The 111,449-nt window shown below is 67.1% G+C and carries 102 protein-coding genes and 1 riboswitch (2 of these 103 only partly in view); of the genes, 51 read left to right on the top strand and 51 right to left on the bottom strand.

From position 1 onward, the window contains the following. The 5 genes from hflK to ACW5IY_RS16390 form a co-directional block, all read left to right on the top strand. On the top strand, nt 1-956 hold the 3' portion of the coding sequence (hflK, locus tag ACW5IY_RS16410; RefSeq protein ID WP_049435269.1) for an FtsH protease activity modulator HflK. It extends 178 nt beyond the left edge of the window; 956 of the gene's 1,134 nt are visible here — the last part of the coding sequence; its start codon lies beyond the left edge, outside the window; its stop codon occupies nt 954-956. Then, a complete protein-coding gene (gene hflC, locus ACW5IY_RS16405) occupies nt 953-1,816 on the top strand; it encodes a protease modulator HflC (protein WP_010482785.1) in 864 nt (287 codons plus the stop codon). The genes hflK and hflC overlap by 4 nt, the downstream gene beginning before the upstream one ends. A gap of 68 nt (nt 1,817-1,884) precedes the next feature. Then, on the top strand, nt 1,885-2,070 hold the full coding sequence (locus ACW5IY_RS16400) for a DUF2065 domain-containing protein (RefSeq protein WP_005414170.1): 186 nt from the start codon (nt 1,885-1,887) through the stop codon (nt 2,068-2,070). A gap of 273 nt (nt 2,071-2,343) precedes the next feature. Continuing rightward, complete coding sequence (locus tag ACW5IY_RS16395) at nt 2,344-3,636, top strand: adenylosuccinate synthase (protein ID WP_005410639.1); 1,293 nt, start codon at nt 2,344-2,346, stop codon at nt 3,634-3,636. 127 nt (nt 3,637-3,763) lie between these two features. Beyond that, on the top strand, nt 3,764-4,426 hold the full coding sequence (locus ACW5IY_RS16390; protein WP_049435270.1) for a hypothetical protein: 663 nt from the start codon (nt 3,764-3,766) through the stop codon (nt 4,424-4,426). On the opposite strand, the gene ACW5IY_RS16385 is transcribed toward ACW5IY_RS16390, so the two are convergent. Both ACW5IY_RS16385 and ACW5IY_RS16380 read right to left on the bottom strand, forming a co-directional pair. Further along, a complete protein-coding gene (locus ACW5IY_RS16385) occupies nt 4,362-5,012 on the bottom strand; it encodes a M23 family metallopeptidase (protein ID WP_049435271.1) in 651 nt (216 codons plus the stop codon). The two genes, ACW5IY_RS16390 and ACW5IY_RS16385, sit on opposite strands and share 65 nt — an antisense overlap. 4 nt (nt 5,013-5,016) lie before the next feature. Further along, on the bottom strand, nt 5,017-5,976 hold the full coding sequence (locus ACW5IY_RS16380) for a L,D-transpeptidase family protein (RefSeq protein WP_049435272.1): 960 nt from the start codon (nt 5,974-5,976) through the stop codon (nt 5,017-5,019). 235 nt (nt 5,977-6,211) lie between these two features. On the opposite strand from ACW5IY_RS16380, the gene ACW5IY_RS16375 reads away from it, so the two are divergent. Further along, the gene (locus ACW5IY_RS16375) at nt 6,212-8,335 is read left to right on the top strand and encodes a methyl-accepting chemotaxis protein (protein ID WP_049435274.1); all 2,124 of its coding nucleotides are present in this window, start codon (nt 6,212-6,214) and stop codon (nt 8,333-8,335) included. Nucleotides 8,336-8,473: 138 nt separating this feature from the next. Here ACW5IY_RS16375 and ACW5IY_RS16370 read toward each other — a convergent pair whose 3' ends face one another. Together ACW5IY_RS16370 and ACW5IY_RS16365 are read right to left on the bottom strand one after the other, a co-directional pair. After that, on the bottom strand, nt 8,474-8,974 hold the full coding sequence (locus tag ACW5IY_RS16370) for a hypothetical protein (RefSeq protein ID WP_049435275.1): 501 nt from the start codon (nt 8,972-8,974) through the stop codon (nt 8,474-8,476). A 22-nt stretch (nt 8,975-8,996) separates the two neighbouring features. Next, nucleotides 8,997-11,087, bottom strand: coding sequence for a catalase (locus ACW5IY_RS16365; RefSeq protein WP_457326797.1), 2,091 nt, complete (start codon nt 11,085-11,087; stop codon nt 8,997-8,999). Nucleotides 11,088-11,201: 114 nt separating this feature from the next. Here ACW5IY_RS16365 and ACW5IY_RS16360 point away from each other — a divergent pair, with 114 nt between their 5' ends. The 3 genes from ACW5IY_RS16360 to ACW5IY_RS16350 all read left to right on the top strand — a co-directional run bounded on the left by ACW5IY_RS16360 (nt 11,202) and on the right by ACW5IY_RS16350 (nt 13,930). Then, nucleotides 11,202-11,924 carry an AraC family transcriptional regulator gene (locus tag ACW5IY_RS16360; RefSeq protein WP_049435278.1) on the top strand — a complete coding sequence of 241 codons (723 nt, stop codon included), beginning with the start codon at nt 11,202-11,204 and terminating at the stop codon, nt 11,922-11,924. 82 nt (nt 11,925-12,006) lie between these two features. Then, nucleotides 12,007-13,374 (top strand): amino acid permease, encoded by a 1,368-nt coding sequence (locus tag ACW5IY_RS16355; RefSeq protein WP_005410628.1) that lies wholly within the window; start codon nt 12,007-12,009, stop codon nt 13,372-13,374. A gap of 145 nt (nt 13,375-13,519) precedes the next feature. Then, on the top strand, nt 13,520-13,930 hold the full coding sequence (locus ACW5IY_RS16350) for a VOC family protein (protein WP_049435279.1): 411 nt from the start codon (nt 13,520-13,522) through the stop codon (nt 13,928-13,930). Between the two features lie 89 nt (nt 13,931-14,019). Here ACW5IY_RS16350 and ACW5IY_RS16345 read toward each other — a convergent pair whose 3' ends face one another. The 3 genes from ACW5IY_RS16345 to gcvP all read right to left on the bottom strand — a co-directional run bounded on the left by ACW5IY_RS16345 (nt 14,020) and on the right by gcvP (nt 18,629). After that, the gene (locus ACW5IY_RS16345; RefSeq protein ID WP_152906276.1) at nt 14,020-14,709 is read right to left on the bottom strand and encodes a hypothetical protein; all 690 of its coding nucleotides are present in this window, start codon (nt 14,707-14,709) and stop codon (nt 14,020-14,022) included. Next, complete coding sequence (locus ACW5IY_RS16340) at nt 14,696-15,607, bottom strand: PDDEXK-like family protein (protein ID WP_049435282.1); 912 nt, start codon at nt 15,605-15,607, stop codon at nt 14,696-14,698. The genes ACW5IY_RS16345 and ACW5IY_RS16340 overlap by 14 nt, the downstream gene beginning before the upstream one ends. A 154-nt stretch (nt 15,608-15,761) precedes the next feature. Continuing rightward, nucleotides 15,762-18,629, bottom strand: coding sequence for an aminomethyl-transferring glycine dehydrogenase (gene gcvP, locus ACW5IY_RS16335; RefSeq protein ID WP_054172311.1), 2,868 nt, complete (start codon nt 18,627-18,629; stop codon nt 15,762-15,764). A 62-nt stretch (nt 18,630-18,691) separates the two neighbouring features. After that, nucleotides 18,692-18,794, bottom strand: a riboswitch (glycine riboswitch). 299 nt (nt 18,795-19,093) lie between these two features. On the opposite strand from gcvP, the gene ACW5IY_RS16330 reads away from it, so the two are divergent. The 3 genes from ACW5IY_RS16330 to ACW5IY_RS16320 all read left to right on the top strand — a co-directional run bounded on the left by ACW5IY_RS16330 (nt 19,094) and on the right by ACW5IY_RS16320 (nt 21,834). Then, a complete protein-coding gene (locus ACW5IY_RS16330; protein WP_049435302.1) occupies nt 19,094-20,320 on the top strand; it encodes a Bcr/CflA family efflux MFS transporter in 1,227 nt (408 codons plus the stop codon). Nucleotides 20,321-20,461: 141 nt separating this feature from the next. Further along, nucleotides 20,462-21,358, top strand: coding sequence for a siderophore-interacting protein (locus tag ACW5IY_RS16325; RefSeq protein ID WP_049435284.1), 897 nt, complete (start codon nt 20,462-20,464; stop codon nt 21,356-21,358). Nucleotides 21,359-21,441: 83 nt separating this feature from the next. Beyond that, entirely contained in the window at nt 21,442-21,834 is a 393-nt protein-coding gene (locus ACW5IY_RS16320) for a hypothetical protein (RefSeq protein WP_014038106.1), read from the top strand. Nucleotides 21,835-21,916: 82 nt separating this feature from the next. Here ACW5IY_RS16320 and ACW5IY_RS16315 read toward each other — a convergent pair whose 3' ends face one another. From ACW5IY_RS16315 to ACW5IY_RS16300, 4 genes are all read right to left on the bottom strand, one after another. Further along, a complete protein-coding gene (locus tag ACW5IY_RS16315; RefSeq protein WP_049435285.1) occupies nt 21,917-23,881 on the bottom strand; it encodes a M2 family metallopeptidase in 1,965 nt (654 codons plus the stop codon). Between the two features lie 579 nt (nt 23,882-24,460). After that, nucleotides 24,461-26,110, bottom strand: a complete 1,650-nt coding sequence (locus ACW5IY_RS16310) for a phosphoethanolamine--lipid A transferase (RefSeq protein WP_049435287.1) — start codon at nt 26,108-26,110, stop codon at nt 24,461-24,463. Continuing rightward, nucleotides 26,107-26,859 carry a phosphatase PAP2 family protein gene (locus ACW5IY_RS16305; RefSeq protein ID WP_043399050.1) on the bottom strand — a complete coding sequence of 251 codons (753 nt, stop codon included), beginning with the start codon at nt 26,857-26,859 and terminating at the stop codon, nt 26,107-26,109. The genes ACW5IY_RS16310 and ACW5IY_RS16305 overlap by 4 nt, the downstream gene beginning before the upstream one ends. A gap of 111 nt (nt 26,860-26,970) precedes the next feature. Further along, a complete protein-coding gene (locus ACW5IY_RS16300; RefSeq protein ID WP_219625789.1) occupies nt 26,971-28,701 on the bottom strand; it encodes an ArnT family glycosyltransferase in 1,731 nt (576 codons plus the stop codon). 103 nt (nt 28,702-28,804) lie between these two features. Between ACW5IY_RS16300 and ACW5IY_RS16295 the strand changes: the two genes are divergently transcribed. Beyond that, on the top strand, nt 28,805-29,518 hold the full coding sequence (locus ACW5IY_RS16295) for a response regulator transcription factor (RefSeq protein WP_049435290.1): 714 nt from the start codon (nt 28,805-28,807) through the stop codon (nt 29,516-29,518). Then, entirely contained in the window at nt 29,505-30,791 is a 1,287-nt protein-coding gene (locus ACW5IY_RS16290; protein WP_049435291.1) for a sensor histidine kinase, read from the top strand. Before ACW5IY_RS16295 ends, ACW5IY_RS16290 begins: the two co-directional genes overlap by 14 nt. Nucleotides 30,792-30,877: 86 nt before the next feature. Here ACW5IY_RS16290 and ACW5IY_RS16285 read toward each other — a convergent pair whose 3' ends face one another. Next, nucleotides 30,878-31,267, bottom strand: a complete 390-nt coding sequence (locus ACW5IY_RS16285) for a VOC family protein (RefSeq protein ID WP_010482807.1) — start codon at nt 31,265-31,267, stop codon at nt 30,878-30,880. Between the two features lie 135 nt (nt 31,268-31,402). Between ACW5IY_RS16285 and ACW5IY_RS16280 the strand changes: the two genes are divergently transcribed. Continuing rightward, nucleotides 31,403-32,653 (top strand): DUF819 family protein, encoded by a 1,251-nt coding sequence (locus tag ACW5IY_RS16280; RefSeq protein ID WP_049435292.1) that lies wholly within the window; start codon nt 31,403-31,405, stop codon nt 32,651-32,653. A gap of 268 nt (nt 32,654-32,921) precedes the next feature. On the opposite strand, the gene ACW5IY_RS16275 is transcribed toward ACW5IY_RS16280, so the two are convergent. Continuing rightward, nucleotides 32,922-33,146 carry a YbdD/YjiX family protein gene (locus tag ACW5IY_RS16275; protein WP_005410613.1) on the bottom strand — a complete coding sequence of 75 codons (225 nt, stop codon included), beginning with the start codon at nt 33,144-33,146 and terminating at the stop codon, nt 32,922-32,924. Further along, a complete protein-coding gene (locus tag ACW5IY_RS16270; RefSeq protein WP_049435295.1) occupies nt 33,146-35,227 on the bottom strand; it encodes a carbon starvation CstA family protein in 2,082 nt (693 codons plus the stop codon). Before ACW5IY_RS16270 ends, ACW5IY_RS16275 begins: the two co-directional genes overlap by 1 nt. A gap of 215 nt (nt 35,228-35,442) precedes the next feature. Here ACW5IY_RS16270 and ACW5IY_RS16265 point away from each other — a divergent pair, with 215 nt between their 5' ends. Beyond that, nucleotides 35,443-36,294: a pirin family protein gene (locus ACW5IY_RS16265; RefSeq protein ID WP_049435296.1), complete on the top strand. Its 852-nt coding sequence runs from the start codon at nt 35,443-35,445 to the stop codon at nt 36,292-36,294. Between the two features lie 128 nt (nt 36,295-36,422). On the opposite strand, the gene ACW5IY_RS16260 is transcribed toward ACW5IY_RS16265, so the two are convergent. The 4 genes from ACW5IY_RS16260 to ACW5IY_RS16245 form a co-directional block, all read right to left on the bottom strand. Then, a complete protein-coding gene (locus ACW5IY_RS16260; RefSeq protein WP_010482811.1) occupies nt 36,423-36,881 on the bottom strand; it encodes a hypothetical protein in 459 nt (152 codons plus the stop codon). A 197-nt stretch (nt 36,882-37,078) separates the two neighbouring features. Next, nucleotides 37,079-37,798, bottom strand: coding sequence for an aquaporin Z (gene aqpZ, locus ACW5IY_RS16255; RefSeq protein ID WP_019338641.1), 720 nt, complete (start codon nt 37,796-37,798; stop codon nt 37,079-37,081). Nucleotides 37,799-37,919: 121 nt separating this feature from the next. Next, on the bottom strand, nt 37,920-38,783 hold the full coding sequence (locus ACW5IY_RS16250) for a pirin family protein (RefSeq protein WP_049435303.1): 864 nt from the start codon (nt 38,781-38,783) through the stop codon (nt 37,920-37,922). A gap of 492 nt (nt 38,784-39,275) precedes the next feature. After that, entirely contained in the window at nt 39,276-41,339 is a 2,064-nt protein-coding gene (locus ACW5IY_RS16245) for a 3-hydroxyacyl-CoA dehydrogenase NAD-binding domain-containing protein (RefSeq protein WP_049435297.1), read from the bottom strand. Between the two features lie 235 nt (nt 41,340-41,574). Between ACW5IY_RS16245 and rpoE the strand changes: the two genes are divergently transcribed. The 9 genes from rpoE (at nt 41,575) to recO (ending at nt 50,243) form a co-directional block, all read left to right on the top strand. After that, entirely contained in the window at nt 41,575-42,195 is a 621-nt protein-coding gene (rpoE, locus tag ACW5IY_RS16240) for an RNA polymerase sigma factor RpoE (protein ID WP_010482816.1), read from the top strand. Beyond that, nucleotides 42,192-43,073, top strand: a complete 882-nt coding sequence (locus tag ACW5IY_RS16235; protein WP_049435298.1) for a sigma-E factor negative regulatory protein — start codon at nt 42,192-42,194, stop codon at nt 43,071-43,073. Before rpoE ends, ACW5IY_RS16235 begins: the two co-directional genes overlap by 4 nt. 74 nt (nt 43,074-43,147) lie before the next feature. Then, on the top strand, nt 43,148-44,683 hold the full coding sequence (locus ACW5IY_RS16230; protein ID WP_457326796.1) for a DegQ family serine endoprotease: 1,536 nt from the start codon (nt 43,148-43,150) through the stop codon (nt 44,681-44,683). A gap of 180 nt (nt 44,684-44,863) precedes the next feature. Further along, a complete protein-coding gene (gene lepA, locus ACW5IY_RS16225) occupies nt 44,864-46,657 on the top strand; it encodes a translation elongation factor 4 (protein ID WP_049435304.1) in 1,794 nt (597 codons plus the stop codon). A gap of 54 nt (nt 46,658-46,711) precedes the next feature. After that, a complete protein-coding gene (lepB, locus tag ACW5IY_RS16220; RefSeq protein ID WP_032129848.1) occupies nt 46,712-47,506 on the top strand; it encodes a signal peptidase I in 795 nt (264 codons plus the stop codon). A gap of 52 nt (nt 47,507-47,558) precedes the next feature. Then, nucleotides 47,559-47,942, top strand: a complete 384-nt coding sequence (locus ACW5IY_RS16215) for a DUF4845 domain-containing protein (RefSeq protein ID WP_010482821.1) — start codon at nt 47,559-47,561, stop codon at nt 47,940-47,942. Next, complete coding sequence (gene rnc / locus ACW5IY_RS16210; protein ID WP_049435299.1) at nt 47,932-48,612, top strand: ribonuclease III; 681 nt, start codon at nt 47,932-47,934, stop codon at nt 48,610-48,612. The genes ACW5IY_RS16215 and rnc overlap by 11 nt, the downstream gene beginning before the upstream one ends. Beyond that, the gene (gene era / locus ACW5IY_RS16205) at nt 48,609-49,505 is read left to right on the top strand and encodes a GTPase Era (RefSeq protein WP_010482823.1); all 897 of its coding nucleotides are present in this window, start codon (nt 48,609-48,611) and stop codon (nt 49,503-49,505) included. Before rnc ends, era begins: the two co-directional genes overlap by 4 nt. An 18-nt stretch (nt 49,506-49,523) precedes the next feature. Beyond that, a complete protein-coding gene (gene recO / locus ACW5IY_RS16200) occupies nt 49,524-50,243 on the top strand; it encodes a DNA repair protein RecO (RefSeq protein WP_049435300.1) in 720 nt (239 codons plus the stop codon). Between the two features lie 520 nt (nt 50,244-50,763). Here recO and ACW5IY_RS16195 read toward each other — a convergent pair. Beyond that, entirely contained in the window at nt 50,764-51,492 is a 729-nt protein-coding gene (locus ACW5IY_RS16195; protein WP_010482825.1) for a response regulator, read from the bottom strand. A 127-nt stretch (nt 51,493-51,619) separates the two neighbouring features. Here ACW5IY_RS16195 and rlmD point away from each other — a divergent pair, with 127 nt between their 5' ends. From rlmD to ACW5IY_RS16150, 9 genes are all read left to right on the top strand, one after another. Beyond that, nucleotides 51,620-52,954, top strand: a complete 1,335-nt coding sequence (gene rlmD / locus ACW5IY_RS16190) for a 23S rRNA (uracil(1939)-C(5))-methyltransferase RlmD (protein WP_049436451.1) — start codon at nt 51,620-51,622, stop codon at nt 52,952-52,954. A gap of 33 nt (nt 52,955-52,987) precedes the next feature. Then, on the top strand, nt 52,988-53,473 hold the full coding sequence (locus ACW5IY_RS16185; protein ID WP_049436452.1) for a CYTH domain-containing protein: 486 nt from the start codon (nt 52,988-52,990) through the stop codon (nt 53,471-53,473). Between the two features lie 112 nt (nt 53,474-53,585). After that, complete coding sequence (locus ACW5IY_RS16180) at nt 53,586-54,281, top strand: DsbA family oxidoreductase (RefSeq protein ID WP_049436450.1); 696 nt, start codon at nt 53,586-53,588, stop codon at nt 54,279-54,281. A 165-nt stretch (nt 54,282-54,446) separates the two neighbouring features. Next, nucleotides 54,447-55,454, top strand: a complete 1,008-nt coding sequence (nagZ, locus tag ACW5IY_RS16175) for a beta-N-acetylhexosaminidase (RefSeq protein ID WP_049436449.1) — start codon at nt 54,447-54,449, stop codon at nt 55,452-55,454. Beyond that, a complete protein-coding gene (locus ACW5IY_RS16170) occupies nt 55,454-56,008 on the top strand; it encodes a hypoxanthine-guanine phosphoribosyltransferase (RefSeq protein ID WP_005410592.1) in 555 nt (184 codons plus the stop codon). Before nagZ ends, ACW5IY_RS16170 begins: the two co-directional genes overlap by 1 nt. A gap of 82 nt (nt 56,009-56,090) precedes the next feature. Beyond that, on the top strand, nt 56,091-56,837 hold the full coding sequence (locus ACW5IY_RS16165) for an S-methyl-5'-thioinosine phosphorylase (protein ID WP_005410591.1): 747 nt from the start codon (nt 56,091-56,093) through the stop codon (nt 56,835-56,837). Nucleotides 56,838-56,925: 88 nt separating this feature from the next. Beyond that, nucleotides 56,926-57,132 carry a cold-shock protein gene (locus ACW5IY_RS16160; RefSeq protein WP_005410590.1) on the top strand — a complete coding sequence of 69 codons (207 nt, stop codon included), beginning with the start codon at nt 56,926-56,928 and terminating at the stop codon, nt 57,130-57,132. Between the two features lie 102 nt (nt 57,133-57,234). Next, the gene (locus ACW5IY_RS16155; RefSeq protein WP_049436448.1) at nt 57,235-58,503 is read left to right on the top strand and encodes an FAD-dependent oxidoreductase; all 1,269 of its coding nucleotides are present in this window, start codon (nt 57,235-57,237) and stop codon (nt 58,501-58,503) included. Nucleotides 58,504-58,683: 180 nt separating this feature from the next. Then, nucleotides 58,684-58,953, top strand: coding sequence for a hypothetical protein (locus ACW5IY_RS16150; protein WP_049436447.1), 270 nt, complete (start codon nt 58,684-58,686; stop codon nt 58,951-58,953). A 1-nt stretch (nt 58,954) separates the two neighbouring features. Here the strand turns inward: ACW5IY_RS16150 and pdeM are convergent, their stop codons facing one another. From pdeM to ACW5IY_RS16130, 4 genes are read right to left on the bottom strand one after another with little or no spacing between them, the layout of a single operon-like run. Next, a complete protein-coding gene (gene pdeM, locus ACW5IY_RS16145; protein ID WP_049436446.1) occupies nt 58,955-59,596 on the bottom strand; it encodes a ligase-associated DNA damage response endonuclease PdeM in 642 nt (213 codons plus the stop codon). Beyond that, complete coding sequence (locus tag ACW5IY_RS16140; protein WP_049436445.1) at nt 59,586-62,045, bottom strand: ligase-associated DNA damage response DEXH box helicase; 2,460 nt, start codon at nt 62,043-62,045, stop codon at nt 59,586-59,588. Before ACW5IY_RS16140 ends, pdeM begins: the two co-directional genes overlap by 11 nt. Continuing rightward, complete coding sequence (locus tag ACW5IY_RS16135; protein ID WP_049436444.1) at nt 62,042-63,649, bottom strand: ATP-dependent DNA ligase; 1,608 nt, start codon at nt 63,647-63,649, stop codon at nt 62,042-62,044. The genes ACW5IY_RS16140 and ACW5IY_RS16135 overlap by 4 nt, the downstream gene beginning before the upstream one ends. Next, complete coding sequence (locus tag ACW5IY_RS16130; protein WP_049436443.1) at nt 63,646-64,644, bottom strand: ligase-associated DNA damage response exonuclease; 999 nt, start codon at nt 64,642-64,644, stop codon at nt 63,646-63,648. The genes ACW5IY_RS16135 and ACW5IY_RS16130 overlap by 4 nt, the downstream gene beginning before the upstream one ends. A 113-nt stretch (nt 64,645-64,757) precedes the next feature. Here ACW5IY_RS16130 and ACW5IY_RS16125 point away from each other — a divergent pair, with 113 nt between their 5' ends. Continuing rightward, entirely contained in the window at nt 64,758-66,395 is a 1,638-nt protein-coding gene (locus ACW5IY_RS16125; protein ID WP_049436442.1) for an acyl-CoA dehydrogenase family protein, read from the top strand. A gap of 281 nt (nt 66,396-66,676) precedes the next feature. Here the strand turns inward: ACW5IY_RS16125 and ACW5IY_RS16120 are convergent, their stop codons facing one another. From ACW5IY_RS16120 to ACW5IY_RS16110, 3 genes are all read right to left on the bottom strand, one after another. After that, the gene (locus ACW5IY_RS16120) at nt 66,677-67,087 is read right to left on the bottom strand and encodes a hypothetical protein (protein ID WP_010482846.1); all 411 of its coding nucleotides are present in this window, start codon (nt 67,085-67,087) and stop codon (nt 66,677-66,679) included. Between the two features lie 158 nt (nt 67,088-67,245). After that, nucleotides 67,246-67,587, bottom strand: a complete 342-nt coding sequence (locus ACW5IY_RS16115) for a hypothetical protein (protein ID WP_004153024.1) — start codon at nt 67,585-67,587, stop codon at nt 67,246-67,248. Between the two features lie 124 nt (nt 67,588-67,711). Then, complete coding sequence (locus ACW5IY_RS16110) at nt 67,712-68,887, bottom strand: thiolase family protein (protein WP_049436441.1); 1,176 nt, start codon at nt 68,885-68,887, stop codon at nt 67,712-67,714. 183 nt (nt 68,888-69,070) lie between these two features. Between ACW5IY_RS16110 and ACW5IY_RS16105 the strand changes: the two genes are divergently transcribed. Then, on the top strand, nt 69,071-71,911 hold the full coding sequence (locus tag ACW5IY_RS16105) for an autotransporter serine protease (protein WP_049436440.1): 2,841 nt from the start codon (nt 69,071-69,073) through the stop codon (nt 71,909-71,911). Nucleotides 71,912-71,955: 44 nt separating this feature from the next. Here ACW5IY_RS16105 and ACW5IY_RS16100 read toward each other — a convergent pair whose 3' ends face one another. Next, nucleotides 71,956-73,053, bottom strand: coding sequence for a Glu/Leu/Phe/Val dehydrogenase dimerization domain-containing protein (locus ACW5IY_RS16100; protein WP_010482852.1), 1,098 nt, complete (start codon nt 73,051-73,053; stop codon nt 71,956-71,958). Nucleotides 73,054-73,331: 278 nt separating this feature from the next. Here ACW5IY_RS16100 and ACW5IY_RS16095 point away from each other — a divergent pair, with 278 nt between their 5' ends. Further along, complete coding sequence (locus tag ACW5IY_RS16095) at nt 73,332-74,408, top strand: HDOD domain-containing protein (protein WP_049436439.1); 1,077 nt, start codon at nt 73,332-73,334, stop codon at nt 74,406-74,408. A gap of 3 nt (nt 74,409-74,411) precedes the next feature. Here the strand turns inward: ACW5IY_RS16095 and ACW5IY_RS16090 are convergent, their stop codons facing one another. From ACW5IY_RS16090 to ACW5IY_RS16080, 3 genes are all read right to left on the bottom strand, one after another. Further along, nucleotides 74,412-76,001, bottom strand: coding sequence for a phospholipase D family protein (locus ACW5IY_RS16090; protein WP_049436438.1), 1,590 nt, complete (start codon nt 75,999-76,001; stop codon nt 74,412-74,414). A 103-nt stretch (nt 76,002-76,104) separates the two neighbouring features. Beyond that, entirely contained in the window at nt 76,105-76,803 is a 699-nt protein-coding gene (locus tag ACW5IY_RS16085) for an RNA pseudouridine synthase (protein WP_010482859.1), read from the bottom strand. 47 nt (nt 76,804-76,850) lie between these two features. Beyond that, the gene (locus tag ACW5IY_RS16080) at nt 76,851-77,351 is read right to left on the bottom strand and encodes a M48 metallopeptidase family protein (protein ID WP_010482861.1); all 501 of its coding nucleotides are present in this window, start codon (nt 77,349-77,351) and stop codon (nt 76,851-76,853) included. 62 nt (nt 77,352-77,413) lie between these two features. Here ACW5IY_RS16080 and ACW5IY_RS16075 point away from each other — a divergent pair, with 62 nt between their 5' ends. Then, complete coding sequence (locus tag ACW5IY_RS16075) at nt 77,414-77,971, top strand: DUF2058 domain-containing protein (protein WP_019338831.1); 558 nt, start codon at nt 77,414-77,416, stop codon at nt 77,969-77,971. A gap of 159 nt (nt 77,972-78,130) precedes the next feature. Next, nucleotides 78,131-78,397 carry a DksA/TraR family C4-type zinc finger protein gene (locus ACW5IY_RS16070; RefSeq protein WP_010482865.1) on the top strand — a complete coding sequence of 89 codons (267 nt, stop codon included), beginning with the start codon at nt 78,131-78,133 and terminating at the stop codon, nt 78,395-78,397. Between the two features lie 513 nt (nt 78,398-78,910). Here ACW5IY_RS16070 and ACW5IY_RS16065 read toward each other — a convergent pair. Together ACW5IY_RS16065 and ACW5IY_RS16060 are read right to left on the bottom strand one after the other, a co-directional pair. Further along, nucleotides 78,911-79,504 (bottom strand): mechanosensitive ion channel family protein, encoded by a 594-nt coding sequence (locus ACW5IY_RS16065; protein WP_010482867.1) that lies wholly within the window; start codon nt 79,502-79,504, stop codon nt 78,911-78,913. A gap of 34 nt (nt 79,505-79,538) precedes the next feature. Further along, nucleotides 79,539-79,718: a hypothetical protein gene (locus ACW5IY_RS16060; protein ID WP_010482869.1), complete on the bottom strand. Its 180-nt coding sequence runs from the start codon at nt 79,716-79,718 to the stop codon at nt 79,539-79,541. A gap of 126 nt (nt 79,719-79,844) precedes the next feature. Here ACW5IY_RS16060 and ACW5IY_RS16055 point away from each other — a divergent pair, with 126 nt between their 5' ends. Genes ACW5IY_RS16055 through ACW5IY_RS16045 form a run of 3 tightly spaced genes read left to right on the top strand, consistent with a single transcriptional unit; the run spans nt 79,845 to nt 81,845 of the window. Then, nucleotides 79,845-80,423, top strand: a complete 579-nt coding sequence (locus ACW5IY_RS16055; RefSeq protein ID WP_010482872.1) for an RNA polymerase sigma factor — start codon at nt 79,845-79,847, stop codon at nt 80,421-80,423. Next, the gene (locus ACW5IY_RS16050; protein ID WP_049434164.1) at nt 80,420-80,953 is read left to right on the top strand and encodes a hypothetical protein; all 534 of its coding nucleotides are present in this window, start codon (nt 80,420-80,422) and stop codon (nt 80,951-80,953) included. The genes ACW5IY_RS16055 and ACW5IY_RS16050 overlap by 4 nt, the downstream gene beginning before the upstream one ends. Before the next feature lie 10 nt (nt 80,954-80,963). Further along, on the top strand, nt 80,964-81,845 hold the full coding sequence (locus tag ACW5IY_RS16045) for a DUF4097 family beta strand repeat-containing protein (protein WP_049434163.1): 882 nt from the start codon (nt 80,964-80,966) through the stop codon (nt 81,843-81,845). A gap of 49 nt (nt 81,846-81,894) precedes the next feature. Here ACW5IY_RS16045 and ACW5IY_RS16040 read toward each other — a convergent pair whose 3' ends face one another. From ACW5IY_RS16040 to ACW5IY_RS16030, 3 genes are all read right to left on the bottom strand, one after another. Further along, entirely contained in the window at nt 81,895-82,077 is a 183-nt protein-coding gene (locus ACW5IY_RS16040; protein WP_005410566.1) for a hypothetical protein, read from the bottom strand. Nucleotides 82,078-82,088: 11 nt separating this feature from the next. Further along, nucleotides 82,089-82,340, bottom strand: a complete 252-nt coding sequence (locus tag ACW5IY_RS16035; RefSeq protein WP_457326794.1) for a YkgJ family cysteine cluster protein — start codon at nt 82,338-82,340, stop codon at nt 82,089-82,091. Nucleotides 82,341-82,611: 271 nt separating this feature from the next. Next, complete coding sequence (locus ACW5IY_RS16030) at nt 82,612-83,973, bottom strand: Hsp70 family protein (RefSeq protein WP_049434161.1); 1,362 nt, start codon at nt 83,971-83,973, stop codon at nt 82,612-82,614. A gap of 181 nt (nt 83,974-84,154) precedes the next feature. On the opposite strand from ACW5IY_RS16030, the gene ACW5IY_RS16025 reads away from it, so the two are divergent. Beyond that, nucleotides 84,155-84,490, top strand: a complete 336-nt coding sequence (locus ACW5IY_RS16025) for a zinc ribbon domain-containing protein YjdM (protein WP_019337002.1) — start codon at nt 84,155-84,157, stop codon at nt 84,488-84,490. A gap of 6 nt (nt 84,491-84,496) precedes the next feature. On the opposite strand, the gene ACW5IY_RS16020 is transcribed toward ACW5IY_RS16025, so the two are convergent. Further along, nucleotides 84,497-85,651, bottom strand: coding sequence for a tetratricopeptide repeat protein (locus ACW5IY_RS16020; RefSeq protein WP_049434158.1), 1,155 nt, complete (start codon nt 85,649-85,651; stop codon nt 84,497-84,499). Between the two features lie 228 nt (nt 85,652-85,879). Between ACW5IY_RS16020 and ACW5IY_RS16015 the strand changes: the two genes are divergently transcribed. From ACW5IY_RS16015 to ACW5IY_RS16000, 4 genes are all read left to right on the top strand, one after another. Then, nucleotides 85,880-86,482, top strand: a complete 603-nt coding sequence (locus ACW5IY_RS16015; protein ID WP_049434156.1) for an HD domain-containing protein — start codon at nt 85,880-85,882, stop codon at nt 86,480-86,482. Nucleotides 86,483-86,532: 50 nt separating this feature from the next. After that, nucleotides 86,533-86,706: an oxidoreductase-like domain-containing protein gene (locus ACW5IY_RS16010; RefSeq protein WP_049434165.1), complete on the top strand. Its 174-nt coding sequence runs from the start codon at nt 86,533-86,535 to the stop codon at nt 86,704-86,706. Then, nucleotides 86,703-87,320 carry a DUF998 domain-containing protein gene (locus tag ACW5IY_RS16005; RefSeq protein ID WP_049434154.1) on the top strand — a complete coding sequence of 206 codons (618 nt, stop codon included), beginning with the start codon at nt 86,703-86,705 and terminating at the stop codon, nt 87,318-87,320. The genes ACW5IY_RS16010 and ACW5IY_RS16005 overlap by 4 nt, the downstream gene beginning before the upstream one ends. Before the next feature lie 78 nt (nt 87,321-87,398). Beyond that, nucleotides 87,399-88,745 carry a virulence factor family protein gene (locus tag ACW5IY_RS16000; protein ID WP_053091868.1) on the top strand — a complete coding sequence of 449 codons (1,347 nt, stop codon included), beginning with the start codon at nt 87,399-87,401 and terminating at the stop codon, nt 88,743-88,745. Between the two features lie 81 nt (nt 88,746-88,826). On the opposite strand, the gene mprF is transcribed toward ACW5IY_RS16000, so the two are convergent. After that, entirely contained in the window at nt 88,827-91,391 is a 2,565-nt protein-coding gene (gene mprF, locus ACW5IY_RS15995; protein ID WP_049434149.1) for a bifunctional lysylphosphatidylglycerol flippase/synthetase MprF, read from the bottom strand. A 192-nt stretch (nt 91,392-91,583) separates the two neighbouring features. Here mprF and ACW5IY_RS15990 point away from each other — a divergent pair, with 192 nt between their 5' ends. After that, nucleotides 91,584-91,931: a RidA family protein gene (locus ACW5IY_RS15990; RefSeq protein WP_005410556.1), complete on the top strand. Its 348-nt coding sequence runs from the start codon at nt 91,584-91,586 to the stop codon at nt 91,929-91,931. 51 nt (nt 91,932-91,982) lie between these two features. Here ACW5IY_RS15990 and rnfB read toward each other — a convergent pair whose 3' ends face one another. The 9 genes from rnfB to ACW5IY_RS15945 all read right to left on the bottom strand — a co-directional run bounded on the left by rnfB (nt 91,983) and on the right by ACW5IY_RS15945 (nt 101,080). Then, nucleotides 91,983-92,396 (bottom strand): Rnf electron transport complex subunit RnfB, encoded by a 414-nt coding sequence (rnfB, locus tag ACW5IY_RS15985; RefSeq protein ID WP_053091869.1) that lies wholly within the window; start codon nt 92,394-92,396, stop codon nt 91,983-91,985. 25 nt (nt 92,397-92,421) lie between these two features. Next, nucleotides 92,422-93,012 (bottom strand): HAD family hydrolase, encoded by a 591-nt coding sequence (locus ACW5IY_RS15980; RefSeq protein ID WP_010482899.1) that lies wholly within the window; start codon nt 93,010-93,012, stop codon nt 92,422-92,424. A gap of 76 nt (nt 93,013-93,088) precedes the next feature. Then, entirely contained in the window at nt 93,089-95,170 is a 2,082-nt protein-coding gene (metG, locus tag ACW5IY_RS15975) for a methionine--tRNA ligase (protein ID WP_049434147.1), read from the bottom strand. Between the two features lie 101 nt (nt 95,171-95,271). Further along, a complete protein-coding gene (locus ACW5IY_RS15970; RefSeq protein WP_049426799.1) occupies nt 95,272-95,715 on the bottom strand; it encodes a DUF2147 domain-containing protein in 444 nt (147 codons plus the stop codon). 363 nt (nt 95,716-96,078) lie between these two features. Next, entirely contained in the window at nt 96,079-96,483 is a 405-nt protein-coding gene (gene gloA2, locus ACW5IY_RS15965; RefSeq protein ID WP_010482918.1) for an SMU1112c/YaeR family gloxylase I-like metalloprotein, read from the bottom strand. Further along, entirely contained in the window at nt 96,480-97,550 is a 1,071-nt protein-coding gene (locus ACW5IY_RS15960; RefSeq protein WP_049486912.1) for a serine hydrolase domain-containing protein, read from the bottom strand. Before ACW5IY_RS15960 ends, gloA2 begins: the two co-directional genes overlap by 4 nt. 16 nt (nt 97,551-97,566) lie before the next feature. Further along, a complete protein-coding gene (locus ACW5IY_RS15955; RefSeq protein WP_049486913.1) occupies nt 97,567-99,507 on the bottom strand; it encodes a DUF885 domain-containing protein in 1,941 nt (646 codons plus the stop codon). A gap of 95 nt (nt 99,508-99,602) precedes the next feature. Continuing rightward, on the bottom strand, nt 99,603-100,388 hold the full coding sequence (locus tag ACW5IY_RS15950; protein ID WP_049437362.1) for a queuosine precursor transporter: 786 nt from the start codon (nt 100,386-100,388) through the stop codon (nt 99,603-99,605). After that, nucleotides 100,385-101,080, bottom strand: a complete 696-nt coding sequence (locus ACW5IY_RS15945) for a DUF502 domain-containing protein (RefSeq protein WP_005414135.1) — start codon at nt 101,078-101,080, stop codon at nt 100,385-100,387. The genes ACW5IY_RS15950 and ACW5IY_RS15945 overlap by 4 nt, the downstream gene beginning before the upstream one ends. Before the next feature lie 76 nt (nt 101,081-101,156). On the opposite strand from ACW5IY_RS15945, the gene ACW5IY_RS15940 reads away from it, so the two are divergent. Then, on the top strand, nt 101,157-102,473 hold the full coding sequence (locus ACW5IY_RS15940) for a hypothetical protein (protein ID WP_049437360.1): 1,317 nt from the start codon (nt 101,157-101,159) through the stop codon (nt 102,471-102,473). A gap of 8 nt (nt 102,474-102,481) precedes the next feature. Here ACW5IY_RS15940 and ACW5IY_RS15935 read toward each other — a convergent pair whose 3' ends face one another. From ACW5IY_RS15935 to trxA, 5 genes are all read right to left on the bottom strand, one after another. Next, nucleotides 102,482-103,198, bottom strand: coding sequence for a hypothetical protein (locus ACW5IY_RS15935; protein ID WP_049437358.1), 717 nt, complete (start codon nt 103,196-103,198; stop codon nt 102,482-102,484). Between the two features lie 45 nt (nt 103,199-103,243). Further along, nucleotides 103,244-103,696: a DUF4442 domain-containing protein gene (locus tag ACW5IY_RS15930; RefSeq protein WP_010482929.1), complete on the bottom strand. Its 453-nt coding sequence runs from the start codon at nt 103,694-103,696 to the stop codon at nt 103,244-103,246. Between the two features lie 75 nt (nt 103,697-103,771). Beyond that, nucleotides 103,772-105,397, bottom strand: coding sequence for a CHASE2 domain-containing protein (locus ACW5IY_RS15925; RefSeq protein ID WP_049437357.1), 1,626 nt, complete (start codon nt 105,395-105,397; stop codon nt 103,772-103,774). Continuing rightward, nucleotides 105,394-107,094 (bottom strand): FecR domain-containing protein, encoded by a 1,701-nt coding sequence (locus ACW5IY_RS15920; RefSeq protein ID WP_049437356.1) that lies wholly within the window; start codon nt 107,092-107,094, stop codon nt 105,394-105,396. The genes ACW5IY_RS15925 and ACW5IY_RS15920 overlap by 4 nt, the downstream gene beginning before the upstream one ends. 107 nt (nt 107,095-107,201) lie before the next feature. Beyond that, nucleotides 107,202-108,059 carry a thioredoxin gene (gene trxA / locus ACW5IY_RS15915; RefSeq protein ID WP_049437354.1) on the bottom strand — a complete coding sequence of 286 codons (858 nt, stop codon included), beginning with the start codon at nt 108,057-108,059 and terminating at the stop codon, nt 107,202-107,204. Nucleotides 108,060-108,184: 125 nt separating this feature from the next. Here trxA and ACW5IY_RS15910 point away from each other — a divergent pair, with 125 nt between their 5' ends. After that, the gene (locus ACW5IY_RS15910) at nt 108,185-108,787 is read left to right on the top strand and encodes a DUF998 domain-containing protein (protein ID WP_049437352.1); all 603 of its coding nucleotides are present in this window, start codon (nt 108,185-108,187) and stop codon (nt 108,785-108,787) included. Between the two features lie 105 nt (nt 108,788-108,892). Further along, nucleotides 108,893-111,449, top strand: the 5' portion of a protein-coding gene (leuS, locus tag ACW5IY_RS15905) for a leucine--tRNA ligase (protein WP_049437364.1). Its footprint extends 86 nt past the window's final position; only the first 2,557 of its 2,643 coding nucleotides appear in the window; its start codon is at nt 108,893-108,895; its stop codon lies beyond the right edge, outside the window.

The raw sequence follows: 111,449 nt of genomic DNA, 5'->3' as shown, positions 1-111,449 counted from the left end.
TGGTGCTCTTCTCCAGCTTCCAGCTGATCGGCGAACAGCAGCGTGGCGTGGTGCTGCGCTTCGGCCAGTTCTCGCGCATCCTGCAGCCCGGCCCGAACTTCAAGCTGCCGTGGCCGATCGAATCGGTCACCAAGGTCAATGCCACCGAGATCAAGACCTTCTCGATCCAGGTGCCGGTGCTGACCCGCGACGAGAACATCGTCAACGTCTCGCTGAACGTCCAGTACCGCATCGACGACCCGCAGCAGTACCTGTTCGGCACCGTGGATGCCAACCAGGTGCTGGAGCAGTCGGCGCAGAGCGCGGTGCGCGAGGAAGTCGGTCGCGCCGATCTCAACGCCGTGCTGAACAACCGTGGCCCGCTGGCCGTGGCCGCCGAAGAGCGCCTGCAGGCGCTGCTGAAGGCGTTCAAGACCGGCCTGACCGTGACCGGCCTGACCCTGCAGGACGCCCGTCCGCCGGAAGAGGTCAAGCCGGCCTTCGACGAGGTCAATGGCGCCCAGCAGGTCAAGGAACGCCTGATCAACGAAGCCCAGGCCTACGCCGCCAAGGTCGTGCCGGAAGCCCGAGGCCAGGCCTCGCGTGCCCGTACCACCGCCGAAGGCTACAAGCAGGCCGTGGTGTCCAAGGCCGAGGGTGACGCGCAGCGCTTCAGCCTGTTGCAGGCCCAGTACAAGGACGCCCCGGAAGTGACCCGCAAGCGCCTGTGGCTGGAGACCGTGCAGCAGGTGCTGAGCGAGAACCGCAAGGTGATCGGTGGTGATGGCCGCCAGCTGATCTACGTGCCGATGAACGGCGATACCCGTCCCACCACCTCGGCTCCGCCGGGAGTGACGAACCCGGAGGTGGTGATGCCGTCGCTGCCGGGTGCAGCGGCGGAAGCTTCCCGTGATCCGGGCCGGCCGGTGGGCCGCCCGACCGGGCGACCGAGCGGCCGTGAGGAGGGCAGCCGATGAAGAGTCCTATCTGGATCGCCGTGATCGTGGCGGTGGTGCTGGGCCTGCTCGGCTCGGTGTACGTGGTCCGTGAGGACCAGACCGCTATGGTCCTGAACCTGGGCAAGGTGGTGCGTTCGGACATCAAGCCGGGCCTGCACTTCAAGGTGCCGGTGGTGGAAACGGTGAAGGTCTTCGACCGTCGCTTCCAGGTGCTCGACACCGCCCCGGCGCGCTACTTCACCGCCGAGCAGAAGGATGTCAGCGTCGACTTCTTCGCCATCGGTTACATCTCCAACGTGGGTGACTACTTCCGTGCCACCGGCGGCGATCCGCGCATCGCCAATGCCCGCCTGGCACCGATCATCACCGACTCGCTGCGCAACCAGATCAACTCGCGCACCCTGCAGCAGCTGGTGTCCGGCGACCGCAGCGAGCTGATCGCCGAGCAGCTGAAGGGGATCAACGAGGCGGTGGCCGGCCTGGGCATGCAGATGATCGACCTGCGCATCAAGCAGGTGGACCTGCCGACCGACAGCCAGGTGATCAATGACGTGTACGAGCGCATGCGCGCCCAGCGCAAGCAGGAAGCCGCCAAGCTGCGCGCCGAGGGCGAGGAGCAGTCGCTGACCATCCGTGCCCAGGCCGACCGTGACAGCACCGTGCTGATCGCCGAGGCTGAGCGTGATGCCCAGCGCCTGCGTGGTGAAGGCGATGCCGATGCCGCCCGTATCTACGGCAAGGCCGGCTCGGCCGATCCCTCGTTCTACGCGTTCTACCGCAGCCTGGAGGCCTACCGTGGCTCCATGACCGACGGCAACGGCGTGATCGTGCTGGACAAGAACGACCCGTTCCTGCAGTACCTGAAGAACGACCGCTGAGGTCGCAGGGCACTACCCCACGGGGCCCGGCCAGACGCCGGGCCCCGTGCTTTTTCCGGAGTCCCCCCATGAAAGATCTGTTCGCCGCCGTCTGCCTGGTCGCGGTGCTGGAAGGCCTGTTCCTGTTCGTCGCCCCGTTCGCCTGGAAGCGCATGGCCGAGCGCCTGCTGGACCTGCCCAGCCCGGCCCTGCGCAGCTTCGGCGGGCTGGTGCTACTGGCCGGCCTGAGCCTGCTGTGGTGGGTGCGGCATTAGCAGGGGTCAGATCCCTTTCCGGAGGAAAGGGATCTGACCCCGTTTCGGGCCCCTGACCGGTGGGTAAAGCCGCCCGTCGGAAAGGTGGCACCCGACCCCGGAAACCCGGATAATGCACAAAAGCCGGACGGGCCTCCCCGTTCGGCTTTTTCCGTGTCTGGGCCTTCCATCGCCGGCTGCTCCCCGTTTGGAGCCGCCCTCCAGGTGCTGGCCAGCCCCGCCACGGTTTACCCGTCCGCGGCCCCGATGGCCGCAACATATGAGGAGCCCGTCATGGGTCAGTCTGTCGTAGTGCTTGGTGCCCAGTGGGGCGATGAAGGCAAGGGCAAGATCGTCGATCTGCTCACTGAGGAAATCGGCGCCGTCGTGCGCTTCCAGGGCGGCCACAACGCCGGCCACACTCTGGTCATCAACGGTAAGAAGACCGTCCTGCACCTGATCCCGTCGGGCATCCTGCGTGACGACGCGCTGTGCCTGATCGGCAACGGCGTGGTGATCTCGCCGGCCGCGCTGCAGAAGGAAATCGCCGAGCTGGAAGCCTCCGGCGTGGAAGTGCGTTCGCGCCTGAAGATCTCCCCGGCCGCGCCGCTGATCATGCCGTACCACATCGCCCTGGACCAGGCGCGCGAGCGCGCCGCCGGCGGCAAGGCGATCGGCACCACCGGCCGTGGCATCGGCCCGGCCTACGAAGACAAGGTGGCGCGCCGCGGCATCCGCATCGCCGACCTGCATTACCCGAAGCAGCTGGAAGAACTCCTGCGCACTGCGCTGGATTACCACAACTTCGTGCTGACCAAGTATCTGAACACCGATGCGGTCGATTTCCAGAAGACCTTCGACGAAGCGCTGGCCTTCGGCGAATACGTGCAGCCGATGAAGTCCGACGTGGCCGGCATCCTGCACGACCTGCGCAAGCAGGGTAAGCGCGTGCTGTTCGAAGGTGCGCAGGGTGCGCTGCTGGATATCGACCACGGCACCTACCCGTACGTCACCAGCTCCAACACCACCGTCGGCGGTGCACTGGCCGGTTCCGGCGTCGGCGCCGATTCGATCGACTACGTGCTGGGCATCGCCAAGGCCTACGCGACCCGTGTCGGTGGTGGCCCGTTCCCGACCGAGCTGGACGACGAAGTCGGCCAGGGCATCCGTGACCGCGGCGCCGAGTACGGTGCCTCGACCGGCCGTCCGCGTCGTTGCGGCTGGATGGACATCGTCGCGCTGAAGCGCGCCGTGGCCATCAACGGCATCAGCGGCCTGTGCATCACCAAGCTGGACGTGCTGGACGGCATGGAAAAGCTGAAGGTCTGCATCGCCTACGAATACAACGGCAAGCGCACCGAGTACGCGCCGCTGGATGCGCAGGGCTGGGAAGAGTGCACCCCGGTGTACCTGGAGTTCCCGGGTTGGAGCGAGAACACCCACGGCATCACCAACTGGGACGACCTGCCGCCGGCCGCCCGTGCCTACCTGCGTTCGCTGGAAGAGCTGGCCGGCTGCCCGATCAGCATCGTCTCCACCGGCCCGGACCGCGACCACACCATGGTCCTGCAGGATCCGTTCGCCTGAGTGAGTGACCGGTAGCGCTGGGCCATGCCTGGCGTCGCTGCAAGAAGAAGCCCCGCGAACGCGGGGCTTTTTCGTTACTGTGTCGCCAGTGCCGGCGAGGAAGCGAAGCGATGACCAGGATGTCAGCGTGAAAGGCGAGACCGTGGTGCGGATCACCCTATGGGTGTTGTGGAGCCTGTGGGGCATCGCCTGCGCGGTTCTGGCGCTCGGCGCCATCGCCAACCATCTGGCCTCGCGCACCCAGACCCTGCCGCTGCTGCTGAGCCCCGGCGCGACGGCTGAGGTGACGGTCTACCGCTTCATCGATGACCAACTGCGGCTGCGCCTGCGGTATGCCGCAGACGGTATTGAGGCTGACCCTGAAGTGCTGCTGCGCATCGATACTCCCACCGATCATGGAGACTTCCGCGCAGCAGAGCGTTCGGGAGTGGCCGGGCAGGGTGTCAACCGCAGGCTGGCATCGGTTGAGTCCAGCGGGCTCATGGCGTCCTACTTTGGATATGGCCGCGGCGATGCATTGCCACGCGGACGCTCATGGCTGCGGGTAACCGTACTGGAGGTGGACCCGGCGCTGGCGGGCAGGGCGGCCGTGGTCGAGCTGCAGCCCCCACTGGACCTGCTGAAGCTGACCAACCTGGACTACGTCTGGCTGTGGCCGTTCTTCTTCTGGAAGGTGGCGGCGCTGTTCCTGCTGATTCCGGGGGCTGCCTTGGCGGTGTTCACGTTCACCTTGCGGCGCTGGCAGCGCCGGGCGTCGAAGCAGCCGATTTCAGCAGCGGATACGGGTTGATCGATTCCCCCTTCCACCACTGCTTCTCCGGCCCCAGTACGTGTACTTCGAAATGCAGGTGCGGGGCCTGCGCGCTGGCATTACCGGTGCTGCCCACATAACCAATCACATCCCCGCGTTTGATCACCTGCTTTTCGCTCAGGCCATCGGCATAGCGCTGCAGGTGCGCGTAGTAGTAGCACCAGCGTCCGCTGGGCTCGAACTGGTAGATGGTCAGCCCACCGCGCTTGCTGTCGAACAGTTTCTCCACCGTGCCGTCGGCCACCGCGAGTACCGGCGTCCCGGCATCGGCCATGATGTCGATTGCATCGTGCACGCGGCCCTCGCTGCGTGCATCGGTGAAGGTGTCGCGCAACTGCGAGGGAAGTACGCCTCGCACCGGCAGCAGCAGACCGTCCGGTGCTGCGTCGACGCTGGCCGGCAGCGACGCGCGTGGTGTAGCCGCTTCCGCCGTCGGCGTTGCCATCACGGTGAGCGGCGTTGCAGGCGTGGACACCGCCGTAGTTTCAGCGGCATCGCGGCGCAGCCACCAGCCCAGCCCCAGTCCCAGCACTACACCGATCACGATCAGCTGCGAAAGACGCATCGGCTCACTCCTGCATCACCACGGGGACGGAGGTATCCACCGCATCGGCCACGCGCAGCGCATCCCAGTTGGTCATGCGCACGCAGCCATGCGATTCGGTCTTGCCGACATGGCCGGGCACCGGCGTTCCGTGCAGGCCATAGTGGGGTTTGGACAGATCGATCCAGACCCGGCCGACCGGGTTGTTCGGACCGGGCGGCAGCGTGACCTTCTTCTCGCCCTTGCGTGCATCCCAGAACAGTTTCGGGTTGTAGTGGAACGGCGGGTCACGATACACGCCGAGAATCTTCCATTCGCCGATCGGCAACGGATCATGCTGGCTGCCGGACGACACCGGCACCTGCGCGATCACCTTGCCCTGCACATCCAGCAGTTGCAGGGTGGAATCGGACTTGTCGACCACGATCTTCGCCGCCTTCGGCAACGCCCCCGGTGCGACGTTGGGCACCTGGATGCGATTGCCGGCCTTGGCCAGATCGACGCCGGGGTTGAGCGCCTTCAGCAATGCCGGCGAGGCATGGAAGCGCTCGCCGAGCAATTCCTCCACGCTGCCGTAGCCCAGCGCCTTCAGCTTGGCCTGTGCGGCCGGCCCTTTCGGAACCGGCTGGAACGGGCCGGCCACGTCCTCGGCGGTCAACGTGTAAGTGGCAAGCGGTGTGGTCGCATCGGCCTGCAGTGCTTTCCAGGTGGCATCGTCCAGCTCTCCGCTCACTGTCAGGCCGTGGGCCGCCTGGAAGCCTGCCACGGCCCGGCGCTGATTGCTGCCGACTTCACCGTCGATCTCGCCCGGGGAGAAATTGGCGCGATCCAGAAGCACCTGGGCGTGCAGTGGCGAGCGCGCCGCGGTATCGGGTCCGGCCTTCTCGGCAATGGGCTCCGGCAGCTGGACCGGCGGCGGCACCTGCGCGAAGGCGGGGGACATCAGCAAGGACAGGGCGAGCAGGGCGGGGCGGTGTACGGGCATGGAGGTCTCCGGCAGATGGCAGCTCCACCCTGCCCGCAGCGCCTGCGCAGCCCCCGTGAAAGCAACCTGATGCCGGCATGAGCAGGGCAGCCCAGGCGTGGCCCAGGCCCTTGTCGCAGAAGCGCCGTGCGTGGCATCACCAAGGTGAACGGCTGCCGACGCCCGTGCACGTTGCCGATCAAGAATGCCGGCGGCGCGGCCGATAGGGGCGCATCCCCCCGTTTTGGATGTACCGATGAACTACTTGAGGAATGTCAGGGTTGCCTGGCGTCTTGGGCTGGGCTTTGGCCTGCTGTTGTTGCTGGTTGCCGCCGTGGTGGCCACCGGCGCCACCGCCAGTGTCGTGCAGAAGCGCGCGATGCAGCAGGTGGTCGACGTCAGCGTGGCCAAGGTGCGCCTGTTGTCGCAGATGCTCGATGCCAACAACCAGATGATGGTGGTGCGCCGCGAGATGCTGATCCGTCAGGGCGAAGACCGCGGCAGCGACGAGCAGCGCATCGCCGATCTGGTCAAGCGCTATGAGGCCAGCTGGACCAGCTACCAGGCACTGCCCAGCGACGCCGACGGCAAGGCCATTGCCGAAACCATCGCGGCCAAGCGTGCCATTGCGCGCCCGCTCAACAAGCAGACCAGCGAACTGATGGAGCAGGGCGATTATCCCGGCGCGGTGGCGCTGACCCTGGGCCCGGTGCAGGAAGCGGCCAATGGCTGGAACAAGGCGTTGTCCGACGGCGTGGACTTCGAAGAGAAGGAAAGCCGCGATGCGGCCGCCGAGGCGATCCGCCTGGGCGAGCGCAGCCTGCTGCAGCTGCTGGTGCTGGGCGGCGTCGCGCTGCTGGTGGGCATCGGTGCCTCGGTGATGATCGGCCGCAGCCTGACCGGCCCGCTGGCCCGCGCGGTGAACCTGGCCGAACGCCTGTCCAAGGGACAGTTGGACCAGGAGTTTCGTCTTGGTGGCCGCGATGAACTGACCCAGCTGGGCGAAGCGATGGCCAGTGTGCGCCAGAGTGTGCAGGCGGCGATCGGCGCACAGCTGCAGATGGCAGAGCAGCATGAGGCTGGCGCGATCCGCTATCGCATGGACGTCACGGCGTTCCCCGGTGACTTCGGGCGCATGGTGCAGGCCACCAACAGCCTGGTCGAATCGCACGTGCAGGTGGAGCTGCTGATGGCCGAGGTGATGCAGCGCTACGCCATCGGCGACCTCAGCCGTGATCTGCCGGATTACCCGGGCGAGAAGGGCGCGCTGACCCGCACCCTGGCGGCAGTGAAGCAGAGCCTGATGGCAATCAACGCGCAGATCGATGAACTGGCCCGCGCCGCGCGCGCCGGTGATTTCAGCATGCGTGGCGATGCCGCTGCGTTCCAGTTCCAGTTCAAGGCGATGGTCGAGCACCTCAACGGCATGATGGCCAGTTCGCAGGCCAGCATCGCCGATGTCTCCGACGTGCTGCGCGCGATCTCGCACGGCGACCTGACCGCACGCATGGATGGCGAGTACGACGGCGTATTCGCCCGCATGCGCGACGACGCCAACACCACCACCGCGCAGCTGACCGGCATCGTGCGCGGTATCCAGGTGGCCGCTGACAGCATCAACAACGCCGCGCAGGAACTGGCCGCCGGCAACAACGACCTGTCGCGCCGTACCGAGCAGCAGGCCGCCAACCTGGAAGAAGCGGCCGCGTCGATGGAGGAACTGACCTCGACCGTGCGCCAGAATGCCGAGCTGGCGCGTCAGGCCGACAGCGAAGCGCATGCCGCTGGTGCCGCGGTGCGCGAGACCGAGCAGGCGATGGCGCAGATGGCGTCGGTGATGGGTGAGATCGATCAGTCCTCGGCACGCATCTCGGAAATCTCCACGGTGATTGACGGCATCGCGTTCCAGACCAACATCCTGGCGTTGAATGCTGCAGTGGAAGCCGCGCGTGCAGGTGAACAAGGCCGTGGTTTTGCCGTGGTCGCCAGCGAAGTGCGCACGCTCGCGCAACGCGCCGGTGTCGCCGCCAAGGAGATCAAGGAGCTGATCGAAGACGCTGCCGCCAAGGTGAAGAGTGGCCTGGCGGTGACCGTTGAATCGGAGGCCGCGATCGCGCGCGTGGCCCAGGCCAGCTCGCGCACCACCCAGCTGATGAGCGACATCGCAGCGGCCAGCAAGGAACAGGCCGCCGGCATCGAGCAGGTCAACCAGGTGGTGGTGCAGATGGATCAGGTGACCCAGCAGAACGCGGCCCTGGTGGAAGAAGCCACTGCGGCGAGCCGCGCGCTGGAAGAACAGGCGCATGCGCTGACCACGTCGGTGGCGGTATTCAAGGTGGAAGGCGCGGCGGTCTCTGCTGTGCCCCGTCGCGCAGCCTGAGCGGGCAGTGCAGCGACAGGAATACGGCCGCCTTGAGCGGCCGTATTTCGCTGGAAGGAGCCCGTCTACTGCTGAAGGCCGTGCTGACGCAGCCGAAGTTGCCGCATGGATGAGGACGCTCCCCCCCTGACCGACGCTTCAGGCGCGCGCACGCGTACGCGTACGCGTACGCGCAGCTTTCTTCGCCGCCGCCTTGCGCACGGTCTTCTTCGCGGCCCGCGTCTTGGCTGCCTTCTTTGCGGCGGCGCTCCGCGAGGCGGCCGTACCCGTCTTCCTGGCCGCAGCCTTCTTCGCCGTCTTCTTTGTGGCCTTCTTTGTCGCGGTCTTGCGAGCCGGTGCCTTCTTCGCCACCGCCTTCTTCGCAGGTGCCTTCTTCGCTGCCGTCGCCTTGGTCGTGGCCTTCTTTGTGGCCGACTTCCTGGCAGGCGCCTTCTTGGCAGCCTTCTTGCTGGTCGCCTTCTTCGCGCCCTTGCGGGCACTGCCGCTACGCTTGCCGCCGCCGTCCTGCTTGTTCACGGTGGCCCAGGCAATGCGCTCGGCGGTGCCTTCACTCGCGCCGCGATCACGTTCGCTTTCCTCGATGTGCTCGGCCTGGCGCTTCTGTTTCTCGGTATATGCGGATTTGTCACCACGGGGCATGACGGATCTCCTGTCGTAGTAGTCAGGCCAGCAGGCGCAGCTTGGGTTCACGCGCCCACTGGCGGGTGGCGGCCGCCGCCAGGAAGGCCTTGGCGTCTTCCGCTTCGACGATGCCGGCATCGTTGCCGACGCGCGCCGCCTTCAGCAGCGCCTGGCCGCCTGCGTCGCTGGCGATGGCCTTCAGGTGCGCCCACGCCTGGCTGACGAACTCGATGGCTGCACTCTCTTTCGACAAGGCCTTCGCGGCTTCCGGACTGAGCACCACGGCTACCGCATCGAACACAGCCGATGGTGTGCCCGCCAGTTGCCCATCTGCCGCCTGCATCGCCCCATCGCTCAGCGTGGCGCCGCCTACTTTGGGCGCGACCAGCTTCACGTCTGCACCTGCCTTCCGGGCCGCTTTGCTCAGGCTGGCCATCACGCGCGCGTCGGAGCCCTCATCAAACAGGATGCCGATGCTGCGCCCTTGCAGGGTGGGCTTGTTGCGCCCGATCACGCGCACCTCGGGAGCGGCAGGCATGTCCTGCACCGGCGTGGCGGTCGGCGCGGGGTCGGGCAGTGCAGGCAACGCGAGCCCATCAGCTACGCGCTGCGCCAGTGATTCGTCGATGTTGCGCAGGTGGCTGACGGTACGCTCCCGCACCTTCAGCGTTTCCACCTTGGACAACTCGAACACCAGCGCCGATGCCAGGTGCGCCTGCTCCGGCTTTTCCAGGCTCCGGAAGAACATGCGAGCCTGGCTGTAGTGGTCGGCGAAACTCTCCGCGCGGGTGCGACCCTTGCGACCATCGTCGGCGCTGGCATGGCTGCGGAATCCGGCAGGCGTCTCGCGCGGGGTGTCCTCCTGCAGCGAACTGGGATCGTAGGCCACCCGGCCCTTGGGCACCTGCATCTGCATGTGGCCGTCGCGCTGGTGATTGGCGAACGGGCACTTCGGGGCATTCACCGGGATCTGGTGGAAGTTCGGGCCGCCAAGCCGCAGCAGCTGGGTGTCCAGGTAGGAGAACAGGCGGCCCTGCAGCAGTGGATCGTTGCTGAAGTCGATGCCCGGCGGCACGTTGGCCGGGCAGAACGCCACCTGTTCGGTCTCGGCGAAGAAGTTGTCCGGCCAGCGGTCCAGCACCATGCGCCCGATGACCTGCAACGGCACCAGCGATTCGGGAATGATCTTGGTCGGGTCCAGATGATCGAACGGGAATGCGTCGGCCTCTTCTTCAGTAAACAGCTGCACTCCCAGTTCCCATTCGGGAAAGTCGCCGCGCTGGATGGCCTCGAACAGGTCGCGGCGATGGAAGTCATTGTCGGCCGACTGCAGTTTCAACGCTTCGTCCCAGACCGTGGACTGGATACCCAGCTTGGGCCGCCAGTGGAACTTGACGAAGGTCGACTCTCCCGCCTCGTTCAGCAGGCGGAAGCTGTGCACACCGAAGCCTTCGATCATCCGCAGCGAACGCGGTATGGCGCGGTCGCTCATCGCCCACATGATCATGTGCATCGACTCGGGCATGAGCGAGATGAAATCCCAGAAGGTGTCGTGGGCCGTGGCGGCCTGCGGAAACGCACGGTCCGGTTCCATCTTCACTGCGTGCACCAGGTCCGGGAATTTCATGGCGTCCTGGATGAAGAACACCGGAATGTTGTTGCCAACCAGATCCCAGTTGCCCTCCTTGGTATAGAACTTGACCGCGAAGCCGCGCACGTCACGGGGGGTATCCACCGAGCCCGCGCCGCCGGCTACCGTCGAGAAACGGGTGAACACGGGCGTCTTGACGCCTACCTCGGTCAGGATGCGCGCGCGGGTATGGGCGGCCAGTGACCGGGTCAGCTCGAAGTAGCCGTGTGCTGCGCTGCCACGTGCGTGCACGATGCGCGCGGGAATGCGTTCGTGATCGAAGTGGGTGATCTTCTCGCGCAGGATGAAGTCCTCCAGCAGCGTGGGCCCTCGGGGCCCTTGCCGCAGGGAGTTCTGGTTGTCCGCCACCGGGATGCCCTGATCGGTGGTCATCACCGGATGGGTGCCCCCGGCCTGCTGGTGCAGTTCATCGCCATCGCCCCGGCGGTGGTTTTCGGCAGGGGCGGTTGCGCGCTTGCCGGTCGGCTTGCTGGCGGCCATTGACGTTGGCTCCGGATCATCAAAAGGAACCACGACACTGGAACCAGCCCCGTTAAACCGAGGTCCGGCAGAGGTGAACGTACAGGCAAAAGCAGGCTCGGGTATGCTTGCTCCATGCGAGTCGAGCCCGCCGACATCGAAGCCCTGTTCGACGCCATCCCGGATGTGCTGTTCTTCATCAAGGACCTTCAGGGGCGTTACACCCACGTCAACCAGACCATGCTGCGGCGGCTGGGCCTGCGCGCGCGCAAGGACGTGATCGGGCGCACGGCGGCTGAGATCTACCCGACCGGGCTCAGTGCGGACTACGGCGATCAGGACGCCCGCGTGCTGTCCGGCGAGGTGATCGAGAACCTGATGGAGCTGCACCTGTTCGCCAACCGCGAACCGGGCTGGTGCCTGACCTGCAAGCGCCCACTGGTGGTCGATGGGGCCATCGAGGGCCTGATCGGCATTTCCCGCGACCTCGGCCAGAAGGACAGCCTGGGTACCCAGTACGAGCAGCTGCGGTTGGCCCTGGCCCACCTCAATGCGCACTACGCCGAGAACGTGCGCATGCAGACCCTGCTGGACATCACCGGCTTTTCGCTGTCCAAGCTGGAGCGTAGCTTCCGCAAGGTGTTCCAGATGACCCCGCAGCAGGTGCTGACCCGGCTGCGGATCCAGATGGCCATGCACCTGCTGCACGGCGACGACAGCATCGCCTGCATCGGCCAGGCCTGCGGTTTCAGCGACCAGAGCGCCTTTACCCGCAAGTTCAAGGCTGAAACCGGTTTCTCGCCGCGCGCCTACCGCGCCCGCATCGGCGGCAGTGTCGGCGAGCCCGCGCTGGCCTGAGCCGCCTGCTGCGCTGTGCCTATCCCCGCAGGCATGGGACAGGGTAAGGTGTCGCCCCTGTAGCCCGCCGCCAGCCCTGCCGATGCCCAACTCGATTCCGACTGCTTCGCCGTCCCGCCTCGGACATTCGCTCAAGCCCCGCCAGTTGATCATGATGGGCCTGGGCAGCGCCATCGGCGCTGGCCTGTTCCTCGGCTCGGGCGTGGGTGTGCAGGCGGCCGGCCCGGCGGTTCTGGTGTCGTATCTGGTGGCCGGCGCGCTGGTGATCATCGTGATGAACGCACTGGGCGAGATGGCGGCGGCCAAACCGACCAGCGGCGCGTTCTCGGTGTATGCAGCCGACGCCATGGGCGCCACCGCCGGCGCCACCGTCGGCTGGTTGTGGTGGGTGCAGCTGGTGATCGTAATCGCCGCCGAGGCGGTGGGCGCGGCCGGGTTGCTGGCCACGGTCTGGCCTGCGGTGCCGGTACCGATGGCAGCGTTGGCCTTCATGCTGTTCTTCACCGCAATCAACCTGCTCGGGGTGAAGAACTTCGGCGAGTTCGAATTCTGGTTCGCCATCCTCAAGGTCGCGGCGATCCTGGCCTTCATCGCCATCGGCGTGGCGCTGCTGATGGGCTGGCTGCCGCAGGTGACCTCGCCGGGCCTGAGCAACTTCACCGAACACGGCGGCTTCGCACCGAAGGGCCTGGCGGGTATTGGCGCTGCACTGCTGGTGGTGGTGTTCGCCTTCGGTGGTACCGAGATCGTGGCCGTTGCGGCGGCGGAGACCGAAGACCCGGAACGCAGCATTGCCCGTGCCATCCGCACTGTGGCCTGGCGCATCCTGGTGTTCTACATCGGCTCGCTGAGCGTGATCATCGCCGTGGTGCCGTGGACCAGCGAGGCGCTGAAGTCGCCGTTCGCCGCCGTGCTGGATATCGCCCGTATTCCGGGTGCTGGCACTGCCATCACCCTGATCGCGGTGATCGCGCTGCTGTCGGCGCTCAATGCCAACCTCTACGGCGCCTCGCGCATGATGTACTCGCTGGCGCAGCGCCGTGAAGCGCCGGCCGTACTGGGCTGGACCGATCCGCGCCAGGTGCCGGTGATCGCCGTGCTGGCCAGCGTGCTGTTCGGCTTCGCCGCCACGGTGATGGAGTTGCTGTTCCCGGACCGGGTGCTGCCGGTGCTGCTGAACATCGTCGGTTCCACCTGCCTGCTGGTGTGGACGCTGTCGCTGGTCTCGCAGCTGGTGCTGCGCCGCCGGGCGGATCGCCTGGGTACCCGCCTGCCATTCCGCATGGCCGGCTTCCCGTGGCTGACCTGCTGCGCGCTGGCGATCCTGGCACTGATCTTCGGCCTGCTGCTGAGCGAGTCGCACACCCGCCTGCAGTTCCTGTCGATGGTGGCGCTGACCGCCACGATCGCCGCTGGCAGCGCCATCGCGCGGCGCATGCGCGAGGCCTGATCGTCGGGCGCTGACGCGCGCCTGCGGTCGGCTGCTGTTCGCGCGGCCGCCAGCCGAGCATGGGCTCGGCTCTACAGCAGGCATACATCCGCCGTGCCATCCTGATCCCGTGGGCCGTCAGCGGCCCGTCGACCAGGAGTACCGCATGCTGCGCAGCCGTCCCTTCCTGATGTTCACCGGCCAGGCTGAGGCCGCGCTGGCCATGTACGCCGAGGCCTTCGCCGATTTCCGCCTGCTGGCAATGCAGCGCCATCCGGATGGCGCCGGTGCCGGCGTGCCTGGGCAGGTCCGCCAGGCCATCTTCCTGCTGGGCGGCACCCACTACCTGTGCTTCGACAGCCTGGACGTGCACGACTTCACCTTCAGCCCGTCGATCTCGCTGTTCGTCGAGTGCTCCGGTGCCGAGCAGTTCGAGCGCGCGGCGCGCGTGCTGGGCGAGGGTGGGCACTGGTTGATGCCGGTGGGCGACTATGACTTCAGCAACCGCTACGGCTGGGTGCAGGACCGCTTCGGCGTGTCGTGGCAGTTGAGCCTGGGGCAGATGCCGGACCCGTGATCGGATGTTTGTGGGTGTGGACCTTGGTCCGCCACCCCAATGAAAACGGCCCGCTTGCGCGGGCCTCTGGGCTTGCGGTCCAGGCAGCTTCAGGCAACGACTGTTCGATGGCGCTGAAGAAGTTTCTGGGCCTTGCTGAAATTCGAGGATCGCTGCCGCTGCAGCTTCTGGGAGATGTCCTGAAGCATGTCGGCGATGCTCAAAGACCCGTCGTCTGCGATGAACTGATTCAGTGCGCCATCGTGCAGTACTACAACGTTTTTACTAACGCGTTCTTCGATGAATGCAGATGCCGAACGTGCGTCGTTGAAAAGCTTTGCGAGTTCCTCCCCGGGTGTCAGCTTGCAGTTGCGGATGCTCTGCAGGCTCAGCCTGTACTGGAAATCCCGGGAGGTGCCGACATCGCCAAGCAGGAACGATACGCGAAGGATCGGTTCGTCTTGCCGAGTACTTGCCGCCAGCAGTACGTTGTACTTCCAGTGCGTGTGGGATGTCCTGCTTCGGTGTATCACGAAGTCCTTGGCGGACTTTTGTAGCCACTGATGGAGGATTGTCTTGACCTGTTCGACAATGAAATTGGCATCTTCGGCCGCTGCATCAAGGATGGCGACCAATGTATCCCCATGGGCGGCCACCAGTTCCTGGAGCTCCGGGGTCAGTCCATCCGTGTCGAAGCCAGGCATCTCTGCTTCAGGATCGTACGCATGCCAGAGCTCGTCCACGACTTCGGCTCGGCGGACCCACAGGCCCAAGGCAGGTGATGAGTCAGGTGCGTTCATGCAGGTGTCGCTCCATTTCCAGAAATGCGAGAAGTCGCTGTTTGCTGTTGCTTTCGATCAGCGAGCTGCCGTCCCCGGTACTGATTCGCCAGTGATCCTGGATCAGGCCGGTAGTCAATGTCGATAGGAATGCGCTGCCTGGCAGTTGCGGCGCCCTAGATAGTTCGGCCGAGAAGGCCGCAGTGACTTTCTTCAACGAAAGTGCGTGCCAATCCCTACTCGATTTGCCACGACCGGCCGATGTTCCGGTGTAACCATTGGGCGTGGCGAAGATGCGTAGCTGGGCATGCTTGCGGAAGTTCTCTTTCAGACCCTGTGCGTAGCGGAGAAGTTGCCTGTCGCCCTCACCCGAATCGACTTTGATCTCGATTGCAATCATCCACGGTTTCGGATTGCAGTCTCCCACCACCACAATGTCGATACGTCCCTGGCCCTGCAGCAGGTGTTCTGTGTGAACGTGAATCGCATCGGGCGGAGTTTCATCCACGAGTGATGCCAGAGTGCTTGCGTCATCGCCGTCGATGCAGGCTAGAACGCTCTTCAGCAGGGTTGTACCGAACCCGTGGCGCTGCCGGGGATCCAGGCACCAGGCGATCGCTTCAGAGTGCGCGCGCTCGTAACGAACGAAGCCGAGTGCTGCAAACGGGGAGATGGAGTTCAGCAAGGGGGAGGGTTGTCCCGCATGCCGTAGGCGGTGGTCTTCCAGTTGCTCGTGCAGCGCAGCTGAAGCGCCGTTCTCAATGGCCTGGATGGCCGCGTCGACATGGCTCACCCGCGCGCTGATCTGCGCCATGGACTGCAGTTGCGGTGCGTCCAGGACTTCAAGCGCGGAGACTTCCGCGCCACGAGCTCGGATCGTGGCCCAGGTTGCCAATACATCGTCAACGAGAGGAATCATTCTTTGCGGGTCCTTATCCGCCGAAACACAACGTCCAGTATCGGAATCCACAGATCGGCAGAATCGAACGGTTCTTGAGTGATCCGCCCGAAAGGCAAACGGCCCGCTTGCGCGGGCCGTTTGCGGTGTAGCAGTCAAGCAAGCTCGACTCTACTTACGCCTCGACTTCATCATCCTTGTAGGCATCGACCGGGATGCAGGCGCACATCACGTTCTTGTCGCCGTACACGTTGTCCACGCGTGCCACCGGCGGCCAGTACTTCTGCAGCTTCAGGCTGGGCAGCGGGAACGCAGCCAGTTCACGCGGGTAGGCGTGGGTCCATTCGCTGGCGGTCACCGCGGTGGCGGTGTGCGGTGCGTTCTTCAGCGGGTTGTCTTCGCGGTCCAGGCGTCCGTCTTCGATCGCGGTGATCTCCTCGCGGATCTGGATCATCGCGTCGATGAAGCGATCCAGCTCGTGCAGCGATTCGCTTTCGGTCGGTTCGACCATCAGCGTGCCGGCCACCGGGAAGCTCAGGGTCGGGGCGTGGAAGCCGAAGTCGATCAGGCGCTTGGCCACGTCCTCGGCGCCGATGCCGCTGGTCTTCTCCAGCGGGCGCACGTCCAGGATGCACTCGTGTGCCACCAGGCCGTTGCGGCCGGTGTACAGGGTCTTGAAGTGCGGGGCCAGGCGCTTGGCGATGTAGTTGGCGTTGAGCTGCGCGACCTGGGTGGCCTTGCGCAGGCCGTCGCGGCCCATCATCGCGATGTACATCCAGCTGATCGGCAGGATCGAGGCGCTGCCGAAGCTGGCCGCGCTGACCATGCCGACCGGGCCGTTGTCACCCAGCTTGCCCGGCAGGAACGGCGCCAGGTGCTCCTTGACCGCGCACGGGCCAACGCCCGGGCCGCCACCGCCGTGCGGGATGCAGAAGGTCTTGTGCAGGTTCAGGTGCGAAACGTCCGAACCCCACTTGCCCGGCTTGGCCACGCCCACCAGGGCGTTCATGTTGGCGCCGTCGGTATACACCTGGCCACCGTGCTGATGGATGATCTCGCAGATCTCGACAACTTCTTCCTCGAACACGCCGTGCGTGGACGGGTAGGTCATCATGATCGCGGCCAGGCGGTCGCTGTACTTCTCGGCGTTGAGGCGGATGTCCTCGACGTCGACGTTGCCATTGGCATCGGTCTTGGTGACCACGACCTTCATGCCACACATCTGTGCCGAAGCAGGGTTGGTGCCGTGCGCCGAATCCGGGATCAGGCAGATGTCGCGGTGGCCTTCACCGCGCGAACGGTGGTAGGCGCGGATCGCCAGCAGGCCGGCGTACTCGCCCTGCGCGCCGGAGTTCGGCTGCAGGCTGACTGCGTCGTAGCCGGTGCATTCCACCAGCATCGCTTCCAGCGTGTCGATCAGTTCCTTGTAGCCCAGCGCCTGGTCGGCCGGCACCAGCGGGTGGATCTGCGAGAACTCCGGCCAGGTCACCGGGATCATCTCGGCGGTGGCGTTGAGCTTCATGGTGCACGAGCCCAGCGGGATCATCGTGCGGTCCATCGCCAGGTCCTTGTCGGCCAGCGAACGCAGGTAGCGCAGCAGTTCGTGCTCGCTGTGGTGGGTGTTGAACACCGGATGGGTCAGGAACGCGGACTGGCGCAGCAGGCCGGTCGGCAGCGCGTCGGCGGTGCTGGCATCCAGCGCGTCGACATCCAGCGAAGCACCGAACACCGCAGCCACGGCGACGATGTCGGCGCGGGTGGTGGTCTCGTCCAGGCTGATGCCGACCGAGTCGCTGTCGATCGCGCGCAGGTTGTAACCGGCGGCGCGTGCCTTGGCATGGATTTCATCGGCATGCACGCCGGTGACGTGCAGGGTGTCGAAGAAGTCGCCACCGACCTGCACGCCGGCATTGCGCAGCGCTGCGGCCAGGATCGAGGCCAGGCGATGGGTGCGGCGGGCAATGCGGGTCAGGCCGTCCGGGCCGTGGTACACGGCGTACATCGAGGCCATCACGGCCAGCAGTACCTGCGCGGTACAGATGTTGGAGGTGGCTTTCTCGCGGCGGATGTGCTGCTCGCGGGTCTGCAGAGTGAGGCGGTAGGCCGGGTTGCCCTGGGCATCGATCGAGACGCCGATCAGGCGGCCCGGCATCGAGCGCTTGTAGGCGTCACGGCAGGCCATGAAAGCGGCGTGCGGGCCACCGAAGCCGAACGGCACGCCGAAACGCTGGCTGTTGCCGACCACGATGTCCGCGCCCCATTCGCCCGGGGCGGCCAGCAGGGTCAGGGCCAGCAGGTCGGTGGCCACGGCCACCAGGCCGCCGCGCGCGTGCACGGCATCGACCAGCGCCTTGTAGTCGCCGACCTGGCCGAAGGTATCCGGGTACTGCAGCAGCAGGCCGAAGGCTTCCGCTTCCAGTGCTTCGGCCGGGGTGCCGACGCGCAGCACGATGCCCATCGGCTCGGCGCGGGTGCGCAGCAGTTCCAGGGTCTGCGGGTGCACGGCGTCGTGCACGAAGAAGATGTCCGACTTCGACTTGGCCGAACGCTTGGCCAGGGTCATCGCTTCAGCGGCGGCGGTGGCTTCGTCCAGCAGCGAGGCGTTGGCGATTTCCATGCCGGTCAGGTCGGCGCACAGGGTCTGGAAGTTGATCAGCGCTTCCATGCGGCCCTGCGAGATTTCCGCCTGGTACGGAGTGTAGGCGGTGTACCAGGCCGGGTTTTCCAGGATGTTGCGCAGGATCACGTTCGGCGTGTGGGTGCCGTAGTAGCCCTGGCCGATGAAGCTGCGCAGCACGGTGTTCTTGTCGGCGATCGCACGGATCTTCGCCAGTGCCTGTACTTCGGTCATCGACTCCGGCAGCGCCAGCGGCGCCGGCGACTTGATCTTGGCCGGCACGATGGCATCGGTCATGCCATCCAGCGACGCGTGGCCGACGACATCGAGCATCTGCGCGATCTCGGCATCGTTGGGGCCGATGTGGCGCTCGACGAACGCGTTGTGGTGCTCGAGCTCACGCAGGGAAGGGGTGTTCTGGGACATGGCGAAGGATCCGTCAGGAAAGGGCACACGCACGGGCACAAGCCGCCGGTCGGCGGTCTGCGGGGCGCCCCTCTGTCCTTTTGCCTGAGAGTTTAAAAGCGCGGAAAACCGCAGCTTCGTGCCCCTTCGGCGCCGGATCGAACCGGTCTCTCCAGAGTTGTGTTACGGGTGGTATCGGGCCTGAGCGATTACGGGCGTTGCGCCTTCGGCAGCGGTGTTCCGCTTCTCCCACCGTGTTGCCCGCTGATTATAGCCCGTTGCGGGCCCGCCGGCCGCCTCCAGGTATGCCCGCCACGCCTGAATGGCCGATGGCCCGGCCGTGCGTTTTGTGCACCGCTGCATGGCATCTAGCGCAATCCGCACCTATGATAGCCGGATACCCGAATTCATCTGGCGCCGTCTCTGCAGAAGGGGACCGGCGCCCGCCGTGCGTGCCACGCATGGCCCTGCCGGACGCTTCCTCCATGACCGCCGCTGTTGCCCCTTCCACCCGCCGCATGGCCCTGCTGCTTGCCGGCCTGGCCATGTTCGGCCCGTTCTCGATCGACACCATCTTCCCGGCGTTCCCGCAGCTGGCCCAGCGCCTGGCGGTGGACGAGGTCGCGGTGCAGCAGACCATCAGCGTGTACCTGCTGTTCTATGGCCTGATGAGTCTGGCGCACGGCCCGCTGTCCGATGCCTGGGGCCGCAAGCGGGTGATCCTCGGCGGTCTGGTGGTGTTCGTCGGCGCCTCGGTCGGCTGCGCGCTGTCCACCGACCTGTCCACGCTGCTGGCGTTCCGCGCGCTGCAGGGCCTGTCGGCGGGTGTCGGCATGATCGTCGGCCGCGCGGTGATCCGCGACCTGTACCACGGCCACGATGCCCAGCGGCTGATGAGCCAGGTGTCGATGCTGTTCGGCATCGCTCCGGCCATCGCACCGATCATCGGTGGCTGGATCCTGCTCAGTGGCGCCGGCTGGCCGCTGATCTTCTGGTTCCTGGTGGTGTTCGGGCTGGTGCTGTTGGCGGCCACCGCGCGCTTCCTGCCGGAAACCCATGCGGTCGAGGCACGGGTGCCGCTGTCGCCGCGCGTGCTGCTGCGTGACTACGTGCGCATCGGCTTCAACCCGCGCTTCCTGCGCCTGGCGCTGGCCGGCAGCATCGGTTTCGGCGGCATCTTCCTGTACATCTCCTCGGCACCGGTGTTCGTGATGCAGCACCTGCACCTGGGCGAGGGCGGTTTCGCCTGGTTGTTCATCCCCACCATCGGCGGCATGACCACCGGCTCGTTCCTGTCCGGGCGCATGGCCGGGCACAGCACACCGACGCGGCAGGTGGCCCTCGGCTTTACCTTGTGTGCGGTCTCTGCCGTGTTGAACATCGGCTACGTCAGCCTGGCGCCGCAGTTCGCGCTGCCGTGGGCGGTGATGCCGATCTTCCTGGGCGGCATGGGCATGGCGCTGATCTTCCCGATCCTGGCGCTGGCGGTGCTGGACATGTATCCGCACCAGCGCGGACTGGCCTCGTCGCTGCAGGCCTTCGTGCAGCTGATGATCAGCACGGTGGTGGCCGGTGTGGTGTCGCCGCTGCTCAGTGCCAGCCCGCTGCACTTGGCACTGGGCCAGGCCGCGTTCTTCGGCGCCGGCTTCGTGTTCTGGTACTGGGAACACCAGCGTGAACGCGCGGCGCAGGCGGCCTGCACGGGCCATTGAGCAGCGCGCAGGGGTAGGGCGGGCCGCGACGCCCGCAACGCTTGCGACGAGGAACGACCGGACTAGGCTGGGGACTCCAGCCAGCCGGTGCGTGGATGCACGACAGCCAGCCGATCCGATGTCGTTGCATGAGGTTCCCCCATGGCTGCGCAGCAGACCTACCGCCTGTTCGAGGTGGCGCTGAAGGAGCGCCGCGTTCTTTCCCCTTCCCTGGACCGCATGGTGTTCACCGGTGCCGACGTGGCGCGGATGAAAACCGAAGGCCCGGACCAGCGCATCAAGGTGTTCTTCCCCTTGCCCGGCCAGGATGTGCCGCAGGTCCTCAGCGGTGACGACTGGTACCCGCGCTACCGGGCCCTGCCGGACGATCAGCGCCCGCCGATGCGTACCTACACCATCCGCCAGTTGCGGGCCGAGCAAGGCGAGGTCGATGTCGATTTCGTCATCCATGGCGAAACCGGCCCCGCTTCGCGCTGGGCCATGCACGCCCGCCCCGGCGACCGCGTGGTGCTGCTGGCCCCGGACGCCGACTGTGCCGAGAGCAGCCAGGGCTGGGAGTGGAAGCCACCGGCCGGTGTCGGCCAGGTGCTGCTGGTGGCCGATGAAACCGCGTTGCCTGCGGTGGCCGGCATCCTTGAGGAACTGTCGGCCATGGTCGACCCACCGCGCACGCTGGCGCTGCTGGAGGTAGCGCAGGCCGGTGATGCAGTGCACCTGAAGGCGCCCTCCAGCGCCGAGCTGGTCTGGCTGCCGCGCGGGCAGGCCGCCTACGGACAGCCGTTGCTGCAGGCGGTGCAGGCGCGGCTGGCAGCGGCCTCGAGCGTGGCCGCTGGCGACGAACTGGAAGAAATCGACGTTGACGCGCAGATCCTCTGGGAACAGGCCGATGCCAGTGTGGCCGGGCCGCTGTATGCCTGGGTGGCGGGCGAGGCGGGGGCGGTGATGGCGATCCGCCGCCACCTGGTGCGCGATTGCGGGCTGGACCGCCGCGCGATCACCTTCATGGGCTACTGGCGGCATGGCAAGGTGCTGGACTGACCGGACGGGATCGAGCACGCGTGAAGCAGCGCTGCGGGCGGGGTGCGCTATCCTTGCGCCCCCCTTCGCAGCGGTACCGCACCATGTCCACCAGCTCCAAGACCCGCCGCGACCAGCGCCGTCGCCAGGAAAAGCAGGCCGCCAACAAGGCCGCCGCGCAGGCGTCGCCGGTGGAACCGCATGCCGAACTGCGCGACGCGCAGCGCACCCTGCTGGCCGGTGTCGTGCGCCGCGACGGTGAATGGGTGCTGGGCATGGACGGCCGCATCGCGGGCCACAGCGAGAGCGCTGCGCAGGTGCTGGCGCTGATCATGCAGGCCGGTGAGCTGCACGAGCGCAAGGGCACGCCGGTGCGCCTGATGTACTCCGATGCGCTGCGTGATGCGGCGCAGGCCGAAGCCAAGGAGAAGGGCCAGACCTTCGAGGAATTCAAGGCCGAACTTGCCGCGGCAATGGCCGCGAAGAAGAACAGCTGATCGCGCCCGATATGTAGAGCCGAGCATGGCTCGGCTCTACAACACGGAGAAGGGGCGGATCCTCGCGGACCCGCCCCTTTTCTCATTTCGCCGCCGGGGCCGCGTTGGCCTGCCAGCCGCACATCTGGCCTTCGTTCTGCTGCTTCAGCCACTCGTTGACCGGAGTGAAGTACTCGATCATCGGGCCGGCATCGAGCTTGTCGGTGCCTGTCAGCTCCTTCAGCGTGGCCTGCCACGGCTGGCTGGCACCCTTGCTCAGCATTGCCCAGTACTTCTGGCCGGCTTCCTTGTTGCCGTAGAAGGTGCACTCATGCAGCGGGCCCTTGTAGCCGGACGCGTCGCACAGGCCCTTGTAGAACTGGAACTGCAGGATGCGCGCCAGGAAGTAGCGGGTATACGGGGTGTTGCCCGGCACGTGGTACTTCGCGCCCGGATCGAAGAACTCTTCGCCACGGGTGCTGGCCGGCGCCACGCCCTGGTACTTGGCCTTCAGGTCCCACCACGCCTTGTTGTAGTTGTCGGCGGTGATCGAGCCATCGAACACGCCCCAGCGCCAGCGGTCGATCATCAGCCCGAACGGCAGGAACGATACGCCCGACAGCGCCATGCGCATCTGGTTGTTGATGACCGCCTCGCGGCTTTCGGTCGGTGCATCGACCAGGCCGATCGAGCTGAGGTACTTGGGCGTCATCGCCAGCACGATGGTGTCGCCGATCGCTTCATGGAAGCCATCGTTGGCACCGCCCTGGAACAGCGGCGGCAGCGGGTTGTAGGCCAGGTCGTAATAGATGTGGCCCAGCTCGTGGTAGATGGTGGTGAAGTTCTCTTCGTTCGGCTTGATGCACATCTTGGTGCGCACGTCGCCTTCCATGTTCATGTCCCAGGCGCTGGCGTGGCAGACCACGTCGCGGTCGTCGGGCTTGATGAACTGGGTTTTTTCCCAATAGGACTGCGGCAGCGACGGCATGCCCAGCGACACGTAGAAGTCCTGCGCGCGTTCGGTCATCTGCTTGGCGGTACGCAGTTCGGCCTCGCGCTGCGCCTTGTACTGGGCGGCGACGTTGGCGTCCTTGCCGGCCTTGGCCAGCGCCGCGCTCAGGTTGGTCTGGTACTGCTTCTCCAGTGCCGCGGTGATGTCCAGGCTGCCGGCGCCCGGGTAGGGTTCCAACTGGTCCCACAGGTTCGACCAGTCCTGCTGCCACATGTTGCCCAGCAGGTGCGCGGCGATCAGGCCATTGCCCACTTCGGCCTTGTCCTTGCCGTAAGTCTTGTCCAGCTTGCCGCGCGCGTAGCAGTGCAGCTGCTCGTACATCGGCTTGACCTGCTCCCACAGGCGATCGGTTTCAGGGCCGATCTGCTCCGGCGGCATGTCGTAGCCGCTGCGCCACATCTGCCCGGCATCGGTGAAGCCCATGCCCTTGGCACCTTCGTTCACCAGGCCGACGAATTTCTGGTAGTCGCCGCGCATGCTCTTGGTGGTGCTGTGCCAGCCCAGCCAGGCATCGAGCTGCTTGTCGTAATCGCGGCTGCGCGCCAGCACCTGCTCCAGTTCGCCCAGCTGGCGGCAGGAGTTGGGATCGTTGGCGTCGGTGCAGTACTTGCCGGCACCGTAGCTGCCTTCCATGCGGGTGGCGATCTGGGTCAGCTCGGCCAGCTTGGCCGGATCGCGCGGCGCCGGCATCGAGGACATCAGCTTCAGCAGGTGGATCGCGCGCTTGCTGTCTTCGCTCATCGGCTTGCCGTCGAACTTGGCGGCCTGCTCGATCCAGCTGTTGAGCTGGGTCAGCGAGCGCTCGTTGGCCTTGGCCGCGATGCGTTCGGAATCACTGTTGATGTAGGTGGAGGACAGCCACTGCGCCGAGGTCATCTCCGGGTAGGCGGCCTTGAATTCGGCATTGATGCGGGCCACGAACTGGTCGGCGGTTTCGCCGGCCGGGGCGCTGCTGCTGGCGGTATCGGTGCCTGGGGTGGGTTCCTTCTTGCAGGCGGCCAGGGCCAGCGTGGCGGCGGCGACTGCCGCGGCCAGCAGGAGATGACGGTGTTTCACGGGCGGTCCTTGGGTGGTGAACGACGGCCGAAGGCTAGTGGGCAGTGGCTGCCACCGCAAGTGGCGGAAGTCGGCCGGGCGGCGCCCGGCACCCGCAGAGGCCTTCGAGCAACGGCAAAGCCGAAGCAACAGCAACAGCGGACTATCCGTGGTTTGGCGGGGCGGGTCCGGTTGCGGGGGACGCCGTAAATCCGTCCATGGAGGCTCGGTCGCGCCATCCATGGCGCTCACGCCCCCGCAACCGGACCCACCCCGCCTTCGACAGATTTCCGCGACCTGTCATTGATCCACGCCATGCGTGGATGCTTTTCGAATTCAATTCGACTATTCGATTCCGATGGAAATTCATCCACGCATGGCGTGGATCTACCAGATCGGGACAATCTGTCAGAAGTGGGGCGGTGTCGGAGTGCGGGGTGTCAGCCGCATGGATGCGGCTGCCAAGCCTACATGGACGTACTTGCGGCGTCCCCGCATTCCGACACCGCCCCGCCAAACCACGAATCGCCTGCTTCTGCTGTTGCCGTTGCTTGTGCAGTGGCCTCGGCGGGTGCCGGGCGCAGCCCTGCCGACAAACCCTCAACTCTCGCAGTTGGCGAACACGTCGCGATCGCGCTCGTACAGCGAGGTCTTCACCTGCATCAGGCCCAGCACCGACGGGAACAGGTTGTCATGGTCGGTGTACGCCGCCGAACGCTTGCGCACGCACTGCAGGTCCAGCCCGCGGCTGCTGGCGAAGCCCGGCGAAAACCACATCGTCATCGGCACGCGGGTCTGCTCGGCCGGGGCGATCGCGTACGGCACGCCATGCAGGAACAGGCCCTTCTCGCCCAGCGACTCGCCGTGGTCGGACAGGTAGATCATGGCCGTGTCGTAGTCCTGCATGCCCTGCAGCGTGCCGATGGTCTTGCTCAGGAAATGATCGGTGTACAGCACGGCGTTGTCGTAGCTGTTGGTGATCTCCTCGCGTGAGCAGCGGCCGATGTCACGGGTGTCGCAGGTTGGCTTGAAGCGCGCAAATGCGGCCGGGTAACGCTCGAAGTACGCCGGGCCATGGTTGCCCAGCTGGTGCAGCACCACCACGCGGTCGCCGGGCTTGGCGCGCACCTGGGTGGCCAGGTCCTGCAGCAGGATCTCGTCCATGCAGCGGCCGTCCGCGCACAGGCCCGGGGTGGTCGCATCGGACAGCGACTGGAACTCCAGGCCTTCGCACACGCCCTTGCAGCCGGACTGGTTGTCACGCCACAACGGTGCGATGCCGGCACGGTTCAGCACATGCAGCAGCGACTGGTGTGCACGGATCTTCTTCTCGTCGTACTCGTGGCGTCCCCACGGCGAGAACAGGCACGGCAGCGACACTTCGGTGCTGGTGCCGCAGGAGTGCATGTCGGGGAAGTTGATCACCGGTGCCTGGGCCAGTTCCGGGGTGGTGTTGCGGCCACCGTTGAGGCCCCAGTTCTGCGCGCGCACGGTTTCGCCCATGACGATCACCAGCAGGCGCGGCTTGCTGGCAGGTGCACGTGGGGTGGCCTTGGCATCGGTACCGATCGGCAGCTTCGGCGCGCGCTGCACCGGGTTGTCGCCACGCAGTGCGCGCGGCATGCCCAGCAGCACGTTGGCCGGGGTGGCGAGGTAACGCACTTCGCGCTGGTTGCGCATCAGTGCCGAGACATCCTGGAACGAGATCAATGCGCCGCCTACCGCGGTCACTGCCGCCACCACCAGGAAGCCGACGCGCCAGAGCAGGCTGCGGCCCCAGCTGCGGCGGCGCAGCTCCACGCGCCACAGCACGATCATCGGCAACACCGCCAGCAACAGCACCGGCCACACCAGCGACACGGTCATCAGCTCGCGGCTTTCCTTGGGATCGGTCGCCAGCACGTTGCGCAGCATGTCCGCATCCAGGTAGATGTGGTAACGGCTCATGTAGTGCGCAGCGAATGCAGTCACCAGCAGCAGCAGGCTGATCACCACCTTGGCGTTCCAGCGCCAGACCAGGATGCCCAGCAGCACGCCGTGCGCACCCAGCAGCAACAGCAGCAGCGACAGTGCGTAGCGCAGGCTGCCCGGATGGCTGGCCATCGCGCTGTGCCAGAACAGGCCGTTGCCGGCCACCGCAAAGAACAGGCTGGTCAGTGCAATCAGTGCTTCGGTGGAGAGCTGCGGCCGCCAGCGGCGAAGGTTCGCCAACGCGGGAAGACGGGCGGGGCGTTGGACCGATGCACTCATGCGTTTGCCTCCTGGCGGTGGGGACGGTCCAGCTGACGGCGGATCAGGACATACAGGCCGAGCGAAAGCAGCCAACATATCAACGCAGTGGCAACGTCATGCGAAAGGAAATGTGCGCCCCGCAGCTGCTGGCTGATGCCGAACACCAGGCCAGCGCCGAGGCCGATCCACAGCCCCGCCCAGCGCCACGACGGGCGCCACAGCAGGGCGAAATAGTACAGACAGAGCCACGCATAGCCGGCGCTGGCATGCCCGGCCGGGAAGCAGGCCTGCGGCGCCATGCCGGCCGGGCGCAGGGTGAAAAGACCGATGAAAGGCTGGTGGCCGCCGTAGCGCAGCAGGTCCCAGGGGCATTCCATCGGCACCAGCGACTTCAGAAGGGAGATCACGCCCGTGCCCAGAGCCATGGCAATTACGACATAAAGCAGCGCCCACCGCAGGGTGCGATCGCGACCCTTTCGCCAGTGGTGGAAGCACAGCAGGATCGCCACGAGCGCAGCAGCCGTGCTCAGCCATTTGCCGGCCTTGTGCACCACCGTGCGGGTGATCCAGGCGTCCTGCAGCGCCCAGTGGCCACCCTCCAGACGGAACAGATGATCGGCCACCCATTGGTCGCCGCCGAAACCCATCAGCAGCGTAAACAACGGCAGACCGATTGCGACAGGCAGCCAGAGGTGAGTTACGGCAAATCGTGACGCCAGTGGCGATGTCGCAAGCGGCGCTACCGCATCAAGGGGACGGACGGGCATGCTGGGAAAGGGCGGTTCGGGAATCCGCGGTCATGCTCGTCACCTGGATGTCGGAGAAGGGTCGGACGCTCGTTCGTGCCGGGTTAATGTTTGCCCGGCGCGTGCCAACGTTCAGTCTTCTTCGGCGGTCGATCCTGTCCGCTCGGCGTGGCACTCCGGGTTCCATGCGGTACCGGGAAGCAATTGCCAACGATTCCTGTTGGCAACACCGATATCGATCACTTTGCTCGGATCCACGCACGGGCTCATCGCATCATCCAGCACCAGCAGCCAGCGCTTGTCCGGTGCTTCGGCCAGCCACGGGCCGGCATCGTGCCATTGCTCGGCCCAAGGGCGCTTGAAGCCGAATTCGCGCACCGGCCGGTCGGCCTGCAGCAGGTTCTGCTCGCGCCAGGCCACCAGCGCCAGTTCGGCGTCGGGACCGATCCGCGCACCCACCCGGCGCATCAGTGCGGATGCCGAGGCGAAGGGGTCCAGTGCAGGCATCAGCACCAGGCCATAGAGCATCCACAGCATGCCGTGGGTCAGCAGCACCAGCGTCGCGGCACGACGTACCCGCAGCCACACGATCAGCGTGGCCAGGGCAATGGCGAAGGTCAGCAGGCCATCGCCCAGCACCGGCAGCAACGTATCGGGCATGGCGCGGCGTTCCAGTTGCGCCAACGCCCACGGGTGCTCGGTCATCAGCATCACGCCGAGTACGCCGGTGGCCAGCATCAGCACCACGCTGTAGCCGAACAGGTAGCGGCGCACGCACAGGCGGCGCAACAGGCCGGGCAGCAGCGGCGCCACGGCCAGTGCCATTGCCGGCAGCATCGGCAACAGGTACACCTCACGCTTGCCTGGGCTGGCGCTGAAGAACACCAGCACCAGCACCGCCCAGCCCAGCAGCAGCCACTGGCGGCGGTCGCCTCGGCGGATACGGCGCCACCAGGGCTTGAACAGCATCGGCAGCAGCAGGCTGCCCGGCAGCCATAGGGTCAGGATCACCTGCAGGTAGTACCAGGCGGGCTGCCGGTGGTGCCAGGCATTGGCGTAACGGGTACCGGTCTGCTTGAACAACAGCTCATGCGCGTAGGCCTGCAGTTCGGCCGTGGGCGTGTGCAGCAGGGCCCAGCCCAGCGGCGCCAGCCACACCCCGACACCCAGCAGGAAGGCCGGGATCAGCCACAGCAGCGTTGCCGGGTGCGGACCCTCCACGCGATACCCGCGACGGCGCTGGTACAGCCACCAGCCGAACCAGGGCAGCACCATCAGCAACGGCAGGAAGCCCACGCCCTTGGTCACGGTACCCACGCCGGCGGCAAAGCCGGCCAGCCACAGGGCGGGCAGATTGCGGCGTTCGCACAGGTGGCGCATCAGGCCCCACAGGGCCACGGTGGTCATGCCCACCAGCACCATGTCGATCTGCGCGCGCTTGGCCATCAGCCCGAACTGCAGGGTGCAGAACAGCGCCGCGAGGGCATAGATGGAATGCCGCGGTGACCACAGCCGCCGTGCCAGATCCGACACCAGCCACAGACTCAGCAGGGCGCCCAGCAATGACGGCAGCAGGAACGACCACTGCCAGCTGCCGACCACCTCGTAAGCGGCCGCCTGCAGCCACATGAACACCGGTGGTTTCTCGGCATACAGCTCGCTGCCACGATGCGGCAGCAGCCATTGCCCGCTCTCGACCATGGTTCGCGCGGCCAGCACGAAACGCGGTTCGTCCGGCGGCTGCGGCTGCCGAAGGCCGATGCCCGCTGCCAACGCAGCAATGATCAGCAGCCACAACAGGGGCAGGCGCCAACGGCGGGGCAGGGCTACGGGCACGGCAGGCTCCGGGAGCAAAACGGCCATTCTGAGGTGGCGGGGGTGGGAAAAGCGTCAGAAGGGGGCGGGACGACCGCATTCCGACATGGGCGGCGCTACCATGGTACGAACTTCCGTGGATGTTTCGTGCATGCGTCTGTTGGTGATCGAGGACAACCGCCAGCTGGTGGCCAACCTGTTCGACTATTTCGAGTCGCGCGGGCATGTGCTGGACGTGGCTCCGGATGGCATCACCGGCCTGCACCTGGCCGGCAGCCACCCCTACGATGCGGTGATCCTGGACTGGATGCTGCCGCGCATGGAGGGGCCGGAAGTGCTGCGCCGGCTGCGCGCCGAGCACGCGTCCGAGGTGCCGGTAATCATGTTGACCGCGCGTGATGAACTGCCGGACAAGATCGCCGGCTTCCGCGCCGGTGCCGACGACTACCTGACCAAGCCGTTCGCGCTGCCCGAGCTGGAGGTGCGGCTGGAAGCGCTGCTGCTGCGTGCGCAGGGCCGCAACCCGCGCAAGCGCCTGCAGGTGGGCGACCTGGTGCTGGATCTGGCGACGCTGGAGGCCCAGCGTGAGGGCCAAGTGCTGCACCTGTACCCGGCCTGCCGCAAACTGCTGGAAGTGCTGATGCGGGCCAGCCCGGGTGCGGTGACACGACAGCAGCTGGAGTTCGCCCTGTGGGGCGACGAGCCGCCGGATGGTGACCTGCTGCGCTCGCATGTCTACGAGTTGCGTCGCAGCGTTGACGGCCCGTTTGCCGAGAAGCTGATCCACACCCTGCCGCGGGTGGGTTATCGGCTGGCCGTGACCACCGGCAGCGACGCTGGCAAGGATACTGATGAAGGCGCGTAAGCCCGGGCCGCTGTACCGGCGCGTGCTGTGGTGGTTGCTGGGCTACCTGGCGCTGCTTTCGCTGGCGGTGTTCAGCGTCGGCAATTACGTGCATGAGCATGCCGAGCACGCTGCCTGGCGCGCGCTGCTCAATTCCGAACTGGACAGCATCGTCGAACATGTCGAACACGAGCCGCATTACCGCTGGCAGGATTCGGACACGCTCAGCCTCTACCGCTTCGACGCGGTCAACCTGCCCGACAGCCTGCGTACCCTGCATCCCGGGCTGCATGACGGGGTGATGGTGAAGGGCCGCGAGACGGCGGTGATGGTGCGCGAGACCGAATCGATGGGGCGGGTCGCGCTGGCGCTGGATATCTCCGACTTCCACGATCTGGAGCAGTTCGCCACGCGCTGGGTGATGCTGGCGGGCGTGATCATGATCTTCGTCACCGTGCTGATGGCGTCCTTCGGCATGGAGCGGATGGTGCGACCGTTGAGCCTGCTGGCGCAGCGCATCGCCGATCTGCGGCCCGGTGCGCAGGGGCAGCGCATAGAGGTCGACCCGCGTGGCAGCTCCGAGCTGCACACGATTGCCGGTGCACTGAACGATTACCTGGACCGCAACGAACAGTTCGTCGAACGCGAGCGGGTGTTCATCAGCACCGCCAGCCATGAACTGCGCACGCCGATCGCGGTGATGACCGGTGCCGCCGAACTGGCGCTGGAGCAACCGGGCCTGCCCGAGCGTGCGCGCCAGCAGATGCAGCGGGTACTGCGCACCGCGCAGAGCGTGGAGCAGTTGATCGAACTGCTGCTGGTGCTGGCGCGTGATCCGGCACGACTGGCGGCGCGTGCCGAGCGCATCGCGCTGGACCAGCTGCTGCCGGAGATCGTCGACGACCATCGCCATCTGTTGGGCGACAAGGACCTGAGCATCGGCATCCAGGCTGCGCCGGTGGACATCGTCGCGCCGCTGGCGGTGGTGCAGGCGGCGATCGGCAACCTGCTGCGCAACGCCATCGAGAACAGTGGCCGTGGCCACATCGAATTGCGGCTGAGTTCGTCGGCGGTGTTGACCCTGCAGGACCCCGGACATGGCATGAGCCCGGAGGAGATCGCGGCCATCCACGCGCGGATGGCCCGTGGCGAGCGCGCCGATCGTGGCGGCGGCATCGGGCTGGATCTGATCGCGCGGCTCTGCGAGCACCTGGGCTGGACCCTGCAGCTGCAGCCCTGCGAGCCGCGTGGCACGCGTGTCACGCTCGATTTCAGTGCCTCGCGACCGGGCTGATCCGGCCGTCCTGGTAGATGCCAACCCTGGTTGGCATGCTGCCCGTCGACCAAGGTCGACGCCTACCCACGCGATGGCTGTCCGCGTCAACGCCCGTTCGGCCGCGCCACGTGCTGGTCGATCAGGATCACGTTGCCGTCGGGATCGGCCAGCTGCAGGTAGCCGGTCCCCTGGCCATCGGGATCGGTGCGGACTGCCAGCGCGATGCCCCTGGCATCCAGCTCCGCCTGCAGCTCGCGCACATCCTGGAAGTGGGTCAGTTCCTGCTTGTGCTGGTCCCAGCCGGGGTTGAAGGTCAGCAGGTTGCCCTCGAACATGCCCTGGAACAGGCCGATCACGGTGCCGTTGCTGCGCAGCACCAGCCAGTTCTGTGCTGGATCGCCGCCGGTGACCGAGAAGCCCAGGGCTTCGTAGAAGGCACGGGAGGCCGCGAGATCCTTCACCGAGAGACTGACCGAAAAGGCGCCAAGCTGCATGAGTAGGCTCCCTGAGGGGGTGGAGGTGTGGTCGGCACTGCAGCATGACCCGGCGTGAAGACAATGTTAATCTCGACCTGCGCCGCTTTATGCGGCGCTTTTTTTTCTCCGCTCTTTCGATCGACAGAGGATCCCATGCCGACCGAACCCGCTACTGCCCTGATCAGCGACGACATCGTTGGACTGGGCCTGATTGCCGCTACCCTGGCCCTGATCTTCTGGGCCGCCAGTGGCCCGACCCCGCTGCTGAAGAAGATCTTCGCCTGGGTGCCGGCGCTGCTGCTGTGCTACTTCATCCCCGCCATCTACAACACCGCCGGTGTCATCGATGGCCACAACACCTCGCTGTACAACCCGGTCGCGCGTGACGTGCTGCTGCCGGCTGCGCTGGTGCTGCTGACCCTGTCGATCGACCTGAAAGGGGTCATCAAGCTCGGCCCGAAACTGCTGATCGTGTTCTGCGCCGGCACTGCCGGCATCATGCTGGGCGCCATCGTCTCGTTCCAGCTGATGAAGCTGATCCACCCGGAAACCGTGGCCGGTGATACCTGGGCCGGCATGGCCGCATTGGCCGGCAGCTGGATCGGCGGCGGCGCCAACATGGTCGCCATGCGCGAAGTATTCGGCACCGATGCCACCACCTTCGGCCAGTTCGCCGTGGTCGACGTGGCCTGCGCCAGCCTGTGGATGGCGATCCTGTTGTTCCTGGCCAACCGCGCACAGCAGATCGACACCCGCAACGGCGCCGATACCCGTGCCATCGACGAGATGAAGGCGCGCATCAGTGCCTACGAGGCGCAGAACGCGCGCATTCCCAGCATGACCGACCTGATGGTGATCGTTGGCGTGGCACTGGGCGGCGTTGGTCTGGCGCATGCGATCGCCGCGCCGCTGTCCGGCTGGTTCAAGGCCAACGTCAGCTGGGCCAGCCAGTTCAGCCTGGACAGCCAGTTCGTGTGGGTGATCCTGCTGTCCACCGCGATGGGCCTGGGCCTGAGCTTCACCCGTGCGCGCAGGCTGGAAGCGGCCGGTGCGTCGCGGCTGGGCACGGTGTTCCTGTACTTCCTCATTGCCTGCATCGGCATGCAGATGAACCTGCTGTCGCTGCTGGATCGGCCGTGGCTGTTCCTGCTGGGTGCGATCTGGATGGCCACGCATGTACTGGTGCTGTGGGTCGTGGCCAAGCTGCTGCGCGCGCCGTTGTTCTTCTTCGCCATCGGTTCGCAGGGCAACATCGGTGCGGCGGCTTCGGCCCCCGTGGTGGCGGCGGCGTTCCATCCGACGCTGGCCCCGGTGGGCGTGCTGCTGGGCACGGTGGGCTATGCCACCGGTACCGGGCTGGCCTATGTCACCGGCCTAATGCTGAAGTGGATGGCCGGGGCCTGAGTCCTGAGCTGACGATCATGTTGCGTGTTCACGGCAATTGCCGTGAACACGCTTTCCCCGTGTAGAGCCGAGCCCACGCTCGGCTTTCTTTTTGCCTGCCACCGGGTAGATCCACGACATGCGTGGATGCATTTCATGGAGATCCATGAACAAAGAAGGGGTCAGATCCGTTTCCCGGAGGAAACGGATCTGACCCCTGATGCTTCTCGCCGTCACCGGAAATCTGTCGAAGGTGCGGGCGCCGGGCTGCAAGCCCGGCACCCAACCCTCAACAGCAGCGGCCACCGTTGCGACCGCCGTAACGCGCTTCCTGGCGCTCGCGGAAGAACGTCTTGTAGTCCATCGGCTCCTGGTCCGGATGCTTTTCCAGCATGTGCCGGACGTAGTTGTCGTAATCAGGAATGCCACAGCACAGCCGTGCGGTCTGCACCAGGCGCCGCCAGATGCGGCGGTGGGCCTGGTACTGGCCGGCGGGAACCAGTTGCGTGCTCATCACAGATCCACCATTTCATGCGGCTTCAGCGCCACGTACGGGGTCTCGCGGTCGCTGCGCTGCGGATTGCGGCGGGCCGCCAGGATGGTCTTGATCGAATACACCAGCACCGCGCCCACCACCAGCAGGAACAGCGCGGTCAGGCCGGTGTTGACGTAGGCATTGACCACGATCTGCTTCATCTGCGCCACCGACTTGGCCGGTGCGGTGATGGTGTCGCTGGCGAGCGCGGCCTGGAACTTGTGTGCCTGTGCCAGGAAACCCTGTGCCGGGTTGCTGTCGAAGATCTTGATGAAGCCGGCGTAGGTGGTGCAGATCAGCAGCCAGATGGCCGGCACCGCTGTCACCCACGCATAGCGGTCACGCTTCATCTTGAACAGCACCACCGTGCCCAGCATCAGCGCGATACCGGCCAGCATCTGGTTGGAGATACCGAACAGCGGCCACAGCGTCTGGATGCCACCGAACGGATCGACCACGCCGGTGTAGAGCAGGTAGCCCCACAGCGCCACGCAGCCGGCGGTACCGATGATGTTGGCGGTCCACGACTCGGTTTTCTTCAGGGCCGGCACGAAGTTGCCCAGCAGGTCCTGCAGCATGAAGCGTCCGGCGCGGGTGCCGGCGTCCACCGCGGTCAGGATGAACAACGCCTCGAACAGGATCGCGAAGTGGTACCAGAAGGCCATCATTGCGTCGCTGCTACTGGGGATGGCCTGGTGCAGGATCTGCGCGATGCCTACCGCCAGTGTCGGCGCGCCACCTGCACGATGCAGGATGGTCGGCTCGCCAATCGCCGCCGCGGTCGCGGTCAGCTGCTCCGGCGTGATGGTGAAGCCCCAGGTGTTGGTGATGTAGTGCGCCGCCGACGCAGCATCGGCGCCGATCACCGCGGCCGGGCTGTTCATCGCGAAGTAGATGCCCGGGTCGATGATCGATGCGGCCACCAGTGCCATCACCGCTACGAACGATTCCATCAGCATGCCGCCGTAGCCGATGTAGCGCATGTGCGCCTCATTGGCCAGCAGCTTCGGCGTGGTGCCAGAGGAGATCAGGGCATGGAAACCGGAGACCGCACCGCAGGCGATGGTGATGAACAGGAACGGGAACATGCCGCCCTTCCACACCGGGCCATCACCGCTGGCGGCGAACTGGGTCAGTGCCGGCATCTTCAGTTCCGGCATCACCACCAGGATGCCGATGGCCAGCGCGATGATGGTGCCGATCTTGAGGAAGGTCGACAGGTAATCACGCGGGGCCAGCAGCAGCCACACCGGCAGCACCGAGGCGACGAAGCCGTAGCCGATCAGCATCCAGGTGATCTGGGTGCCGGTGAAGGTGAACGCCGGGCCCCAGACCGGATCGGCGGCGACCTTGCCGCCGTACCAGATCGCAGCCAGCAGCAGGATCAGGCCAACCACCGAGATCTCGCCGATCTTGCCGGGGCGGATGTAGCGCATGTACACGCCCATCAGGATCGCGATGGGCATCGTCGCGATCACCGTGAACATGCCCCACGGGCTTTCGGCCAGCGCCTTGACCACCACCATCGCCAGCACCGCCAGGATGATGATCATGATCAGGAACGCGCCGAACAACGCGATCGTTCCGGGCACCTGGCCCATCTCCTCGCGCACCAGGTCACCCAGCGAACGGCCGTTGCGGCGGCTGGACAGGAACAGGACCATGAAGTCCTGCACCGCACCGGCCAGCACCACGCCCACCACCAGCCACAACAGGCCGGGCAGGTAGCCCATCTGCGCGGCCAGTACCGGGCCGACCAGCGGGCCGGCACCGGCGATGGCGGCAAAGTGATGGCCGAACAGCACGTGCTTGTTGGTCGGCACGTAGTCCAGGCCATCGTTGTTGATCACCGCCGGGGTGGCCCGGGTCGGATCCAGCTGCATCACCTTGTTGGCGATGAACAGGCTGTAGAAGCGGTAGGCGACCAGGTACAGCGAAACCGCTGCCACCACGATCCACAGTGCGTTGATGTGTTCGCCGCGGCGCAGGGCTACGGTGCCCAGACAGAATGCGCCGAGCAGGGCGAGTACCGCCCAGCCCAGTTTGGAAAACCCTTTCATGAGGTGCTCTCTCCCGGAAAGACAGACAAAGAGTCCCGCGTGCCCTCGACAGGGTCAATTGGCACAGGACGAATCGGCGGTAGTACTTTGGTCGTACGTTTGTTGTGCTGACGTGCAGCGAACATCAGGGATGGAACAATCGGTTGCGGCGCCGTCCATTGGCGTGCAGCCGTGTGGCGTCCATCTTCAGTGGCATCCATCCAACAGGAGTCGCCATGAGCTTTCCCGAACCGGTCCGCGTGCTGCGGACCATCCGTGGCATGCCCACCTCCGACGGTGCTGGCGTGCGCCTGACCCGCGTCATCGGTGGCCCCACGCTGCCCGACCTGGATCCGTTCCTGCTGCTCGATGAGTTCGGTACCGATCGTGCCGAGGACTACATCGCCGGGTTTCCGGAGCATCCGCACCGCGGCTTCGAAACCGTCACCTACATGCTCGACGGGCGCATGCGGCATCGTGACAATCACGGCAACGAAGGCCTGCTGACCCCGGGCAGCGTGCAGTGGATGACCGCTGGCCGTGGCCTGGTGCATTCGGAGATGCCCGAGCAGGAGAGCGGGCAGATGCGCGGGTTCCAGCTGTGGGTGAACCTGCCGGCGAAGGAGAAGATGACCGACCCGAAGTACCAGGAATTCGCGCCCGAGCGCATTCCCGTGGTGCACCCGGAGCCGGGCGTGGAGGTAAAGGTGATTGCCGGCAGCGTGGACGGCACCGATGGCCCGATCGTGCAGCCGGCCACCGATCCGCTGTACCTGGACATCACGCTGGCCCCGGATCGCGCCTGGACCTATGCGTTGCCGGAAGGGCACAACGCCTTTGCATACGTGTTCGAAGGTGGCGTGACCGTGGGTGAGCAGGACGCCGCGCGTGACGTGGCACGCCAGGAGCTGGCGGTGCTGGGCGGCGGTGAGCAGCTGCACCTTTCGGCCGGCAGCGAAGGTGCACGGTTGATCCTGGTTGCGGGCCGTCCGCTGCGCGAACCGGTGATGCGCCACGGGCCGTTCGTGATGAACACACGGCAGGAACTGATGCAGGCCTTCGTCGATTTCCAGGAAGGCAAGTTCTGAGGGAGTGCCGGCCGCTGGCCGGCAACCTCTTCTGATCAGGATCGAAGCGTTTGCCGGCCAGCGGCCGGCACTACCGTCGGATCGGGTCGCATTGCGGGGATGCTGCCAGGCAGTCATCCCCGTCACGTTCAGCGCCCCGCGGCCACGGCCGACGGGGTCAGGCTCATGCCCTGCGCCAGCTGCTGCAGCGAGCCCAGTTCCTGGGCGCTGTCCGGATACAGTGAAATCTGCGCGTAACGCCCTTTGTCGAGCTTGACCACACTGATGCGGCGCTCGGCATAGCCGGGCGGCTGCTGGCCTCCCAGATCGGGCTGGTACCAGTACAGCGACTCACCGCCGAAGCTGCCCTTTTCCTGGCGCAGCGAGCGGTTCAATGGAAGGTTGGGATCGCGCGCACTGAGCATCAGGCTCAGTACCTCGCGGCCGTCCCCGGTGCTGGCGCGGCAGACCAGAAAATCGGCCTGTGCCTGCTGTTGCCACTGCAGGCCGCTGCTGGCCGGCAATGAAGGACATTCGGTGGGAGCCTGCGCAGCGGCCTGGGCCGCAGCGAACAGCAGGCTCGACAACACTACAGGCGCGAACTTCATGCATCCCCCAAGGTGGTCTGTCGTGTGGCTCCGCCAGATGGGCTGGCGGCCATGGCATCCCATCCCCGGATGCCGCCCCGGCCGGCATGTGCACGGACGGTCAACTCAACCTTAACGGAACGTGAGCGATCGCACAAATCGCGGTTACAAGCGTAACCATTGCGGCCGAAGGTCGGCCGCAATGGTCCGCACAGGCCTCAGCGGTCGTTGCCGATCCACTTGTAGATGATGCCGCCGATCGCGCCGCCCAGCAGCGGAGCGACCCAGAACAGCCACAACTGGCTGACCGCGCCGCTGCCGGCGAAGAAGGCCACCGCCGTGGAGCGGGCCGGGTTCACCGAGGTGTTGGTGACCGGAATGCTGATCAGATGGATCAGGGTCAGCGACAGGCCGATCGCCAGCGGCGCGAAACCGGCCGGTGCCTTGCCGTGGGTGGCGCCCATGATCACGATCAGGAACACCGCGGTCAGCACCACTTCGCACAGGAAGGCGGCCGCAACGCTGTAGCCGCCGGGCGACAGCGCGCCATAACCATTGCTGGCGAACGCACCGGCCTGGCTGCCGTCGATGGCGAAGCCACTGGCGCCGGAGGCGATCTGCAGCAGGATGAAGCCGGCCAGCAGGCCGCCGGCGACCTGGGCGATGATGTAGGGCACCAGGTCCTTGGTCGGGAAGCGGCCGCCAGCCCACAGCCCGACGCTGACTGCCGGGTTGAAGTGCGCGCCGGAGATGTGGCCGAACGCATAGGCGCCGGTCACCACGGTCAGGCCGAAGGCGAGCGCCACGCCGAGGAAACCGATACCCAGCGGATTGCCGTCACCACCGAACTTGGCGGCCAGCACCGCGCTGCCACAGCCACCCAGAACCAGCCAGAACGTGCCGAGGAACTCGGCGGACAAGCGTTTACCCATGCTCATGTGTTGCACTCCTTTGACGAAAGAAAGTGTGATTTATGTCACATTTCAGTGATCAGCGGGTGACTGTAGTGTCAACGCCGGGTGCAGGGATACACCTTCGGATGTGTGCAACACGCGATGTTCAGTACTGCGGCAGCGGGATGAACTCCTTGTCGTCGCCCGGGATGGTGCCGAAGCGACCGGCCTCCCAGTCGTGCTTGGCCTGCTCGATGCGCTCCTTCGAGCTGGACACGAAGTTCCACCACAGGTGACGCGGGCCATCCAGCGGCTCGCCGCCGAACAGCATCGCCTTCACCGGCGTCTTCGCGCGCAGGCGACCTATCGCACCGGCTTCGGGGATCACCAGGTGCTGGGTGGGGATGTCCACGCCGTCCAATTGTGCGTCGCCTTCGAGGATGTACAACGCGCGCTCGCGGTGGCCATTGTCGATATCGATCTCCGCATCCGGGTCGAGGTCGATTGCTACGTTGAGGGTGTCGGCGAACACCTTCACCGGCGATTCCTCGCCATAGGCGCGCCCGGCGATCACCCGCAGCCAGGCACCATTGCGGCGCTGCTCGGGGAGGGTTGCCGCGGCATGGTGGTAGAAGGCCGGTTCGATTTCCTCATGCGACTTCGGCAACGCCACCCAGGTCTGCATGCCGTGGATCGGGTTGTCATGGTCGCGGTCCGGTTGCGGCGTGCGCTCGGAATGGGCGATGCCGCGGCCGGCGGTCATCCAGTTGACGTCACCGGGACGGATCACCTGGTCCGACCCCAGCGTGTCGCGGTGGCCGATCGCGCCCGACCACAGGTAGGTCACGGTGGCCAGGCCGATATGCGGATGCGGGCGCACATCGATGGCGGTGCCGGGGTGCATGAGCGCCGGGCCCATCTGGTCGACGAACACGAACGAGCCGATGCTGCGCGCCTGCAGGGTGGGGATGGCGCGACGGACTTCGAGGCCGCCGATGTCGTGCACGCGCGGGGCGATGATGGTGGTCATGCGGGCGTTCTCGCTGGCAGGGATCAGGTGGTCAGCATCGCATGCAGCTGTGACGGGCACATGCCCCGTATGGGTAACAGGTTGTTCCAGCCAACGGCGCAGCCCCTCGTGGCTGTGGGGTTGGTCGCTGAAGGCAGAAGCAAAAGCAGAAGCCGCGCTTGGCCGGGCGGGTGGGTGGCGCAGGGGACGCTGCAAGTACGTCCATGTAAGCTCGATCGCCGCGTCCATGCGGCTCACGCCCCTGCGCCACCCGCCCGCCCGGCCTCTGACAGTTTCCGTGTGCTGTCCAGCCACGGAGAAGAAAAAGAAAATCAAAATCAAACGCCGGTCGCTTCGCTCGCATCCACGCATGGCGTGGATCAAGCGTGTCGACCAAGGTCGACCCCGCCCCGCCCAACAAACAGAAAAGCCAGAGCCGCTTTGGCTCTGGCTTCTGCTGTGGCATTTGACGTTGCCTCGGCGGGTGCCGGGCCGCAGGCCCGGCCGATAAACTCAAATCACCGGTTCGCGCAGGGCGGGGTTGTCCCAGCCCGGGCGCGGGGCGAAACGGTCGCCGTGGCGCTGCTGCAGCGCCTTCAACCGCTCGACGATCGCATCGGCTCCCACTGCGCGGATGTGCTGGATCGGGCCGCCACGGAACGGTGCGAACCCGGTGCCGAAGATCACGCCCGCATCCAGCAGGTCCGCATCGGCCACCACGCCTTCGTGCAGGCACGCCACCGCTTCGTTCAGCAGCGGCAGGATCAGGCGGTCCTCCAGATCGGCCGGTGCCTGGTAATCGCTGGCCACGTCCGGCTTCTTCGGCTTGCCGTTTTCCCAGGTGTAGATGCCCTGGCCATCCTTCTTGCCACGCTTGTCCGGTTCCACCGTCTGCAGCGCGGCCGGAATCTGCAGGCCCAGGAACGGCGCCAGTTCGCGGCCGACGCCGGCAGCCACGTCCAGGCCCACGGTGTCGATCAGTTCGATCGGCCCCATCGGCATGCCGAACTTCACCGCGGCCTTGTCGATCACCGGGCCCGGGATGCCTTCGGCGTAGGCAGTGGCGGCTTCCAGCATGTACGGGAACAGCACGCGGTTGACCAGGAAGCCCGGGCTGCCGGCCACCGGCACCGGGAACTTGCCCAGCGCCTTGCAGAACGCGGCCAGGCGGCGCTCGGTCTCCGGCGCCATGCCGTCGTGATGGATGATCTCCACCAACGGCATCTGCGCGACCGGGTTGAAGTAATGCAGGCCAGCGAACTGTGCTGGGCGCTGGATGTGGTCGCGCAGTTCCACCAGCGGAATCGACGAGGTGTTGGTGGTCAGCAGTGCGTCCACCTTCATCTTCGGTTCCAGCGTCTGGTACAACGCACGCTTGGCTTCCGGATTCTCGATGATCGCTTCGATCACCAGGTCGGCCTCGGCCACGCCGTTGCCATCCAGGTCGGCGCGCAGGCGTGCCGCCACGGCAGGGCGCTTGCTCTCGTCGCGCACCTTCTTGGCGAACAGCGCCTGCGCGCGTTCCATGGCGGGATCGATGAAGCGCTGCTCGCGGTCCTGCAGGGTCACCTCGAAGCCCTTGTAAGCGGCCCATGCGGCGATGTCGCCACCCATCACGCCGGCGCCGACCACGTGCACGTGGCGGATGCCGGAGTCACCGCCGCCCAGGCCCTTCAGGCGCTCGGTCAGGAAGAAGATGCGGATCAGGTTGCGCGCGGTCGGCGTGCTGGCCAGCTTCACCACTGCGCGGCGTTCGGCATCCAGGCGCGCCTGGATCGGCTTGCCGCCGCTGCGCTGCCAGGTGCTGATCAGCGCGTACGGCGCCGGGTACTGGTCCTTCTTGGCCTTGCGTGCGACCTGCTTGACCATCTGCGGTGCCAGCAAAGTGCGTGCCAGCCAGGTATTGGTGGCCCAGGCCGTCGCGCGCTGCTTGAACGGGCGGGTGGTGCCGGACAGCGCCAGCGCCACGGCGGTGTCGAGCACCACCGCCGGTGCCACCACCTTGTCGACCAGGCCGATGCCACGCGCGGCCGAGGCCGACAGGGTGCGGCCGGTCAGCATCATGTCCATCGCCGCCGGGGCGCCCACCAGCTGCGGCAGGCGTGCACTGCCGCCCCAGCCCGGGAAGATGCCCAGCTGGGTCTCCGGCAGGCCGATGCGGGTGCTGCTGTCATTGGAGGCCACGCGGTAGCGGCAGGCCAGTGCCAGTTCGGTGCCGCCGCCCAGGCAGTGGCCGTGGATGGCCGCCACGGTCGGGCAGGGCAGCTCGGCCAGCTTCTGGTAAGTGGCCTGGCCGCGGCGGATGGCGTCGTTGACGGTGCCGCGGCGGTCGAACTCCTGGAACTCTTTCAGGTCCGCACCGGCAATGAAGCCGGCCTTCTTCAGCGACTGGATCACCACGCCCTTGGGCGGGTCCAGCGCAATGCGCTCGAGCAGGTCGCCCAGTTCCAGCAGCACGTCCTGCGACATGGCGTTGACGCTGCTGTCCTGACGATCCAGGGAGAGAACCACCACGCCGTCGTCGCGGATCTCGGGGTGCCAGTGGCTGAAGCGGAGACCATCGAAGCCTGAGAGCATGGACGTTCCATCCGGTTGTGTATGGAGAAGCGGCTATGATCCAGAGGTTGTTTCCCCCGCGTCAAATCCCAATAGCAGGGGAGTGGCGACCCCGGATCCATGGCCGTGGACCGGAACGCTAACGGAACGGTGGTTAAAAGCTGGTGCGGCGCCAGGTGATCGGCGACTGAACTTTTCCCGGGATTGGCAGTCTCATTGCCCGACGTCGGTTGGGCTGACAGGAGTGCGGCCCCTCATGGCCGATGTTGATACACCTCAGGAGCTGGATCTGGAACTGGTCCGGCGCGTGCAGCACGGCGAGAGCGCCGCGTTCGATGTCCTGGTGCGCAAGTACCAGCATCGCGTGGTGGCCCTTGTCGGTCGCTACATCGCCGACTGGAGCGAATGTCAGGACGTCGCCCAGGACACTTTCATCCGTGCCTACCGCGCGATCGGAAGTTTCCGTGGCGATGCCCAGTTCTCAACCTGGTTGCATCGAATCGCCGTGAATACCGCCAAAAACTACCTGGCTTCACACAATCGCCGACCGCCGACCGATGACATCGACATCGGTGATGCCGAACAGTTCGACAGCGGGACGCGCCTGCGCGACACCGACACGCCCGAACGCGAGTTGATGCGCCAGGAACTGGAACAGACGGTGATGAAGGCCGTCAACGCGCTGCCGGAAGAGCTCCGGTTGGCGATCACCCTGCGCGAGGTGGAAGGCCTGAGTTACGAGGATATCGCGCAGAAAATGGGGTGCCCGATCGGCACCGTGCGCTCACGGATCTTCCGGGCGCGCGAGGCGATCGACACCGAACTCCGGCCGCTGTTGGACATCGGCAGCGCCACCCGTGAGAAGAGCCGCGTATGACCAGTAATCCGTTCAACGAATCGCAGAACCATCAATCGCCCGCCGGGCAGCGCCTGGACCAGCGCCATCGCGAGCAGCTGTCGGCCCTGGTCGATGGCGAGCTGGGCGCCGATGAAGCGCGCTTCCTGCTGCGCCGGATGGAGCATGACCCCGAACTGGCCGGCTGCCAGGAGCGCTGGCAGCTGCTGGGTGATGTGATGCGCGGGCAGGCGTCGGCACTGGCGCCGGCCGGGTTCAGTGCCGCCGTGGCTGCCGCCATCGCCGCCGAGCCCGCGCCGCAGGCCGAGCCGCGCCGTCAGGTGCGTCGCAGTGGTTGGCGGGCCTGGGGCGGTGGCGCCGCACTGGCCGCATCGGTGGCGGCGGTGGCCCTGTTCATGGGCGGTGAGAAGTTGAAGGAGGCCACCCCGGGCGAGCCGTTGGCACCGCAGGTGATCGCCAGCCAGGCCGAACTCGCGCCGGCACCGACGACGCCGGCTCCGGTGACCGAAGCCTCGGTGGATACCGCCGCAATGGCCGTGGCCGGTGTACCGGCAGTGGCCATGGCCGCGGCCAGCCGTCGCCAGGACACCCGTCGCGCCAGCGCTACCCGCAGCCAGCAGGCCGCGCGTGCCGCCCAGCGTGAGGACATGCCGCAACGCGCTGTGGCCGCCGCACAGGCGCCGTTGACCCCGACCGTGCCGGCCAATGCCGGCCGCAACATGCCGTTCGGTGAGGTCGGTGGCCTGCAGGCGCGACCGTGGCCGCGCTCCAGCCTGGCGCCCGCTGCCGGCGGCGCGCTCAATGCGAGCTTCCCGGCCCATGCCGGGGGCGCCGCGTTCTACCCGTTCGAGCCGCGCCTGCAGGACGACCTGCCGGTGCCGCCGCGCCCGCGCGACTGAGCCGGGCGCTTTCACGCCCCGCCGTCGGCGGGGCCCGTATTCCTCTTTCCATCCGATCCGGAGGTTGCCGTCCGATGACTCCCCGACTCCGCACGCAGGCCATGGGCCTGCTGGCCCTGACCCTGCCGTTGATGGCCTGCGCGCAGGCCCCGGCTCCGGCCGCCCAGACCCAGGCCGCGCCGGCCGCCGCGCCGCGGGCGCCGGCCCAGCCGCTGGTCACGGGCCTGCCTGACTTCACCAATCTGGTCGAACAGGTCGGACCTGGCGTGGTCAACGTCGACACCACCATCGTCCGCAACAACCGCCAGGCCTCACGGGGCCCGATGGGCGGCGACGATGACATGCCGGAGTTCTTCCGCCGCTTCTTCGGTCCGGATTTCCCGATGCCGGGGCAGGGCCCGGGCGGCCCGGACGGTGGCCCCAGCATCAAGGGCCGCGGTATGGGCTCGGGCTTCATCATCTCGCCCGATGGCTATGTGCTGACCAACTACCACGTGGTGGCCGATGCCAGCGAGGTGAAGGTCAAGCTGGGTGACCGCCGTGAGTTCACCGCGAAAGTGGTGGGCAGCGACCAGCAGTACGATGTCGCACTGCTGAAGATCGACGGCAAGAACCTGCCGACCGTGCGCGTTGGCGACTCCAACTCCCTCAAGCCGGGTCAGTGGGTGGTCGCGATCGGCTCGCCGTTCGGCCTCGATCACTCGGTCACTGCCGGCGTGGTCAGCGCCCTCGGCCGCAGCACCGGCGGTCCGGACCAGCGCTACGTGCCCTTCATCCAGACCGACGTGGCGATCAACCAGGGCAACTCCGGTGGCCCGCTGCTGAACACCCGTGGCGAAGTGGTCGGCATCAACTCGCAGATATTCTCCGCGTCGGGCGGCTACATGGGCATCAGCTTCGCGATCCCGATCGACCTGGCGATGAGCGCGGTCGAGCAGATCAAGAAGACCGGCAAGGTCACCCGCGGCCAGCTCGGCGCGGTGGTGCAGGAAATCGACGGCCTGAAGGCGCAGGCGAGGGGCCTGCCGGACAGCCGCGGCGCCCTGGTCAACCAGATCGTGCCGGATTCGGCTGCAGCCCGGGCCGGGGTGAAGATCGGCGATGTGATCCGCTCGGTGAACGGCGCGCCGGTCAACAGTTGGTCCGACCTGCCGCCGCTGATCGGCGCGATGGCACCGGGCAGCCGGGTCACCCTGGGCGTGATCCGCGATGGCAAGCCGCGTGACCTCAGCGCTACCCTGACCGCACTGACCGAAGATGGGCAGGCCAGTTCGCGTGGCCCGGCCACCGGCGACAGCGATGCGGCGCCGCAGGCCGGCGCCAATGCCCTGCTGGGGCTGGACGTAAGTGACCTGACCGCGCCGCAGCGCAAGCAGCTGGGCCTGGAATCGGGCGAAGGCGTGCGCATCACCGGGGTCAAGGGCCAGGGCGCGCGTGATGCGGGCCTGTCTCCGGGCATGGTGATCCTGCAGGTGGCCAGCACCCAGGTTGGCAGCGTGGACGCGCTGAACCGTGCACTGTCCAGCTACAAGAAGGGCGACGTGGTGATGCTGCTGGTGCGTACCGGCAGCGGCAACAGCGCGTTCGTGGCGGTGAAGGCCGGCCAGTAAGGCCTGCCGGGGCCGCTTCGGCGGCCCCTGCTTCTCTTCCGAAGCCCCGCCCCGGCGGGGCTTCGGCCATTCCGGGCCCGGTGCGATGAGGCCGTTTTCGCGGGCGGGCGCCGGGCGTGCGATAATCGACCGTTACCCTGACGACGCCGCGCGCCGCCGCCACCTATGTCTTCTGATTCGATGCGGAACATCCGCAACTTCTCCATCATCGCCCATGTCGACCACGGCAAGTCCACGCTGGCCGACCGCATCATCCAGCTCTGTGGTGGCCTGCAGGCCCGCGAGATGGAAGCGCAGGTGCTCGACTCCAACCCGATCGAGCGCGAGCGTGGCATCACGATCAAGGCGCAGTCGGTGTCGCTGCCGTACCTGGCCAAGGACGGGCAGACTTACCATCTGAACTTCATCGACACCCCCGGCCACGTCGACTTCTCCTATGAAGTCAGCCGCTCGCTGGCCGCCTGCGAAGGTGCGCTGCTGGTGGTCGATGCGGCCCAGGGCGTGGAAGCGCAGTCGGTGGCCAACTGCTACACCGCCGTGGAGCAGGGCCTGGAAGTGGTGCCGGTGATCAACAAGATCGACCTGCCCACCGCCGACATCGAGCGCGCCAAGGCCGAGATCGAGGCCGTGATCGGCATCGACGCCTCCGACGCCGTGCCGGTCAGCGCCAAGACCGGCCTGAACGTGCAGGACGTGCTGGAAGCGATCGTGCACCGCATTCCGCCACCGGCGCCGCGCGACACCGACAAGCTGCAGGCGCTGATCATCGACTCCTGGTTCGACAACTACCTGGGCGTGGTCTCGCTGGTGCGCGTGATGCAGGGCGAGATCAAGGCCGGTGACAAGCTGCAGGTGATGTCCACCGGCCGCAACCACCAGGTCGACAACGTCGGCGTGTTCACCCCGAAGCGCAAGGTGCTGCCGGCGCTGCGTGCCGGTGAAGTGGGCTGGGTCACCGCCAGCATCAAGGACGTGCACGGTGCGCCGGTCGGCGACACCCTGACCCTGGCCGGCGACCCGGCACCGAAGCCGCTGCCGGGCTTCCAGGAAATGCAGCCGCGCGTGTTCGCCGGCCTGTTCCCGGTCGATGCCGAGGACTATCCGGACCTGCGCGAAGCGCTGGACAAGCTGCGCCTGAACGATGCCGCGCTGCGTTTCGAGCCGGAAAGCTCCGAGGCGATGGGCTTCGGCTTCCGCTGCGGCTTCCTCGGCATGCTGCACATGGAAATCGTGCAGGAGCGCCTGGAGCGCGAATACAACCTGGACCTGATCAGCACCGCGCCGACGGTGGTGTATGAAGTCCTGAAGACCGATGGCTCGATCATCAACATGGACAACCCGGCCAAGCTGCCGCCGGTGAACCAGGTCGAGGAGATCCGCGAGCCGATCATCCGTGCCAACGTGCTCACTCCCGAGGAGTACATCGGCAACATCATCAAGCTGTGCGAAGAAAAGCGCGGCAGCCAGATCGGCATCAACTACCTGGGCAGCCAGGTGCAGATCAGCTACGAGCTGCCGATGGCCGAAGTGGTGCTGGACTTCTTCGACAAGCTGAAGTCGGTCAGCCGTGGCTACGCCTCGCTGGACTACCACTTCGTGCGCTTCGACGCCGGCCCGTTCGTGCGCGTGGATGTGCTGATCAACGGTGACAAGGTCGATGCGCTGTCGCTGATCGTGCACCGCAGCCATGCCGACCGCCGTGGCCGCGAGCTGTGCGAAAAGATGAAGGACCTGATCCCGCGCCAGATGTTCGACGTGGCCATCCAGGCCGCCGTCGGCTCGCAGATCATCGCCCGTACCACGGTCAAGGCCATGCGCAAGAACGTGCTGGCCAAGTGCTATGGTGGCGACGTTTCGCGCAAGAAGAAGCTTCTGGAAAAGCAGAAGGAAGGCAAGAAGCGCATGAAGCAGGTCGGCCGCGTGGAGATCCCGCAGGAAGCGTTCCTGGCCGTGCTGCAGATGGACAACAAGTAAGCCCGCACCGGCCCTGCGGGGCCGGTCGTCTGGTGACGTTGCAAAGGACCCTGAATGAAACTGTTTGAGATCCTCCTGGTCGTGCTGACCCTGGCCTCGGGCCTGATCCTGCTTGCGGACAAGCTGTACCTCGCCAAGCGTCGCGCCCAGCGCGCCGGCCTGCTCGATTCCGAGCCGGTGCTGGTGGATTACTCGCGTGCGTTCTTCCCGGTGCTGGCGATCGTGCTGATCGTGCGCAGCTTCATTGCCGAACCGTACAAGATCCCGTCCAGCTCGATGATGCCGAACCTGCTGATCGGCGATTTCATCCTGGTCAACAAGTTCTCCTACGGCCTGCGCCTGCCGATCAGCAACACCAAGTTCGTGCCGGTTGGCGAGCCCTCGCGTGGTGACGTGGTGGTGTTCCACTTCCCCGGCCATGGCGAGAACGATCCGGCCAAGGGCGAGAACTTCATCAAGCGCGTGATCGGCGTGCCGGGTGACACCGTGGTCTTTGAAGGCGACGGCGTGATCCTCAACGGCGAGCCGCTGAAGTACGACAACAAGGGCATCTACGCCGGCCACAAGGGCCAGGGCGAGGGCGCCAACCTGCTGGTCGAACACCTGCCGGGCCGCACCCACACGGTGCTGGAGACCGACTACCCGCGTGGCCAGGGCCAGTGGACCGTGCCGGCCGGCAAGTACCTGGTGATGGGCGACAATCGCGACAACAGCGACGACGGCCGTTTCTGGGGCCTGCTGCCGGAAGAGAACCTGCGCGGCAAGGCCTTCCTGATCTGGCTGAACTGCCAGGGCTGGTTCTGCAAGGATGGCTTCGAGCCGTCGCGGATCGGCTCGAGCATCAACTGACCGGGCATCAACCGAGTATTTTCACATCCAACGCGTATCTGGGGAGAACGCAATGAAGACGATGAACACGCAGCGTGGCATGACCCTGACCTCGTTCCTGACGGTCCTGATCGTGGTTGGCTTCTTCCTCTACATCGGCATGAAGCTGTTCCCGATGTACCAGGAGTACTACGCGGTGCGCTCGGCGATGAAAAGCCTGGCCAACGAGCCGGGCGTGGGCAGCATGGAGCCGGCGCGCATCCAGGACCTGTTCTTCAAGCGCCTGTACATCAACTACTCGGACAATGTGAAGCCGGCCAACGTGAAGTTCGACCGTCGCGACAATGGCTGGACCCTCAAGGTCAACTACGAAGTGCGCCGTCAGCTGATCGGCAACCTCGATGTGGTTGGCAAATTCGATTCTTCCCAGGACCTGACACGAAGCGGTGCCCAGTAAATTCATCCAACGTGGCGACCTGATTGGTCATGCCTTCAGCGACCCGGCCCTGCTCAAGCAGGCGCTGACGCATCGCAGTGCCGGTGCGCCGCACAACGAGCGCCTGGAGTTCCTCGGCGACAGCATCGTCAACATGATGGCGGCCGAGGCGTTGTACCGACGCTGGCCCAAGGCTGACGAAGGGGCGATGACCCGTGCCCGTGCCGAGCTGGTGCGTGAAGGCGCGCTGGCGGTGATCGGGCGCACCCTGGAACTGGGCGAGCGGCTGACCCTGGGTCCGGGCGAAATGAAGTCCGGCGGTCATCGCCGCGACTCGATCCTGGCCGACGCGGTGGAAGCCGTGGTGGCCGCGATCTACCTGGATGCCGGCTTCGAGGCCTGCCGGACGGTGGTACTGCCCTGGTTCAGTGCTTCGATCGAGGCACTGCCGGCCTCCGGCCGGCCCGAGAAGGATCCCAAGACCCGCCTGCAGGAATGGCTGCAGGCCCGACAGAAGGCGTTGCCGCAGTATGAACTGGTGTCAGAATCCGGTGACGACCACGCCAAGCACTTCCGGGTACGCTGCAACGTAGCCGACCCGGCCGCCAGCATCGAGGGCGAAGGCGCCTCGCGGCGGCTTGCCGAACAACAGGCGGCTGCAGCCGTCCTAGAACAACTGGATTCCAAGTGAGCGAACAAACTTCCCATCATTGCGGCAGCGTGGCCGTCATCGGCCGCCCGAACGTGGGCAAATCGACCCTGACCAATGCCCTGGTCGGCGCCAAGGTCAGCATCGTTTCCAACCGCCCGCAGACCACGCGCCATCGCCTGCTGGGCATCGCCACCTATCCGGAAGGCCAGTTGGTGCTGGTCGACACCCCCGGCCTGCACAAGGTGCAGAAGCGGGCGATGAACCGGGTGATGAACCGCGCCGCGCGCGGCTCGCTGGAAGGCGTCGATGCCGGCCTGCTGGTGATCGAAGCCGGTCGCTGGGACGAAGAAGACAGCCTGGCCTTCAATGTTCTGCGCGACGCCGGTATCCCGGTGGTGCTGGTGGTCAACAAGATCGACCGTCTGAAGGACAAGGGCGCGCTGCTGCCGTTCCTGCAGGAAGTCACGGCCGGCCGCGACTTCTCGTCCGTGCACCCGATCTCGGCGCAGAAGCGCAACGGTCTGGAAGCACTGGTACGTGACGTACTGGCGCTGTTGCCGGAAGCGCCGCCGATGTTCGGCGAAGACGAGATCACCGACCGCAGCCAGCGTTTCCTGGCCGGCGAGCTGGTGCGTGAGCAGCTGATGCGCCAGCTCGGCGAGGAACTGCCGTACGCGACCACCGTGGAAATCGAGCGCTTCACTGAAGATGGCAACCTGCTGCGCATTGGTGCGGTGATCTGGGTCGAGCGCGAGGGCCAGAAGGCGATCGTAATCGGCAAGGGTGGCACCCGGCTGAAGGAGATTGGTGCCAAGTCCCGCCTGCAGATGGAACGTCTGTTCGGGGCCAAGGTGTTCCTGGAGACCTGGGTGCGCGTGCGTGAAGGCTGGTCCGACGACGAGGCCGCACTGAAGGCCTTCGGTTACGAGTAAGCCGTTGCGGTCGCTTCGATGATGATCGAGGACGACACTGGCTTCGTGCTGCACGCACGGGCCTACCGCGAGACCAGCCTGCTGGTCGAAGTGCTGAGCGCGCAGCATGGCCGCATTGGCCTGCTCGCGCGTGGCGTATCCACCGCCAAGGGACAGGTGCTGCGCGCTGCTCTTCAGCCGCTGCAGTGGATCCGTTTCAGTGCCCTGCAGCGGGGTGAACTGGCCCAGCTGCGGGGTGCCGAGGCGCTGGATGCCGCGCCACGCCTGGTTGGCCAGGCGATGCTGGCCGGCTTCTACCTGAGTGAACTGACCCTGCGCCTGGCCCCGCGCCAGGACCCGCTGCCTGAGTTGTACCTGGCCTACGGCGAGGCACGTGCGCGGCTGGCCGTGGGCGCCGGCCTGGCCTGGACTCTGCGTCGCTTCGAACGCGAGCTGCTGTCCGCGCTGGGCCTGGGTTTCGATCTGGACAGCGCGAGCGACGGCCAGCCGATCGACCCGGCCGCGCGCTACGAACTGGACCCGCAGGAAGGCGCGCAGCGCCTGCTGAGCGAGCGCGGTGGGGAACGCCGGGCGGCGGCCACTGGCTCGGCGCTTCTGGCGTTGGCGGCGGACGAAGAGCCCGATGCCGCCGACCTGGCCAGCCTGCGCCTGCCGATGCGGCGGGTGCTGGCCCATCACCTGGGCGCCCGCGGCCTGAAGTCCTGGGAAATGCTCGAGCAGCTGGCCCCCCGGCGGTAGGGGGTGTTCGGCAGGGCTTGCAGCCCTGCACCTGCCGCAGCCGAAGCCGAAGCAACAGCAAAAGCTGGCTATGCGTGGGTAGGCGGGGTGGGGCCGGTTGAGGGGGACGCTGCAAGTACGTCCATGTAAGCTCGGTCGCCGCATCCATGCGGCTCACGCCCCCTCAACCGGACCCACCCCGCCTTCGACAGTTCTCCGCGAGTTGTCGGAATGGCATGGGGTCAGATCCGTTTTCTCTCGGAAAACGGATCTGACCCCAGATTGATTTCGATATCTGACAGAAATTCATCCACGCATGGCGTGGATCTACCAGATACCGGGAAATTGTCAGCGGCGGGGCGGTGTCGGAGTGCGGGGTGTCAGCCGCATGGATGCGGCTGCCAAGCCCCCATGGACGGGTTTACGGCGTCCCCGCACTCCGACACCGCCCCGCCAACCCACGGGATGCCAGCTTTTGCTTTTGCTGTTGCCTTGGCTTGAAGCCTCTGCGGGTGCAGGGCGCAGCCCTGCCGAACACCCCTCAATGCAGCAGGGCCGCCACCGCCGCGCGGAACCCGTCCTGGGCCTGCCCGGACTCCGGCGCATGATGCAGCTGCCGCACCGCGCGTCCCAGCCGTGCCGCGCCGACGAAGCCACAACTGGCCTGCAACCGGTGCAGCTGGCTGCGCAGCTGACGCTCGTCGTGCTGGTCCACGGCCTGCTCGACCGCGTCGCGTACCCCCGGCAACTCGGCCAGGAACAGCTCGCGCAGGGCGATCAGGTGGTTGCGCTGGCCATTGAGCGCGGCCAGTGCCGCGGTCTCGTCCCAGTCCTGCACCTGCAGCTCGACCGCTGCCGGGGCCGGGGCAACGAAGATCCCCGCTGGGCTGTTCACCAGCGCGCGGCGCACGGCTTTCAGCAACTGGTCGCGGCCCAGCGGCTTGACCAGCGTGTCGCTGAAGCCAGCTTCACGCAGGCGGGCATGGATGGAGGTGTCGCCATCGGCGGTATGCGCCAACGCGGGGGTATCGGGGTGTGAACGGCGCAGTTCGCGCAGCAGCTGCGCGCCGTTGCCGTCCGGCAGGTTGACGTCGATCAGCCACAGGTCATGCGCGCCGGGTTCGGCGCTCGCCAGCGCACTGGCCAGTGAATCTGCGGTGTCCACGTCCGCCGGTAACGTTTCCAACGCCGCCTTGAAAAAACCGCGGCTGATGATGTCGTCCTCGACAAGCAGGAAGCGGGGCCGGCTGGCCCGCGGGGTCATCTGCATCAGGGCTGCCTCCATGTCAGCTGTTGCAATCATCAAGCACGGCGGCGGCGGGCGCAAGCGGGTCCGGGCCCTGCCGGTCAGGATCTGCGACAATACGCCCCCATTTTTGCCCGCAGCCTGTTGCCACGTGGCCCGATCCCGCTCCCGCATCGACCGTACCCCGTTCCAGACCGAGATCCTCGACCTCAGCCATGATGGTCGCGGCGTCGCCCGCCGTGAGGGTGAGGGCGGCAAGGTCACCTTCGTCAGCGGCGCACTGCCGGGTGAGGTGGTCATGGCCGAACAGACCGCCCGCAGCCGCCATTTCGACGAAGCGCGCACGGTGGAAGTGCTGAAGGCCTCGCCGCAGCGCGTGACCCCGAAGTGCCCGCACTTCGGCACCTGCGCCGGCTGCGTGCTGCAGCACCTGGACGAAGACCAGCAGATCGTCGCCAAGCAGCGCGTGCTGATGGACAACCTGGAACGCATCGGCCACGTGAAGCCGGGTACCGTGCTGGCGCCGCTGGTCGGCGAGAGCTGGGGCTACCGGCGCAAGGGCCGCTTCTCTGTGCGCCGGGTCGAGAAGAAGGACAAGACTCTGGTCGGCTTCCGTGAACAGGACCCGCGATTCGTCGCTGACCTCAGCCAGTGCCTGACCGTGATCCCGGAAATCGGCACCAAGGTCGAGGCGTTGTCCACCTTCATCGAATCGCTCGATGGCAAGCGCGATATCCCGCAGATCGAGTTCATCGCCGGTGACCAGGCCGTGGTCCTGACCGTGCGTCACCTGCAGCCGCTCAGCGATGCCGATCGTGCGGCCTGGGCTGCCTTCGGCCAGCAGCATGGCTTCGTGATCTACCTGCAGTCCGGTGGCGTGGACACCGTGCAGCCGCTGGACGGGCAGGGCGTGCCGCTGTCGTTCCGGCTGGCGCCGTGGGATGTGGAGCTGGCGTTCCGTCCGCTGGACTTCATCCAGGTCAATGCCAAGCTCAACGAGAAGATGATCGCCCACGCCCTGGACCTGCTGGAACCGGGTGAGGACGAGCGCGTGCTGGACCTGTTCTGCGGCCTGGGCAACTTCACCCTGCCGCTGGCGCGTCGCGTGCGCGAAGTGGTGGGTGTGGAAGGTGATGGTGGCCTCGTCGCGCGTGCGCGTGAGAATGCCGAGCGCAATGGCCTGGCCAACGCCCAGTTCTTCAGCGCCGACCTGACCCAGGATCAGCGCAGCACGCCGTGGATGCGCCAGGGCTTCGACAAGCTGCTGCTGGACCCGCCGCGCTCGGGCGCGATCGAAGTGCTGCAGCAGCTGCCGCTGAAGCAGTTCAAGCGCATCGTCTATGTCAGCTGCCACCCGGGCTCGCTGGCCCGCGATGCCGGCTACCTGGTCAACGAACAGGGCTTCACCCTGGTCAGCGCCGGTGCCATGGACATGTTCCCGCACACCGCACACGTGGAAAGCATCGCGGTGTTCGAGAAGCGCTGATCGGCTGTCATGCCCATCGCGCATAATGGTGCGATGGGCATCGAAATCGAACGCAAATTCCTCGTCAGCAGTGATGGCTGGCGCGCCGCCGCGCACCGGGTGATCCCGATGGCGCAGGGCTACATCAACGACATGGGCGCGCTCGACCGCGGCACCCAGAACGCCTCGGTGCGCGTGCGCATCGAAGGCGATCATGCCGCGCTGAACCTGAAGTCGCGCACCATCGGCCATACCCGCCAGGAGTACGACTACCCGATCCCGGTGGACGATGCACGCGCGCTGCTGGCGCTGTGCGTGGGCGGCCTGATCGACAAGCGCCGCCATCTGGTAGAACACGCCGGCCTGACCTGGGAAGTGGACGAGTTCCTCGGCGACAACGCCGGCCTGGTGGTGGCCGAGGTCGAGCTGGACAGCGCCGACCAGGTCATCGACCTGCCGGACTGGGTTGGCGTCGAAGTCACCGATGATGCCCGCTACTACAACGTTGCCCTGGCCAGTCGCCCGTATTCAGAGTGGTGAACTCCAAAAAGGGGACGGAGGGGATTAAGTCGTCTTTACCCCACCTGTGCGGGAAGCGACTTAATCCCCTCCGTCCCCTTTTATCGAGGGAGGCGGGCCCCATGTCGTGGGGATGAGAATCGACATCTACTCCGACGTGGTCTGCCCCTGGTGCTGGATCGGCAAGCATCGTTTCCAGCAGGGCGTGCAGTTGCTGGGCGCGAACGCGCCTGAACTCGATATCCACTGGCAGCCGTTCCAGCTGGACCCGGACGCGGACGCCACCCCGGTGCCGCTGCGCGAGGCCTACGTGCGCAAGTTCGGGGGCGTCGAGCGTACCGAGCAGATCCTCGGCCAGACCCAGACCACCGCGCGTGCCGAGGGCCTGCCGATGGACTTCAGCCAGGGCCAGGTGCGGGTGACCACGCTGCCGGCGCACCGGGTGCTGTGGCTGGCCGGCGAGCATGGCGTGCAGGATGCGGTCGGCGAGGCTCTGTTCCGCGCTCACTTCGAGCACGGCCAGAACCTGGCCGACCCCTCGGTGCTGATCAAGGCCGGCGTGGCGGGCGGCCTCGACGCCGGCGAAATCGCGCAGATGCTGGCCTCCGACCGCGGCCTGGCCGAGGTCGAAGCCAAGCTGGCGCAGGCCCATGCATTGGGCGTTTCTTCGGTGCCGACCTTCGTCATTGATGGGAAGTGGGCCATTTCCGGGGCACAGCCGCCGGAGGCCTTCGCCAACGCCCTGCGCCAGATTGCGGCCGAACAAGGCGCTCCGGCAGCTTCGGCTGACGGCGACGAGACCTGCGGCCCGGACGGTTGCAAGGTCTGACCGGCCCCCCAAAAAGGGGACGGAGGGGATTAAGACGTATCCAGCCCACCTGGGTCGATTGCGCCTTGATCCCCTCCGTCCCCTTTTTCTGACCACTGCGCCTGTCGGCCGGTTCTGCGACAATGCGGCACTGCGCCATGCGGGCGCGCGTTGTGGAGATCGACCATGCTGCTGATCGGCGTTGCCGGCACCGAACTGACCGCCCAGGAACGTGACTGGCTGCAGCACGATGCCGTGGCCGGGGTGGTGCTGTTCAAGCGCAACTTCGCCTCGCGCCAGCAGGTGACCGATCTGAGCGCGGCGATCCGTGCCGCTGCCCCACGCCCGCAGCTGATCTGCGTGGATCAGGAAGGCGGCCGCGTGCAGCGTTTCCGCGAGGGCTACAGCGAGCTGCCGCCGCTGCAGGACATCGGCGCACTGTACGCCACCGATCCGCAGCAGGCGCTGGCGCTGGCCGAGCAGCATGCCTGGCTGATGGCCAGTGAAGTCCGTGCCAGCGGCCTGGATCTCAGCTTCGCGCCAGTGGTCGACCTCGGCCGTGGCAACCGCGCCATTGGCAACCGCGCCTTCAGTGAAGACCCGCAGGTGGTGGCCGCATTCACCGCCGCCTACGTGCGTGGCATGCATGCGGTTGGCATGGCCGCCACGCTCAAGCATTTCCCCGGCCACGGCACCGTGCTGGAAGATACCCACGTCGATACCGCGATCGATCCGCGCGCGCTGGACGAGCTGCGCGCGCAGGACCTGGTCCCGTTCCAGGCCGGCATCGCCGCCGGTGCCGACGCGGTGATGATGGCGCACGTGATCTACCCGCAGATTGCGCCTGAACCGGCCGGCTACTCGCCGCGCTGGATCCAGGACATCCTGCGCGGCGAGCTCGGCTTCCGCGGCGTGGTGTTCTCCGATGACATCGGCATGGCCGCCTCGCACAGCGCCGGCGGTGTGCCCGCGCGCGTGCACGCGCATCTGGATGCCGGCTGCGACGTGGTGCTGGTCTGCCACCCGGAACTGGTCGATGAAGCCCTGCACGCGGTGCAGGGACGCTCCCTCAATACTGCTGCGCTGCTGGGCCTGATCGGCCGCGGCGCGCTTGGCTGGGATGGCCTGCTGGCCGATGCCCGCCATGGCGACACCCAATCCCGTCTGCTTGAAACCCTTGGAAGAACCGTCTGATGCCCAACCTCACCATTTCCCAGGCCCTGGCCCAGGCTGACCTGCTGGTCGACCGCCCCACCATCGACAAGGCCATCGCTGGTATCGCCGACGCCATCGCGCGCGATTACAAGGGCGAGGTGCCGCTGTTCCTGTCCATCATGCACGGTGCGCTGCCGTTCGCCGGCCAGCTGGCGCTGGAACTGGGCGCGCGCGGCCAGGACGTGCAGTTCGATTACCTGCACGCCACCCGTTACCGCGGTGAAACCACCGGCGGCGACCTGGTCTGGAAGCACAAGCCGGCCACCTCGCTGTTCGGCCGCCGCGTGCTGCTGGTCGACGACATTCTGGACGAGGGCTACACCCTGCAGGGCGTGCGCACCTGGTGCCTGGAACAGGGCGCGACCGACGTGCGCATCGCCGCGATGACGGTGAAGAAACACGACCGCGCGCTGCCGGACGTGACCGCCGACTACGCCGGCATCGAACTGCCGGACCGCTACGTGTTCGGCTTCGGCATGGACGTCAATGAAACCCTGCGCTGCGTGCCGGCCATCTACGCGATGAAGGAATAACGGCGCAGCCGCCCGCGGCGCGTCTTCTTCTGCCGCCGGCATCCTCGGGTGCCGGCGTTCGTCTTTTCATGGAGTGCTTCGAATGCAACAGATCGCCCTGGCCGTGATCGGCGGTACCGGTGTCTACAATCTGGCCAAGCTTGACGATGTGCAGACCCACGAGGTCGACACCCGCTTCGGCCGCCCGTCGGGCCCGGTGCGCGTCGGTACGCTGCTCGGCCATCGCGTGGCGTTCCTGGCGCGGCATGGCGAAGGCCATTCGCTGCCGCCGCACAAGATCAACTACCGCGCCAACCTGGCCGCGCTGCAGCAGCTGGGCGCGCAGCGCGTGCTGGCGTTGAACACGGTCGGTGGCATCACCGAGAACTTCGGTCCGCGCGTTCTGGCTTGCCCGGACCAGATCATCGATTACACCTGGGGCCGGATCAGTACGATCTGTGAAGAAGAAGGCACCGACGTGGTCCACGTCGATTTCGGCCATCCGTACACGCCGATGCTGCGCAGCAAGATCCTGGCCGCGGCCAAAGTGACCGGCGTCACGGTCCATGACGGGGGCTGCTACGGCGCAACGCAGGGGCCGCGCCTGGAAACCATCGCTGAAATCGCCCGGATGCGCCGCGACGGCTGCGACCTGGTGGGCATGACCGGCATGCCGGAAGCCGCGCTGGCACGCGAGCTGGGGCTGGATTATGCCTGCCTGGCGATCATCGCCAACTGGGCTGCCGGGTGTGGTGATGGCGAGGAGATTACGATGGCCGAAGTGCTGGCCAACGTGCAGGCGGCAAGCAACGGACTTCCGGAACTGGTGGGCGAATTGGCACGGGGGTGATTGTCTTCCCCGAGCAAGCTTTGCATACTCAGCTTGTGCGCGGGTTCAGCGTACACCACCCATTCATTGCATAAGGTCTCGCATCACCATGCCGAACGGTACCGTCAAGTGGTTCAACGACGCCAAGGGATTTGGCTTCATCTCGCCGGAGGATGGCAGCGCCGACGTGTTCGCGCACTTCTCCGCCATCAACTCCAAGGGCTTCCGCAGCCTGCAGGAAGGCCAGCGTGTCACCTATGACGTGACCCAGGGCCCGAAGGGTGCCCAGGCTTCGAACATCACGCCGGCCGAGTGATCCACTCGACAGTGCGTTGAAAACCCCGCTTCGGCGGGGTTTTTTTTGCGCGGCATGCCCGCGGCCCGTTCGCGATCCACCCACCTCGGGCACAATGCGCCCATGAAGGAACGACTGCGCATCGCCGTGATCGGCTACGGCACCGCGGGACAGGCAGTGTCCATCCTGCTCACCCGTGACGGCCACGAGGTGGAGATCTTCGAACGCGTGCCCACGCCGGGACCGGTGGGCGCCGGCTTCCTGCTGCAGCCCAGCGGCCTGCAGGTACTGTGGCAGATGGGCCTGCTTGATTCCGTGCGCGCACATGCCGCGCCGGTGCACCGCCTGTATGGCGACACGCCGTGCGAGCGCGCGGTGATGGACATGCGTTACGACGGACTGGATGCGCGCCTGCACGGCCTGGGCATGCAGCGCGGGGCCTTGTTCTCGCTGCTGGACGAAGCGCGCGCGGGTGCAGGCCAGTTGCATGCGGGCGTCAGCATCGCGGCGGTGGATGCCGAGCAGGGCCGCCTGCGCGACAGCGACGGTCGCATGCACGGCCCGTTCGATCTGGTGGTGGCCGCCGATGGCGCCGCCTCGACGCTGCGCGGTACGATCGCCGGCGGTGCAGGGCTGGACCGCGTGTATCCGTGGGGGGCGCTGTGGTGCCTGCTGCCGGCCGAAGACTGGCCGCACGTGCGGGAGCTGCGCCAGCGCTACGTGGCCGCGCGCAAGATGATCGGGCTGCTGCCGGTCGGTACGCGCCCCGGTGATGACACGCCGCGCCTGAGCTTCTTCTGGAGCCTGCCACGCGCCGACTTCGAGCGCTGGCAGGCCGACGGCATGGTCCCCTGGCTGGATGAACTGCATGCACTGTGGCCGCAGGCCAGTGCGCGCTTCGCCCATCTGCGCGATGCCGGCCAGCTGGCGCGTGCGGTCTATCGCGATGCAGTGATGACGCGCTGGCACCAGGGCCGCATGGTGCTGGCCGGTGATGCCGCGCATGCGATGAGCCCGCAGCTGGGGCAGGGCGTGAACATGGCGCTGCTCGATGCGTTGGCATTGCGCGATGCCGTGCGCGCGCAGGGGGGCGGTGCCGAAGCGTTGCAGGCGTACCAGGCGCAACGCAGGGCGCACGTTGCGGTGTACCAGCGCTGGAGTCGTTGGCTGACGCCGCTGTTCCAGTCCAACCGCGACGCCTGGGCCAAGGCGCGTGATGTGCTGCTGGGCCCGATGGGGCGCCTGCCCGGTGGTCGTGGCCACATGCTGCGGGTGCTCAGTGGCACGCAGCATGGTTGGTTTGGCTCGCTGGCACTGGATCCGGCTTTCGTCGACGCACTGGCCATCGCAGCGGAGATGCCTCGCATCAACGCGATCACGGCCAATGCGTGAAGCGCGTCGTCACGTGAATTAACGGTTGCCTCACCGCGGATATGCGAGAAGTAGGTTGCACGCGATTGCGCGTCGCCCGTTTTCCTTTCCGTGATCAACATCGCGCGTGGCCCGGGCGGCGCTGCCGTTGCGGCCTGTTGCGGCCCGGACGTGCCGCCTGTTGTTGAAGAGGAGGACGCCATGTTGTTCGCGGTCGAGGAGCTGGAATCGGAAATCTGCAAGCTGCGCGGATTGCTGCAGATGCTGCACGAGGACCAGCCCGACGTACTGGAGGACGTGTTCGAGTTCCATGTCGGCAACCTGATCAGTCATGCATCAGCGGAGCACCACGCACGCATCCGCACCTGCGCGCAGGAGATGCTGGCGGCGATCCAGGCGTTGCCGCGACGACGTGAAGATGACACGCCTGATTTCCGGTTGATGCCGCAGCTGGGTATTCGTCCGGCCTGATTCAAGCCTCCGGCAGTTCCACCAGGCCGCCCTGCACGCAGACGATCATCTGCTCGCCAGGGACGGGGGCAGGGACGATTCCGGCGGTAAACGCGGAGAAGGCGGGCAGGATTGTCATCCGGTCGCGCAGCCAGAACGCGGCGAAGCGCCGCCGCAGGGGCGGCAAGGCAACCTGCGGATGCAGATGCCCGGCGATCACATGCAGCTCTGCATCGGGCATCGGCTCATGCCGAAGCAGGAACGGCCCCAGCCGTACTTCATCGTGGATCTGGACCTGCAACTGCGCATGCGGCAGCTGGCGGTCGTGATTGCCGCGCAGAACATGCACGTCCAGTGCAGCATTGCGTTCACGCCATCCCAGCCATTGCTGGTACCAGGCAGCGCGATGCGCTGGCCCATGCAGGATGTCGCCCAGGATCCACAGCTCGCGGCAGGCATGCCTGTACAGCAGCCCCTGCAGGCGTTGCAGGTCTTCGCCGGTGCCGCCGCTGGGCAACGCGATGCCGGCACGACGGAATGCATCGGCCTTGCCCAGGTGCAGGTCGGCGATCAACAGCGCCTGCCGCGCAGGCCAGTACAGTGCACGCGCGCCAAGCAGAATCAGCGATTCGCCGGCGCGCAGCAGCGGCAGTTCATCGGCCATGGCGGCGCTCCAGCTGCTGGGCCGCGCGTTGCACACGGGTGCGCCAGTCTTCGTTGCTGAACTGCCCGCGCAGGCGTTCGGCCCACAGTGGAAAGCCCAGCGGTGTGAGTGACGCCGGGTGCTGCACCGAGAGGACCTGCATGCCGATCCTTGCCAGTACCTGCTGCAGCCCTGGGAGGTCCAGGCTGTCGTGCAGCACTTCGCGTTCGGCCAATGCCAACAGCAGGTGGCCGGGATCATGCTCGCGCAGTACGTCGTAGAGCAGGCCCGCCGAGGCCTGCAGCTGGCGCAGCGACCGCGGCATGCCGCCGGGCAGGCTGGGCACCAGCAGGCCGGATACGCGTGCGATGCCACGGAACTGGCGCCGCGCCAGCTCGCCCAGGTTCACTGCCGCGCGCAGATCGTCCAGCAGCTGATCGGGGGTGAACAATGCGCGCCATTGCGCCGCATCCAGATCGATCGCCTGCGCCGGTGCCAGCACCAGGCCATGATCGTTCACCGCATAGCCGATGCTGTTGCGCTGCCAGCGGGTACAGCGCAGTGCCAGCAGGGCCGCCAGCGCCTCGTGCACGTGGCGGCCGGCAAAGGGGTAGACGAACAGAAACTGGCCTTCGCGGCGCCGCACCTCTTCCACCAGCAGATGTTCCGGGCCGGGAAGCGCCGACAACTGCTGCTGCAGTGCCAGCAACGGTGACAACCAGCGTGATTCGGCACTGTCGTCGGCACCGGACAGTACCCACTCCAGCTCACGGCCGAGCGGCATCGACAGCGGCAACTGGCCTCCCTGCCAGCGCGGCACCACACCATCACCGCGCCCTCGCGCCAACCGCACGAAGGCGGTCATGTCGCGCAGCTGCACCAGTTCCAGCAGGCGCCCGGCGAACTGGAAGCGATCACCACGGCGCAGGCGGCTGGCGAACTGTTCCTCCACGGCGCCCAGGCCACCCCCACGCAGGAACTGCACGCGCACGCTGCCATCGCTGCTGATGGTGCCGATCGACAGCCGATGACGCAGTGCCTGGCGGCGATCGTGCATGCGGTAGTAGCCGTCGTCATCGCGCACGACCTTGTGGAAATCAGGGTACTGGGCCAGCGCCTGGCCGCCCTGCACGATGAAGGTCAGCACGGCCTGCCATTGGTCGTCGCCGAGCGATGCGAAGGCGTGGGTGCGCCGCACCTGCGCCAGTAGCGCGTCGCTGTCGAAGCCACCGGCCAGCGCGCGGCTGACCGCATGCTGGGCCAGCACATCCAGCGACAGTGTCGGCGGCCTGCGTGCTTCGACCACGCCTTTGGCCAATGCACGGCGCACCGCCGCGTACTCGGCCAGTTCCAGCGCATGGCTGGGCACGCACAGGATGGAACCGCTGGCACCGGGGCGGTGGCGCGCACGTCCGGCGCGTTGGCGCAGGCGGGCCACACCCTTCGGGCTGCCCAGCTGCAGTACCTGCTCAACCTCAGGGAAGTCCACGCCGAGGTCGAGGCTGGAGGTGGCAACCACGCAGCGCAGCACGCCCGCGCGCAGGCCATCCTCCACCTGCTGGCGCAGCGCCGGATCCAGTGAGCCGTGGTGCAGCGCAAGCGTGTCCTGGTCCTCGGGCCAGACCGCGGCCAGTGCCTGATGCCATAGTTCCGCCTGCGCACGCGTATTGGTGAACAACAGGCTGCTGCGTGCCTGCATCAACGCGCCCAGCACGCGAGGCAGTTGCGCCAGGCCCAGATGCCCCGCCCAGGGGAAACGTTCGCCGGGGTCGGGCAGCAGGCTGCGCACGCTGATTGCGCGCGGACGTACACCTTGCACGATCAGTGCATCCGGCTGCCCGGGCAGCAGCACGTCGCGTGCCTCCTGCAGATTGCCCAGCGTGGCCGACAGCCCCCACAGCTGCACTGCAGGTGCGGCGTCGCGCAACACCGCCAGGTTCAACTGCAGCAGCACACCGCGCTTGTTGCCCAGCAGTTCATGCCATTCGTCCACCACCACGCAGCGCAGCTGGCGCATGCGCGGCAGCGTATCCGGATAGCTCAGCAGCAGCGCCAGCGATTCGGGCGTGGTCACCAGCACGTCGATGCGGCCTTCGCGGGCCTGGCGCCGCTCGCGGTTGCTGGCGTCACCGCTGCGCAGGCCGACACGCCATCCCAGTCCCAGGCGGTCGACGACGGCCTGAAGGGCGCGGGTGGTATCACTGGCCAACGCGCGCAAAGGCGTCACCCACAGCACCTGCAGTGGGCGCACCGCGCTGGCCCGGCGGGGCGAGGGCGGTGGATCGATAAGCGCCTGCAGCAACGGCCCACCGAACATCGCCAGCGTCTTGCCGCTGCCCGTGGGCGTATGCAGCAACCCGGATTCGCCGGCCAGGTAGTGGCGCCACATTGCGCGCTGGAATGGCAGTGAGCGCCAGCCGCGTGCCGCGAACCAGTCTTCCAGCCGGCGCAGTGCCTGGCTGCGGGTCATCGCGCCAGCGCCTGCAGGCTGGCCAGCTGATCGGCCTCGCTGGCAGGCTTGTCGTGGCGCCAGCGCAGGATGCGCGGAAAGCGCACGGCGATACCGGATTTGTGCCGGCTGCTGCGATTGACCGCTTCGAAACCCAGCTCGAACACCTGTTCGGCGCGCACGCTGCGCACCGGCCCGAAGCGCTCGCGGGTGTTGGCGCGGATCCAGCGGTCGAGCGCGAGGATCTCCTTGTCGTCCAGGCCCGAATACGCCTTGGCCACCGGCACCAGCGTGTCTCCGTCCCAGACGCCGAAGGTGTAGTCGGTGTACAGCGTGCTGCGCCGCCCATGGCCGGCCTGTGCGTACAGCAGCACCGCGTCGATCGTGAGTGGATCGACCTTCCATTTCCACCAGTCGCCGCGTCGTCGCCCTGCCTGGTAAGGGGACGTGCGCCGCTTCAGCATCAACCCCTCCACACCGCGTTCGCGTGCCACGTCGCGCATCGCTGCTGCCCGTCGCCAATCGTCGGCGTCAACGTCGGGCGACAGCTGGATGCGCGCATCACCCAGGGTACCGATGACCGCGGTGAGCCGCGTACGCCGTTCCTGCAACGGCAGCTCACGCAGGTCCGCGCCATCGTGTTCCAGCAGGTCATAGGCGAGCACGCGCACCGGCGTATTGCGCAGGGTGGCCGCACCGGGTTTGCGGCGCTGGATGCGGGTCTGCAGCGCGGTGAAGGCACGCGGCAGGCCGGTGGTCTCGTCCCAGGCCAGCAGCTCCCCGTCCAGCACGCAGCCATCGGGAAGCGCCATCGCCGCCTGCTCGATTTCGGGGAATCGGCCATCCAGTCGTTCCTCGCCACGCGACCACAATGCGACCTCGCCACGCCGGCGCAGCAGCTGCAGGCGGATGCCATCCCATTTCCATTCCAGCAGCCAGTCATCGATCGGGCCGAGCCGTTCGGCAGGTTCACCTTCCAGTGGCGATGCGAGGAAGAACGGGTAGGGCTGCTGACGGTCAAGCGGCAGCTCATCCGGCGACAGCAGCTGAGCCAGCAGCCCGGGCGAGGGCACCCACTCGCCAAGCATGCGCTGGGCGATGCGTGCGATGTCCAGGCCGGACCATTCGGCCAGTGCCTGCTGTACCAGCCGCTGCGAAACACCTACACGCAGGGCACCGGTCAGCAGCTTGTTGAACACCAGGCGTTCGCTGCTGCACAGCTGCTGCCAGCCTGCGACGACCGCCGCACGGCGCACTGCTTCGGGTTGATTGGCCACCGCCAGCAGATGTTGTTCGATCCATTCGGCCAAGGGGCGGTCGGCAGCTGGCCGGGATGGATCATCCAGCAGCAGGGTCAGCGTTTCGGCCAGGTCCCCCACCTGCGCGTAGCTGTCCTCCACCAACCAGGGCGGCAGGCCCGATTCCTCGCTCACCCACGCGCGCAGTTCGCCGCTGGCGGCGATCCTGCGGCGTGCGCCGCCCACCTTGCCGCCGCTGAGCAGGTACAGCGCCCATGCCGCGTCATGCGCACGCGCTTGGCGGAAGTAATCGACCAGCGCCGCACGCTTGTCCAGCGTGGCGGTGCTGCGGTCCAGGCGCTGGTAGAGCGCAGCGAATGCCTTCATTCTCCGCTCCCGAAATCGGTACGGAAGGCTTCGGCAGCCACGCCGCGCTCGCGCAGGAACGGAATCAACGCATCGGTATTGCCATGGGTAGCGATCACCCGCTGGGCGCCCGTCTGTTCGATGGTCTGCAGCAGCGCGGGCCAATCGGCGTGATCGGAAATGACGAAACCGCGATCGACATTGCGACGCCGCCGATTGCCGCGCAGCTGCATCCAGCCGGATGCGAAGCCCAGCTGGTGGCGGCCGAAGCGACGCATCCAGGGCGTGCCCGCAGCTGACGGCGGCGCGAGGATCAGCTGCCCGGCGGCATCCGGCTGGCGGCCCTGTTCGGCCACGGTGAGCGTCTCCAGCATCGGTACGCCGGCCTGCCGGTAGACCGCCACACCATTGGCGATGGCGCCATGCAGCCAGGCCGGGCGATCGTCCAGTGGCCGCAGTTCGGCCAGCACCCGTTGCGCCTTGCCCAATGCATAGCACAGCAGGATCGCCGCCTCGCCACGTTGTTCGCATTCGCGGCGCCACGCCACGATCTCTGCAGCCACCGCCGGCGTGTCCGGCCAGCGGTAGATCGGCAGTGCGAACGTGGCTTCGGTGATGAAGGTATCGCAGGGCACCACTTCGAACGGCGTGCAGGTGGGATCAGGTTGTCGCTTGTAGTCGCCCGAGGCGACCCATACCTGCTGCCCGTCGTCGATGCGTACCTGTGACGAACCGAGCACGTGGCCGGCGGGATGCAGCGACACCTGCACCCGGCCAAGCTGGAATGCGGCACCCTCGGCATGCGCCTGCAACGGCACGTCCCCCAGGCGCCAGCGCAGGATCGGCAGGCTGCCTTCGCTGCAGTGGTACTCGCCCATGCCCGGACGGGCATGGTCGCCGTGGCCATGGGTGATGACCGCGCGCGCTACCGGTCGCCACGGGTCGATATGAAAATCGCCGGCGGCGCAGTACAGCCCCTCCGGGCGCAGCACCACCAGATCGTCGTTGCCTGCCATGTGGTCACTGTGGCCTGCGTCTCGTGCAGAGGGTGAGAATCGGCCTGAACACGGGCTTGGCAGGCGATGCGGCACAATCGGGGCGCAGACCTCTTGCCGCCAGGATGGACCGGATGAGTGGACCCAGCTTCAGCAGCAACGCGCCGTATGAAACCCATGTGGTGCTGAACCAGCCGCCGCCGTTCGCAGGGCGACAGTTGTGGACCGACGACGTGGCGCTGATGGAAGCCGTGCAGCGCGAAGGCGCCGCCAGCTTCGCGCCGCGGCTGGGTGTCTATGGTGCACTCGCCGGTGATGAACTGTACCGGCTCGGCTTCGATGCCAACCGTGATCGTCCGCGGCTGCGCACGCATGATGCACAGGGCCATCGCATCGACACGGTGGAGTTCCATCCGGCCTATCACCGGTTGATGGACACGGCCAAATCGCACGGCGTCGCAGGATTGTCCTGGCATGAGCCGCAGCCTGGCGCACATGTGGCACGTGCGGTGTTGAGCTACCTGCATCACCAGGCCGAGGCGGGCACCAGCTGCCCGCTGACCATGACCCATGCGGCGGTGGCGGTGCTGCATTCGCAGTCGCATCTGGCCGAGTGGGCGCGCAAGGCCGCTGCACCGGTCTATGACCCGCGCGACGTGCCGGTGGCGGACAAGGCCGGCATCACCTTGGGCATGGGCATGACGGAGAAGCAGGGCGGCTCGGATGTCCGCGCCAACAGCACGCGCGCCGAACCGATCGATGGCGAGCGTTACCGCCTGGTCGGCCACAAGTGGTTCTTTTCCGCGCCGATGTGCGATGGCTTCCTGGTGCTGGCGCAGGCGCCGGGAGGACTGACCTGCCTGCTGATGCCGCGCCGGCTGGCCGATGGTGACCGCAATGCGTTCCGGTTGATGCGGCTGAAGGACAAGCTTGGCGATTGGGCCAACGCCTCCAGCGAGGTCGAGTTCTGCGGCGCACAGGCATGGCGCGTGGGCGAAGAGGGGCGCGGCGTGGCCACCATCATCGGCATGGTGATGATGACCCGCCTGGACTGCATGCTGGGTGCGGCGGCAGAGATGCGCATGGCGCTGGCGCAGGCCCTGCACCACGCACGCCATCGACGCACCTTCGGCAAACTGCTGGTCGAGCACCCGCTGATGACCAACGTGCTGGCTGATCTGGCGCTGGAGTCGGAAGCGGCCACGGTGTTGGCGATGCGCATCGCACGCGCGGTGGATCGTGCCGGTGTGGATGCCAATGAAGCGGCGATGGCTCGGTTGGGGACGGCGTTGGGCAAGTACTGGCTGTGCAAGCGCGCACCGGCCTTTGTCAATGAAGCGCAGGAATGCCTGGGCGGTGCGGGCTACGTGGAGGAGTCGATGCTGCCGCGCCTGTACCGGCAGGCACCGTTGAATTCGATATGGGAGGGCAGCGGCAACATCCAGTGCCTGGATGTGCTGCGCGCGCTGGCGCGTGAGCCGGAGGCGATGGCGGCGTTGCGCGGTGAGCTGGCGTCGGTGGCTGATCGTGATGCGCGCTATGGAGCGTCATTGCAGCGTTGGGCAGCGGCGCCGCCACCGGAGGAAGCGCAGGCGCGGCTGTTCTGCGAGCGCACTGCGCTGCTGCTGCAGGCGGCGCTGCTGCTGCGTGCGCGCAGTCCGATGGCGGAGGCGTTCGTGCGCAGCCGGCTGGAAGGGGAGCATGGGCTGGCGTTTGGGACGCTCCCGGCGGGGCTGGAGCTGACGGCGATGCTGGCGCGCGCGCTGCCGTAGGGAATAGCCAACGGCGGTGCCCCTCGTGGTGGGCGCTGATACTGATGGATGGGCCGCGCGGCTAGGTTGCGCTGGGGGCGCCGTGAATACGTCCTTGTAGGCTCGGGCGCGCCATCCATGGCGCTTACGCCCCTGCGCAACCTACCCGCGCGGCCTTGGACGGTTTCCGTGCCGTCCACCACGGAATCAACAGAAAGAGCGGAGAGCGAAAAGCAGAAAAGCCGCGGCAGTGCCGCGGCTTTTCCTGTAGCGCCGAGCCGATGCTCGGCTGCCGATACACCTCAGTGCTTGGCTTCTTCCTTGGCGGCGTTGGCCTTGGCGTCATTGGCGACATCACGTGCCTTGTCGGCAACCTTCTGCGCGGCGTTGGCGGTCGCGTCGCTGGCGTGTGCGGCGGCGTCGGTTGCGGCGTCCTTGGCCTTGTCGGCCGCGTTCGCGGTGGCGTCTGCAGCCTTGTCCAGCGCCTGCTGGGTATCGGCGGCGGCCTGCTCGGACGCGGCAGCGGTCTTGTCGGCGGCGTTGCGGGTGGCTTCGGCGGCCTTGTCCACGGCGTCACGGGCGGCAGCGCCTGCGCTGTCGGCAGCCTGCTGTGCGTCCTGCTTGGCCTGTTCGGCTTCCGGGCCCTTGCAGGCGGCCAGGGCCAGCAGCAGGGAGGCGGCCAGCAGGGTGGTGGTGATCGGACGAATCTTCATGGCGGTCTCCGGTACTGCAATGGATGGGGACGCCAGCCTATTCATGCCGTTGTGAAGACGGGGTCGCGATGCAGCGGCTCCGTCGCGCGCATTTCGACAAAAGAAAAAGCCGCTGGCGAACCAGCGGCTTTTCCAGAACAGCGTGAAGAAAGAAGTTATTACTTCTTGGCTTCTTCAGCAGCGTCCTTGGCCTTCTCAGCGGTGCCTTCAGCAGCCTTGGCAGCGTCAGCAGCGGCGCCGGCAGCGGCGTCGGTGGCAGCAGCGCCAGCCTGGGCAGCAGCGTCAACCGAAGCGTCAGCAGCGGTGGCGGCGGTGTCAGCGGCCTGCTGGGCAGCGTCGGCGGTCTGGGCGCCAGCAGCGGCGGCCTGGTCGGCAGCAGCCTGGGCTTCGGTGGCGGCTTCGTTGGCCGAAGCAGCGGCGTCCTGGGCAGCTTCCTGCTTCGAGCAGGCGGCCAGGGCCAGAGCCAGGGACATCGCGACCAGCAGCTTGTTGATGCTCATTGTGTGAATCCTCGTCGTTAGAATTAGGCAACGCGCATGCTGCGCGCCGACAACATGATGACAAGCCAAGATTGGGTGTCAAGCGATCCCGCATTCATTTTTGCGAAATCATCGTTAAATCCATTTAAATCAATTCGATGGCGATAGCCGTTGCTTCGCCACCGCCGATGCACAGGGTGGCAATGCCGCGCTTGCCACCGCGCGTGCGCAGGGCGTTGACCAAGGTCACCACCAGGCGTGCACCGGAGGCACCGATCGGATGGCCCAGTGCGCAGGCACCGCCATTCACGTTGAGCTTCTCATGCGGGATGCCCAGTTCGCGCATCGGCGCCATCGCCACCACGGCAAAGGCTTCGTTGATTTCAAACAGATCGACCTGGTCCAGCGACCAGCCGGTCTTGTCCAGCAGCTTGTGCAGCGCGCCGATCGGGGCGGTGGTGAACCACTCCGGTTCCTGCGAATGGGTGGCGTGGCCGACGATGCGGGCCAGCGGGGTGATGCCTCGCGCGGCAGCGTCCTCTTCGGTCAGCAGGACCACTGCGGCGGCGCCGTCAGAGATGCTGGAGGAACTGGCGGCGGTCACGCTGCCGTCCTTCTTGAAGGCCGGGCGCAGGGTCGGGATCTTGGCGATGTCCGAGCGGCCGGGCTGCTCGTCGGTGGTGACCTCGACCTCGCCCTTGCGGGTGGTGACCTTCACCGCGACGATTTCATCGGCGAACGCACCGTTGGCCTGGGCCGCCTGCGCGCGCTTGACCGATTCGATGGCGTAGGCGTCCTGCTCTTCGCGGCTGAACTGGTACTTGTCCACGGCGCATTCGGCGAATTCACCCATCGCCTTGCCGTCGTATGCGTTGACCAGGCCATCGTGGGCCATGTGATCGACCGCCTGGAAGTTGCCGAAGCGGTTGCCGGTGCGCGAGTTGGGCAGCATGTGCGGCGCGTTGGACATCGACTCCATGCCGCCGGCGACCACGATGCTGGCCGAACCGGCCTTGATCAGGTCATGGCCGAGCATGATGGTCTTCATGCCCGAGCCGCACACCTTGTTCAGCGTGGTGGCACCGGTTGACAGCGGGATGCCGGCAGCGATCGCCGCCTGGCGGGCCGGCGCCTGGCCCAGATTGGCCGGCAGCACGCAGCCCATGAGGACTTCGGAAACGTCGCTGGCCGGGATGCCCGACTGTTCCAGGGCGGCGGCGATGGCGGCCGCGCCAAGGGTCGGGGTCGGCACGCCGTTGAACTGGCCGAGGAAGGAGCCGATGGCGGTGCGCTTGGCGGCGGCGATGACGATGTTGGACATGGCAATCTCGTTGATGCGTAAGCAATGTTCGGAAAGGAGACCGTGGGCCGTTGGAAGCGCCCCGGTTTCCCGGCAGACTGCGTGGGGGTCGGCCCAAGTATAGAGGGTCGGGGAGGGCCGCCGTTGGACGGCGCCGCATGCCTGCCGGCACAAGGGCGGGCCAACGTTCATGGGAAGGAATCGATGAAACGCACGACGACGGTGAGATCTGCCCTGGCAACCGCGCTGGCACTGGCGCTGACGGCCTGTGGTGGAGGTGGCGGGGGCGGCAACGTGCGCATCGATACACCCCCACCACCGCCGCCACCGACTACCCCGCCACCGACGACGCCGCCCCCGGTCAAACCACAGGAGCCGGCTTTCGACGCGCATCTGTCAGTCACCAATGCGCGCGCCGCACAGGCTGCCGGCCTGACCGGTCAGAACGTGCGCATCGGCATCGTCGATTCCGGCGTGCAGCGCAATGCGGTGGCATTGAATGGCCGGGTGCTGGCCAACCTCAACTACATCGATCCGGCCAGAAACAATCTGGGTGTCGATGATGTGGTCGGCCACGGCACCGCCGTGGCCAGCCTCGCCGCCGGCGCGGCAACGGGCTCCTGGCCGGGCGGCATCGCGCCAAAGGCGCAGATCGTGTCGGCACGGATCATTGCCGACAAACCGCCGACCGACGACGGCAGCGGACGCGGCAATGCATTCAGCGGACCGCTGGGTGTGGCCCAGGTCCACCAGGACCTGATCAGCTACAACGTGAAGGTGATGAACAACTCGTGGGGCGGCCTGTACTGGACCGACCTGCCGACCACCGCGCAGGTGGCCGCCGAGTATCGTCCCTTCGTGATCAACCACGGCGGGCTGGTGGTGTTTGCCGCGGGCAATGATGGCCGCAGCGAACCGAGCAGCCTGGCCGCGCTGCCCAGCCAGCAGGGCGTGGCCGGCACGCTGCCGGCCGCCGATCTGGAGCGCGGCTGGCTGGTGGCCACCGCCGTGGATCCGTATGCGCCCGGTACGCTGGCCAGCTATGCCAATGCCTGTGGCCAGGCAGCCCGCTACTGCCTTGCGGCGCCAGGCAGCGCGGTCTATCCCGATGCCAATGGTGGCAGCTACTACTGGAACTACGGCACGTCATTTGCGGCGCCCTTGATTTCCGGCGCGGCGGCGCTGGTCTGGGAGCGCTTCCCGTACTTCAGCAACGATCTGGTGCGGCAGACCCTGCTGGGCACCGCCAAGGACATCGGCGCGCCGGGCGTGGATCCGGTGTTCGGCTACGGCCTGCTCGACATCGGTCGTGCGATCAACGGTCCGGGCCGTTTCGACTGGGGGGATGTGGTCGCCAACGTGGATCTTGCTTCGACCGGCTCGGCGTGGCGCAACGATATCGTCGGCAGCGGCGGCCTGGTCAAGCAGGGCGGGGGCACCCTGGTGCTGGTCGGCAACAACAGTTACACCGGCGCCACCCGCATCGAACGCGGCATCCTGTCGCTGCAGAACGGTGGCGTGGTCCGTTCCAATGTGACCATTCTCGGCCAGTCCGATCCGGATTCGACCGGCCTGCAGTTCAATGGCGGCACGCCCCGCGTGATCGGCAATGTGGTCAACGGCAGCAGCGTGTTCCTCACCACCGGCAACACCACCGGCACCATCGAGGGCAACTACACCCAGCAGGCCGGTGCACAGCTGATGATCGCACTGGGCGCCAATGCGCTGCAGGTCACCGGCAATGCCGCGATCGACGGTGGCGTGCGCGTGCATGGCTTCGTTTCCGGCTACGTGCCGCAGAACGGCAGCCGGCAGGACCTGATCCATGCGGCAGGCGGACTCAGTGGCACCTTCAGTACGCCGGCTACCTCCAGTGGCCTGCAGGGGCTGTCGTTGCTGCAGAGCAGTTACGGCTACGACAGCAACAACGCCTGGTTGAACCTGACCCAGGTCAGCGTCACCGCAGCGGCCAGCGGCCTGGGGGCGTCCGCCCAGGCGGCAGCACAGCGCCTGGAAGGTGCATTCGCAGCACTCGACAGAAACGCAGGGCTGCAGGGATCGGCCTTTGGTGCAGCGGCCGGCGCCTTGCAGTGGACCGGCGGTGGCCCGCAGGGCCTGGCCGCCAGCCTGCAGAGCCTGTCCGGTCAAGCGCACGCCCGTGCCGAAGCGGCGACCTTCGACAGCATCGACATGTCGCGGCGTGCGATCGCCGAGCGCTTCGATCGTGTACAGGCCGCACCGCGCCTGCGCGGGAGCTGGCAGAGCGCGCTGGGTGAGGCGGGGCAGGGCAGCTTCGCCGGCAACGCCGCCGACAGCCGGGGCTGGATGGCCGGCCAGGATCTGCCACTGGGCAGCAACGGTCTGATGGGCGTGGCGTTTGGCGAGACCCGAAGTAATGGTGGCAGCAGTTTCGGCGGCGATCGTGGGCGTGATCGCCAGGCGCAGGCGCAGCTGTACGCGGGCTGGAATCTGGGGCGTGGCTACGCGCTGGCCCAGGTCGGCAGCGGCCAGTTCACCCGCGCGCTGGATCGTCAGCTGCTGCTCGGTGCGGGCGCCTATGGCGTCTCTGCGCGGTATGGCGGCCGTTTCAGCAGTGCCAGCGTGGAGGGCGGGTACCGGCTGGGGCGTGCAGGCGCGTCATTGACGCCCTACGTCGGCGCCAGCACCACGCGCGTGGATACCGACGCCTTCAATGAGCTCGGCGGCTTCGGTTTCGGCCTGCGGGGTGATGCCAATCGCGTGCAGCGCAGCCAGATGCTGGCCGGTATCCGCGGCGAGCGTGGCTGGGGGCGTTGGACGCTGCGTGGGCATGCCGAATGGCAGCAACGGCTTGATGGTGCGGATGCGGACTGGCAGGCCAGTTTCGTCGGCGTCGATGCCTGGGCACCGCTGGCGGGCTGGAACGCGCCGCGCGGCAGTGCGCTGATCGGCGTGGCGCTGGAATCGTGGTGGGGCCGCACTGGCCGCCTGAGCCTGGGCTTCGACCAGCGCGTCGGTGGCGAAGGTGCGCGGCAGGCAGCCCTGCGCTACAGCACCGGCTTCTGAAGGACAGGTCGCGCCGGGTCCTGCCCGGCGCGACGTCGGCTGGCTCAGCCGCCGCGCAGGTTGCCCAGGCGCGGGGTGCTGCGGCCCAGCGGCATCTTCAGCTTGCCGATCGACAGGATGCGGCTCTCGGCGATGCGGTCGGCGGCACGCTGCGGCGCGATGTTCTCGCGCTGCGACAGTTCGAAGATGCGGGTGAGGTTGTGGTAGATGCTGCGGATCAGGCGCATCGCGCGTTCGCGGTTGTAACCGTCGATCTCCAGCGACACGTTCATCACGCCACCGGCATTGACCGCATAGTCCGGTGCATACAGGATGCCGCGCGCATGCAGCTCGTCGCCGATCTCCAGGCTCGACAGCTGGTTGTTGGCGGTGCCGCAGATGATCTTCGCCTTGATCCGCGGCAGGGTGTCGGCGTTGATCGCGCCTTCCAGCGCGCACGGTGCGAACACGTCGGCGTTCACCTCGTGGATCTCGTCCGGCTTGACTGCTTCGGCGCCGAAATCGCTGACCGCGCGATCAACCAGCGCGCTGTCCAGGTCGGTGACGTAGAGCTTGGCGCCGCGGTCGCGCAGCAGCTTCACCAGTTCCATGCCGATGTGGCCCAGGCCCTGCACTGCGATGCTGGTCTTGCCCACTTCCTCATGGCCGAACTTGAAGCGCATCGATGCCATCAGTGCCTGCAGCGCACCGTAGGCCGTGAAAGGCGCCGGGTCGCCGGAGCCACCATGGACCTGGTGCACGCCGGTCACGAACTGGCTTTCCAGGTAGATGTTCTCCATGTCGTTGACGTCGGTGCCGACGTCCTCGGCAGTGATGTAGCGCCCGCCCAGGGAATCGACATAGCGGCCGAAGGCACGGAACAGCACCTCGGTCTTGTCCACTTTGGGGTCGCCGATGATCACCGCCTTGCCGCCACCTACGTTGAGGCCGGCCAGTGCATTCTTGTAGGTCATCGTCCGGCTCAGCCGCAGCGCATCGGCCAGCGCCTCGTCGGTGCTGGCGTAGGGGCGCATGCGCACGCCGCCCAGGGCCGGGCCAAGGGTGGTGTTGTGGATGGCGATGATCGCCTTCAGGCCGGCGTCGTGGTTGTGGCAGAACACCACCTGTTCGTGGCCGGTGGTGGCGAGGGTTTCGAATAGCATGGCGTCTCCGATGGCGCGATCAGCGGCGAACTGCAGCGAACGGCCAGTGAACGGTAGGGTCCCAAAACAAAAAAAGCGACGTCGTCGGTGCAGGGGGACGGGTCGCGCGGCGCCATTCTAGTCCATTCCCCCGGCCGGTGCCGTCGACATCGGCGGCCTTCCGGTTAAAGAAGATGAAAGTGCGGCCGATGCTGCGACGACGGCGGGTGGCCGGATTCGCGTGAAGAGGCAGGGCGGTCAGTGACGGCAAGGGCACCACAACGACAGGGCGGGCGGCGATGACGCCGGCCTGGTGGCGATCGCTGCGCGGCTGGCTGGCGCGCTCGACCGGGGCCGCGCCGTCCCGGTTGGCGGCGGTGTCGCGGCAGGCGGTGGCGGCGGCTGCGGCCAGCCTGCAGGGTGAGGCGCTGCCTTCGGCCGAGATCGCTGCACATCTGCAGCGCGGCCTGCATGCGCTGGCCCTGTACCCGCGCCTGGCCGGTGAATCCACGCCGGTGCAGGCCGCGGGGCTGGGTGAGGCGGTGGCGCGCGCGCTGCAGGACCGGGACTGGGCGGCCCGTCAGTTGCCGCGCCGCCCGCAGCTGCTGCCGCAGCTGATCCAGACGGTCAACGACGATGCGGCATCGGCGCGGGTGATGGCGGCGATCATCGGCCAGGACCCGGTGCTGACCGGCAACCTGCTGCGCATCGCCAACAGCCCGGCCTACAAGGTGCACGAGCGCCCAGTGGAAAGCCTGCAGCGGGCGGTGACGCTGGTCGGTACCGAAGGCGTGCGACAGATCATCAGCGCGGTGCTGGTGCAGCCGGTGATGCAGGTGCAGTGCGAGGTGTTTCCGCAGTTCAGCACGATCATCTGGGAGCACGCACTGCTGGCTTCGCGCGCAGCCGCTGACCATGCGCGCACGGTCACCTTCGGCGATGCCTTCGCCGCGCAGTGGCTGGGCCTGGTACAGGGGCTGGGGGCCGCACTGGTGATGCGCCAGCTGCTGCAGGAAGCGCAGGCACGCGATGAGACGGTGGAGCCGGCGCTGGCGCTGCAGCTGCTCCAGCAGTGGTCGCTGCCGTTGGCGCAACGCGTGGCTGCGGCCTGGGAGCTGCCCGAGCCGGTGCACCAGGCACTGGCGCCCGAGGCGGATGGCCCGCTGGCTGACAGCCTGCGCCTGGCCAGTGCGGCCGCAGCGGCCAGCCTGCTGTGCCGGCATGGACATGCCAGCCAGAGCCGCATGCTGGCCCTGCTCGAACAGTTGCCTTCGGCGCCGCCGCATGCCCTGCGCTGGATCTGGCGGCGCCTGCACGGGCGCAGTGTGGAAACACGCGATGACGCTGGACAGGAAGAAGCGGATCCTGCGCCCTGAGTGCTACAGCTGCGATTCCACCGGCAGCCAGCTGATCACCCGCGCGGTCCAGCGCTTGCCCAGGCTGGCCCCGGGTTCGGCCTCCACCCAGTGCGGCGGGGGCTGCCGCTCCAGCCAGCGCAGGTCATCATCGCGACCCAGCGCCAGCCACCAGCTGTGCTCCGGGCCGGCAAGGCGCAGGTACTCGTCGCGCAATTGCGCACCCAGCACCGGGTCGTCGAACAGCACGCCCATTTCGGTATTGAGGTAGGCCGAACGCGGGTCGAGGTTGAACGAACCGACGAAACCGCGACGGTCATCGACCACGAATGCCTTGGTGTGCAGGCTGGCCCCGCTGCTGCCGAACAGGCTGGCATCCAGCTGGCCGTGTGCCTTCAGTTCGTACAGCTGCACGCCGGCCTTCAGCAGCGGCACGCGGTAGCCCATGTAGCCGCCGTGTACCGCCGCCACGTCGTTGGCGGCGAGTGAATTGGTGACCACGCCGACCTGCGCGCCGCGCGCGGCCAGCGCCGACAGCGCCTCGACCCCATCGTTGCCGGGCACGAAGTAGGGAGAGATCAGCAGCGCACTGTGCCGCGTGCTGCGCAACTCGTCGCTGAGACGGCTGACCAACCAGCCGCGGCGATCGTCATCGCGGTGCTTCATCGGCGGATCGGAAGCGATGCGCACGTTGGCGCTCCAGTGCAGCGGTTCCGGGCTGGGCCGCTGCCGTGCGCGTGATTCGGCCACGCGCTGCAGGTAGGGCTGTGCCTTGGCATGCATGGTATCCAGGTCCGACTGCCGCACCAGCCGCTGCAACTGCGCATCGGTGTACGAGGCCAGTGCGGAAATCGGGATCGCCGTGCTGCTGTTCCAGTAGTCGTCAAAGATCTGGTTGGCCTGCTGCACGGCGGGGCCGGCCACCACCAGATCCAGATCCTGGAAGTTCACATCGTCGCGCGCGCTGAAGTATTCCTCGCCGATGTTGCGGCCACCGACGATCGCGATGCGGCCGTCTGCGATCCAGCTCTTGTTGTGCATGCGGTGGTTCACGCTGAAAGCGCGCTGCACCAGTTCCAGCGTGCGCGCGATGCCGCTGCGGTTGCGGAACGGGTTGTACAGGCGGATCTCGATGTTCGGATGCGCATCGAGCGCCATCATCAGCGCGTCCTTGTCCTTGGCGTTCATGTCGTCAAGCAGGATGCGCACGCGCACACCGCGCTCGGCGGCGTCGTACAGCGCCTTGGCCATCAGGTGGCCGATCAGGTCGTCGTGCCAGATGTAGTACTGCAGGTCCAGGCTGCGGCCTGCGTGCGTGGTAATCATCGCGCGTGCGGCGAAGGCATCCATGCCATCACTGAGGAACGCCACGCCGGACTGCCCGGGGTGTGCGTCCTGCAGCGGCACGATTTCCTGGTCGATGCGGGTCTGCGCCGGCTGCAGTGGCAGCACATGCGAGGGTGCGCCCTGCGCCCGTGGCGTGAGATGGTCGGCCAGCAGCAGCCCGGACAGGACCAGCAGCAACAGCGCGGCGAGGATGATTGCAGCGACGCGCAGCAGGCGTCGCCACAGGGGCTTGGGCAGGCTCATGGCCCGATGGTAGAGCCACGCCATGCGTGGATGAAAGCCAACAGATTCATGGCAGTAGATCCACGCCATGCGTGGATGCCTTCTTCAGGCAACGTCACGCCATGCGCGGATGACAGGAACTTCGCGGTCAGAACCGTTCGTCGCTGCCCAGGTAACGCCACTGCCCCGCAGGCAGCGGTCCCAGTGCCACGCGGCCAATACGCAGCCGACGCACGGCCGTCACCTGCAGGCCGGCAGCGGTGACCGCCACGCGCAGGCCCTTGGCCGTCAGGCCTTTGCCCGCGAAGCGCAGGCGCTGCTCGCTCTGCCAGCTGACCTTGGCGCCGCCCGATTCCTGCTGCAGCCGCGCCATCAGCCACGGGCCGCGCTCGGGCCCGCCTTCGGCCACTTCGATCAGGTATTCCTGTTCGGTGCGGCCCAGATTGCGCTGCAGATGGGCCAGCGTAGCCGGATCCTGGCTGACCACCACCAGGCCGCTGTCGCTGGCCGGAAGCGAGGCGGCCAGCTGCAGGCCGTGGAAGTGTCGCTGCAGCGGACGGATGTCGCTGGCATCAAGCTCGCTGCGGCTGTCACTGCTGACCAGCGCACACAGGGTCTCAGCAGCAACGCCGGCCGGCTTGTGCAGCAGCATGCTGACCCGCTCGGCCTTTTCATCGCTGGCCTGCTCTGCCACGACGATCACCGCGCTGTCATCGACCGGACGCTGCGGCTGTTCCACCACGTCGCCGTTGACCGTGACCCAGCCGCCTTCGATGTAGCGTCGCGCTTCGCCGCGCGGGATGCCGAGCAGAGCGGACAGGCGTTTGTCGAGACGGATCGGTTCCATGGCGGAAAGGTCAGGCAGGGGGCGCGCAGTGTAGCTGCTGCGGCCGGTCAGCGCTGGCCGCGGTTGGCCAGCTCGGTCAGGTACAGCCGGGTATCGAACTCCAGCTGCAGGTAATCCGGCTCCATGTGCTGGCACAGCTGGTAGAAGGCCTTGTTGTGGTCGGCCTCCTTCAGGTGGGCCAGTTCGTGCACCACGATCATGCGCAGGAACGCGGCCGGTGCCTGGCGGAACACGGTAGCGATGCGGATCTCGCGGCTGGCCTTGAGGCGGCCGCCGTGGACGCGGGAGATGGCGGTATGGGTGCCCAGCGCGTGCTTGATCACTTCCAGCGTGTTGTCGTAGCAGACCTTGTTGAGCGGCACCGACTTGCGCAGGTAGCGGTCCTTCAGGTCCTGGGTGTAGTCGTACAGCTGGCGGTCGCTGCGCACTTCGTGCGGGTCGGGGTAGCGCTGCTGCAGCCAGGGGCCGAGTTTGCCCTGTGCCAGCAGGTCGCTGACCTGGGCGACCAGGGGTTCGGGATAGCCGGTGAGGTACTTCAGGACTGCCATGCAGGGGCGGCGGGGCGTCGGTAGAATGGAGCATCCAAGATTACACGCGGTACGCATCGACCATGGCAAAGCCCAACGCGCTGCAGGAACAATTGCTCAAGGCCGGCCTGGCCAAGAAGTCGCAGGCCAGCGCCGCCGCGAGCGCGCAGGCCAAGGCCCGGCAGGGCAAGGCCGAATCGACCTCGGCCGACGTCCAGCGCGAGGCTGAACGGGCCCGCGCCGAGAAGGTCGAGCGCGACCGCGCACTGGCCGCCGAGCGCAATGCCCAGGCCCGTCAGGCTGAACAGAAGGCGCAGGCGAAGCAGATCATCACGGCCCATGCCGTGCCCCACAAGGGCGACGACGAGTACCGTTTCAGCGATGGCGCGGCGATCCGCACCCTGCTGATCGACCCCAAGCTGCGCAAGGCGCTGTCGGTCGGCGTGCTGGTCATTGTCGCCAATGGCGAGGGCTACGCCCTGCTGCCACGTGCTGCTGCCGAGAAGGTGCGTGAGCGCGCCCCGGAGGCGATCATTGTCGACCATGGCCAGCCGGGCTCGACCGCCGAGATCTCCACGGGCAACGCCGAAGATGATGCCTACTACGCGCAGTTCCAGGTACCCGACGACCTGGTCTGGTAAGCAAAAAGGGGACGGAGGAGATTAAGTCGCAATCGGCTTGATGCGGCCCGTCTGCCTTCTGCTCAGCTTGCTGAAGGCCCGCCGGTCATGGCCCGGCGCTACCGTTTACTGCGCGGTGTATCGTCCCCATATCAGGCGACACACCTGCGGAGGATGGCCATGGCCACCGGTTGGGCGGGAGACGGCGCGGTCCAGGACCAGATCGACGCCACCGTCGACGATGCGATTGCCCGCGCGCGGCGCCAGCTGCGCGAGGGCCCGGGTCTGGAACACTGTGAGGAATGCGACGCGCCGATCCCGTTGGCGCGGCGCCAGGCCGTGCCTGGTGTACGTCTGTGCGTGGCGTGCCAGCAGGCGCATGACGACGAAGAACAGGCGCATGCCGGCTACAACCGGCGTGGCAGCAAGGACAGCCAGCTGAGGTAAAGGGGTGTTTTATTGCAGGGCTGCGCCCTGCACCTGCAGAAGCCAGAGCCAGAGCAACGTCAAAAGCCTGCATTCCGTGGGATGGCGGGGCGGTGTGGGTGGTCAGGACACGCCGTAAACCCATCCATGGGGGCTCGATGGCGCCATCCATGGCGCCAACGGTCCTGCCCACCCACACCGCCCTGCCTCTGACAGATTCCGTGCGCTGTTGGCGGGTGCCGACCGTTAGTCGGCACATCTGTCAGATATCGAATGAATTCATTCGTGCCGACCAACGGTCGGCACCCACCAAAGCAGAACGCCGTTCCGACAGCTCGCGGAAAACTGTCGAAGGCGGGGTGGGTCCGGTTGAGGGGGCGTGAGCCGCATGGATGCGGCGACCGAGCTTACATGGACGTACTTGCAGCGTCCCCCTCAACCGGACCCAGCCCGCCAACCCACGGAATGCCCGCCTTTGACGTTGACGTTGCTTCGGCAGGTGCAGGGCGCAGCCCTGCAAAGAAAAACCTACCCTCAGCCATCGCCCTGGATGCCGCCGGGTGCCTGCGCCGGATCACGCCAGCGGCGCACCGTGCGCTGGAAGAACAGATTGTTCGGCAGCTGCAGCACCGTGCCCTCGTGGCCGTCGCCGGTCTCCTGCAGTGTGGTGTAGATCAGGTTCACGTCGATCACCCGGCCCTTCAGGCCTGGCTTCTCGCCGTTCTCCAGCACCTCGATGTAGTCGTGCAGGCGGAACGGGCGGGTGGTGAAGATCAGCAGCGTGCAGAAGATGTTGGACAGCACGCTCCACGCCGCGAAGAAGGCCACCGCGCCCACGGCTGCGAAGCCGGTGAAGGCGGTCCACAGCACCGACGGCTTCGCGCCGAGCAGGCTGAGGATGTACAGCAGGGCACTGAAATAGACCACGAAGCTGGTGATCCGGCGTGCACCCATCACCATTTCGGGCGGCAGCGTGTAGTGCTCGGCGAAGCGGCGGATCAGGCGACGGGCGAGCACGCGCAGGAGCCACGCAACCAGCAGCACCAGTACGATCTGCACGGCGACGCCGGCGTAGTTCAGCCACGGGTGAGTCCAGGCGGGCAGGTGATCCTTCAGCGACAACATCATGGGGCGACTACGGAGGGGGAAACGGCCCCCGATGTTACCCGGCGCGTGCGGGGGATTCGACCGCCGGGGTCCAGGCCAGGCAGACCAGCTCCTGGCGGTGCTGCTGCAGGCAGGCGCGGCCATTGTCGGGACGCAGCTGCAGTGACAGGCCCATCGCCTGCAACAGTAAGCAGGCGGTGATCACCAGCAGGGCGGCGCAGGATGGGCTGGACATGGCAGGACTCCTGGACGGCAATTTCGCGAAGGACCTTCCATGGATGAAGCAGCCATCAAAAAGGTTGCATGGCATCGATCATGGATGGGCTCTAAACCTTTTTCCGGGTCGCCGCATCCAAGCGATATGCTCGACACCACCATGCCCGCGCTGCCTGCCGCCAACGACGCCGTCGACGAACCCGCCCTGGTGCGGGCGGCTGCCGCCGGAGACACCGCGGCCTATGAACTGCTGTACCGGCGCCACGCGCCCCGGGTATTCGCTGTGCTGTGGCGGCTGTGTGGCGGCCAGCAGGCACGCGCCGAGGACGCGCTGCAGGAAGCGTTCCTGCAGGCATGGAAGGCGCTGCCGGGCTTCCGTTTCGAGAGCAGCCTGTCGACCTGGCTGCACCGGCTGGGCGTCAACGCCGCGCTGATGGAACTGCGCGGGCGTGCCGGCGGGCAGGACCATGACAGCCTCGACGAAGTGGACGGAGGGTTGCAGGAACTGGCGGTACATGACCGCTGTGCCGGCACCGAACGCGACCTCGAACGGGCGCTGTCGACGCTGCCGCCACGGGCACGTGCGGTACTGGTACTGCACGACATCGAAGGCTGGAAACACCAGGAAATCGCCGAACAGCTGCAGATGGCCGTCGGCAGTTCCAAGGCACAGTTGCATCGTGCGCGCGGCCTGTTGCGCGCACGGCTGGGAGACATGACATGAATACACACGACCACGATTCCGACCACGATCTACTGGCACGGCTACGCGCGCTGCCAAGCGAGCGCGACGTACCTACCGATGGCTGGGCACGCCTTTCGGCCCAGTTGCCGCCGCGTGGGCCGCAGGCGGCACCTGCACCGGGCGACAACGTGGTGGCCCTGCCGATCCGTTCGCGTCGGCGTTGGTGGTTGCCGGTGGGTGCGGCGTTGGCGGCCAGCCTGGCGGTCTACGCCGTGGCGCCGTGGCGCCATGCGCAGCCGGAGGTACCGGTACCTTCAGCACTGCAGCTGCAGGCGGCGGCGATGACCGAGCAGTACCAGCAGGCCGTTGCTTCGCTGCCCGATGGACGGGCGCCGGAATGGCAGCCGGCCCTGCATGAACTGGATGAAAGCGCGGCGCAGATCCGTGCCGCCCTGGCGCAGGACCCGCGTGCGCCGCACCTGCTTGGCCAGCTCAAGCGCACCTATGCGCTGCGGCTGGAACTGACCCGGCAGGCGGCCTATGCCGCCGAGTCCGGCTTGACGACCTGAGGAGACCCCCATGACCCGAACCCTGATTTCCTGCTGTGTCGCCCTGCTGCTGGCCCCTGCCATAGCGCTGGCCGACACCCGCATCGACGAGCGCCACACCCTGGCCGCGGGCGGTCGCATCGAGCTGAGCAACGTGGCCGGCAAGGTGACCGTGCGTGGCTGGGGCCGCAATGACGTGCAGCTCACCGGCACGCTCAGCGACGGCCTGCAGCTGCGCCAGGAGAAAAGTGCCAACCGTGTGCGCTGGGAGATCGAATATCCGCGCCGCAGCAACAACGGCGGTGCAACTCTGGTGCTGAATGTGCCGCGCTCGGTGGAGCTGCTGCTGAGCACGGTCAGCGCCAGCCAGGACATCAGTGGCATCGATGTGCGACGGCTGCAGGCCGACACGGTCAGCGGCAGCCTGAGCGCAGCTGGCCGCAGTGGCGACAGCAAGCTCAACACGGTCAGTGGCAGCGTCAGTGCACGCCTGCAGACGCCCAAGCTGGACGTGAACACGGTCAGTGGCCGGATCGAGGCCGGCGGCGGGGTATCCGGTGATATCGGTGCGCAGACGGTGTCCGGCCGGGTCGAGGTGGACGCCGGGCGCGTGCAGCGGCTGGCGGTGGAGACCGTCTCGGGCAGCATCGATCTGGCAGCAGCCGGATTGGCGCCCGGTGGCCGCATCAATGTGGAATCGGTCAGTGCCTCGGTCACGCTGAGCCTGCCGCGCACGGTGTCGGCACAGCTGTCGGTGAACAGCTTCAGCGGGTCGATCAACAGCGATGCCGGGCAGGTGGAGCGGCCGCGCTATGGGCCGGGCAGCCACCTCGATACGCGGCTGGGCGGCGGCGACGGTGACATCCGCATCCAGTCGCATTCGGGCAGTGTGCGGGTACGCCTGGACCGCTGAGCGCGATCCGGCAGGCCGCGGCGGCAGCGCCGCCGCGGTCAGTGCTGGGTCAGCTGGCTTTCTTCAGCGCCCAGGTGGTGCCGAGGACTTCGATCTTGCCACCGGCCTTGCGGAACGCTGCCAGGTCCGAAGCGATCGAATCGCTGCTGACCACGGTGCTGGCGGCCGCGCCCTTGCGTTCGCTGCGGATGCTGTTGCTGGCCTTCGCGGGGGTCTTTGCCTTGCGGGGCATGGTTGCTCCTGTCAGGTGGAAGGGGAGGAAAGCGCCCAGGCATCGGCCCGGCGCAGGTAGTCCTGCCGCTCGCGGCGGCAGTCATCGCCGCCCATCGAAAACTGGCGGCAGATCGCCGGGCGCTGCGAATAGATCGTGCAGCGCAGGTGATAGGGATCGATCGCCGCGCACCAGCCTTCCTCGTTGCGCGCCATCACGGCACGGCCGTGGGTGTCGCGTGACAGGAACTGGCCAGGTACGTGGTCGCCGGGCTGCAGCAGCACGGGCAGCCGGCAACAGACCGCGTCACAACGGCGGCAGTCGATGGGTGCAGGTGCTGCGTCAGGTTGTAAGGCCACAGGGGCCTGGCGGGTGCCCAAAGCGGGTCTCGATGGCGGCTCAGGTGCAGCGCGGACCATGAACGAGCCAGGAAGGCATGGCCGCTAGGCCCGCGGGGCGGGCCAGGCTGCACCGTGGACACACACCGGCGTGGCCGGTGGAAGGTGCAGCGGAGTTCTAGCCGACCAAGAGTAACTTAGACCGCGTAACGTTTTGTTAATCCTGGCTGGCTGCCGCCAAGGCCAGGCCCTGGACCACGCCCAGCGAGGGCTCGCCGTGGACCATGCGGGCGCCTGGGAAGGCCTCGGCCACGGCCTGGCGCAGGTAACCGGCGCGGGACATGCCGCCGGTCAGGAACACCGCATCCGGGTCGCCCCCGATGTCGCTGCGGACCTGCGCCAGCAGTTCCCGGATCTGCTCCAGGTAGCCATGGGCGGCGGCGGCCAGGCCATCGGCGCTGCTGTCGGCATGCAGGTCGCGGGCGATGTAGTCCAGCGTGCTGCGGTGCTCGCTGGCGGCGCTGAGGGCGATCTTGGCGCGTTCGACGTCGCGGTACAGCCGCGCGGTGTTGCCGGTGTCCTGCAGCGCCTGCAGGCGGTCGCCCCACGGTGCGTCCACGTGGTCGTACTTGTGCAGGCGGAACTCGCGCTGGCGGGTCATGTCCTGCACGGTGGCCGCTTCCACGTAGTGGTGGGCGGGCACGCGGGTGATGCCGCGGCCGAACAGCGGCATGTAGCTGGACAGGCTCAGCGCCAGGTCGATGTCGGTACCGCCGCGGGCGATACCCCAGGCGCGGTGGATGCGCGGGGCATCGTCGCCGCCGACTTCGGCATGCGCGATGTCGGTGGTACCGCCACCGATGTCGACGATCACCGCCTGGTGCCGCTCGCGGCTTTCGGCGTGGTAATGCATGGCCGCCGCGGCCGGTTCCTCGAGGAAATCGATCTGGTCGAAGCCGGCCTGGGTGGCGGCCTCGCGCAGGATGTCCAGCGCCTGGTCGTTGCCGGCCGCGCCGATCGAGCTGCGGAACTGCACCGGGCGGCCGAGCAGGGCGGCACGCAGCGGCTGGCCGAGCTGGACGCTGGCGGTCAGGCGGATGTGCTCGAGGATGTGCGCGGCGATGCCGGTGATGGTCTGCTTCGCGCGCGGGTGCAGGTTGTAGCCCAGCATCGACTTCGGGCTCTGCACCAGGTTGCCTTCGTGTTCCTCGAAATAGGCTTCCAGCGCGTCATCGCCGTAGACCGCGTTCTGCAGCAGGTCGCTGGCGCTGCGTTCCTTGCCGGCGCGGGCTTCCATCCATTCCCGGCGCAGTGCGCGCAGGGCTTCGCGGCGCAGTGCCTGTGGCGTGCGTTCCTGGCCGGCGGCACGGGCTGCGCGCGCGGCGCTGTCGATCATCTGCTGCAGCTGGTGTTCCTGGCCGTCATCGAGCTGGAAGTCGTCCGGGTCGGGCACCACGCCGGGGAAATACACGCTGGTGCGGAACTGCTCGGCATCGCCGAAGCGGATCGGCAGCAGTTTTCCCTCATGCACGATGGCGGCGGCGGAGTTGCTGGTACCGAAGTCGATGCCGAGGCGCATGGGGAGTTCCGGGGGCGATCAGGGGCCGCGCACTCTGCTGCAGTTCGCCGCCGACTGCAAGTTCCAGCGGGCGTGCTGTTCTGGTCCGGGTCCAGTGGGCAGCCGGAGCCTGCCCGGAAAAGGGCCGGGGAAGCCAGCCGGTTACAATGGCGGCTGTTGATTCACTTTGAGGTACTTGCTGATGTCTTCTGCCCCCGCCTGCCCGCAGTGCACCCTGGAAAACACCTACGCCGATGGTGCGCTGTGGATCTGCGCCGACTGCGGTTTCGAATGGACCGCCGAGGAAAGCGCCGGGTCCGCCCTGGTCGTGCGTGACAGCAACGGCAATACCCTGCAGGCCGGCGACACCGTCACCGTGATCAAGGACCTGAAGGTCAAGGGCTCCTCGATCCCGCTCAAGCAGGGCACCGTGATCCGCAACATCCGCCTGGTCGAGGATGATGCCGAGCACATCGAAGGCAACTCGGACAAGATCAAGGGCCTGGTCCTGAAGACCTGCTTCCTCAAGAAGGCCTGACCGCCTTCAGCGCCTGGCCTGCTGCTGCGCGCGCCAGCGGGCCAGGCTGTCCAGCTTGGCCTGGTAGCGCGCCTGCTCCGGCGCGCCCCCCAGTTCCTGTGCACGCAGCAGTTCGCGATCGGCGCGCTTGAGCTGGCCAGCCAGGAAATAGACCCGCGCCAGCCCGAAGTGGAACTGATGCGCGGTGTCATACAGGCGCACGGCCTGCCGGTAATAGCGGATCGCCTGGTCCAGCTGACCGGCCCGTTCGGCCTTGGCGCCTAACATGTACTGCGCGAACGGGTCTTCGCGCTGCACCGACTTCAACCGGCGCTCAAGTGACTGCGCCTGCGCGGTCAAGCCCAGGCTGCGGAACAGCGCGGAGGCATTGGTCAGTGCGGCATCCTGGCGGCCGTCCAGCTGCAGCGATCGATCCAGCGCCTGCCGCGCCGCCTCGTTGTTGCCTTCGCGGTGGTCGAGCACGCCGAGGTTGTTCCACACCGGAGCGAATCCGCTGTCCTGAGCCAGGGACGCGTCGAAGAATGCACGGGCGCCGCCGAAGTCCCCGTCGGCGAGGCGCTCCGCACCCCGGTTGTTGTAGAAATGCGCCAATGCCCGCGCACGGCTGACGGGAACCGGCCCGCGGCGGTCATAGAGCACATTGCGATCCAGGTCGACGGTACCGAAGCGGCCGCCGACATCGACGCCGGCGTTGACGTGACCAACGCTGTAGACCACGCCCGCGTCCTGGTCCTGGTACCAGGACACCACCTGCCCCACTTCCTGCACGCGGGCCTGGATGCCCGCCTCCCGCGCAAGCGTCACGAACAGCAGGGTGAAGGCCAGGCAGTTGGCGCGGCGGTGCTGCCAGATATCGCTGACGGTGTAGGTCGCATTGGCGTCGTACTGCAGGTCCAGCCCGTGCTGGTCGAAGATCATCTCCACGAGCGCCTGCAGGCGCTGGTCGCGGGAGTAGCTGCGCTGGATCACCTGCTTCTGGAGCATCGCACGCAGGTCCGCGGGAATGGCGAACACTTCTTCCGGGGTCGGCACGCGTGCGGCCGACACGGTGATGGTCGGGGTCGTCACCACATCGGCGGGCGGTGCCTGACCTGCGCCGAAGGCAGGAGCACAGAAGGCCAGCAGCGAAAGGGTGAGGCAATGGGCGGCAGAACGGTACATGACGGTTCCCGGCAGCGGCGGGCGCTCCCGCCTGTGGCGAGTGTATTCCCATGGATGTCCAGCTGCAGCGACCGTTGGTCGGCGCCGCGTTCATCCACAACCGATGTGGACCAGCGCGCGACAAAGCTGTGGACAACTGGCTCCGGGCCTCGCCTGGCAAGCGTTGTGAGTGCGTGGTGAAAAAACCGCCAGCTTGCCCGGCGCCGGCACAGGCGGGATGATCCGGGCATGGACTTCTCACCGCTGACGCTTGCCCCGGCGCAGTGGCAGGCGCTGCAGGACAGCTATGCCACGCCGCCACGCGCCTACCACCACTTCGGCCATGTGCGCGCGGTGCTGCAGCACTGCCAGGAGGTGGCCGATGGCCCCGGCTGGAAGCAGCCGGCCGAGATCTATCTGGCCGTGCTCTATCACGACGCGATCTACCAGGCGGGGCGCAAGGACAACGAGGCGCGTTCGGCGCAGCTGGCCCTGCAGGCGATCGCACAGGCGCCGGAGCTTGCCGGTGTCGACGCTGCTCGCGTGGAGCAGTTGATCCTGCTGACCGCCCGCCATGGCGCGCTGGGTCCGGAGGATGTGGATGCCGAGGCGGCGCTGTTCCTGGACTGCGACATGGCGATCCTGGCTGCACCGGAGCCGGTGTTCGCCGCCTATGACCGTGGCGTGGCCGAAGAATACAAGGGCGTGGTGCCCGGCTTCCTGTACCGTGCCGGCCGCCGCCGATTCCTGCAGGGCCTGCTGCGCGCACCGCGGATTTTCCTCAGTGAGTTCTTCCATCAGCGCCTGGACGCGGCCGCGCGTGACAACCTGCGTCGCCAACTGGGTGGTTGAGCTGGCCCGTTACACTGGTGGCCTGTTTCCAATGATTGTTGTTTCCGACCGTGTCCGTTCCTGATCCCGATCCCCGCCCGCTGCCACCGGAAGAGCCCGGTCCCAACGAATGCTGCGGCAGTGGCTGCCCGCTGTGCGTGCTGGACCTGTATTCCGATGAGCTGCAGCACTACCGCAAGGCACTGGCCGAGTGGAAGGCGCGGCATCCCGAGGCCGCACCATGAGCCGTGCGCGCCCGGCGGCGGTGCTGGCACTGGTGGCGCTGCTGCTGTTCGTGGCCACCGCGCTGTGGACCCAGGTCGCGCGCAGTGATCTGGACTGGGTGCGGGCGACCTTGAGCCTGTACCTGCACGGGCCGTGGGGGCTTGCATTGCGTGCTGCCTACTGCCTGCTGGCGCTGGCCATTGCCGCACTTGGCATTGCGCTGTATCGCGGCAGCATCGGCCCGCGGCGCAGTGCGGCCGCCCCCTTGCTGTTCACGGCTTCCGCGCTGGGCCTGGCGACGGTGGCGATCGGCGACAGCTGGCTGCCTGAAGCGACGCCGCTGCTGGCACCGTTCATCCATGGACTGGCAGCCAACACGGCGTTCCTGTGTGCCAGCGTCGGCATGCTGCTGCAGGCCTGGTACCTGCGCCGCGAACCGGGTTGGCAGTCCGCCGCGGGCCTGCTCTGGGGCTGGGCATGGCTGGCCTTCGTGCTGTTGTGGCTGCATGTGCTGTGGCGTGGTGGACCACCGCGTGGGCTGGGACAGAAAGTGGTGATCGCGGTGATCGTTGGCTGGCTGCTGTATCTGGCGATGGCCCTGTACCGTCGCAGCCGCCAGGCCGCGGCCCACTGAATCCCCAACGGCCTGCGCCGGTACGTGCCGTGCACGCGGCGGCGGCGTATCGTGTGCGCATTCCATCGGGGATGCGATATGAAGCGTGCAGGGCTGGGCAGGGCAATGGGTGTGGTACTGGCGCTGGCCGCGCTGCCGGCGACGGCGGCAGTGACCCCGCAGCAGTTCAGCCATGGGCGGTTCGAGCAGATTCCGGTGCACATGCCGGCCGGCACGCCGCAACGGGTGGTGATCTGGTTCCATGAACCCACGGCTGGCGGTGACACCAGCCGCCTGCCGATCGAGGCCCTGCGTGCCGATGGCGCGCTGGTCGCGGCAGTGGACATTGCGCACCTGCGCGGTGTGCTCAAGCGCGAGGGGGACCCGACCTGTTCGTTCGGTTCCGGTGACGTCGAGAATTTCTCACGCTGGTTGCAGGCCTCGCTGCATCTGCCCGGCTACCACCTGCCGCTGGTCGGCGGTGATGGCGAAGGTGCCGAGATGGCCTATTCGCTCGCGGCGCAGGCCGATACCCAGGTGTTCGCCGGTGTACTCACCACCGGCTTCTGCCCGGACCACAACCACCAGCGCATGGTCTGCGGCGATGGTGTGAAGCACAACAGGCTGCAGCCGGCCGAACTGAATTTTCCGTGGTTGAGTGCGGCCGGTGACCACGGCTGCAAGGTGGGGGAGGCCAGCCAGTTCGTGCAGCAGGTCGCCATGGCGCGCGAGTTCAAGCGTACTGCGCGCGGTGATGCGTCACCGGGCCTGGTGGCTGCGGCACGGGTGATCGGCGCGCAGGCCGGCGTCAGCCTGGCACCCCCGCCTGCTGCACTGAAGGGCCTGCCGGTGGTGGAAATGCCGGCGACCGGCAACGGCGATACGCTGGCGGTGTTCGTCTCCGGCGACGGTGGCTGGGCTGGCCTGGACAAGAACGTGGCGTCGTCACTCAACGAGCATGGCGTGGCGGTAGTCGGCATCGATTCGCTGCGCTACTTCTGGAGCGAGCGCACACCGAAGGGCTTTGCGGGCGACCTGCAGAAGATCATCGACCACTACCGCCAGCAGTGGCACCGAGACAAGGTGATGCTGATTGGTTTCTCGCAGGGCGCCGACGTGCTGCCGGCCACGATCAACCAGCTCGACGCCGGTACCCGCGAGGCGCTGGAGCGCATCGTGCTGCTGTCGGTGGGCAGGAAGGCCGACTTCGAATTCCATGTCAGCAACTGGCTGGGCGGTGGCGGCGACGGCCTGCCGATCGCGCCGGAAGTGGCCAGGCTGCCGGCGGAGAAAACGCTGTGCGTGTACGGCGACAAGGATGAGGACGCACTGTGCCCGGACCTGCCGGCCAATGATGGCGTGAGAAAGGTGAAGCTGCCGGGCGATCACCATTTCGGGGGTGACTACGATCGCCTGGCTGAAGTGATCCTCAAGGGCGGCATGTAAACCGGAGCGCGTGCGAACCAACGGTTCGCACCCACCAGAACGAGCCGGGTAGCGTCGAGCCATGCCCGACGCATCGCGGCTTCAATTCCGCCGCGGATCCAGCGAGATCAGGCGCGTGGCATCCAGCAGCGCGGCCGGCAGATGCATGCCGCCGGGCGCCGCCAGATAGCGCGGCCGCCACTGCGGATCGAACTTCGACTTGAAGCGGCGCAGGCCACTGAAGCCATAGAAGCGTTCGCCATGCCGCGCCAGCAGGCCGGCCAGGCGGTTCCAGCGACCGGCCAGCCGATGCTGGGCCAGACCGGACAACGGCGCCATGCCCAGCGAGAAACGCGCATAACCCTGCGCGCGGCCCCACAGGAACAGTTCGATGAAGAGGAAGTCCATCGTGCCCTTCGGCGCCTCGTTGACGTGGCGCATCAGGTCGACCGACAGCTCGGCACCGGCCGGTGCCTGCCACAGGTTGGCGAACGCCACGATCTGGCCTTCGGCCTCCACCAGCGCCACCGGGAAGCGCACCAGGTAATCGGGGTCGTAGCTGCCCAGTGAGAAGCCCTTCTCATCGCCGGCCTTGTCTTCCAGCCATGCATTGGAAATTGCGTGCAGGCGCGGCAGCAGGCTGGGAATTTCCTCCACCGGTGCCACGCGGAAGGACAGGCCGCCGCGCTTGCCCCGGTTCCAGGCCTGGCGCAGATCGGCGCGTTCGCGACCTTCCAGCCCGAAATCATGCAGCGGCACCATCGCTTCCTCGCCCAGCTTGACCAGGCCCAGGCCCAGGTCGAGGTAGGTCTGCCAGTAGGTCTCGCCCACCTGGTAGAACACCGGGCGCAGGCCGAGCCGGTCGGCTTCCTCTCGGAAGCGCCAGATCAGCGCGCGCGCGACCTCGGGCGGGCCGACCGGATCGCCCATCGCGATCAGCGATCCGCCGTAGCGCTGCATCATCACGAAGCCCTGTTTCGCATCATCGCGCAGCACCGCCTTGTCGGCGGTCAGTACCAGGCAGGCCTGGGTATCGGTGGCGCCGGCCAATACCGGTGCCAGTGATTGCAGCGTGGCTTCGTCGGCGGCCGGCAGCGGGCTGCGGGTGCTGTGCAGCAGCCGCGCCAGGCCGAACATCACCAGCGCGATGGCTACCACCAGCAATGCACGCAGTGCGCGCGGTGCGTTGCCCGACACCGCGAACTGCCACCACAGCTCGTTCTGGTATTCGACATGGCTGTAGGTGAAGAACAGCAGCCAGGTGACCGCGACCAGCACCAGGCCGAGGTTGCGCAGCCACGGCCACGACCAGGCTTCGTCCAGCAGCGCACCCTGGCGGTAGAACTCGCGACGTGCAGCCCACAGTGCCATCGCCACCAGCACTGCCGAGACGGCGATCAACAGTTGGCCACCCCGCAGCCACAGCGGCAACGGGGTGATCACGCACACCGCCATTGCCAGCATCCACGCGGCGTGGCTGCGCCGGGCCAGGCCCTGGCCGATCAGCAGCAGGGCGACGCCGCTGAGGCTGCCGATCAGGTGCGAGGTTTCCAGGATCGGCAGCGATGCGTTGACCAGGTGACGGCGTGGCGTCGGCAGCGTGCCGTCGATGACCAGCGCGGCGCCGATGCTGAACACCGCCAGTGCGATGATCTGCGGCAGCCACGGGCGCAGCGCGTTCCAGCCGGCACGGGTTGCCCCGGCGCTGGCCTGCAGCGGCTGACGCAGGGCGGGCGCAAGGGCGAGCAGGGTGGCCAGCACCAGCGGCAGCACGTAGTAGGTGACGCGGTAGATCAGCGCTGCCGCCAGCACCGCTGCCGGTGCCACCTGCGGCAACAGCTTCAGCAGGCTCCACTCGAACACACCCAGGCCTGCGGGCACGGTGGAGACCAGGCCGGCCAGCACTGCCACCAGGTAGAGGCCGACGAAGCCCGGCAGGCCGGTCGGCGTGGAGTCCGGCAGCAGCACGTAGAACGCGGCACTGGCCAGCACCAGCTCGATGACGCTGAGTACGGTGACACCGATCATGGTGCGGCGGTCGGGCAGCCACAAGGCGTGACCGAACACGCTGAACTGCCGTCCATCGCGGCCGACCAGCAGCACGGTGCCGAGATAGGCGAGCAGGGCGACGATGCCGACGATGCGCACGGCATCGGGATTCAAGGGCAATGCCAACGCTGCCGCCGCCGGTTCCATGCACAGGGCCACGCTGATCAACAGCCATGCACCGAATACGAAACCGAGCGTGCTCATCAGCACCACCTGGCCAATCTGCGCCAGGTCCAGGCCGGCGCTGCGGTAGCCGCGCAGGCGCACCGCGCCACCGGTCAACGCGGCAAAGCCCACGGTCTGGCCCAGCGTGTGCGCAAGGAAAGCGGTGATGCCGACGCGCGCGGGGTGCACGCGGATGCCGCTGCGACGCAGGCCGATGGCATCGAAGCCGATCAGGCAGGCGTAACTGGCCAGGCCGAGTACCACGGTGAGCGCGATCTGCGTGCCGCTGAGCTGCCGGAACGCCTGGCGGATCGCACGATAGCCGTGCTCGTCGAACTCATTGGCCAGGCCGTGCAGGGCCAGGGCGAGGATCAGCAGCGGGATGACGATGGTGGCAACCCGCTTCCAGGTTGGCGTGGAAGGGGCAGTGGTGGAATCGACGGGGGCGGTCATCGGCGCAAGGGTGCGGCAGGAGGGGCGAGGGCGGTGTCAACGCGGGCGTGGCGCATCGTGCGCCTGTCATCGTCATTTGACCAGTGGGACCGTCGGAGCCCGGTAGTGACGTGTCGCGGAGGGTACCCGTGCACCCACCGTCGACCGGTTTGGAGGACAATGCAGGCCTGATCAACCGCAGGAGCCACGCCCATGATGGAGCGTTACGACGTCGGACCGCGCATGTCCGAAATGACCGTATACAACAAGGTCGCCTACCTCTCCGGCCAGATTCCGGAAGACACCAGCCAGGACATCACCGGCCAGACCCGGCAGGTGCTGGCGGAGATCGACAAGCTGCTGGCGCTGGTCGCCAGTGACCGCCAGCACGTGCTGCGCGCCGAAGTGTTCCTGGCCGACATGGCCGACTTCGACGGCATGAACAAGGCGTGGGACGAGTGGGTGGTTGAAGGCGCGACTCCGGCACGTGCCACAGTCGAGGCCAAGCTGGCCCACGCTGACTGGAAGGTCGAGATTGTGGTGACGGCGGCAGTACCGTAACGATTGAATGGGGTCAGATCCTTTTCGCTCAGGAAAGGGGATCTGACCCCGTTACAGCGGCACCAGCTCGATGCAGTCCACCGGGCATGGCGGGATGCACAGCTCGCAGCCGGTGCACAGATCGGCGATTACCGTGTGCATGTACTTGGCGCCGCCGACGATGGCGTCCACCGGGCAGGCCTGGATGCACTTGGTACAGCCGATGCAGTCGGCTTCCACGATCAACGCCACCTGCGGCGCCTTGTGCTCGCCGCGCGATCGATCGAAGGGAATGGCAGGTACTCCGAGCACCTGCGCCAGTGCGCGCGCACCGGTATCTCCGCCCGGCGGGCAGTGGTCCACGCCTGCTTCGCCGCGAGCCATGGCCTGCGCGTACGGGCGGCAGCCGTCGTAGCCGCATTGCCCGCATTGGGTCTGCGGCAGCAGGCGGTCTAGGCGTTCGGTCAGGGGCGGGATCAGGCTCATGCGTGGCGAAGGCTGCGCGTTGGGGTCATTTCAGGGGTTTGCCACGGAACCAGCGCTCGTGGGCCAGCGCCAGCATCGGCTTGTCTTCGGAACTGTCACCGTAGGCATGGATGCGCACGTAGCGCGACAGGTCGAACTGGCGACGGATGTGCTCGACCTTGCGCGGGCCACAGTCGCCACCGGCATAACGGCCTGTGAGGCGGCCGTCCTGGCTTTCCAGCCGGTTGCAGATCAACTGCAGGCCCAGCTGTTCGCACCATGGCCGCAGGTACAGGTCCAGCGAGCCGGACACGATCACCACGGTGTGCTGCTGTTCCTTGTGCCAGCGGATCTGCTCCAGCATTTCCGGGCGCACCACGTCGGGCAGGAACTCACGCGAGAAGCCGGCGGCCAGCGTGGCGATGTCATCGCTGTGGCGGTCGCTGAAGGTCAAACGGGTGACGCGCGCGCGGATGCGCTCGGCCGAGATCAGTTTCAGCTTGTACGCGGCCAGCCATGGACCAATCTTCCACCACGCCTGTGCCAGCTGTTCGGCGGTGGCCACGCGGCGCAGGAAACGGCCGTAGGTATCGCAGGTAGTCACGGTGTGGTCGAAGTCGAACAGCGCCAGTTCCATTCCGTTGCCTCCCATCGCGTTGCCCCGTGGCCGGTGCTGCCGGCGGGCGTGGCCGCAACCACGCCCGCTGCGGGCATCAGCGGACCGGCATGCCCGGCTGTGCGCCGCTGTCGGCGTCCAGCAGCGCCAGTGCGCCGCCGTCGAAACCGGCCGACAGGATCATGCCTTCGCTCAGGCCGAAGCGCATCTTGCGCGGGGCCAGGTTGGCGATGAACACCACGCTGCGGCCAACCAGCGTTTCCGGCTCGCCGTAGCTGCCGCGGATGCCGGAGAAGATCTGGCGCTTGCCCAGCTCGCCGGCGTCCAGTTCGAAGCGCAGCAGCTTGTCCGAACCTTCCACGAACTCGCAGACCAGCACCTTGCCGATGCGCAGGTCGAGCTTGGCGAAATCGTCGATGCCGATGTAGGCCGGGGCGTCGGCGCTCTTTGCATCGTCCTTGGCCGGGGCCGAGGCGGCCGGCTTGACCGCTTCGGTCTTGGCGGCGGGGGCGGCGGCAGCGGCCGGCTGCAGGGTGTCCTTGGAGGCGTCGATCATGGCGTCAATCTTCTTCGGGTCGATACGGGTGAACAGCGGGGTGTAGTCGGTGATGCGGTGGCCCAGCAGCGGCTGCGCCAGCTCGGTCCAGTCGTTGACCGGCGCGGCCAGGAAGGCCTCGGCCTGCGCGGCGGTGGCCGGCAGCACCGGCTTCAATGCGGTGACCAGCACGCGGAACAGGTTCAGGCCCTGGCTGCACACGGCCTGCAGCTGCGCGTCGGCGCCTTCCTGCTTGGCGATGACCCACGGCTTGACGTCGTCGATGTAGCGGTTGGCTTCGTCGGCCAGGGTCATGGTCAGGCGGATCGCCGCGGCTGGGTCGTTGCGCTCGTAGGCCTCACGGATTGGCGCCAGGCCGTCGACGAAGCGCTGGTACTGCGCGGCATCAGGCAGCTGCGCGGCCAGCTGGCCGTCGAAGCGCTTGCTGATGAAGCCGGCGCAGCGGCTGGCCAGGTTGACGAACTTGCCGACCAGGTCGGCGTTGACGCGGGCGATGAAGTCACCCAGGTTCAGGTCGAGATCGTCGACGCCACCGCCGGACTTGGCGGCGTAGTAGTAGCGCAGCGCTTCCGGCTCGAGGCCGGCGTCGACGAAGGTGCGGGCCATCACGAAGGTGCCGCGCGACTTGCTCATCTTGGCGCCGTCCACGGTCAGGTAGCCGTTGACGTGCAGGCGGGTCGGCGCGCGGTGGCCGGTACCGTGCAGCACCGCCGGCCAGAACAGGCCGTGGAAGTTGACGATGTCCTTGCCGATGAAGTGGTGCAGCTCGGTGCTGGTACCGGCGCGCAGGTGCGCTTCGAAGTCTTCGCCGAGCTTGCCGCACAGGGTCTGGAAGCTGGACAGGTAGCCGATCGGCGCGTCCAGCCAGACGTAGAAGTACTTGCCCGGCTGGCCGGGAATCTGGAAACCGAAATACGGTGCATCGCGCGAGATGTCCCACGCGCGCAGGCCACCTTCGGCATTGAGCCACTCACCGAGCTTGGCCTTCACGCCCGGCAGGGCGACGTCGCCGGCCAGCCATTCGCGCAGGAACGCGTCGAAGTGGCCCACCTCGAAGAAGAAGTGCTCCGAATCGCGCATTTCCGGCGTGGCACCGGAGATCACCGAACGCGGTTCCTTCAGGTCGGTCGGCGCATAGGTCGCGCCACAGACTTCGCAGTTGTCGCCGTACTGGTCGGGGCTGCCGCAGTTCGGGCAGATGCCCTTGACGTAGCGGTCGGGCAGGAACATGCCCTTGGCAGGGTCGTAGAACTGCGCCACCGAACGGCGGCTGATGTGGCCGGCCGCTTCCAGCTTCAGGTAGAACTGCTCGGTCAGCGCCTTGTTGGCCGCCGAATTGGTCGAGTCGTAGTGGTCGAAGGCCACGCCGAAGGCGGCGAAGTCACGTTCGTGGCTGGCCTGGATGTTGGCGATGAAGGTTTCCGGGGTGACCCCGGCCTTCTCCGCGGCCAGCATGATCGGCGTGCCGTGGGTGTCGTCGGCGCAGACGAACCAGGCCTTGCCGCCGCTCATTCGCCGTGCACGCACCCAGATGTCGGCCTGGATGTAGCCGACCAGGTGGCCCAGGTGCAGCGGGCCGTTGGCGTAGGGCAGGGCGGTGGTGACGAGCGCGGTACGGGTCATGGTCGCGGGGTGAAGCCGAGGGGAACCGCAGAGTATCGCATGCCCGCAACGAGGTGACCCGGCCGGGGCCGGGTCACGGGGGTGAAGCGGGGGCGGAGCGCTTACTCGCGCTGCCAGGTCTGCGCGCGGCAGATGAAGGCGATGCAGCCGGACACGTCAAGCCTGGTGCCGCCGGGCTGCAGTTCCATCTTCGACTTGTAGGTCTTGCCATTGGCCGGATCGAGGATGGTGCCGCCGGACCACTTGTTGGCGCCGTCGGCCTTGAGGTTCCAGAGGATGGTCATGCCCTTCACGGGCTTGTTCTTGTTGGCGCCTTCACAGCCGTCGCAGACCGGGTTCGGGCCCTTGTCCGAGTGCAGGATGTCGACCACCTTGCCGGTCAGCGTGCCGTTGGCGGCCTGGGTGATCTCGACGATCGACTTCACCTTGCCGGTCTTGTCGTCGATGGTCTTCCAGCGGCCGGCGGCGCCATCGGCGGCCTGCGCCGAGAGCGCGGCCAGGCACAGCGGCAGTGCCAGCAGCAGGGTCTTGAAGGTCTTGCGCATGGTCCCCTCCCAGGGTTCATTCCGGCACGGTGCCGGTACGGGTCGACTGTATACCCATTCGGCGGGGTATGGGGAAGGGGGGCGTTGCAGGGCTGCGCCCTGCACCTGCAGAGGCAACGGCAACAGCAACGGCGGGATTCCGTGGGATGGCGGGGCGGGCCCGTTTGCGGGGGGCGCTGCAAGTACGTCCCTGTAAGCTCGGTCGCCGCATCCATGCGGCTCACGCCCCCGCAAACGGACCCGCCCCGCCTTCGACAGAGTCCTGCGATCTGCCGGAATGGAACGGCCTGCTCTTGGTGGGTGTCGACCTTGGTCGACACGTAGATCCATGCCATGCATGGATGAATCTCGATTGAAAAACGCTCAACCGACTTCGTACAGCTCCAGCGGCAGGCCATCCGGGTCGGCGAAAAAGGTGAAACGGCGGCCGGTGTACTCGTCCACGCGGATCGGTTCGCAGGCGACGCCATGCGCGGCCAGGCGCTGGATGAAGGGTTCCAGTGCAGCCACCCGGAACGCGAGGTGGCGCAGGCCCTGGGCTTCGGGGCGGCTGGGGCGCGGTGGTGGTGAGGGGAAGGAGAACAGTTCCAGCTGGCCGCCGTCGGGCAGGGCCAGGTCCAGCTTCCAGGAGTCGCGCGCGGCGCGATGGTTCTCGGCCAGCACGCGTAGGCCGAGGATGCGCACGTAGAAGTCCTTCGAGCGTGCGTAGTCGCTGCAGATCAGCGCAGCGTGGTGGATGCCCAGCAGGGCGTCGGAACCGGGGGTCATTGCAGGGTGTCCAGCCAGCGCTGGGCGATCTTCTGCGCCAGCGGATAGGGTTCGGGATCGTTGCGGTTGGTCAACACGATCACGGTCAGATGCTTTTCCGGGTGGCGCACTATCACGTTGCGGAAGCCGATGCTCTCGCCGCTGTGCCATTGCACCTGGCCGTTCAGGCGCCAGCCGAAACCGTAATGCGGCACGTCCGGTTCCGATGTGGTCGTGGCCGGGCTGAACATCGCCCGGCGCGAGGCCTTCGACAGCAGGCGGTCGTCGTACAGCGACGCATCCCAGCGGGCCAGGTCGTCCAGCGAGGAATAGATGCCGCCATCACCGAGCACGGCGCTGGTGGTGCTCTGGTCGGTGCGCTGCCAGCGGCCATCGATCCGGCTGTAGCCATAGGCGCGTGCGGCGACCGTGTCCACGCCGTCCTGGTGGGCCACGGTATGCGCCATGCCCAGTGGGCGGAAGATGCGCTGCTGCAGGAACGTGGCGAAATCCTGGCCGGAAGCACGGCCGACGATCAGTGCCAACAGCGCGTAGCCGCTGTTGCTGTAGCGGTACTGCGTGCCGGGTGCGAAATTCAGGCGGTCCTCGTGCGACAGGAGGGTCAGCACGTCGGCGTCGTGCACCTGCCGAGTGTCAGCCGGATTCATCAGGTCTTCGTAGTCGAGCAGGCCGCTGGTATGCGACAGGAGCTGGCGCAGGGTGATGGCCGCCGCTGCCGGCGGCAGCTCGGGCAGCCACTGGCGGGCGGGCTGCTCCAGCCCGAGCCGGCCGTCTTCCACCAGCAGCAGCACTGCCGCAGCGGTGAACTGCTTGCTGACCGAGGCCAGCCGGAAGTTGCTGGCCGCGGTGACCGCAGTACCGTCTTCCACTACCGCCAGGCCGTAGCCGCGGCGGAATACCGGTTGCCCGTCGTGCAGTACCAGTACCGCAGCGCCGGGTACCTGACCGTCGTAGGCCTGCATCAGGCCGTCGACGCCCGCATCTGGTGGGGTCAGCACCGGTGCGGCGGAGCCCGCCACTGGCAGCAGGCCCAGCACGACGGCGAGCAGGGCGACGGCAGGGCGCATGGCGGCTCCGGAAGGGTCAGGGTGAAGGGGCAGGTGTGGTGCTGGCGGGCTGCGCCATCCAGCGTTCCATCTTGCGGTCCAGCACGTCCAGCGGCATCGAGCCGTCCTTCAGCAGTTCGGCGTGGAAGCGGCGCAGGTCAAAGGCGGCGCCCTGGCGTGCCTTGGCCTTGTCGCGCAGGGCGACAATGGTGGTCAGGCCGGCCACGTTGGACAGCGCCTGGCCGGGCTGGGCCATGATCCGCTCGACTTCGGCGTTGGCGTCGTCACTGCTCATGTCCACGGTCTTCTGCAGGTAGGCCACGGCCTGCTGCTTGCTCCAGCCCTGAGCGTTCACGCCGGTGTCGGCCACCACGCGGGCAGCGCGCAGCAGGCGCGAATACAGGTAGCCGATGCGATCGTAGGGATCGGTGTAGATGCCGAGGTTCTCACCCAGCGTTTCGGCATACAGGCCCCAGCCTTCGACGAAGGCGAGGTCGCCACCGAGGCGGCGGAAGCGCGGCAGCTTGGCCAGCTCCTGCTGCAGGCCCAGCTGCACATGGTGGCCGGGGATTGCTTCATGCAGGTACTGCACCGGCACGTTCCAGCGCTTGCGGCTGGGCAGGTCGCGGGTGTTTACGTACAGCACGCCCGGTTGCCCGGCCGCAGACGGCTGGTAGGCCGCTGCTGCAGCGGTCAGCGCACGCTCCGGTTCCACTGCGCGCACGTCCAGCGTGGACTTGGGCAGGGTATCGAGCACCTGCGGCAGGCGTGCGTTGACCTGCTGCTGCACCTGGCGGTAGCGGTTGATCAATGCGTTGGCGTCACCGTACTGGAACTGGCGATCGTTGCGCATGCTGCGCAACAGCTTGGACGGCGTGCCACGCAGCTTGGCATCCTTCATCACGGTGGCGATCTGCGCCTGCAGCTCCTGCACGCGCTGTTCGCCCAGTGCGTGCAGCTGCGCGGCGGTCTGGTCGCTGGCAGTGGTCTGCACGATCAGGTTGGCGTACCAGGCCTGGCCATCGGGCAGTGCGCCCAGGCCGCTGCTGGCGCGCGTGGCCGGCAGGTATTCGGTGGCGATGAAACCGCGCAGGGCGCGATAGGCTGGCATGATGCGCAGCTCGATCATGCGCTTGTACTCGGCGCTGATGCGCGCCTTGTCCTCGGCCGCGATGGTGTTGGGCATGGTGCGGATCGGCGACCAGAAGATGCTCTCTTCAGCAGTCGGCTTGATGACCGCATCCAGCTGCGGCAGCACCTTCTCCATCAGGTCGCGCGGCTGCACCACGCCGGCCTTCATGCCCTGGCGCATGTTGTCGATGGCCTGGTCGAACAGCTCGGGAATGCCCAGCGAGCGACGCGACCAGGTGTCGTAGTCCTGCACGGTGTTGAACGGCTGTGCGCCGGCGCCGGCGCCGAGGATCGCCATGATGCTGCCGACGTTGTAGTACTGGCTGATCGGCATCATCCAGCTCGGATAGCGTTCGGCGGCCAGCGAGGCGCGCGCATCGCGCACGAAGATCTCGTAGCTGAGCAGGTCCTGGCCCTGCAGGCCGTCGCTGCCGAGTTTCTCGACCTTGCCCAGCCACTCGGTGGTGAAGTCGTGCGATTGCTGGCGCCACGCGGCGGACAGGATGTTGGGCAGCTGGTCGTTGTAGCGGGCCTCGCCCTGGAAGGTTGCCTGCAGCGGATTCAACCGCATCGAGGCATCCCAGTATTCGTCGTACAGGCGCTCCAGCTGCACCTGCTTGGGCACGGCCCGGGCCGCTGCGACCGGACGCGGCGCGGCGCGGCGCGCCGAACTGCCACGGGCCGGCGCGGTGGCGCGGGCGGGCCGGGCCTTGGGCTTGGCGGCCTGGCGGGTCTGCGCGGCGGCAGGGCGGCTGGCCTTCTTTTTCGCTGCTTCGGCCGACGGTACGGCGCTGAACAGAAACAACGCGGCAATGGCGGCGGCCAGGACGCGGGGGGAATACGGCATCAAGAAGCTTCCGTGGAACACAGACCGTGGAGCTTGCACGATCTGCGCGCGTACGGCCAGCGTGAAGGCCCAGTCAGCGTTCCGCTGCTGGGGCTTCAGTCAGCCGCAGCTGCAGCCCGCAACGATGCGGCCCGCTCGGCACCCAGGTAGCGGGTGATGGCACGCCGCATCAGGTACAGCAACGGAATCAGTGCGATCGCAAAACCCATCTTGTAGATGTAGTTGACGCTGCTGACCGCCAGGAACAGCGAGGTCGGCCAGTGTTGCGGGCCCAGCACGAAGGCGATCCAGATCACCACGAAGCTGTCCACCACCTGCGAGATCGCGGTCGATCCGGTCGCACGCAGCCACACGTGGCGCTCACCGGTCGCCTGGCGGATGCGATGGAACACGGCCACGTCGATCAGCTGGCCGAGCAGGAAGGCCACCAGCGAACCGGCGATGGTCCACATGCCCTGGCCGAACACGGCTGCGAACGCGGCCTGGTAATCGGGCACGCCGTGGCCATCCATCGAAGTGACCCACCAGCTGGCCGGCGCCAGTGAAATGGCGGCGAAGGCGAACAGGAAGCCGTAGCCGATCAGCACCACCGCCAGCCACGAGATGAAGCGCACGCCGCGCTTGCCGAAGAACTCGTTGATGGTGTCGGTCATGATGAACACCACCGGCCAAAGCAGGGTGCCGGCGGTGAAGCTGAGCGAGCCGGTCTGGCCGAACAGGTTCCAGTTCAGCGGAGCGATGCCGAGGGTGTCTTCCAGCGCGAAGATCTTCACCCCGATCAGCTCGGCCAGCACCGCATTGCCGCAGAAGAACGCGGCCAGCACGATGAACAACAGGACCGCGCGGTCCTGCAGCGGGCGCTCGATCGGCGCCGGGGTCATTCGGTGCGTTCGCCGGTGCGTTCACCGGCGCGGGTGAACGGCACGCTGGACGGCGCCACGGCACCGCCGGAAATGATGAAGCTCATGGCCTGGTCGACGGTCCAGTCGGTCGGGGTCAGCAGTTCCACCGGCACGATTTCCAGGTAGCCCGAGGTCGGGTTCGGTGTGGTCGGCACGTACACCGCGGCCAGCTCACGGTCGGTGCCGTGTTCCTTGATCACGCGGGTGACCAGCCCGACCGATTTCATGTCGCGATGCGGGAAGTCGATCAGCACCACGCGCTGGGTGCTGCCCGGCTCGGTCTGCAGCATGTCCAGCAGCTTCTTGGCACTGTCGTAGATGATGCTGGCCAGGGGGATGCGCTTGATGACCGCGCCGACCCAGCGCAGCAGGCGCTGGCCAAGCACGCGGCGACTGGCCACGCCCACCGCCAGGATCACCAGCAGGGTGGCCAGCAGGGCGATGGTGTCCTGGATCCACTCGGCGCGGACCCAGCCCAGATAGTGCGGGAAGCTGGTTGCGATCTGTTCGGACAGCGGCACCACCAGCGGGCTGGAAATGCCCGACAGCAGCACGAACACGAACTTGACCACGACCCAGGTCAGCCAGATCGGCAGCAGGGTGAGCAGGCCGGTCAGGAACAGGCGCTGCAGGGAGGGGCGGGGGACCAGGGCGGGGGCTTCGAGCGACATGCGCGCATTGTAGCGGTCACTGCAGGTCGATTACGCTGGGAAATCGACTGCGGCAACGGCACATGGAAGGGAAGCTGTGTTGAAGATTCTGCGCGGACTGGGCTGGACCCTGGCAGGCCTGCTGGTGCTGGCCATCGTGGTGTGGTGCGCCTCGCGCATGTGGCCGGTACCCGAATCGCGGCTGCAGGCGCAGCAGCGACTGGAAGCACGCCTGCCGGCGACCGGGCACAACGGTTATGCCTTGTTGTGGACGCTGCCATTCGACGACCTGGATGCCCAGCAGCGCGAGCAGGCGCTGGCCGAGGATGTACGGCGCTGGGAGGCCGACCCACACGGTGGAGGCGGCGGCCGGACACACCTGGTGGCCAACCATGCCGAGCTGCACTCGCGGCCCGGTGCCAGTTGCGGGCCGGCCGCCAGCGGCTGCCTCGCCCAGGTCCGCGCGGACCCGCAACGCTTCGTGGAGGCCCACGCCGGCCACCAGCAGTTGCATGCGCGGCTGGATCAGCTGGCCGAAGCGGACTACTTCATGTCGCCGTTTCCGCCGAAGGGCGAGGGCATTCTGGTCCCGTTGCCGGCCTATGGCGTGGTGATGGACGCCACCAGTGCACGCGCGCTGGCGTACGTGCAGGGCGATATCGACGGTGCCCTGCGTGGCGCCTGCCGTGGCCTGCAGCTGGGCCGGCGGCTGGTGCCCGGCAGCAGTTATCTGGTCGAGAGCATCATCGGTGCCAGCCTGGTGCAGGCCAATGCCCAGCTGCTGGCCGACATGCTGGTCGAACTGCCTGCCGGCCATCCGTTGCCCGCGGTATGCGAACAGGCCATGCAGCCGCTGCGGGCCGAGGAACAGAGCCTGTGCCGTGCCATGCAAGGCGAGTATGCGATGAGCCGGGCGGCGATCGAGTCTTCGGCCCAGGAATTTGGCGGCGTCCTGGTACTGGATCGGAGCAGCACGTTGGCGCGCGCGGCCGGCAATCTTGGCTGGGCCTGTGGCGCAGCCGCGATGGCGGCGCTGGAGGCTGATCGGCCGCTGCCGGTACAGGCGCCGCCGCAGCGGGATTTCGGTTGCCTGTCCAATGTGATGGGATGCGTGCTGACCGAGATCGCCGCGCCGGTCTATCCCGCGTATTCGTCACGGTCCCAGGATGCGGCGGCAATGCTGCGCCTGCTGGGCGCACAGCGCTGGTTGCGGCAGCAGGCGGAAGATCCGGCTGAGGCGCTGCAGCGGTTGCCGGCGCAGTTCCGCTCGCCGGTGCGGTCGCCGCAGCTGTCGGCCGATGGCCGCCATCTGCAGGTGCCGCGTCGTTCGCCGCCGCGTGGCAACGCTGAGAGCCCGTGGTTGTCCGTACCGCTGGTGGCTGGCGCCGGCGCAACCGCCGCTGCCCGCGACTGAGCTGTGGCTCAGTCGGTGCCGGCCTGCGGATCGAATGCCCAGCCATCGCCGACCGTCTGCAGCGTCCAGCGACGGGTGCCGTGCAGTGGCTGCCAGCGCACGCTGTCCTTGTCGTTCTCGATGCTGCCTTCGGCGCGCCTTACCTTGCGCGTGGAGAAGTTCACGCTCAGCGATTCGGTCTTTCCGGAATTGCGCATCACCGAATCCTGGTCGTAGCCGATCAGCGCGAACGCGCCGTCCTGCCAGCGGAAAGTGAAGGCGGTGGTACCCATCGACCAGCTTCCGGCGCTGGCGAATGAAAACAGCGCGACCTTCAACGTGCCACGCTGGATGCTGACACCCCCTTCTTCAAGCGGATCGCTCATCACCGGGTTCTCCGGGCGCGGAATCAGCTGATGGTCCTGCACCGCCAGCACATAGCCGGTTGGCCGTGACCATGCCACGGCGAGAATGCGCGGGTTGCTGTCATGCGGCGAGGGGCCGAAGCCATCGTGTTCGATGACGTTGCGCGGGTCCTGCTGGCGCAGTACCAGGACCAGATCAGCGCGGCCATCCTGGTCGAGATCGCCTTCGATGCTGGATTCAAGCGTCCAGCCGTTGGGCACGAAGCCGGCGGCAGTGGCAGCCTGTGCCGGCAGCGTCGGGTACTGCACCGGCGGCAGGTCCAGCGCATGGGCCGCGCACGGCAGGGTGCTCAGCAGTGCAGCAAGGGTGTACGGGCGCATCGGGGCCTCCATGGCAGAGGCCAGAGGATAGCGTCCCAGCGATGATCAGCGTGCGTGTGGCTTCAGGCGCAGATAGACCTGCTTGCGGACCTGGGCGACCACCTCGCCGCTCTCATCGATCACGTCGTTGCTGAACCAGCGCAGCACCTTCTCGCCACTGGCCGCTTCCGCGCGCAGTTCGTCCAGCAGCGCGTCGTCGATGCGGAACGACGTCCGCACGATGCCACGGCCCGGCTTGAGGAAGTCGATAGCGCCGGCGCGGTCCCACACGTAGTAGTCGCGGCCGAGGATGTGCAGCAGGCCGAGCATCCAGAACGGATCGGTCATCGCGAACAGGCTGCCACCGAAGTGGGTACCGACGTAGTTGCGGTTCCATGGTCGCAGGCGCAGTTCGACATCGATCTGCCGGTAGTCCGGCGTGATGCGGGTGACGTGGATGCCGGTGAACAGGAATGGCGGCCAGAGATTGATGCCGAAGCGGAACAGGCGGGCGTTCATGCGGGTCCGGGGGCGCAGGGCGAGGTGTCCAGTCTAACCATTCGCATGCGTATGTTGCACCCCGGGCGGCGAGGGTCATGCCTCGCCGTCGATCACATACCCGTCGCGGCCGTTGGCCTTGGCCTGGTACAACGCGGTGTCGGCGCCCTCGACGAAATGGTGCGGTTGCAGCGTGCCGTCGGGTACGCGGGTGAACACGCCGATGGTGAGGGTGACGCCTGCTTCGCTGCCGTCACCGGGCGCCGGTAGTGCACGCACGCAGGCGATCAGGTCCTCGATGACCTGGCGTGCGCCTTCGGCCGGGGTATCCGGCAGCACCAGTGCGAACTCATCGCCACCGTAGCGCGCGGCCATGTCGCGTGGACGTCGCGCATGTGCACCGATCAGGCGGGCGACATCGCGCAGCACGCGGTCACCGACCTGATGCCCGTGGCGGTCGTTGTGGCGCTTGAAATGGTCAACGTCGATCAGCGCGAGGCTCAGGGATTTGCCACTGCGTCGCGCGGCATCGCATTCCTGTTGCAGCGACTGCTCGAAGCGCAGGCGATTGCCGAGACCGGTCAGCGCATCGCGATTGGCCAGGCGGTGCCAGGCCGAGACCCGCCAGGTCGCCCAGGCCAGCAGCACCAGCAGGATGCCCAGCATTGCGCTGGCCGGTGCCCACCACAGGTCACCGGCGCGCAACAGCAACCAGCTCAGCAGCGGTGGGAGCGGCAGCGAGCACAGCGCAGCAAGCCATGGCAGGCGCAGGCCGAGCAGGATCACGCACAGCGCCACCAGCACGCCGCTGATGGCGTGCTGCCAGAGGCGGGGCAGCAGATCGATCTGCTTGTGCTGCAGCAGCATCGACGCGATGTTGGCCTGGTACTCACTGCCGCTCATCCAGAACTCGCGGGTGGTCGGGGTCAGCAGCCGCGGTGCGATGCCGCTGGCGGTCATGCCTACCACGATGCGGCGGCCATGCAGCATCGCCATGTCCACGTGACCATCCAGCACGTCGGCATAGGACACCTGTGGCAGGCGCTCGGGCGGCCCGGCATAGCGCACGCGCACGTAGTCGTTGCGCCGCCATTGGTAGGGCGAACCGATCTCCGGATCAGGGTCAGGCAGGCCGTGCACCGCGCCCGGCGGCAGGGCGGCCAGCGCCAGGCCCAGTGCCGGCCAGTGAGCCTGGCCGATGCCCGCATGCAGATACACACCGCGCGCGACGCCATCGCCATCCACTTCCACGTCGGTATGGCCGATCGCCGCGGCACTGGCCGCGATCTGCGGTACCGGCAGCATTTCCTCCGCCATGCGATCACCGGCCGCGGGCGCGGCCAGCACCGGCAGCACCACCCGGCCATTGCGGCGGATCGCCGCGGCCAGCGCTTCGTCCTGGCGGCTGTCGCGTCGATCAGGTTCGGACAGCATCAGGTCCAATGCGACGCGCTCGGCACCGGCGTCGGTCAGCCGGTCCAGCAGGCGGGCATGGATCGAGCGGGGCCAGGGCCATTGGCCGATGCGCTGCAGGCTGCCCTCGTCGATGGCCACGATCAGCACGCTGGGGTCGGGGCGGTAGTCCCAGTTGCCGACCATGGCGTCATAGGCGGCTTCGTCCTGCCGCCACAGCCACTGGCCCTGGCTGGCGATCACCGTCAGCACGCCGGCCAGCAGTGCCAGCAGGATCCGCTTCGACCACGGCAGCGGCGAGCGCCTCATAACAACAGCAACAGCAGCAGGGCGCCACCACCGGCGCCGTAGCACAGGCGGCAGGGCAGCTTGATCTGCTGGGCCGGTGAGTACTCGCCCGCATGACCGTCGTCGTCGATGTACTGCACACGCACATGCAGGGTGCCGCTCCACGGCCGCTTGAAGCTGACCTGCGGCTCGCTCACGGTCTGGTCGACCAGGGGCGTCCTGAAGTCGCCACGACGGTCCACCTGCACCCTGTAGCGCTGGCCTTCGCTGCCGGCCTGCCAGCGCAGGGTCAGCTCGCCATGCGCGGCTTCAGGCGGCTGCAGGGCAGGGTCGACCGGTTCATTGCTCAGTTGCAGGGGCAGGGCCTGGCCGTAACGGCCCTGGTGGCCGTTGCCATCGCGCGACGCCACCCGCCAGAAGTACTCGCCGGGCGGCAGCGGCTGCGCCAGGCGCAGGTCGGTGCCTTGGGTGCTCTGTTCCTGCAGCGGCTGCACGAAGCTCGGCTCGGCGGCGATCTGCAGCACGCTGCTGCGCGCGCCCGGCGCCTGGCTCCAACGGAAGCGCGGGCGGTCGCTGTTGACGGTCTGCCCATGCAGGGGGGTCACGGTGAGCGGCGGCGGGGGCTGGTCGCTGAGTTCGAAATCGGCGCTGGCGTCGAGGCCTTCCACGCCCTGCGCATCCACGGCGCGCAACAGGATGCGCAACTGGCCGGGGGGCAGGTCACCGATCGCCAGCCGGGTGTCGGCAGTGGTGGCGGCAAACAGCAGGATTTCCGGCGTCGCTGCCTGCACCACTTCAACGCGGTAGCGCGCGGCGCCGTCGACAGGGTCCCACGCGAGCAGGGTCGGCAGGGGCGCCAGGCGCACATCGTCGCTGCGCAGCTGCGGCGCTGGAAGAAGGGCGGAGACAGCGTCCGGTGCGGCATCGGCGCTGATGCTGCGGCTGGCCTGCCCAGGCTGGACCAGGCGTTTGCCGTGGGTGTTGCCGACCTGCACCTTGCCCTGCAGTACCTCGGTGGCAGCTACGTGGCCGGTGTCACCTGCGCTGACCCGGAATACGGTACCGCGCACGCTGCTGGTCGCCGTAGGTGCGTCGATGATGTAGCGGGAGGCCGGGCCACGGGCAGGTGTCACCCGGTTGCTGGCGCGGCCCTGCTGCAGGCGCAGACGGGTATCGACCATGCCGGTGTGGCCGTAGCGGCTCAGCTGGTCCAGGCGCAGCCGGGAATACTCGCGCAGCTGCAGGCGCGAGGCGTCGGCGAATTCAAGCGTGACGCTGGAGTCGCCTTCGGTCTGCACGGTGTCACCGATGCGAAGTTGTTCCCCGGCGAGTATCGCGCGCGTGGCGCTGCCATCGGCGCCGGACACTTCGACCTTGCCGCGCACCGACAGCACGCGGGCAGGTGCCGGTTCGATGCGCAGCCAGCTGATCGGGAAGCGCAGCAGCTGGCCCGGCGGCAGCTGGTAGGGGTTGTCGATGCGGTTGTGCTGTTGCAGCTGCTGCCAGCGCACCGAGGGCTTGAGGTACAGGCCTCCCAGATCCCACAGGGTATCGCCGGGACGGACCCGGTAGTTCCAGTCCTGGGCGGCGGCGATGGCCGGCAGGAAGAGAAGAGCGCAGAGCAGCGCGCCCTGGAAGCGCATGGCGAACGACAGCGAGCGGACGAAGGTCACAGTTTGCAATCCCGGCAATGCGGGGGCGCAGCTGCAAGACCCCATGGCCCCGACCTCATCCCCCCGAACGGATCGTGGCGGCCGTACGGCCGCCATCCCGTGCATTATTGCCCGCGTTCAGTGCAGGGATTCTGAACGAAGTGGGTTCCCGTTCAGAACAGCAGGGAGGCCATCCGGCGACGGTACTGGCCGACCAGGTCCTCGTCGGAGATCACATTGAAGGCGTCGATCAGGGCCTTGCGCGGCAGTCCGTCCTCGAATGTGCGGTCGATCCGCAGCATTTCCAGGAACTGGGCCAGCGCGGCTTCGTCGTGGCCACCGAGCAGCAGCTGTACGCCGCGCAGGTGGCGCGCCTTGAGGTCCTTGCCATCGGCAGCGATGCGGGCGTCCAGCACTTCAGCGGCCGGGGCGTCCTTCAGGGCCGAGGCGAAGGCCAGCCGGGCGCGTGCACGCACGGCCCGGTCGTCGGTGGACAGGTTGGCGGGCAGGCCGTCAATCAGCAGGCTGGCTTCATCGACGCCACCGATCTGCAGCAGGGCCAGCGCCAGGTCGAGCTTCAGCTCGTCCTTGTCCGGCTCGGCGGCGATCTGCGCGCGCAGCACGTCCACCTGCGCCTGCGGGTCCAGCGGGGCTTCGTCTTCGGCGACGGCGTCGCCGATGTCGGCCGGCACGATGCCGTGCTGGGCCAGGAATTCACGCAGCTGGCCTTCCGGAATGGCACCCGGGAAGCCGTCCACCAGCTGGCCGCCCTTGACCAGGAACACGGTCGGCACCGAGCGGATCTGGAAGGCGGCCGCGATCTGCTGTTCCTTGTCGACATCGACCTTGGCCAGCTCGAAGGCGCCGTTGTATTCGGCGGCCAGCTTTTCCAGCATCGGCCCCAGGGTCTTGCACGGCCCGCACCAGGTGGCCCAGAAGTCGACCAGTACCGGCGTCTGCAGCGACTTCTGCAGGACTTCGGCCTCGAAGGTCGCAGTGGTGGCGTCGAATACGTAGGTCGTCTCGGTCATGGGGGGAAGCATCGTTTGGCGTCTGGAGACCGATTCTATGGTGACGATCGATGCCGGTCTCAACCCGGGTTGTAGTAAATGCCTGACAATGCAGCCTTCCTGTCGCTGTTCTTTCCGGAGCCTGCATGTCGTCCCTGTCCCCGTTGCTGCGCCTGTCCGGCCTGGTCGCCGCGCTGCTGTTCGTGCTGGCGGTGCTCGGTTTCGGCGCTGGCCTGGACGGCTACGCGCAGGCCCGCCACCCGGTAGCGCTGCTGGGGGCACAGGGGGTGCCGCATGCGCTGGCCTTCAATCTGCTGGGCTTCGTGCTGCCAGGGCTGCTGGCGGTGGTTGTGGCCGAGTGCCTGCGCCGCGGGCTGCCGGCAACCGCCGGCTGGGCGCCGCGGGTGGGTAGCCAGATGCTGCTGCTGGCCGGGTTGGCGTTCGCAGCGATGGGGCTGCTGCCGCTGGATGTGGACGACCTGCACGGGCCAGCCAGCCAGCTGCATGCCAGCGCCTGGATGATCTGGGTGCTGGGTTTTGTCGCCGGGACCCTGTTGCTGGGCACGTCGCAGGTGCGCCAGGCGCATGGCCGCGCGCTGGGCGCAGTGGCGCTCGCCTGTGGCGTGCTGGCCGCGCTGGCGGCGTTTGCCCTTCAGGGCGTGCTGCCGGCGCCACTGGCACAACGGCTTGCGTTCGCCTGCTGGGCGGGCTGGCTCGCCCTGGCCCTGCCGTTGTCGCGGCCGCGCTGAGACTGGCTCCGCGCGCAATCGGCGCCGGCGGTCGACGGGCAGGATTGGAGCCATTTGCCGCACTGCGGTACGCTGTACCGCTTTGCCGCCGCAACCGCGTGTTACATGACCAGCGTCGAACCCAACGTTTACGATCCGCAGCAGGTTGAATCCGCCGCCCAGAAGTACTGGGACGCTACCCGTGCCTTCGAGGTCGATGAAGCCTCGGACAAGCCGAAGTACTACTGCCTGTCGATGCTTCCGTATCCGTCCGGTGCGCTGCACATGGGCCACGTGCGCAACTACACCATTGGCGACGTGATCAGCCGCTACAAGCGCATGACCGGCCACAACGTGCTGCAGCCGATGGGCTGGGACGCGTTCGGCCTGCCGGCGGAAAACGCGGCGATCAAGAACAAGACCGCGCCGGCGGCGTGGACCTACAAGAACATCGACCACATGCGCAGCCAGCTGCAGTCGCTGGGCTATGCCATTGACTGGTCGCGCGAGTTCGCCACCTGCCGCCCGGACTATTACGTCCATGAGCAGCGCATGTTCACCCGCCTGATGCGCAAGGGCTTGGCTTACCGCCGCAACGCGGTGGTGAACTGGGATCCGGTCGACCAGACCGTGCTGGCCAACGAGCAGGTCATCGACGGCCGCGGCTGGCGCTCCGGCGCGCTGGTCGAGAAGCGCGAGATCCCGCAGTGGTTCCTGCGCATCACCGACTACGCCCAGGAGCTGCTGGACGGCCTGGATGAGCTGGACGGCTGGCCGGAATCGGTCAAGACCATGCAGCGCAACTGGATCGGCCGTTCCGAGGGTCTGGAAATCCAGTTCGACGTGCGCGATGTCGACGGCAGCGCGCTGGACCCGCTGCGCGTGTTCACCACCCGCCCGGACACGGTGATGGGTGTGACCTTCGTGTCGATCGCCGCCGAACATCCGCTGGCGCTGCATGCGGCGAAGAACAACCCGGAGCTGGCGGCGATGCTGGCCGACCTGAAGCAGGGCGGCGTGTCCGAGGCCGAGCTGGAAACCCAGGAAAAGCGCGGCATGGATACCGGCCTGCGCGCACTGCATCCGGTCACCGGCGAGCCGGTGCCGGTCTGGGTCGCCAACTTCGTGCTGATGGGCTACGGCACCGGCGCGGTGATGGCCGTGCCGGGCCATGACCAGCGCGACAACGAAGTGGCCAACAAGTACGGCCTGCCGATCAAACAGGTGATCGCGCTGAAGGATGCGCGCACCGAAGAAGAGCGCACCTGGGATGGCAGCCGCTGGCAGGACTGGTACAGCGACAAGAGCCGTGCCTTTGAACTGGTGAATTCGGCCGAGTTCGACGGCCTGGACTTCCAGGGCGCCTTCGAAGCGCTGGCTGAACGTTTCGAGCGCAAGGCCCAGGGCCAGCGCCGCGTCAACTACCGCCTGCGCGACTGGGGCGTGAGCCGCCAGCGTTACTGGGGCTGCCCGATTCCGGTGATCTACTGCGCCAAGTGCGGTGCGGTGCCGGTGCCGGAAGAGCAGCTGCCGGTGGTGCTGCCGGAGGACGTTGCGTTCTCGGGTACCGGTTCGCCGATCAAGACCGATCCGGAATGGCGCAAGACCACATGCCCGGACTGCGGGGGGGCGGCCGAGCGCGAGACCGATACCTTCGACACCTTCATGGAGTCGAGCTGGTACTACGCCCGCTACACCTCGCCGGGTGCCCGTGACGCCGTCGACAAGCGCGGCAACTACTGGCTGCCGGTGGACCAGTACATCGGTGGTATCGAGCACGCGATCCTGCACCTGATGTATTTCCGCTTCTATCACAAGCTGCTGCGCGACGCGCGGATGGTGGACAGCAACGAACCGGCGCGCAACCTGCTGTGCCAGGGCATGGTGATTGCTGAAACCTATTACCGCCCGAACCCGGATGGCTCGAAGGACTGGATCAATCCGGCCGATGTGGAAGTGCAGCGCGACGAGCGCGGCCGCATCACCGGCGCCACCCTGATCGCCGACGGCCAGCCGGTGGTGGTTGGCGGCACCGAGAAGATGTCCAAGTCGAAGAACAATGGCGTGGACCCGCAGGCGATGGTCGGCAAGTACGGCGCCGACACCGTCCGCCTGTTCTCGATGTTCGCCGCGCCGCCGGAACAGTCGCTGGAGTGGAACGAAGCCGGCGTGGACGGCATGGCCCGTTTCCTGCGCCGCCTGTGGGCCCAGGTGCAGAAGCACGCTGCCGACGGTGCCGCCCCGGCGCTGGACGTGGCCGCGCTGGACGCCAATCAGAAGGCATTGCGCCGCAAGACCCACGAGACCATCGGCAAGGTCGGTGACGACTATGGCCGCCGCCACAGCTTCAACACCGCCATTGCCGCGGTGATGGAACTGATGAACGCGCTGGCCAAGTTCGAGGATGGCAGCGAGCAGGGCCGTGCGGTGCGCCAGGAAGCGCTGCAGGCCATCGTGCTGCTGCTCAACCCGATCACCCCGCATGCCAGCCATGCCCTGTGGCAGGTGCTGGGCCATGGCGAGACCCTTCTGGAAGACCAGCCGTTCCCGCAGGCCGATGCCGGTGCACTGGTACGCGACGCGCTGACCCTGGCCGTGCAGGTCAACGGCAAGCTGCGTGGCACCATCGACGTGGCGGCCGACGCCGCGCGCGAGCAGGTCGAGGCACTGGCCCTGGCCGAGC

This window comes from Stenotrophomonas sp. C-A (assembly GCF_054030835.1).
The sequence above is the reverse complement of the archived record's forward strand: the minus strand, read 5'-3'. Positions and strand labels throughout refer to the sequence as shown.

What these genes read in the sequence shown, in the direction of transcription:
- hflC (WP_010482785.1), top strand. Translation starts at nt 953, where the DNA reads ATGAAGAGTCCTATCTGGATCGCCGTGATCGTGGCGGTGGTGCTGGGC.
- ACW5IY_RS16400 (WP_005414170.1), top strand. Translation starts at nt 1,885, where the DNA reads ATGAAAGATCTGTTCGCCGCCGTCTGCCTGGTCGCGGTGCTGGAAGGC.
- ACW5IY_RS16395 (WP_005410639.1), top strand. Translation starts at nt 2,344, where the DNA reads ATGGGTCAGTCTGTCGTAGTGCTTGGTGCCCAGTGGGGCGATGAAGGC.
- ACW5IY_RS16385 (WP_049435271.1), bottom strand. Translation starts at nt 5,012, where the DNA reads ATGCGTCTTTCGCAGCTGATCGTGATCGGTGTAGTGCTGGGACTGGGG.
- ACW5IY_RS16380 (WP_049435272.1), bottom strand. Translation starts at nt 5,976, where the DNA reads ATGCCCGTACACCGCCCCGCCCTGCTCGCCCTGTCCTTGCTGATGTCC.
- ACW5IY_RS16375 (WP_049435274.1), top strand. Translation starts at nt 6,212, where the DNA reads ATGAACTACTTGAGGAATGTCAGGGTTGCCTGGCGTCTTGGGCTGGGC.
- ACW5IY_RS16370 (WP_049435275.1), bottom strand. Translation starts at nt 8,974, where the DNA reads ATGCCCCGTGGTGACAAATCCGCATATACCGAGAAACAGAAGCGCCAG.
- ACW5IY_RS16365 (WP_457326797.1), bottom strand. Translation starts at nt 11,087, where the DNA reads ATGGCCGCCAGCAAGCCGACCGGCAAGCGCGCAACCGCCCCTGCCGAA.
- ACW5IY_RS16360 (WP_049435278.1), top strand. Translation starts at nt 11,202, where the DNA reads ATGCGAGTCGAGCCCGCCGACATCGAAGCCCTGTTCGACGCCATCCCG.
- ACW5IY_RS16355 (WP_005410628.1), top strand. Translation starts at nt 12,007, where the DNA reads ATGCCCAACTCGATTCCGACTGCTTCGCCGTCCCGCCTCGGACATTCG.
- ACW5IY_RS16350 (WP_049435279.1), top strand. Translation starts at nt 13,520, where the DNA reads ATGCTGCGCAGCCGTCCCTTCCTGATGTTCACCGGCCAGGCTGAGGCC.
- ACW5IY_RS16345 (WP_152906276.1), bottom strand. Translation starts at nt 14,709, where the DNA reads ATGAACGCACCTGACTCATCACCTGCCTTGGGCCTGTGGGTCCGCCGA.
- ACW5IY_RS16340 (WP_049435282.1), bottom strand. Translation starts at nt 15,607, where the DNA reads ATGATTCCTCTCGTTGACGATGTATTGGCAACCTGGGCCACGATCCGA.
- gcvP (WP_054172311.1), bottom strand. Translation starts at nt 18,629, where the DNA reads ATGTCCCAGAACACCCCTTCCCTGCGTGAGCTCGAGCACCACAACGCG.
- ACW5IY_RS16330 (WP_049435302.1), top strand. Translation starts at nt 19,094, where the DNA reads ATGACCGCCGCTGTTGCCCCTTCCACCCGCCGCATGGCCCTGCTGCTT.
- ACW5IY_RS16325 (WP_049435284.1), top strand. Translation starts at nt 20,462, where the DNA reads ATGGCTGCGCAGCAGACCTACCGCCTGTTCGAGGTGGCGCTGAAGGAG.
- ACW5IY_RS16320 (WP_014038106.1), top strand. Translation starts at nt 21,442, where the DNA reads ATGTCCACCAGCTCCAAGACCCGCCGCGACCAGCGCCGTCGCCAGGAA.
- ACW5IY_RS16310 (WP_049435287.1), bottom strand. Translation starts at nt 26,110, where the DNA reads ATGAGTGCATCGGTCCAACGCCCCGCCCGTCTTCCCGCGTTGGCGAAC.
- ACW5IY_RS16305 (WP_043399050.1), bottom strand. Translation starts at nt 26,859, where the DNA reads ATGCCCGTCCGTCCCCTTGATGCGGTAGCGCCGCTTGCGACATCGCCA.
- ACW5IY_RS16300 (WP_219625789.1), bottom strand. Translation starts at nt 28,701, where the DNA reads ATGGCCGTTTTGCTCCCGGAGCCTGCCGTGCCCGTAGCCCTGCCCCGC.
- ACW5IY_RS16295 (WP_049435290.1), top strand. Translation starts at nt 28,805, where the DNA reads ATGCGTCTGTTGGTGATCGAGGACAACCGCCAGCTGGTGGCCAACCTG.
- ACW5IY_RS16290 (WP_049435291.1), top strand. Translation starts at nt 29,505, where the DNA reads ATGAAGGCGCGTAAGCCCGGGCCGCTGTACCGGCGCGTGCTGTGGTGG.
- ACW5IY_RS16285 (WP_010482807.1), bottom strand. Translation starts at nt 31,267, where the DNA reads ATGCAGCTTGGCGCCTTTTCGGTCAGTCTCTCGGTGAAGGATCTCGCG.
- ACW5IY_RS16280 (WP_049435292.1), top strand. Translation starts at nt 31,403, where the DNA reads ATGCCGACCGAACCCGCTACTGCCCTGATCAGCGACGACATCGTTGGA.
- ACW5IY_RS16275 (WP_005410613.1), bottom strand. Translation starts at nt 33,146, where the DNA reads ATGAGCACGCAACTGGTTCCCGCCGGCCAGTACCAGGCCCACCGCCGC.
- ACW5IY_RS16270 (WP_049435295.1), bottom strand. Translation starts at nt 35,227, where the DNA reads ATGAAAGGGTTTTCCAAACTGGGCTGGGCGGTACTCGCCCTGCTCGGC.
- ACW5IY_RS16265 (WP_049435296.1), top strand. Translation starts at nt 35,443, where the DNA reads ATGAGCTTTCCCGAACCGGTCCGCGTGCTGCGGACCATCCGTGGCATG.
- ACW5IY_RS16260 (WP_010482811.1), bottom strand. Translation starts at nt 36,881, where the DNA reads ATGAAGTTCGCGCCTGTAGTGTTGTCGAGCCTGCTGTTCGCTGCGGCC.
- aqpZ (WP_019338641.1), bottom strand. Translation starts at nt 37,798, where the DNA reads ATGAGCATGGGTAAACGCTTGTCCGCCGAGTTCCTCGGCACGTTCTGG.
- ACW5IY_RS16250 (WP_049435303.1), bottom strand. Translation starts at nt 38,783, where the DNA reads ATGACCACCATCATCGCCCCGCGCGTGCACGACATCGGCGGCCTCGAA.
- ACW5IY_RS16245 (WP_049435297.1), bottom strand. Translation starts at nt 41,339, where the DNA reads ATGCTCTCAGGCTTCGATGGTCTCCGCTTCAGCCACTGGCACCCCGAG.
- rpoE (WP_010482816.1), top strand. Translation starts at nt 41,575, where the DNA reads ATGGCCGATGTTGATACACCTCAGGAGCTGGATCTGGAACTGGTCCGG.
- ACW5IY_RS16235 (WP_049435298.1), top strand. Translation starts at nt 42,192, where the DNA reads ATGACCAGTAATCCGTTCAACGAATCGCAGAACCATCAATCGCCCGCC.
- ACW5IY_RS16230 (WP_457326796.1), top strand. Translation starts at nt 43,148, where the DNA reads ATGACTCCCCGACTCCGCACGCAGGCCATGGGCCTGCTGGCCCTGACC.
- lepA (WP_049435304.1), top strand. Translation starts at nt 44,864, where the DNA reads ATGCGGAACATCCGCAACTTCTCCATCATCGCCCATGTCGACCACGGC.
- lepB (WP_032129848.1), top strand. Translation starts at nt 46,712, where the DNA reads ATGAAACTGTTTGAGATCCTCCTGGTCGTGCTGACCCTGGCCTCGGGC.
- ACW5IY_RS16215 (WP_010482821.1), top strand. Translation starts at nt 47,559, where the DNA reads ATGAAGACGATGAACACGCAGCGTGGCATGACCCTGACCTCGTTCCTG.
- recO (WP_049435300.1), top strand. Translation starts at nt 49,524, where the DNA reads ATGATGATCGAGGACGACACTGGCTTCGTGCTGCACGCACGGGCCTAC.
- ACW5IY_RS16195 (WP_010482825.1), bottom strand. Translation starts at nt 51,492, where the DNA reads ATGCAGATGACCCCGCGGGCCAGCCGGCCCCGCTTCCTGCTTGTCGAG.
- ACW5IY_RS16185 (WP_049436452.1), top strand. Translation starts at nt 52,988, where the DNA reads ATGGGCATCGAAATCGAACGCAAATTCCTCGTCAGCAGTGATGGCTGG.
- ACW5IY_RS16180 (WP_049436450.1), top strand. Translation starts at nt 53,586, where the DNA reads ATGAGAATCGACATCTACTCCGACGTGGTCTGCCCCTGGTGCTGGATC.
- nagZ (WP_049436449.1), top strand. Translation starts at nt 54,447, where the DNA reads ATGCTGCTGATCGGCGTTGCCGGCACCGAACTGACCGCCCAGGAACGT.
- ACW5IY_RS16170 (WP_005410592.1), top strand. Translation starts at nt 55,454, where the DNA reads ATGCCCAACCTCACCATTTCCCAGGCCCTGGCCCAGGCTGACCTGCTG.
- ACW5IY_RS16165 (WP_005410591.1), top strand. Translation starts at nt 56,091, where the DNA reads ATGCAACAGATCGCCCTGGCCGTGATCGGCGGTACCGGTGTCTACAAT.
- ACW5IY_RS16160 (WP_005410590.1), top strand. Translation starts at nt 56,926, where the DNA reads ATGCCGAACGGTACCGTCAAGTGGTTCAACGACGCCAAGGGATTTGGC.
- ACW5IY_RS16155 (WP_049436448.1), top strand. Translation starts at nt 57,235, where the DNA reads ATGAAGGAACGACTGCGCATCGCCGTGATCGGCTACGGCACCGCGGGA.
- ACW5IY_RS16150 (WP_049436447.1), top strand. Translation starts at nt 58,684, where the DNA reads ATGTTGTTCGCGGTCGAGGAGCTGGAATCGGAAATCTGCAAGCTGCGC.
- pdeM (WP_049436446.1), bottom strand. Translation starts at nt 59,596, where the DNA reads ATGGCCGATGAACTGCCGCTGCTGCGCGCCGGCGAATCGCTGATTCTG.
- ACW5IY_RS16140 (WP_049436445.1), bottom strand. Translation starts at nt 62,045, where the DNA reads ATGACCCGCAGCCAGGCACTGCGCCGGCTGGAAGACTGGTTCGCGGCA.
- ACW5IY_RS16135 (WP_049436444.1), bottom strand. Translation starts at nt 63,649, where the DNA reads ATGAAGGCATTCGCTGCGCTCTACCAGCGCCTGGACCGCAGCACCGCC.
- ACW5IY_RS16130 (WP_049436443.1), bottom strand. Translation starts at nt 64,644, where the DNA reads ATGGCAGGCAACGACGATCTGGTGGTGCTGCGCCCGGAGGGGCTGTAC.
- ACW5IY_RS16125 (WP_049436442.1), top strand. Translation starts at nt 64,758, where the DNA reads ATGAGTGGACCCAGCTTCAGCAGCAACGCGCCGTATGAAACCCATGTG.
- ACW5IY_RS16120 (WP_010482846.1), bottom strand. Translation starts at nt 67,087, where the DNA reads ATGAAGATTCGTCCGATCACCACCACCCTGCTGGCCGCCTCCCTGCTG.
- ACW5IY_RS16115 (WP_004153024.1), bottom strand. Translation starts at nt 67,587, where the DNA reads ATGAGCATCAACAAGCTGCTGGTCGCGATGTCCCTGGCTCTGGCCCTG.
- ACW5IY_RS16110 (WP_049436441.1), bottom strand. Translation starts at nt 68,887, where the DNA reads ATGTCCAACATCGTCATCGCCGCCGCCAAGCGCACCGCCATCGGCTCC.
- ACW5IY_RS16105 (WP_049436440.1), top strand. Translation starts at nt 69,071, where the DNA reads ATGAAACGCACGACGACGGTGAGATCTGCCCTGGCAACCGCGCTGGCA.
- ACW5IY_RS16100 (WP_010482852.1), bottom strand. Translation starts at nt 73,053, where the DNA reads ATGCTATTCGAAACCCTCGCCACCACCGGCCACGAACAGGTGGTGTTC.
- ACW5IY_RS16095 (WP_049436439.1), top strand. Translation starts at nt 73,332, where the DNA reads ATGACGCCGGCCTGGTGGCGATCGCTGCGCGGCTGGCTGGCGCGCTCG.
- ACW5IY_RS16090 (WP_049436438.1), bottom strand. Translation starts at nt 76,001, where the DNA reads ATGGCGTGGCTCTACCATCGGGCCATGAGCCTGCCCAAGCCCCTGTGG.
- ACW5IY_RS16085 (WP_010482859.1), bottom strand. Translation starts at nt 76,803, where the DNA reads ATGGAACCGATCCGTCTCGACAAACGCCTGTCCGCTCTGCTCGGCATC.
- ACW5IY_RS16080 (WP_010482861.1), bottom strand. Translation starts at nt 77,351, where the DNA reads ATGGCAGTCCTGAAGTACCTCACCGGCTATCCCGAACCCCTGGTCGCC.
- ACW5IY_RS16075 (WP_019338831.1), top strand. Translation starts at nt 77,414, where the DNA reads ATGGCAAAGCCCAACGCGCTGCAGGAACAATTGCTCAAGGCCGGCCTG.
- ACW5IY_RS16070 (WP_010482865.1), top strand. Translation starts at nt 78,131, where the DNA reads ATGGCCACCGGTTGGGCGGGAGACGGCGCGGTCCAGGACCAGATCGAC.
- ACW5IY_RS16065 (WP_010482867.1), bottom strand. Translation starts at nt 79,504, where the DNA reads ATGATGTTGTCGCTGAAGGATCACCTGCCCGCCTGGACTCACCCGTGG.
- ACW5IY_RS16060 (WP_010482869.1), bottom strand. Translation starts at nt 79,718, where the DNA reads ATGTCCAGCCCATCCTGCGCCGCCCTGCTGGTGATCACCGCCTGCTTA.
- ACW5IY_RS16055 (WP_010482872.1), top strand. Translation starts at nt 79,845, where the DNA reads ATGCTCGACACCACCATGCCCGCGCTGCCTGCCGCCAACGACGCCGTC.
- ACW5IY_RS16050 (WP_049434164.1), top strand. Translation starts at nt 80,420, where the DNA reads ATGAATACACACGACCACGATTCCGACCACGATCTACTGGCACGGCTA.
- ACW5IY_RS16045 (WP_049434163.1), top strand. Translation starts at nt 80,964, where the DNA reads ATGACCCGAACCCTGATTTCCTGCTGTGTCGCCCTGCTGCTGGCCCCT.
- ACW5IY_RS16040 (WP_005410566.1), bottom strand. Translation starts at nt 82,077, where the DNA reads ATGCCCCGCAAGGCAAAGACCCCCGCGAAGGCCAGCAACAGCATCCGC.
- ACW5IY_RS16030 (WP_049434161.1), bottom strand. Translation starts at nt 83,973, where the DNA reads ATGCGCCTCGGCATCGACTTCGGTACCAGCAACTCCGCCGCCGCCATC.
- ACW5IY_RS16025 (WP_019337002.1), top strand. Translation starts at nt 84,155, where the DNA reads ATGTCTTCTGCCCCCGCCTGCCCGCAGTGCACCCTGGAAAACACCTAC.
- ACW5IY_RS16020 (WP_049434158.1), bottom strand. Translation starts at nt 85,651, where the DNA reads ATGTACCGTTCTGCCGCCCATTGCCTCACCCTTTCGCTGCTGGCCTTC.
- ACW5IY_RS16015 (WP_049434156.1), top strand. Translation starts at nt 85,880, where the DNA reads ATGGACTTCTCACCGCTGACGCTTGCCCCGGCGCAGTGGCAGGCGCTG.
- ACW5IY_RS16005 (WP_049434154.1), top strand. Translation starts at nt 86,703, where the DNA reads ATGAGCCGTGCGCGCCCGGCGGCGGTGCTGGCACTGGTGGCGCTGCTG.
- ACW5IY_RS16000 (WP_053091868.1), top strand. Translation starts at nt 87,399, where the DNA reads ATGAAGCGTGCAGGGCTGGGCAGGGCAATGGGTGTGGTACTGGCGCTG.
- mprF (WP_049434149.1), bottom strand. Translation starts at nt 91,391, where the DNA reads ATGACCGCCCCCGTCGATTCCACCACTGCCCCTTCCACGCCAACCTGG.
- ACW5IY_RS15990 (WP_005410556.1), top strand. Translation starts at nt 91,584, where the DNA reads ATGATGGAGCGTTACGACGTCGGACCGCGCATGTCCGAAATGACCGTA.
- rnfB (WP_053091869.1), bottom strand. Translation starts at nt 92,396, where the DNA reads ATGAGCCTGATCCCGCCCCTGACCGAACGCCTAGACCGCCTGCTGCCG.
- ACW5IY_RS15980 (WP_010482899.1), bottom strand. Translation starts at nt 93,012, where the DNA reads ATGGAACTGGCGCTGTTCGACTTCGACCACACCGTGACTACCTGCGAT.
- metG (WP_049434147.1), bottom strand. Translation starts at nt 95,170, where the DNA reads ATGACCCGTACCGCGCTCGTCACCACCGCCCTGCCCTACGCCAACGGC.
- ACW5IY_RS15970 (WP_049426799.1), bottom strand. Translation starts at nt 95,715, where the DNA reads ATGCGCAAGACCTTCAAGACCCTGCTGCTGGCACTGCCGCTGTGCCTG.
- gloA2 (WP_010482918.1), bottom strand. Translation starts at nt 96,483, where the DNA reads ATGACCCCCGGTTCCGACGCCCTGCTGGGCATCCACCACGCTGCGCTG.
- ACW5IY_RS15960 (WP_049486912.1), bottom strand. Translation starts at nt 97,550, where the DNA reads ATGCGCCCTGCCGTCGCCCTGCTCGCCGTCGTGCTGGGCCTGCTGCCA.
- ACW5IY_RS15955 (WP_049486913.1), bottom strand. Translation starts at nt 99,507, where the DNA reads ATGCCGTATTCCCCCCGCGTCCTGGCCGCCGCCATTGCCGCGTTGTTT.
- ACW5IY_RS15950 (WP_049437362.1), bottom strand. Translation starts at nt 100,388, where the DNA reads ATGACCCCGGCGCCGATCGAGCGCCCGCTGCAGGACCGCGCGGTCCTG.
- ACW5IY_RS15945 (WP_005414135.1), bottom strand. Translation starts at nt 101,080, where the DNA reads ATGTCGCTCGAAGCCCCCGCCCTGGTCCCCCGCCCCTCCCTGCAGCGC.
- ACW5IY_RS15935 (WP_049437358.1), bottom strand. Translation starts at nt 103,198, where the DNA reads ATGCGCCCGTACACCCTTGCTGCACTGCTGAGCACCCTGCCGTGCGCG.
- ACW5IY_RS15930 (WP_010482929.1), bottom strand. Translation starts at nt 103,696, where the DNA reads ATGAACGCCCGCCTGTTCCGCTTCGGCATCAATCTCTGGCCGCCATTC.
- ACW5IY_RS15925 (WP_049437357.1), bottom strand. Translation starts at nt 105,397, where the DNA reads ATGAGGCGCTCGCCGCTGCCGTGGTCGAAGCGGATCCTGCTGGCACTG.
- ACW5IY_RS15920 (WP_049437356.1), bottom strand. Translation starts at nt 107,094, where the DNA reads ATGGGGTCTTGCAGCTGCGCCCCCGCATTGCCGGGATTGCAAACTGTG.
- trxA (WP_049437354.1), bottom strand. Translation starts at nt 108,059, where the DNA reads ATGACCGAGACGACCTACGTATTCGACGCCACCACTGCGACCTTCGAG.
- ACW5IY_RS15910 (WP_049437352.1), top strand. Translation starts at nt 108,185, where the DNA reads ATGTCGTCCCTGTCCCCGTTGCTGCGCCTGTCCGGCCTGGTCGCCGCG.